The following is a 112,986-nucleotide window of genomic DNA, read 5'->3' as shown; positions in this document are numbered from 1 at the left end:
TTTCGCTGTGAGCTGTCGTCATGAGCAAGACCATCCGCATTGCCGCCGCCCTGTTGATCGACCCGCGCGGCCAGACCCTGCTGGTGCGCAAGCGCGGCACCCGGGCGTTCATGCAGCCGGGTGGCAAGATCGAGGCGGATGAAGCACCGGTAGCCGCGCTGGCGCGGGAGCTGTTCGAGGAACTGGGCCTGCGCATCGATCCGGAGCAGGCAGGTTATCTCGGCAACTTCAGCGCGCCGGCAGCCAATGAGCCGGGCTTCGAGGTGGTGTGCGAGCTATTCCGGGTGCACACCGATGCGGCGGTGCTGCCGGCGGCGGAGATCGAGGAGGCCGTGTGGGTGGATGCCGAGGCAGCGCAGAAGCTGGAGCTGGCGCCGCTGACCCGGGATCTGATCCTGCCGCTGTACCGGGGGGATTGATTGGCACAACACCCGTAGGAGCGGCTTCAGCCGCGATTGGGCGCGTAGCGGCCATAAAACCGGTATCCGGGGTGTATCAGGCTGATCGGGGATTCAGGTTTCACGCCGGCTTCGCCGCCGATCGCGGCTGAAGCCGCTCCCACGAGGTTTCGCCAGGCAATAGTGCTTAGCGTACTGCGCTGACGCCATCGAGGGTCGAGAACGAGGTGTCCTTGGCCGTCAGCAGAAAGTCACGCATGTACGGTGCATCGAGCATGTCGGTGCGCACGGCGGCGTAAAGGGTGGCAAACAAGCCTTTCTCGCCCAGGCGCTTGGCCTTCACGTAGCCCCGCGAGCTGTACTCGTGCAGCGCCCAGTGAGGCATGCCGCAGACGCCGCGGCCGCTGGCCACCAGTTGCATCATCATCACCGTCAGTTCCGCCGTGCGCACTTGCGCAGGCTCGACGTCGGCCGGCTCCAGGAAGCGGGTGAAGATGTCCAGGCGGTCGCGCTCCACCGGGTAGGTGATCAGGGTTTCCGTGGCCAGGTCTTCGGGCACCACGTAGGGCCGGCTTGCCAGCGCGTGCTGGTTGGCCACCGCGAGCATGGCTTCGTAGGTGAACAGCGGCACATAGGTGATGCCGGCGAGGTCAATCGGGTCGGAGGTCACCACCAGATCGAGGTCGCCGCGGGCCAGGGCGGGCAGCGGGGCGAAGGCGAAGCCGGAGGCCAGGTCCAGCTCCACTTCCGGCCAGGCATCGCGGAACTGGTCGATGGTCGGCATCAGCCACTGGAAGCAACTGTGGCATTCGATAGCCATGTGCAGGCGTCCAGCTGTGCCACCGGCCAGGCGGGCGATGTCCCGTTCGGCGCCACGCAGCAGCGGCAGGGTGGCGTCGGCCAGTTGCAGCAGGCGCAAGCCGGCGCTGGTGAAGCGGATCGGCTTGGTCTTGCGCACGAACAGTTGCATGCCCAGCCGTTCTTCCAGTTCCTTGAACTGATGGGACAGCGCCGACTGGGTCAGGTGCAGACGTTCGGCCGCTTCGACCAGGCTGTCGGCCTCGCGCAGGGCGTGCAGGGTTTTCAGGTGGCGGATTTCGAGCACCCGGAACCTCCATGAAGAATTTTTGATAAAGACGGGAATTGGGTGAGTTTGTCTCATGTTGCGCGAAGTGTCGACCTCCGCCATGAGCAGGCCCCGTCCCCTGCCAGGGGACGGGGCCTTGTTTCAGGACTCGAACAGCACCTGGAAGTGCTTGCGGGCCAGCGGCTTGCCGATGTCTCCGCGCCAGATCCGTTCGGCGTTGTCGCCCTGGGTCTGTTGCCATTGCAGGCCCAGGCGGCGTTGCGCGGCCGTCTTCAGGTGTGCCTTGACGAAGTTGTCGAACACCGGTTGGGCGTTGCCATAGTGGAAGTGCGCATACCACAGCGGACGGGCGATGCCTTGGGTGAGGTCGCGAATTTCGTATTCCTGAAGGAAGTCGCTGCGCCCGTCGGGCCGTTTCGGCAGTTCGACCGGCCGCCCGAGACGGATGACTTCGACCGCTTCGACCTGCAGCAGGTAGTCGAGCATCGCCTCACTGGGCGTGTCGCTGGCCAGGGTCTGCCGGATGCGCAACTGGCGTCCGCTTTCCACCAGCATTGCCGCTTTTTCCCGCAGGCGTGTCACAAGCGAAGACTGCGGTTGCCCTTCGGCGATGCGATCGGCACGGATGCGCAACTCGCTGGCTTCGCTGAGCATCAGGTGTTCGAGGTCGACCGGCAGCATGTTCTGCCGGGCGTAGCCCTGAACCTTCTCGCTATAGGCGGCCACTGAATCGAGCCTGGCCTCGGCCTCGGCGGCCAGGCGTGGGTAATCCACGGCAGGCGCTGGCGCGACGGGGTCGGAGCCGGCCTGCAATCGCCAGCGTCCGTTCTCGCCCGGGACGTAGATGTCGGCGCGGTCGTCGAGGCCGTCGACGGTACTGCTGCGCCTCATTTCGCCGCGTTCGCCCTCGGTGCCGGTCAGCAACTGGTTGTCTTCGGTTTCGAACAAGCGTCGGGTCTGCGGTGTGTTTCGCCTGTTGCGGCGCAGGAGCGGGGCTTCGGTGGGCAGCCTGTGTTGCCATTGCTCGGCCAGGTCGCTCAGGCGCTGGAGGGTGTCGAGCAGGGGCTGGACATAGTTCTGGTCAAGGTAGTCGGGGTAGCTGGCATTCCAGGCCAACAGGTTGCGCCGGTAGTTCTGATAGGCCTGAACGCAGGCTTCCAGCACTCGCCGGCGCTGGGCCGGGTTGGCCTGGATCTCGGGGAGGTGTGTCTGGTCGCACATGGCCTGGTTCACGTTGGCGCGTTCCTGGACGATCTGTCGTTGCAGGTAGAACCACGGCAGATCGTCAGCCGTGTCGTAGCGGTTGATGATCTCCAGGTACTGGCCAGCCTTGAGCACGTCCCGGGTCCCGGGCGGGAAGCTGCCCCGGGCGTGTTCTACCCGCTGCCGTGCCTGGGAACGCTGGCTTTGTGCGGTGATGCGCGCATTCCAGGTATCGATGTCGTCGGTAAGGCGGCCCACGCTTTCCAGATGATCCACCAGGCGAATCCGCGCCAGTTTGCGGGCCTGCATCAACTGCACATGCCGGCTGACTTCGGTAGCAGGGGTGCTTCTCGTCTGGGCAACCAGTGCCTCGATGCTGTCCAGCTGATCCACGGCGATGAGTCGGGTGTACTGCAACTCGTTGCACAGGCGATCCACCTGCAGCCAGGCCAGGCGGCTCTGCAGATCCCGGAGACGGGTGCGGTTGTTGCCGCTGCTCAGTTGACCGAGTTCCTGGGCGTCGCTGTAGAGCCGGCCGGCCAGTTCCCGTTCCCTGGCGAAGCGCGGAGTGAGTTCAGACCACAACGTGCGGCGCCGGGCTTCATCGGTCAGGCCATTGAAGCGTTGTTGCAGGTCGTTGGTCTGGCTATTGATCTGCGCCAGTACCGCTGTTTGCTGGTCGACACTACTGCGCAGTGCCAGTTGCCGGCGCAGGGCTCGGTTGGTCCACCAGTTCGGCAGGCGCTGGCGGATGGCTGCCGGCCAGAGCGGGTCGGCGATATCGGCCAGATGGCCAAGTACATTGCCTCCGCCACCGAGCGGACCGAGCACGTTGACGCCGTACAAGGCGCCATGGGTGTCCCAGTTGCCTGCAGCGTCCAGTGCGATCGGTTGCCGATAGGCGTCGCGTCCCTTGCCGATCAGACGCCAGGTGTGGCGGGCGCTGTCGAATTCGACGCGATAGAGCTGGCCGTGGTTGAGAATGAGGTCGCCGCTGGCGTGACGGTAGACGTTCTGGTAGATGCCTTGTGCGGCGGGCGTGAGGCCACCCAGATCGATAGCCTCGAGGCACTCGTAGCCCTCGAAGCGGTCGAGCGCGGTTCGCCCCGGCCTGCCGAGGCTAGGTGTGGGCAGGCGATCGCCCATGAGTCTGGACTGGCGCTGCCGGGTGAGCTGGCGCGCCGACAGTGGCGCGCCTCCCAGGCCGGGCAGCAGATCCATGCCCGCATCGATCAGGCACTGGAAGAGCGTTTCAAGATGGTCCACGCCTTGTCCCGGCGTGCCTTGCAGAAACGCTGCCGTCGCCGCGTTGGCACTGACCCAGGCGTCGTAGAGCGCGATGGCCGTCCCGACCACAGGCACAAGCCCCAGGGCCATCTTGATGTGATTGAAGACCATGCCGCTGGCCAATGCGGCGTTTTCCAGATGCAAGTCCCGTTTTGACAGAGAGGTCGAGCGATGAGCCTCGATCAAGCGGCCCATGTGCGCATTGCGCAGGTGCATGGCCAGCGAGGTGGTGACGGGCCAGGCCGGGCCGACGCCGATGATGCGGTCGTGGTGGGCGACGCAGGCCGCCCTGATGCGACTGCGATGAGCCTCCGGATCACCCGTCAGCGCGCGGTTTGCCAGCCATTTCTCCATGGGTTCGTTGAACGCCAGTCGATACAGCGCCATGCGCGCCTGTTCCAGGTTCTCGTACTGGCGCAGGCATTTGCCATCGGGGCTGTCCGGCAGGTAGAGCAGGGTGATGCCGCTGAGGGCGTCCTGCACGAAGGTCACGCCACTCAGGGTGGTGCCGCGGTCGTGGGTGTCGGGCCCGCCGGCGGTGAGATCGGCCGGCAGCAGCCTGATGTCGTGCCCTTCTGCGCGGAAGGCCTCGGCCGACCGGGCGTCGAGGGCGATGCGCAACAGCGTGTCCCCCGCCGGCGTGAAAAACGTCTGCCGGGCGACCATGGCGTGGATCTGCAGCATCAGCCTTATGGGTTCCAGAACGCATTCATCACGCTGTTCCAGCTCGAACGTGGCGGCGTCGGGCGTGCCGAGCAGGGCCTCGCGGATGCGCGTTTCGTAGCGCCCCGCCAGATCCAGATCGGTCACGAAGCGCTGGATGGCCTTGCTGTCCAGCGCAGCGCGGAGCGTTTCCCGGTCGGCCGCTTCGCCTCCCGAGTACGCCGCTTGCATGAAATGCAGGCGGGTGCGCATATCGTCGGTGATGTTGTCGAGCGCCACCCGGGACAGTTTCACCTGGCTGCGTGCCGCACTGGGCTTGATCACCAGCTTGCTCGGCGTGCCCGGGGCTCCGGAGCCGGCGATCAGCTCTTTCTCGTAGCTGAACGTGTCGGGCAGGTCGAGTGTCACGGTCACATCACTGGTCAGGGCGAACTGTTCACGCAGACGGCTGTTGACCTGACGCTCGGCGTAGCGCTCCCGTGCCGGCAGGTCCTTGTCCATCAGCGCCTGAAAACTGCGTGCCGCCTTGATGTAGGCCGTGAGCAGATCACTCAGGCGCAGGCGCTCTTCGGTGGTCAGCCGGCCCAGCCACTCAGGGCGACCGGTGAGCTGGGCCAGGGTCTCGTGTTGCTCGAGCAGTTGCGACCACGCCAGTTCCCGGGAAGGCGGCACCACGATCTGCAGGGCCAGCAGGGTCTGGCGACGCAGTTCGTCCAGTGCATGGCGGCGTTGTGGTGCCTGGCTGGCGTCCGGGTATTGCTGTTGCAGCTTGAGTGCCGCTTGCTCGCAGTCGAGGAGTTGGCGTTGAAGGCCGAAGGCGAACGGGTCACCTTCGATGGGCGCCAGCAGCACCCGTAGCGCTGTGTCGGCATCGCTCACTTTGAAGAAGCGTCGCTGCAGCGCGTCGACCGACGCGAACCGCATGAGGCCGCCACCGGTACCCGGCAGGTACAGCAAGACCGGGCGTTGCTGGTCAAGCTCGCCCGATTGTCCGGCATGGCAGAACACCACGGCGCCGCTCAGCCCGTGTTCCTGCTGCGGACGATCGGTTTCGCAGCGCTGCAGGGTGATGCTGGCGGCGACCACGTTGCCGTTGCGATCGGCGGCGCGCGGTGCATCGAGAACGGCCTGGAGCAGCGCCTGATCATCGTCATCCAGTTGATCCAGCAGGCGCTGGATCTTCACCTCCGCTTGCAAGGCGGCCATTCGTGCCTGCAACAGCGCGTCCTGCCCGGCCTGGCTTTGCGTGCGCAGCTCGTACAAGTGCTCCCGGTCGAACAGAACCGCTGCGGCCTCATCACTTTTCCGGCTGGCGGCCCTGAGTGCTTCGAGCAACCCGTGGACCGGACTGCCATCGGGCGTGTTCAGTTCGCCCACCAGGGCCTCGAGGGCTTCCCGCTGGCGTTTGACATCGTCCAGGCGAATGCCCGGCGGCACATCCTCGTGCAGGCTGTCGAAACTGTCGCAGGGCGGCGCGGGGGTGGGTTCGGTCAGGTCTGGCTCATCGGAGGGTGGCGCCAGCGAGAAAAACGCGCCGATCTGGCGCCAGGTGTCGAGCTGGTCCGCGACCGCCAAGGGCACTGCATGCTCTATCGCGGGAGCGGGCTGCGGGGCCGACAGTGCGGCCTGGAACAGTTTGCTGCGCAGTGCCTCCATCATGTGCTGGAACGCCACGTCGATGCTGGCGATGGCGTGGGTCACGAGGGAATAGGCGGGGCGCAGCTCATTCCCCAGCCAAGGCCAGAACTGGTGCTGACGCGCCGATACCCAGCGCTTGAGTTCCTCTTCCGAGGCAAAGACTTGCAGCGCCGGCTGGTGAGCGGGCAGATACAGCATCTGTTCGCCTGCCACCTCGCTGTCGCGGGCGATCACCATGGCGCCCTCCAGTCGTGGTTGCAGGGCGGCCGATTGCACCAGTGTCAGGCTTCGCGCCCTGGTCTGCGCTACGCCGGGCTGTGCGGGTTCGAGCAAGGCCAGCAGGACGCCCAGCCGTGTCGCAGTCAGCGAGCCTTGCGCGAAGGCGTATTCGCAGGCTGCGCGGAAATGCAGCCGGTATTGTTCCTGGGCATGGTCGTAGCGGCTGATGCGGGTACCTGGCGCGCGCGCGTGCCAGTAGCCCATCCAGCCGTTCATGAGGTGGTCCTGCAGCCGCAGTTCTTTCAGCGCCTCCAGCAGTTGCAGCGGGCTCAGGCCATGCAGCGCATGGCTCGACGGTACGCCGTAGACCGTGCTGGTGTCGTCGAGATCCGCAGGCAACCCGGGCTGCTGGACCACCTGGGCGCACGCTTGGGTCAGGCTCATGCTCCCGCCGCTGCTGAACAGCAGGCCGGCATTCTCGCTTTCCAGTGCCCATCGTTGCCTGAAGCGTTCGCGGATCAACTGGCGAACGCCTGGCGCGTCGCTCAACAGGCGTTGCATCGTTTGCTGGCTTTCACGCCACCGGACCCGGGCGCGCTGTTGAATGTTCTGGTTGCGTTGAGTGATGTCGAGAGTGCCGATTCCGAAATCGGTTTCGATCAGATCGATGGGCTCTTCGCTCATGGGGGTTCCTCGCTGGAGTCTGGGCTACGGGAGGGCAGCCGTTGTGGACGGACCATTGCAGGTCAGGCGAGGGCGCGAAGGGCGGTAGATAGATATCCGTCTGGCGGGGTTCATGAAACTGTCACGGTTTTGTGGCAGCGCGACGGCATGAACATCATCACACTCGCGCTCTACTGGGGATTTCGTTTTCGGTGTTTCTTCCATGCGGGTTTATCTATTTCTTCTGGCGCTGCTATGCGCCACTTCGTCGTTCGCCGCGCCGCGCTGCGACGTGCATGCGCCTGTGCAGACGGCCGGACTCAAGCAGGTCAGCCTGGCGTACCAGAGTGTCGGTCGAGACACCGATCCGGCGCTGCTGCTGGTGATGGGGCTGGGCGGGCAGTTGATCCACTGGCCTGATGAAGTGGTCGAAGCCCTGTGCAAGCAAGGCTTTCGGGTGATCCGCTACGACAACCGCGACGTCGGGCTGTCGCGCTGGAACCAGCCGCCGGCCGATGCCAGCCTGACCTTCGAACTGCTGCGCTATCGCCTGGGGTTGTCGGTGAGCGCGCCCTACAGCCTGGAAGACATGGCCGAGGATGGCCTTGAACTGATGCAGTTTCTCGGCGAGAGCCGCTACCACGTACTGGGTGTGAGCATGGGCGGCATGATTGCCCAGCACATCGCCGACATGGCCCCGGAGCGGGTCGAAAGCCTGACCCTGATCATGTCCAGTTCAGGGGCCCAGGGGCTGCCGGCGCCCAGTGCCGCGCTGATCCAGCAACTGGCGCGGCGCAGCGCGCCGAACCGGGAGGTGGCCATTGAGCAACAGGCTGACCTGCTCGCCGCGTTGGGCAGCCCGCAGGTCAAGGACGATCGTCAGGTGCTGTTGCAGCAGGCGGCGGTTTCCTATGACCGGGCCTTCAATCCCGAAGGCGTGAAGCGGCAGATCATGGCGATCCTCGCCGAACCCAGTCGGGTCGAACTGCTCAACCGTCTGCGTGTGCCGACCCTGGTGGTGCATGGCACCGCCGATCCGCTGTTGCCGGTGATGCACGGCGTGCACCTGGCGGCGCATATCCAGGGCAGCCAGTTGGCGTTGATTCCAGGGCTGGCCCATCGTTTCCAGGAGCCGTTCAAGGCGCCGCTACTGGCGGCGGTGCTGCCGTACCTGCAGGCGCACCGCAATGACTTCAGCCACTTGGCCCAGCGTTAGTGCAGGCGTATCCAGACACTGACGAGAATGGTCGCCGCCACCAGCCAGGCCACTGCGGCCAGCGCCAGTGATGCTTCCAGGCGCAGGCGGTCCACCAGGAAATACAGCGCTGCCAGGTAGACGAAATAGGGAATGATCGACCACATGCCGAAGACGATGGTGGTCTTCAGGTCGTCCAGCGAGCGGCCTTTGCCGACGATGTAGTGGGCGATCAGGGCGAAGGTGGGGAACAGCGGCACCAGCCCGGCGATGTAGTAGTTGCGGGTCTTGGCCAGCATGGCGAGGATCACCACCACGCCGGCACCGAGACAGGCTTTGAGTATCAGGTCCACGTTGTCCGCCTTATCAGCCGAGGCCGTATTTCTTCACTTTGTCGAACAGGGTGGTCTTGGCCATGCCCAGCTCCTGGCTGGCCTGGCTGAGGTTGCCACCGGTGCGCTGCAGGGCGTCGCTGAGCAGGTTGCGCTCGAAGGCTTCCACGGCCTCGGAGAAGCCCACGCCCTGGGACGGGCTGGCGCCGGCCTTCTTGAACGCCGGCAAGCCGAGGGCGAAGCGTTCGGCGACATTGCGCAGCTCGCGGACATTGCCCGGCCAGTCATGGCTCATCAGCCGCGACAGGGTCTGGCTGTCCAGTTGCGGTGCCTCGCGGTCGAAGCGCAGCGACGATTGCTGCAGGAAATGCTCGAACAGTTGCAGGATGTCTTCGCGGCGCTCGCGCAGCGGTGGCAGTTCCAGGGTCACCACGTTGAGCCGGTAGTACAGGTCGCTGCGGAACTGGCCGCTCTGGCCGAGGGCTTCGAGGTCGGATTTGGTCGCCGCGATCACCCGGCAATCCACCGGCACGCTCTGGTTCGAACCAAGGCGCTCCAGGGTGCGCTCCTGCAGCACCCGCAGCAGCTTGATCTGCAGGTTGATCGGCATGGTCTCGATCTCGTCGAGGAACAGCGTGCCGCCGTTGGCGTGTTCGATCTTGCCGATGCGGCGCTTGCCGGCGCCGGTGAAGGCGTTGGCCTCATGGCCGAAGATCTCGCTCTCGAACAGGTTTTCCGGCAGGCCACCGCAGTTCAGCGCGACGAAGGGCTGGGCCTGACGTCGGCTGAAGTCGTGCAGGCAGCGGGCGACCAGCTCCTTGCCGGTGCCGGTCTCGCCTTCGATCAACACGTTGGCCGAGGTGTCGGCGACATTGGCAATCAGCTCGCGCAGGTTCTGCATCGCTGGCGAGCGGCCGATGATGCGGCCCTCCAGGGTGCTGCGCTCGGCCAGTTGCCGGCGCAGGGCGAATACCTCGCGGGCCAGCCCGCGCTGCTCCAGGGCGCGACGCACCACATCCACCAGGCGCTCGGGGGAGAAGGGTTTCTCCATGAAGTCGTAGGCGCCGTTGCGCATGGCGCCGACGGCCATGTCGATATCGCCGTGGCCGGTGATCAATACCACGGGCAGGCTGCTGTCGCGGGCCTTGAGGCGGCTGAGCAGTTCCAGGCCATCGATGCCGGGCAGGCGGATATCGCTGACGACGATACCGGCGAAGTCATCGCCGATCCGCTCCAGTGCCTGTTCGGCGCTGCCCACGCCTTCGCTGGCGATGTCTTCCAGGGCCAGGGCCTGCTGGCAGCCTAGCAACACATGCGGGTCGTCTTCGACAATCAGGACGGTAAGAGGCGATGGGTTCATAGGGACTCGGCGGATTCAGTGGGGGCTTTGACCAGCGGCAGGCCGAGGACGAACGCGGTGCCGCCACTGGCGGGGTGTTCGACGCTCAGGCTGCCGCCGGCGGCGGCGGCCAGGCTGGCGGACAGGGTCAGACCAAGGCCCAGGCCATGCTCGCCCGGCTTGGTGGTGAAGAAGGGCTCGAACAGGTGCTTGCGGGCTTCGTCGTCGATGCCGTGGCCGTTGTCGCGTACCCGCAGGCGGTACTTGTCGTCCTGCTGCTCGCCTTCCAGCCACAGTTGCGGCAGCGGCGCGGTGGCCATGGCGTCCAGGGCGTTGCCGATCAGGTTGACCAGGATCTGTTCCAGGCGGGTCTGATCGATGGCCAGAAGCGGGTCGCTGTAGTTGCTGTGCAGCTTCAGGTGGCAGCCTTCGATGCGTGCGGCCAGCACTTGCAAGGTGGCGTCCACCGCCTTGGCCAGCGAGGCCTGGCCGCGGTCGTCGCCGCGCCGGGCAAAGGAGCGCAGGCTGGCGGTGATGCGGCCCATGCGGTCGATCAGGTCGTTCATGGTCAGCAGGTTGGCACTGGCGATTTCCAGCGAGCCGCGTTCGAGGAAGCGCACGGTATTGCCGGAGAGCGTGCGCAGCGCCGCCAGCGGCTGGTTCAGTTCATGGGCGATGCTGGTGGACATCTGGCCGATGGCGGCGAGCTTGCCGGCCTGGACCAGTTCGTCCTGGGCGTGGCGCAGGGTCTGTTCGGCCTGACGCCGCTCGCGGATCTGTGCCTTGAGGCGGTCGTTGCTGGCACGCAGGTCGGCGGTGCGCTCGGCGATCTTGCGTTCCAGCTGGTTGTTGGCTTCTTCCAGCGCTTCGCGGGCAGCGAGGCGGGTGGCGATCACCTTGCGTCGCTCGTTCCAGGCAATGCCGAGAATCGCCAGCAGAGCGAAGGCGATCGCCACCAGCACGCCCTGGATGATGGACTCGCGGCGCAGGTCCTGCAGTGGGGTCAGCAGGGTGAAATGCCAGGGCGTGTCGGCGAGGCGGCGGGTCTGCGCCAGGTAGGCGACTTCGTGGGTGCCGTCGTCGAGCCGGGCGTTGGCGGGGAAGGTCAGTTTTTCCAGGCCGTCACCGAGTTTTTCCCGGCCCAGCGGTTGCAGCTCGTTGAGCGAGAACCAGTAATACTGCAGGCTGCGGGCCAGGCGTTCCTTGACCTCCGGGGTCAGCGGCCGCACCGACTTCAGACGCCGAGCCGGATCGCTGGACAGGATGATGATGCCATTCTCGTCGCTCACGAAGGCTTCCAGGCGGGCGCGCTGCCAGCGCTCCTCGAGGGCTTCCAGGCGCACCTTGATCACTGCGACGCCAATGATCTTGCCATGCTCTTCCAGGCCATGGGCCAGGTAATAGCCGGGCTCGCCGGTGGTGCTGCCGATGCCGTAGAAACGACCGGGCTGGCCGCGCACGGCGTCCTGGAAATAGGCGCGGAACGACAGGTCTTCACCCAGGAAACTGTCGACGTCGCGCCAGTTGCTGGTGGCCTGGACCCGGCCGCTGGTGTCGAGGACGAAGATCGCCCGGCTGCGGCTGCGGCGATTCAGGCCCTCGAGGTATTCGTTGACCACCTGGCGATGCTCGCCGTCCGGCTCGGTCAACAGCATTGATACGCTGTCTTCGAGTTCCAGCAGGCTGGGCAGGTAGGTGTACTTGCTGATTTCGCTTTCGACGGTGCGCGCGTGCAGTTCGAGCTGACGCTCGCCGTTATCGCTCAAGGTGCGGATGCCGTTGTGCTCGCTGACCATGAAACCGGCGACACCCAGGCCGATCGTCAGCAGGAGGATCAGCGGCAGAACGAGCAGTTGGCGGATCAGACGGGGTTTCACGGCAAGGGCAGGCTTGGCTGGGCGAAAGAGCGTGGGATCGCATTTCATCACAGTGGCCTTGTTACAACCAGCGCCCCCGGCCCGGCGTACCGAACCGAGGGCGCCTGTCGCTTAGTGCTGCAGGATTTTGCTGAGGAAGTGCTGGGTGCGTTCGTGACGGGCGGTCGGGTCGCCGAAGAAGTCTTCCTTCTTGCAATCCTCGATGATGCTGCCCTTGTCCATGAAGATCACCCGGTTGGCGACCTTGCGGGCGAAGCCCATTTCGTGGGTCACGCACATCATGGTCATGCCTTCGTGAGCCAGCTCGACCATCACGTCCAGCACTTCGTTGACCATTTCCGGGTCCAGCGCCGAGGTCGGCTCGTCGAACAGCATGACGATCGGGTCCATCGACAGCGCGCGGGCGATGGCCACGCGCTGCTGCTGGCCGCCGGAGAGCTGGCCGGGATGTTTCTTGGCATGGGCGGAAAGGCCGACGCGGTCGAGCAGGGCCAGGCCTTTCTTGGTGGCTTCGGCTTCGCTGCGGCCAAGTACCTTGCGCTGGGCGATGGTCAGGTTCTCGGTGATGCTCAGGTGCGGGAACAATTCGAAGTGCTGGAACACCATGCCGACGCGCGAGCGCAGTTTCGGCAGGTTGGTCTTCGGATCGGCGATGGAGGTGCCGTCGACGATGATGTCGCCCTTCTGGAAAGGTTCCAGGGCGTTGACGCACTTGATCAGGGTCGATTTGCCCGAGCCGGACGGCCCGCAGACCACCACCACTTCACCTTTCTTGACCTCGGTATTGCAGTCGGTCAGCACCTGGAAGTCGCCGTACCACTTGTTGACGTTCTTGATGGAAATCATACGGTTATCCTTTTTTGCAGGCGCTTGACCAGCCACGAAGCGGAGAAGCTGATGAGGAAGTACACGACACCGGCGAAGATCAGGAACTCATGGGAACGGCCGATGATGTCGCCATTGGAGCGTGCCGAGTTGAGGAAGTCCACCAGGCCCACGGTGTAGACCAGCGAAGTGTCCTGGAACAGGATGATGCTCTGCTGCAGCAGCAGCGGGGTCATCTTGCGGAACGCCTGGGGCAGGATGATCAGACGCATGGTCTGGCCATAGGTCATGCCCAGTGCCTGTGCCGCGCCCATCTGGCCCTTGGAGATCGACTGCACGCCGGCCCGGACGATTTCGCAGAAGTAGGCCGCCTCGAACATCATGAAGGCCACGACGCAGGAGGTGAAGGCGCCGATCGGGGTGTCTTCGCCGGTGATCCAGCGCAGCACGAACGGCACCGCCAGGTAGAACCAGGTGATGACCAGCAGCAGCGGGATCGAGCGGAAGTAGTTGACGTAGGCCCCGGCGAGGTTGGCCAGCAGCTTGTTCGACGACAGGCGCATCAATGCCAGCACGGTGCCCAGCGCGATACCGCCAACCACGCCCATGACCATCAATTTGAGGGTCATGATCATGCCTTCCCAGAGGGCCGGCAGGGCGGGGATGATTTCGCTGAAATCCATTTCCATCACTTACCTCCCACGGAGATCAGGCCAGGGACCGAGACCTTCTTCTCGACCATGCGCATGAGCAGCATCAGGCCCATGTTCAGGGTGAAGTAGATCAGCGTCGCCAGGGTAAAGGCTTCGAACAGGTTGGCGGAGAACTCGGCGGTCTGCTTGGTCTGCGCCAGCAACTCCATCAGGCCGATCAGCGAGGCGACCGAGGAGTTCTTGAACACGTTCAGGAATTCGGAGGTGAGCGGCGGAATGATGATCCGGTAGGCCTGGGGCAGCAGCACGTTGCTGTAGATCTGCGGCAGGCTGAAACCCATGGCGCGGGCGGCGGATTCCTGGCCGCGGGGCAGGGCCTGGATACCGGTGCGGACCTGTTCGCAGACCCGTGCGGCGGTGAACAGGCCAAGGCAGATGACCACGCTGATCAGTGCCGAGGTCGTCGGGTTGAGGTCTTGCTTGAACCACTCCTGCAGGCCCTCGGGCAGCAGGTCGGGGACCAGGAAGTACCAGATGAACAGCTGCACCAGCAGCGGCACGTTGCGGAACAGTTCCACATAGCAGGTGGCGATACCCGATACCAGGCGGTTCGGCACGGTACGCATGACACCGAGCACCGAGCCCAGCAGCAAGGCAATGATCCAGGCGCTGACGGCAATGGCGATGGTCCAGCCCAGTCCGGTGATGTACCAGTCCAGATAGGTTTCGCTGCCTACGCCGGTGGACTTGAAGAACACACTCCAGTCCCAGTTGTAATTCATCGGGATTTCCCCTCAGACGGTCGTTTCACGGGCACCTTCGAGCCTCCGGGGGCGCACGCGCCCTCGGAGGAAAGGTTAGACACTATCGGCTGGCCCGCACGCTTGAATCAGATGGCGGGCCATTTCGGGTGGGTCAGGACTTCTTCTCGTCCGCGGCCTTGTCGGTCGGCTCGGCGATCAGTTTCTTCAGTTCGTCGCTCATCGGGAACTGCAGGTTCAGGCCTTTAGGCGGGATGGGCTGCTGGAACCACTTGTCGTAGCTCTTGTTGACCTCGCCCGACTTGAAGTAGCCGACGATGGCTTCGTCGACGGCCTTCTTGAACGCCGGGTCGTCCTTGCGAACCATGCAGCCATAGATTTCGTAGGATTGCGGCGTGCCGGTGATGACCCAGTCCGACGGCTTGCGTGCCTTGGCCATTTCACCGGCCAGCAGGGCATCGTCCATCATGAAGGCCACGGCGCGGCCGCTTTCGAGCATGTTGAAGGCTTCACCGTGGTCCTTGGCGGAAATCACGTTCATCTTCATCTGCTTGTCGGCGTTCATCGCCTTGAGCAGGCGCTCGGAGGTGGTGCCGGCGGTGGTCACGACGTTCTTGCCGGCCAGGTCAGGGAAGTCCTTGTAGGAAGGTTGACCGTCCTTGACCTTGGTCAGCAGACGGGTACCGACTTCGAAGATGCCCACGGAAAAGCCGACTTGCTGCTGGCGTTCGACGTTATTGGTGGTGGAGCCGCATTCCAGGTCGACGGTGCCGTTCTGCACCAGCGGAATGCGGGTCTGGGAGGTGACCAGGTTGTAGCGGACCTTGATGTCCGTACCCAGTTGCTTTTTCAGGGCTTCGACGACAGCCAGCTGGATGTCGTGAGAGTAGCCCACGGGTTCCGGCTTGCCCGCCAGGTAGGAAAATGGAATGGAGGAGTCGCGGTGCCCCAGGGTGATGGTGCCCGAGTCCTTGATCTTCTTCAGGGTGCCGGTGAGTTCTTCGGCCATAACGGGGGAAGAGATCACGACTGCCGCGATTGCGGCGCCCAACAGATGACGAACGATACGCATCAAACTTTCCTCGACGTTGTTTTTCTTATGAGGCCGTTGGCCGGCCCTTTCGTTCAGCGAACGCTGCAACAAAGCGTTTGCGCATTCGGGTACTGAGTGTAGAGCATGACTCGTGCCAGGCTCTGACTTCGGTCACGAAGCCCCGTATTTACTGGGTAACAGCTTTGTTTGACGGGGGTTTTACAGGCGGGGAAGTACGGCAGTCCGAATCTTGCGTCGAGAGGCGTTCGGAAAACCGAATGTTTATCTGCGAGCCCCCCAGGATTTCGGCCAGCCGCGTTATTCCAGACAGGACTCGATATCTGTGGGAGTCCGCCTTGCCGACGATGGCGTCATTGCAGGCAAGGCTCTCCTACCCGGGTCAGGCAGCCTCGACGCGCCCGCGCTTGAGCTCGACCTGCTGCAGGTATTCGCGCAGCGTCTGCTGCTCGGCTGCGCTCAGGAACAGCCCCAGCTTGGTCCGGCGCCACAGGATGTCGTCGGCGTTCACTGCCCACTCTTCCCGGCACAGGTAATCCACTTCCCGGGCGAACAGCCCGCCGCCCAGGGCTTGACCGAGGTCTTCCGGCCCTTGCACGCCTTCCAGCATTTTCCAGATGCGGCTGCCGTAGGTCAGTGCCCAGCGCCTGGCCAGGGCGGTCGGCAGCCAGCCGTGGCTGGCGAGTACCTGGTCGCACAATGCCTGCGGCGTGCCCAGGCCTTCGCCACCGGGAAGTGGTGCGTTGGCGGTCCAGCTACCGGTCATCTGCGGGAACCACGGCGCCAGCTCCGACATGGCCGATTCGGCCAGCTTGCGGTAGGTCGTGAGTTTGCCGCCGAATACCGACAGCAGCGGCGCCTGACCGTCTTCCGAGGACAGCGCCAGGGTGTAGTCACGGGTCACCGCCGAGGGGTTGTCGGATTCGTCATTGCACAGCGGCCGGACACCCGAATAAGTGTGCAGGATATCGGTACGGCTCAGCTGGTGGTTGAAATGCTGGTTGACCACGTTCAGCAGGTAGTCGGTTTCGGTCTCGGTGATCGCCACCTGGGCCGGGTCGCCGCTGTATTCGCGGTCGGTGGTGCCGATGAGGGTGAAACGCTCCAGATAAGGAATGCAGAACACGATGCGCTGGTCTTCGTTCTGCAGGATGTAGGCGTGTTCGCCTTCGTACAGCTTCGGCACGATCAGGTGGCTGCCCTGGATCAGGCGGATACCGTAGGGCGCGGTGAGCTTCAGGTCGTCCTTGATGAACCGGGCGACCCAAGGACCGGCGGCGTTCACCAGCGAGCGTGCCTGGAGGGTCTGCTGGCTGCCGTCGGCGCGTTCGATTCGCACGTTCCACAGCTTGCCGACGCGCTGAGCCTCGATGCAGCGGGTGCGGGTGAGGATATCGGCACTGCGCTCGCGGGCGGCCATGGCGTTGAGTACCACCAGGCGAGCGTCGTCCACTGCGCAGTCGGCATATTCGAAACCGCGGCTGATGGCCGGCTTGAGCGGGTTGCCCGGGCCGAAGCGCAGGCTGCGGGAGGCGCCGAGCTGCTTGCGCTTGCCCAGGTTGTCATAGAGGAACAGGCCGGCACGGATCATCCAGGCCGGACGCAGGTGAGGACGGTGCGGCAGAACGAAGCGCATCGGCTTGACGATATGCGGTGCCTTGGCCAGCAGTACCTCGCGCTCGGCCAGTGCCTCGCGTACCAGACGGAATTCATAGTGTTCGAGATAGCGCAGGCCGCCGTGGATCAGTTTGCTGCTGGCCGAAGAGGTGTGGCTGGCCAGATCGTCCTTTTCGCAAAGGAACACCGAGAGACCGCGCCCGGCTGCATCGGCGGCGATGCCGACGCCATTGATGCCGCCACCGATGACGGCCACATCATAGATTTCAGCAAGATTGGGAGCGCTGGATTGGGACACGGCACGGCCTCTCGAATGTCGGTTTCTATCTTTTATGAACATTAATGTTCGCATTCGAAAATGTTAGCCGAACAAAAAGGCGCCGACCAGTGACTTTCCATAGAAAATACTGATCTTGTTACAACTAAGTGAAAAAAACCGAACATGACCACCGCCACCCTTGCGGTGGCGGTCGGAGGGCAGGGATCAGACGACTTCCAGGCGAACCTTGTGCTGGTTGAGCAACTGGCTCAGGGCGGCTACCGGCGCCTGGTCGGTCACCAGGCAATCGATCAGGCCGATGGACCCCAGCCGCACCATGGCATTGCGTCCGAACTTGCTGGAGTCGGCGGCGAGGATCACCTGCCGGGCGTTGGCGATGATCGCCTGGGATACCCGTACTTCCTGGTAGTCGAAGTCCAGCAGGCTGCCGTCTTCGTCGATGCCGCTAATGCCCACCAGGGCGAAGTCGACCTTGAACTGATTGATGAAGTCGACACTGGCCTGGCCCACCACGCCGCCATCGCGCCGCACGTTACCGCCGGCCAGTTGCACCTCGAAGTCATCCTTGGCGCTGAGGATCGAGGCCACATGCAGGTTGTTGGTGATGATCTTCAGGTGGTTGTGGTTGAGCAGGGCGCGGGCGATGGACTCGGTGGTGGTGCCGATATTGATGAACAGCGAGGCGTGATCGGGGATCTGCCGGGCCACGGCTTCGGCGATGCGCTGCTTCTCGTCGCGCATCTGGTCGGCGCGCATGGCGTAGGCGGTGTTTTCGATACTGGAGTCGTAGGCTGCGCCACCGTGGTAACGGCGCAACAGGTTGACCTCCGCCAGCTGGTTGATATCGCGGCGGATGGTTTGCGGGGTGACGACGAACAACTGCGCCATTTCCTCGATACTGACGTAGCCGCGTTCGCGGACCAGTTCGAGAATTTGTTGTTGGCGGGGAGGCAGATTCATGGGCGTCCTTCAGGGGCGGCCGAAAAATTCTGCAATGATGCCGTAGGAAATAGCTGGGGACCAGTCTGAGCGCGGCGTCGGTGTATTGCAGGGCGCATCCATGGCGGATGTGCCCTGCCGTCACGCCTTACTCGTCGTGGGGTTCCCAGTCGCGGGTGCGATCGACCGCCTTGAGCCAGCCGCGGTAGAGCGTTTCCTTCTCTGCTTCTGGCAGTTGCGGAGTGAATTCGCGCTCGATCAGCGCCTTGCCGCGCAACTCGTCCAGGCCGCTCCAGAAACCGCAGGCCAGGCCCGCCAGGTAGGCGGCGCCGAGGGCGGTGGTTTCACGCATCTGCGGACGTTCGACGCAGGTGCCGAGGATGTCGGCCTGGAACTGCATCAGGAAGTTGTTGGCGACCGCGCCACCGTCCACCCGCAGAGCGCTGAGGCGCTGGCCGCAGTCCTGTTGCATGGCATCGAGCACGTCGCGGGTCTGGTAGGCGATGGACTCCAGTGCGGCGCGGATGATGTGGTCCACCTTGACCCCACGGGTCAGGCCGAACAGCGCGCCACGGGCATACGGGTCCCAGTAGGGAGCGCCGAGGCCGGTGAACGCCGGCACCAGATAGACACCGTTGCTGTCCTTGACCTTGCTGGCGAAGTACTCGGTGTCGTGGGCGTCGTTGACGATCTTCAGTTCGTCACGCAGCCACTGCACGGTGGAGCCGCCGTTGAACACGGCACCTTCCAGGGCATAGGCCACTTCGCCGCGGGGGCCGCAGGCGATGGTGGTGAGCAGGCCGTGGGAGGATTGCACGGCTTTGTCGCCGGTGTTCATCAGCAGGAAGCAACCGGTGCCGTAGGTGTTCTTGGCCTGGCCCGGCTCCACGCACATCTGCCCGAACAGCGCGGCCTGCTGGTCGCCGGCGATACCGGCAATGTCGATGCCGCTCTTGGTCTTGCCGTAGATCTGCGAGGACGGGCGGACCTCCGGCAGCATCTGCCGCGGAATGCCCAGCACTTCCAGCATCTTCTCGTCCCACTGCAGGGTGTGGATGTTGAACAGCAGGGTGCGGGAGGCGTTGGTGTAGTCGGTGACGTGGACCTTGCCGCCGGAGAATTTCCAGATCAGCCAGCTGTCGACGGTGCCGAACAGCAGTTCGCCACGCTCGGCGCGTTCGCGGGCACCTTCGACATTGTCGAGGATCCATTTCAGCTTGGTGCCGGAGAAATAGGGGTCGGTGACCAGGCCGGTGGTTTCGCAGATGTAGTCCTGCAGGCCGTCGCGCTTGAGCTGCTCGCAGATTTCCGTGCTGCGGCGGCATTGCCAGACGATGGCGTTGTACACCGGGCGACCGGTTTCCTTGTCCCAGACGACGGTGGTCTCGCGCTGGTTGGTGATGCCGATGGCCGCGACCTGATCGTGGCTGATACCGGCCTGTGCCAGGGCCTCGACCATGGTCGCGCTCTGGGTGGCGAAGATTTCCATCGGGTCGTGCTCGACCCAGCCGGCTTGCGGATAGTGCTGGGCGAACTCGCGTTGGGAGGTGCCGACAACGTTTGCGTCGCGGTCGAAGATGATGGCCCGCGAACTGGTCGTGCCCTGGTCCAGGGCGATGATGTAGTTCTTGTTCTGACGGTCTGTCATGTCGTTGGCCTTGCAGTGAAATAGGTTGGAGTCAGGGCAGTTCGATCCGCGTGCGGATCAGGACGTCTGGGTCTTGCCCTGGGGCTTTTCGTCGGTCGCGGCGGCAGCGGCATTCGGCAGGCTGCGGGCGAACACGCCGCGGTACAGGGCGGCGCCGATGCCAGCTCCCATGATCGGCGCGAAAACCGGAACGAGGAAGTAGGGAATGTCGCGGCCGCCGGTGAAGGCGATTTCTCCCCAGCCGGCCAGGAAGGTCATCAGCTTTGGCCCGAAATCGCGGGCGGGGTTCATCGCGAAGCCGGTGAGCGGGCCCATGGCGCTGCCGATTACCGCGATCAGCAGGCCGATCAGCAGCGGGGCGAGGGGGCCGCGGGGCAGGCCGTTGTTGTCATCGGTCAGAGCCATGATCACGGCCATGAGAATGGCGGTGATGATCACTTCGACCAGAAACGCCTGGCCGGTGGACAGGGCCGGATGCGGATAGGTGGAGAACACCGAGGCCAGTTCGAGGCTGGCCTGACTGCCGCGAACCATGGCATGGGCCTGTTCGTAATCGAAGAACAGACTGCTGTAGAGGGTGTAGACCAGCGCCGCGCCGCAGAAGGCGCCGGCGATCTGCGCGACGATGTAGAACGGCAGTTTGCCCTTCTCGAAACCGGCGAACAGGCACAGGGCGATACTGACGGCGGGGTTCAGGTGTGCGCCGGAAATACCCGCGGTGAGATAGATCGCCATGCTGACGCCTACCCCCCAGATGATACTGATTTCCCAGAGCCCGAAGCTGGCGCCCGCGACCTTGAGCGCGGCGACGCAACCGGTCCCGAAAAAGATCAGCAGGGCGGTGCCGAAGAATTCGGCCAGGCATTGGCTGGACAACGTCGGTTGTTGTAGAGCAGTCGTCATTCGTTACCTCGGTTCTTGTTGTTGTGAGGCGCAGTGAGCGCTCGACGGAAACCCGAGCGAAATCCCCATTTCGGTCGGGTGGGTGGTGCGAATGCACTTTATGAGTGCATTTCGAATATTCAGATTCGAAAAAATATAGACAAGAAACGCTGATGTCAAAGGTCGAAAGCGAACCGTCGTCCACAATCTGACTGCCGGCCCACGGGGCGTCATGGCGCTGTGCTAACGGCTGATGGTTGCGACCGGGGATTTGTCCTACAGTAGCCGCCGAATGGAAACTGAATATTCCTGTTGGAGCCCCGCATGACCCCTGCTCTGGACCTGTTGAAAAAGGTGCGCGCCGAACACCGCATCCACAGTTACGAACACGATCCCAAGGCTGCCTCCTATGGCCTGGAGGCGGCGGAAAAGCTCAATCTGGACCCCAAGCGAGTGTTCAAGACGCTGCTGGCCAGCAGTGAAAAGGGCGAATTGCTTGTAGCCGTGGTCCCGGTTGTGGGGACGCTCGATCTGAAAGCCCTGGCCAGCGCCGCCAAGGTTAAAAAGTGCGAAATGGCTGACGTTGCGGTGGCGCAGCGCTCAACGGGCTACCTGGTGGGGGGGATCAGCCCGCTGGGGCAGAAGAAGCGCTTGCGGACGTTCATCGACCAGTCTGCCACTGCGCACGAGACCATTCATGTCAGCGCCGGGCGGCGTGGCCTGGAAGTGGAACTGGCGGCCGCCGTGCTCGCTGAGCATACCCAGGGCACGTTTGCCGATATCGGGCGGGAGTGAAGCAGCTGCAAGCTTCGAGCTACAAGCTGCGGTGGCGCTGCTGTTTCTTGTCGCTTGCAGCTTGAAGCTCAGGTCGAACTGTAGCGGCGTACTCCGTTGTCGCCATCCGGCAACCTGGCTTCGACACTGCCCGACGCGGCGAACAGCACCAGGTGATCCGCCGACACCGAGATACCGACATCCTGGCCGATCTGGTAGTCGATATGGCTGGGGAAGATGGCTTCGAGCTGGGTGCCGGTGCCCAGTTGCAGGCGGTAGAGCGTCGAGGCGCCCTGGAAGCTCTTGCCGTTGATGCGCGCGCTGAGGGCGCTGTCGCGGGCGTGGACGATGTCATCGGGACGCAGCAGCACATCCACCGCGCTGCCGATGGGCAGCGTATAGGCACGGTTGCCGCGCAGGGTGCCCAGCTCCGTCTGTACGGTCTCCGGGTCGAGCAGTTGTCCGCGAATGAAATAGCCCTGGCCGATGAAACTGGCTACGAAGGGCGTGGCCGGTTCATGGTAGAGGTTGTAGGGGGTATCCCACTGCTCCAGACGGCCTTCCTTGAACACGCCGACATGGTCGCTCACGGCAAAGGCTTCTTCCTGGTCGTGTGTCACCAGGATCGCACTGGTGCCCCGGCTCTTGAGGATGTCGCGGACTTCGTGGCTGAGACGTCGGCGCAGTTCCACATCGAGGTTGGAGAAGGGTTCGTCCAGCAGTAGCAGTTGGGGTTCCGGTGCCAGCGCGCGGGCCAGGGCAACACGTTGTTGCTGGCCACCGGAAAGTTCGTGAGGGTAACGCCCGCCCAGTCCGTCCAGCTTGACCAGTTCCAGCATCTCCTTGACCACCTGCGCCTTGCGCGGGTGCTTGCCGATGCCGAAGGCGACGTTGTCGGCGACGGTCAGGTGCGGGAACAGGGCGTAGTCCTGGAACACCATGCCGATCCGGCGTTTTTCCGGAGCGAGGGTGAACCCCGCTCGGGAAATGACCTCGTCAGCCAACTGGATTTCGCCGTCGTGGATCGGTTCGAAACCGGCGATGGCGCGCAGGGTGGTGGTTTTGCCACAACCTGACGAGCCCAGCAGGCAACCGATGTCGCCGGCGTTCAGGTGCAGGTTGAGATTCTGGACGATGCGCGCCTCGCCGTAACCGCAGGCGAGGTTGCGCAGGTTGAGCAACAGGGGACGACTCATGCGTGGTGATAGGCCGGTTCTACAAGGTATTCAAGAAGTGCCTTCTGTGCATGCAGGCGGTTTTCCGCCTGGTCCCACGCGACGGACCGAGGGTCGTCGAGCAGGTCGATACTGATTTCCTCGCCACGGTGGGCGGGCAGGCAGTGCATGAACAGGACATCCGGGGCTGCCAGGTCGAGCAGTGCGCGATTCACCTGATAAGGGGCGAAGCGCTCCAGGCGCCGTGCAGTTTCCTCTTCCTGGCCCATCGACGTCCAGACATCGGTGCTCACCAGGTGGGCATCGCGCACGGCGTCCTTCGGATCACGGACGATCTGCACGCGGTCGCCGGCCTGGGCGACGAACTTCGGATTCGGCTCATAGCCTTCCGGGCAGGCGATGCGCAACTGGAAGTCGAACTGGATGGCCGCTTCTATATAGCTGTTGCACATGTTGTTGCCGTCGCCAATCCAGGCCACGGTCTTGCCCTGGATCGAGCCGCGGTGTTCGAGGAAGGTCTGCATGTCAGCCAGCAACTGGCAAGGGTGCAGGTCGTCGGACAGGCCGTTGATCACCGGCACCCGCGAATTGGCGGCGAATTCGGTCAGGTTGCTGTGGGCGAAGGTACGGATCATCACGGCATCGAGCATGCGCGACATGACGATGGCGCAGTCACCGATCGGCTCGCCGCGGCCCAGCTGGGTGTCGCGCGGGGACAGGAAAATCGCCTGGCCGCCGAGCTGGATCATGCCGGCTTCGAACGACAGCCGGGTACGGGTCGAGGACTTCTCGAAGATCATGCCCAGAACGCGGTTTTTCAGGGGCTCGAAGAGTACGCCGCGGTTACGCAGGTCTTTCAGCTCGATCCCTCGGCGGATCACACTGACCAGTTCTTCGGCGGTGAAATCCATCAGGGAGAGAAAGTGCCTAGCGCTCATCATTGACTACCTTTTTGCAACAGACCGCAGATCAGGAAAACCGGTTTTTCGGAAACACGGATGAGACCTGCGGCGTAAGCCGCACGGGGCGACGAAATAGGGGAAGGCGCAATACTATAATTAAATGTCGCGTCTTACCAAGTGGGGGTTGCCTCGACGGTCTTGGTCGAACAGAAACGCTGCCGTCTGTCTGCTCCTTTTTTCGGAGCAAGGGAGCTTTTTACACTGCCCCGGAAGGACTTTGCAATGAACGGGCGGGCCGTTGTCGGCCTGTTGGGACCATCGTCCAACCTGATGCCGAAGGATTCACAGGGTGAAGCTCGCTGGCGGGCCGCCTGAGTGAAGGCCATATTCGGGGGCGGCATTCCCCCGATTCCAGAACAAGAGGCGGCCATGACCAAGACCGTGCACCACCGAGCCTGTCACCTGTGCGAGGCCATTTGCGGCCTGACCTTCGAACTCGAGACCGAAGAGGGCAGTGCACCGCGCATCACCTCCATCAAGGGTGATGCCCAGGACAGCTTCAGCCGCGGCCATATCTGCCCGAAGGCGGTGGCCCTGCAGGACATCCAGAACGACCCGAACCGCCTGCGCGGACCCGTGGTGCGGGTAGGGGACCAGTGGCTGCCGATTGCCTGGGATGAAGCCTTCGAACTGGCCGCTCGCAAGTTGCACGAGGTACAGCAGCGCCACGGCCAGAACGCGGTGGCGGTCTACCAGGGCAACCCCAGCGTGCACAACTACGGGTTGATGACCCACAGCAATTACTTCCTCGGCCTGCTCAAGACCCGCAATCGCTTCTCTGCCACTTCGGTGGACCAACTGCCGCATCACCTGACCAGCTACCTGATGTACGGCCACGGTCTGTTGCTGCCGATTCCGGACATCGACCACACCGACTTCATGCTGATTCTGGGCGGCAACCCACTGGCCTCCAACGGCAGCATCATGACCGTGCCCGATGTCGAGAAACGCTTGAAGGCGCTTCAGGCCCGGGGTGGCAAGCTGGTGGTGGTTGATCCGCGACGCGGCGAGACGGCGGCGATGGCCGACCAGCATCTGTTCGTGCGCCCTGGTGGCGACGCTGCGCTGCTCTGTGGCCTGTTGAACACGTTGTTCGAGGAAAACCTTACCCGTGCCACGCCATTGCCGGTCAACGGCCTGGAGGAGGTGCGCGAGGCCCTGCGGCCCTTTACCGCCGAAGTGATGAGCCTGCTCTGTGGCATCGAGGCCGGGCTGATCCGTCAGTTGGCCAGAGACTTCGCTGCCGCTGACAAAGCGGTGTGCTACGGGCGCATGGGCGTCTCCACCCAGGCCTTCGGCACGCTGTGCCACTGGCTGGTGCAGTTGATCAACCTGGTCACCGGCAACCTCGACCGGGTCGGCGGCGCCTTGTGCACCGAACCTGCGGTGGATTTGGTGGCGACCACCAGTGGTGGTCATTTCAATGTCTGGCAAAGCCGGGTTTCCGGACTGCCCGAATATGGCGGCGAGCTGCCGGTGGCGGCGCTGGCCGAGGAAATGCTCACCGAAGGCGAAGGCCAGGTACGGGCGCTGGTCACCGTGGCCGGCAACCCGGTGCTGTCGACGCCCAATGGCCGGCAAGTGGAGCAGGCGCTGGACGGCCTGGAGTTCATGCTCAGCGTGGACCTCTACGTCAACGAGACGACCCGCTATGCCGACCTGATCCTGCCCTCCACCTCGGCGCTGGAGAACGATCACTACGACACGACCTTCAACCTCTTTGCGGTACGCAATGTCAGCCGCTTCAACCGTGCGCTGTTGCCCAAGCCGGAAGGCGCACTTCACGACTGGGAGATTTTCGTCGGTCTGGCCAAGGCGTTCGCCGAGGTCAGCGGCAGGGCGCTCAAGCCGACCATGGCGCCTGCGCAGATGATCGATTTCGGTTTGCGTGGCGGGCGTTACGGTGAAGGCTCGCCGTTCAACCTGTCGCTGCAGACGCTCGATCAGCACCCGCACGGCATCGACCTTGGCCCGTTGCAGCCGAACCTGGCGGCGCGACTGAAAACCGAAAGCGGCAGCATCGAGGCTGCGCCGGTACAGATCCTTGCCGATCTGCAGCGTTTCGCCGCGCAGCAGCCGCCGAGTGCGGCGCAGTTGCTGCTGATCGGCCGGCGGCATGTGCGCAGCAACAATTCCTGGATGCACAACTTCCATCGCCTGGTCAAAGGCAAGCCCCGTCATCAGTTGCTGATGCACCCGCAGGATCTGGAAGGCCGGCAGTTGCACGACGGTCAGCGAGTGAGGGTCACGTCACGGGTCGGCAGCATCGAAGTGGACGTGCAGGCCAGCACCGACATGATGCCCGGCGTGGTCAGCCTGCCCCACGGCTTCGGCCATGCGCGGCCGGGCGTGCTGCTGGATACCGCGCGGGCCCAGCCGGGTGCCAGCGCCAACGACCTTACCGACGAACGCCTTGTCGATGCGCTGTCGGGCAATGCGGTACTCAACGGCGTACCGGTGGAAGTAGTGGCCGCATGATTGTCGGCAAGGCCGAGCGTCGCGCTCGGCTTTCCGATACAATGCGTCACCGTGCCGACAACCAGGTCGGAAAGTTCAGCCGAGGTGCTTCATGGATATCATCGAAACAATCAAAGAGCAGATCGCCAACAACACCATTCTGCTTTACATGAAAGGCTCGCCGAATGCCCCGCAGTGTGGCTTTTCGGCAAAAGCGGCCCAGGCCGTGATGGGTTGCGGCGAGAAGTTCGCTTACGTCGACATCCTGCAGAACCCGGAAATCCGCGCCAACCTGCCAAAATACGCCAACTGGCCAACCTTCCCGCAACTGTGGGTGGCCGGTGAACTGGTCGGCGGCAGCGATATCATGACCGAGATGTTCGCCAACGGTGAGCTGCAGAGCCTGATCAAGGACGCAGCCGCCAAGGCCAAGGCTTCCGAGGCCTGATTGAGCTTCAAGCTACAAGCTACAAGCTACAAGCTGAGCGGTGGTGAGGCGGAGTTCTGCTTCACCCTGCAGGTTGCTCAAATGAAAACGCCGCGCTCCTCTGGAAGCGCGGCGTTTTCAGTTTCAAGCTGCGGGTTTGACTGAAAGAGGCGTTGGCAGCGACTGCGAGCCGCTCTTTCTTGCCGCTTGCAGCTTAAAGCTTGCAGCTTAAAGCTTGCAGCTGTTACTCGCCCATCTGCGACTGCAGGTAGTTCTCCAGGCCGACCTTGTCGATCAGGCCCAGCTGGGTTTCCAGCCAGTCGATGTGTTCTTCCTCGGATTCGAGGATGTCTTCCAGCAGCTCACGGCTGCCGAAGTCGCCGACGGTTTCGCAGTGCGCGATGGCGGCTTTCAGGTCGATCAGGCCTTTCTGCTCGATCTTCAGGTCGCATTCCAGCATTTCGCGGGTGTGCTCGCCGATCAGCAGCTTGCCCAGGTCCTGGACGTTGGGAATGCCTTCAAGGAAGAGAATGCGCTTGATCAGTTTGTCAGCGTGCTTCATCTCGTCGATGGATTCTTTGTATTCGTGCTTGCCGAGCTTTTCCAGACCCCAGTCCTCGTACATGCGCGCATGCAGGAAGTATTGGTTGATCGCGACCAGCTCGTTTCCGAGGATCTTGTTGAGATGCTGGATGACGCTTACGTCGCCTTTCATGTTGGGGTCCTGCCCTTGAAGTGTGTCAATAAGCGGGAGTTTGAGCCTGACAACTTTCTCTGTCAAACCTAAGTTATTGAATAATAAGTGAAAATTAATCGTAATAAGAATGTTTTCATTCCGCGTTTTACACCTAACTACTTGAATTATGGGAATAAAAAAACCGGACACTGGGTCCGGTTCTTTATAAATGCGGAAGAAGAAATTTCAGGCGGCGTTGAATTCCACCGGGTAGGGCAGGGCAGCGGCCTGGCTGATCTGAATTTCCGCAAGGGTATCGCGGACGACCTGCTTGGCAACACATGCACATTTGCCACACTGGCTGGCCACGTTGGTGGCGGCGCGGACTTCCTTGTAGCTACAGCATCCTTCATAGATCGCATCGCGAATCTGTCCGTCGGTAACACCAACACAAAGACACACATACATAAGAAGAAGACCATCTGGGTGGCTGGCTCAATGACTCGAAGCTTAATGTTAATGAGAATGCTTGTCAAAGCACTTGATGAAGGTGGCGTGGTAGAGCGACCGACGGTAGGAATCAGTGTCTGAAAGCCATGACTCGGCGTCCCGGCCGGGGCGGTGTATGATGCTCAACCCGTGTCAGGCGGCTCGCCCGCCTGCGTAGTCAGTTTCAAAACACCATCAGGAGATATCGAATGAGCGTGCTCGTTGGCAAAAAAGCCCCGGACTTCACCGTCGCTGCAGTACTGGGCAATGGCGAAATCGTCGAGAGCTTCAACCTGGCTACGGCCATCAAGGGCAAGTACGGCCTGGTGTTCTTCTACCCGCTGGACTTCACCTTCGTCTGCCCGTCCGAGCTGATCGCCCTGGACCACCGCATTCCTGAGTTCCAGGCGCGCAACGTCGAAGTCATCGGCGTTTCGATCGACTCGCACTTCACCCACAACGCCTGGCGTAACACCCCGGTCAACAATGGCGGCATCGGCCCGGTCAAGTACACCCTGGCTGCTGACATTTCCCACGAAATCTGCAAGGCCTACGACGTCGAGTCCGAAGGCGGCGTGGCCTTCCGTGGCGCTTTCCTGATCGACACCAACGGCGTTGTCCGTTCGCAGATCGTCAACGACCTGCCGCTGGGCCGTAACATGGACGAGCTGCTGCGTCTGGTCGACGCCCTGCAGTTCCACGAAGAGCACGGCGAAGTCTGCCCTGCCAACTGGAAAAAAGGCGACAAGGGCATGACCGCTTCGCCAGAAGGCGTGGCTGCTTACCTGAGCGAGAACGCTGGCAAGCTGTAATTCGCCATGCATAAAAAAACCGGCCTTCTTCAGGCCGGTTTTTTTTGGCTGCAAGCTGCAAGCTGCCTCAGTCGTCGAAGTCGCGCCAGCCGCCCATTTCCTTCCAGCGGTTGACGATGCCGCAGAACAGCTCGGCAGTCTTCTCCGTGTCGTAGCGGGCCGAGTGGGCCTCGCGTCCGTCGAAGTCGATGTCGGCGCTCTGGCAGGCCCGCGCCAGCACGGTCTGGCCATAGGCGAGGCCGGCGAGGGTGGCGGTGTCGAAGCTGGAGAAGGGGTGGAACGGGTTGCGCTTGATATCGTTGCGCGCCACGGCGGCATTTAGGAAGCCCAGGTCGAAGCTGCTGTTGTGGCCGACCAGGATCGCCCGCTTGCAGCCATTGGCTTTCAGTGCCTTGCGCACACCGCGGAAGATGTCGGTCAGCGCCGCTTCCTCGCTCACCGCCATGCGCAGCGGATGATCGAGCTTGATCCCGGTGAACTCCAGTGCCGCCTGTTCGATATTGGCGCCTTCGAAGGGCTCCACGCGGAAGAAATACGTGTGGTCCGGGAACAGGAAGCCCTTTTCGTCCATGCCGATGGTAACGGCGGCGATTTCCAGCAGCGCGTCAGTGGCACTGTTGAAACCACCGGTCTCGACATCCACCACGACCGGCAGATAGCCGCGGAAGCGCTCGGCCATCGGATGGCGCGAACCGCCGCCGCCTTGACCTTCCTGGTCGTCGTCGAACTGATCGTCACTCACGCATTGTCCTCCAGCAGGCGCCAGCGCAGTTGCTCACCGGCGCGCAGCGGAACGACGGTCTGCTCGCCGAACGGCAGGCTTTCCGGGGCGGTCCAGCTTTCGCGGACCAGGGTGATGGTGTCGGTATTCGCCGGCAGGCCATAGAACGCCGGGCCGTGCAGGCTGGCAAAGCCTTCCAGCTTGTCCAGGGCGTTGCGTTGCTCGAAGGCCTCGGCGTACAGCTCGATCGCGGCGTAGGCGGTGTAGCAGCCGGCGCAGCCGCAGGCCGCTTCCTTGGCGTGACGGGCGTGCGGTGCCGAATCGGTGCCGAGGAAGAACTTGCCGTTACCGCTGGTGGCGGCGTCGAGCAGGGCGATCTGGTGGGTATTGCGCTTGAGGATCGGCAGGCAATAGAAGTGCGGGCGAATGCCGCCGACCAGCATGTGGTTGCGGTTGTACAGCAGGTGCTGGGCGGTGATGGTCGCGCCGACGTTGGCCGGGGCTTCCTTGACGAACTGTGCGGCATCGGCGGTGGTGATGTGCTCGAACACCACTTTCAGCGTCGGGAAACGCTCGACGACGCGGCGCAGGTGCTCGTCGATGAACAGCTTCTCGCGGTCGAACACGTCGACTTCGCCGCGGGTCACTTCACCGTGGACCAGCAGGAGCATGCCGACTTCGGCCATGGCTTCCAGGGCCGGGAAGATGTTGTCGATGCTGGTGACGCCGGAATCCGAGTTGGTGGTCGCGCCGGCCGGATACAGCTTGGCGGCATAGACGAAGCCACTGGCCTTGGCGGCGCGGATGTCTTCCGGCTGGGTGCGATCGGTGAGGTACAGCACCATCAGCGGTTCGAAGCGGCTGCCGGCCGGGCGGGCATCGAGGATGCGCTGGCGATAGGCACCGGCTTCGGCGGCGTTGCGCACCGGCGGAACCAGGTTGGGCATGATGATGGCGCGGGCGAAGGTGCGCGCCACGTCGCCAACGGTGTGGGGCAGGACGACACCATCGCGAAGATGGATATGCCAGTCGTCGGGACGCAGGAGGGTCAGGCGGTCGGACATTGGGGATTCCAGGCGGTTCGAACTCTTGGCGAATGCTACCGGAAAAGCCTGGGCCGAGCACTCGCTATCAAGTTTTGCCGACAGCGCCCGATAGCCTGCAGGTAAGTCGTGAGAATTTTGTGGAGCCGCCCGTGCGCCAGTGTTATCTAGCCCTGCTCAGTCTGTTCGCCAGCCTTCCGGCCGCCGCCCTCACGTTCCAGACGCGTGTGGAAAATATCGAGTGGAAGGTCGAGGGCGATCAGTTCGAGTGTCGTCTGATCCAGCCGATCGCCGATTTCGGCAGTGGTGAGTTCGTGCGGCGCGCTGGCGAGCAGGCGACTTTCCGCCTGCGCTCGACCAGCAACGTGCTGGGTGCCGGCTCGGCGACCCTGTTGGCGGCCGCAGCGCCCTGGCAGCCGGGCCGTGGCGACATCAACCTGGGCTCGATCCGCATGGGCAGCAGTGGCGTGCTCTTCAACAGCTCCCAGGGTCAGGCCAGCCGCTTGATCAACGGCCTGATGGATGGCCGCAGCACGGTGGTGCGCAACTACGCAGGCGAGGCCGGGCGGCCCATGGAGGTGCGCCTGCTGCCAGTGAAATTCAGCAAGGCCTACGCCGACTACCAGCTCTGCACCACCAAGCTGTTGCCGATGAACTTCGACCAGATTCGCCAGGCGCGCATCGGGTTTCCCGGCAACGGTATCGACCTGGATGCCGATGCCCGGGCCCGGCTGGATGTGATCCTCGATTTCCTCAAGGCCGATCCGACGGTCAACCAGATCGAACTGGATGGCCACTCCGACAACAGCGGCAACCGCCTGACCAACCGTGACCTGTCGCGCCGTCGCGCACTGGCGGTGATGGAATACCTCAAGGCCCATGGTGTACCGGAGGAGAACATCCAGGTGCGCTTCCATGGCGAGCGCTATCCGCTGGCGGCCAACAATTCCGCCGCCAACCGCGCCCGCAACCGCCGGGTGAATATCCAGCTCGACCGCGTCACGCCGGTCGAGAAGCCTGCGCCGGCGACCCCCGTGGAGCCGGCAGCGCCTGCGGTTCCGGCTACAGCACCAGCCGCTGGCGCACCGGCCTCTGCCGCGCCGAAGGCCCCGGCCACTCCAGGCGCGCCGGCAGCACAAGTGCCAGCGGCCAGGACGTCGCTCAAGTCCTGAGTGCGACCGCCCGTCGCGCCCACGACAGTTCCTGTCGCTTTGTCGTCACAAGCTGTCGCCCCACTGTAAATTCGGCGGTAAGGGCGGTAGAATCCGGGGTTTTCCGTACAACCCCGTGGAGTGATGGCATGGCGGACGTAAAAAAGGTCGTACTGGCGTATTCCGGCGGCCTTGATACTTCGGTGATTCTCAAGTGGCTGCAGGATACCTACAACTGTGAAGTGGTGACGTTCACCGCCGATCTGGGTCAGGGCGAAGAGGTCGAGCCGGCCCGCGCCAAGGCTCAGGCCATGGGTGTCAAAGAGATCTACATCGATGACCTGCGCGAAGAGTTCGTCCGAGACTTCGTGTTCCCGATGTTCCGCGCCAACACCGTCTACGAAGGCGAGTACCTGCTGGGTACTTCCATCGCTCGTCCGCTGATCGCCAAGCGCCTGATCGAAATCGCCAACGAAACCGGCGCCGATGCCATTTCCCATGGCGCCACCGGCAAGGGCAACGACCAGGTGCGTTTCGAGCTGGGCGCCTACGCGCTGAAGCCGGGCGTCAAGGTCATTGCGCCATGGCGCGAGTGGGACCTGCTGTCCCGCGAGAAGCTGATGGACTACGCCGAGAAACACGGCATCCCGATCGAGCGTCACGGCAAGAAGAAGTCGCCGTACTCGATGGACGCCAACCTGCTGCACATCTCCTACGAAGGCGGTGTCCTGGAAGATACCTGGACCGAGCACGAAGAAGACATGTGGCGCTGGAGCGTCTCCCCGGAGAACGCCCCTGACCAGGCAACCTACCTGGAACTGACCTACCGCGCCGGTGACATCGTCGCCATCGACGGCGTCGAGATGACTCCGGCCACCGTCCTGGCCGAACTGAACCGCATCGGCGGCGCCAATGGCATCGGTCGTCTGGACATCGTCGAGAACCGTTATGTCGGCATGAAGTCTCGCGGCTGCTACGAGACCCCTGGCGGCACCATCATGCTCAAGGCTCACCGCGCCATCGAGTCGATCACCCTGGACCGCGAAGTCGCTCACCTGAAAGACGAGCTGATGCCGAAGTACGCCAGCCTGATCTACACCGGCTACTGGTGGAGCCCTGAGCGTCTGATGCTGCAGCAGATGATCGACGCTTCCCAGGTCAACGTGAACGGGGTCGTCCGCCTGAAGCTGTACAAGGGCAACGTGATCGTCACCGGCCGCAAGTCTGACGACTCGCTGTTCGATGCCAACATCGCCACCTTCGAAGAAGACGGCGGTGCTTACAACCAGGCCGACGCTGCGGGCTTCATCAAGCTCAATGCACTGCGCATGCGCATTGCTGCCAGCAAAGGCCGTTCGCCGCTCTGATCGCGGCGTTGCGGAAAAAACCCGGCACTAGTGCCGGGTTTTTTTTGCCTCGTCAAAAGGTGTGGATTGGCGGGGCGGCGATTCGGTGATGATGGTGGTGCGGGTCCCGGCCTCGAGATTGTGCAAGACCAGGCCGTTCGCGGCCGTGGCGCGCACGGCGTGACGTGCCAGCACATCCAGCAGTGTCTGGCTGTCCGGGCCGGAGATCACCACAGTGGAGTTGGTACTGTCGTTAATGACGGGGCCGGAGTGGGAAAGTTGTAAGGGAGTTGTCGGAAATAACGAGTCCTGAAGGGCGCGCGATGTTTCCTCATTTGTTCCCGAACAATCTTCCGGGACATAAAGGCTTTTGCTGTTGAAGTTCAGGGTCAGAAAGAAGAGCAATGTCAGGAACGGTGGAAAGCCGACAAGGAACCAGGTGTAGATACTCTGGCTGCTCTCGTCGAGGAACGGTAGTGAGGCCAGCGCGGACGCTTCGATAATGCCGGCGAAGATGGCGATTATGGTCAGCGGGCTTTTTGGTTCCGGATTGTTCATAGGGCGTGTTCTCTGCCTGTCGCGATCGGTGGGCCCGCTGCTCGCCTCGGGTGCAAGCAGTGTGTAGCAAGCCGGGGGCGCAAATCATGGGGTTACAGCTCTTGCAGGAGAATCTCTTCACCCTGCACACCCGGACGAGGGATGCTCTACGGTCGCGTTAGGAGATGTTTGGCAAGTATTGAGGATATTTCCTTCAGGCCGCTATCCCTTATTCGTAGCGATATTTTTAAAGCTTGTCGCTAGCATTCTGAAATGCCTTTTTTGATCTTCCGGGAAAAGGCTTGAAGTAGCACTAAAACACACCGCTTGTAGGAATCTTCCGTAAGGGGTTTCTTTTGATTTTGTAGTCCTCGTCTGTATGTGCAAGTGTCGAGAACAGATGCACTGCACTGCACAGGCCGACTGGGCTATTGTGCGGGCCTCTAATAAGTCGAATAGTTTGAGAATGGATCTTGCCCATGAATAAAGTGCTGATCGTCGATGACCACCCGGTCATTCGCTTGGCCGTGCGCATGCTGATGGACCGGCATGGTTATGAAGTGATTGGGGAAACGGATAACGGAGTCGATGCACTGCAATTGGCCAGGGAGCACCTGCCCGATATTGTCATACTGGATATCGGGATTCCGAAGCTCGATGGTCTCGAAGTCATTGGCAGGCTCACGGCCAACGGCATCGTTATCAAGGTTCTCGTTCTCACATCTCAGGCGCCTGGGCATTTTTCGATGCGTTGCATGCAGGCAGGCGCGGCCGGATATGTCTGCAAGCAGCAAGATCTGACTGAACTGTTGAGTGCCATCAAGGCGGTGCTTTCCGGTTACAGCTACTTCCCCAACCAGGCACTGCACTCGGTGCGTTCCAACCTGGGCGGTTCCAGCGAAGCGGATATGGTAGGGCGCTTGTCGGGACGGGAAATGATGGTATTGCAGCAACTGGCAAGGGGGAAGTCCAACAAGGAAATCGCCGATGGCATGTTCCTCAGCAACAAGACCGTCAGTACCTACAAGACTCGTCTGCTACTGAAACTCAATGCCCGTTCCCTTGTCGATCTGATCGAACTCGCTCAACGCAACGGTCTCGTCTGACCGCTACGCCGAAAAAGGCCTCCGCAACGGAGGCTTTTTTCGGCCTGTCATGTATTCAAAGATCGAAATCGTAGTCGGCGAGCTGTTTTTGCAAACGACGCTCTTCCAGCAGGTTGTCGATCGTGCGGCGCTTGCTCAGATTGATTTTGGCATTTTCTGCCGGAGGCTCGGACCTGAACTCTTCCTGCGAGGCGGATTCATCATCAATTTCAAGGTCTTCTTTATCAGTGCTCATGAGTCACTCCGTTACAAGAGGGCCATTGGCGCCCCTTATAACGATATTCCTGAAGCGGGTAAAAAAGATTTTTTCAATCAGGTAGCAGCGGTTTTCACTATCTGGTCAATCGTCGGATGTCTTGTGCTTGTAGTCGCACAGGTCTTCGATCCGGCAACTTCCGCAGCGGGGTTTACGCGCCTGGCAAACATAGCGTCCGTGGAGGATGAGCCAGTGATGCGCGTCCAGCAGATAAGCCTTGGGCACGAACTTCAACAATGCCTTCTCCACCTCGACCACGTTCTTTCCAGGGGCGATGCCGGTGCGGTTGCTTACCCGGAAAATGTGGGTATCCACGGCCATGGCCAGTTGGCGGAACGCAGTGTTAAGCACTACGTTCGCGGTCTTGCGGCCCACGCCGGGCAAGGCTTCCAGGGCCTCTCGGGTTTCCGGCACCTCACCGTTGTGCTGTTCCACCAGAATCCGGCAAGTCTCGATGACATTCTTGGCCTTGCTGTTGTACAGCCCGATGGTCTTGATGTACTCAGACAACCCGTCCACGCCCAGGGCGTGAATGGCTGCCGGTGTATTGGCGACCGGGAACAATTTCGCCGTGGCCTTGTTCACCCCGACATCCGTCGCTTGCGCCGAAAGGATCACGGCGATCAGCAGTTCGAAGGGCGAGTTGTAGGCCAGTTCGGTTTTCGGCTCCGGGTTGTCTTCGTGTAGCCGGCGAAAAATCTCCAGGCGTTTGGCGGCATTCATGGATCAGTCGATTCCTTCACGGTCTTGGGTGGCCTGTTTCGGACAGGCTCGTTTGATCAGGGCCAGCCACAACCCCAGGAGTATCAGGGCTCCTGGGGCCAGGCTGGCCAGGCGCAGTCCGGAAACATCCGGCGCGGCAAATGAACTGAAGTGCAGGGTGCCGGTGGCCAGTAGTTCGCGGCTGCAGGCAAGCAGCAGGTACAGGGCTGCGAGACTGCCCAGTACGGCTGTGACACGACGCCATTGCCCGGTCTTGCCAAAGCCTTTCTCGACCAGCAGGCATTGCAGGGCGATCAACTCGGGATAAATGCCCAGCGCCCTGCTCGGCTCCAGTGCCCAGGCCTGCAGCGCCAGTGTCTGGCATGTGACCACGGTGGCGGCGAGCAGCATGCTGGCCAAGGTCGCTGCGGGGCCGTCCAGCCAGGCGCGCAGTGGTGTCATGCAGGCACGGTGCACGAGTATCGCCGAGACGCTCAGGCCGGCCATGGCGCACGCTTGTAGCAGTGTCTGGCTCGTCCCCAGCAGCGGCGCGAGGCTGATCACCACCAGCAGGGATCTATTCATCAGGCGTGCCCTCCGTCAGCCACAGGCGTGCATGCTCATCGAAATAGCGCAAGGCGTCCTGAATACCGTGGATCACCGCTCTGGAGGTCACGCTGGCGCCGGCTAGCTGGTCGAACTGGCCGTTATCGCGTTTCAACGCCCAGGCGCTTTCCGGTGTGTTGCCATGGCTACGGCCAACGAATTCGTTTGACCAGCCCGTGCCAGGTTTCGCCACTTGCGCGCCGAGCCCTGGCGTTTCCTGTTGCTGCAAGACACGGCTCGCCATCAGGCGACCGTCGGGAGCGATAGCGATCAGCATCTGAATGGAGCCGGCGTAGCCCTGAAAGCGGGTGTGCAGTACCACCGCGCTGGGCTTTCCGCGGAAGGTGGCCAGGTATCCGGCAAGCAGGGTGCTATGGGCGAGTACCGGTTGGGGCAGGGCGAGTGGATGTTGCAGCGGCTGGTTGTCGTAGCTGCCCTCTGGCAGCACGCTGAGCCAGGTGCGGGCCTGGAGTTGCCTTGCGGCTTCTTCGATCTGCGGCGCTGTGCAGCGCTGCCAGACGATGCTGATTCCGACGCACAGCAACGTCAGCGCCAGCAATAGCGCCACGCTGGCCCGCTTCATGTGGCCTCCGCGTGCCGGCGCTCTGCCCAGCGATCGAGCGCCGGTACACAGAGGTTCATCAGCAGTACCGCGAACGCCGTGCCGTCCGGGTAATTGCCCCAGGTCCGGATGAGGTAGACGAGTACGCCGACCGCTGCGCCGAATGCCAGCCGGCCCCAGGGTGTCTTCGGGCCGCTGACCGGTTCAGTGACGATGAAGAAGGCGCCAAGCATGGTCGAGCCGGCTAGCAGATGCAGCAATGGCGAGCCGTTGGAGTCGGAGCCGGAACCATTCCAGCAGAGCAGGCTGACCACGAAGAGGCTCGCCAGCATCGCGACCGGCGTCTGCCAGGCGATGACCTTGCGTTGCAACAGAAACAGCCCGCCCGCGAGAAACGCCAGATTCGCCCACTCGCTTCCCTGTCCGGCGAATCGGCCAAAGCCGGGGTGGCTGGCGAACAACTCGTCGAGGGTGAGGCTATGGTTCTGGCGCAAGCCATCCAGGACGGTGGCCTGGGCCCAGGCGTCCGGCCGATCGCCCTGGCCGAACAGTGCGGCGAGGCTGTTGCCCAGGTCCAATGCGTGGGGTGCCGGCCAGTGGGTCATCTGTACCGGGAACGACAGCAGCACCACCACATAACCGACCATCGCCGGATTGAAGGGATTGCGCCCGACGCCACCGTAGAGTTGCTTGCCCAGGCCGATGGCGCTGGCCGCGGCGATTGCCGCCAGCCACCAGGGGGCATGAGCAGGCAGCGCGGCGGCCAGCAGAACGGCGCTGACCACTGCACTGCCATCGGTCAATGCCGGCAGTACCGGACGACGGCGCAACCGCAACAGGGCGGCTTCGGTGATCAGCGCGACGGTCGCCATCAGCAACAGGTTGAACAGCACGCCCCAGCCGTAGATCCATAGCAACGCCAGCAGGCCCGGCATGCAGGCGAGCAGCACCAGACGCATGGCCTCGCGCAGCCGGGCATCGGGGAGCGCGATAGACCGGTTCATGATGCGAACAGCCCGCTGAAGCCGAGAAACGCCATCGCCATGATCCCTGCACTGATCAATTCCACAGGCAGCCCGCGAAAGGCCAGGGGAACATCGTCATGCTGACTGCGCTGGCGCAGGTCGTGGAACAGCGCCAGCACCAGCCAGAAACCCAGTCCACTGCCCAGGCCTGCCACCAGACTGAAGGCAATACCCCGTTGTTCGGCGCCCAGTTGCAGGCACAGGCCGAGCAGCGCGGCGTTGCCCGTCAGCAGGGGGGCGAGGCCGTCGAAGGGCAACGCCTTGCAGCAGCGCTGCAAGCCGCGTAGCAGTGGCGCTGCACCCAGCACACAAAGCGGCAGGAAGACGAACAGACGCAGGTAGTCGAGTTGCAGCGGGCGCAGCCCGTAGTGAAGGAGCAACTGGCTCGACGTGCTGACCACCAGCATGGCTACCAGTGTCGCCAGCCCCAGGGCATGAATCCTGGCCCGGTCTGCACCGTCGTCCAGGCGCAACAGCGGATCGACCGCAAGGGTCTGCTGCAAGACGATGTTATTGATCAGGGCGGCGCCGATAAGGGCGAGGATCAGTTCGGTCATGACGATGCCAGCAGCCAGGTGCAGGACGCCATTATCCGGCAATGACGATTCAATGAGAACGCCCCGGCGGATGAGGCCGGGGCGTTGACGGTTACTTGATGCGCTGGCCGGGCTTGGCGCCGCTGTCAGGGCTGAGCAGGTAGATTTCTTCGCCGCCAGGGCCGGCCGCCATGACCATGCCCTCGGAAACGCCGAAGCGCATTTTCCGTGGCTTGAGGTTGGCGATCATCATGGTCAGGCGACCTTCCAGCTTGGCCGGGTCCGGGTAGGCGGACTTGATGCCCGAGAACACGTTGCGCTGTTCGTCTCCGATGTCGAGGGTCAGGCGCAGCAGCTTGTCGGCGCCCTCGACCGCTTCGGCCTTGAGAATCAGGGCGACACGCAGGTCGACTGCGGCAAAGGCATCGAACTCGATTTCCGGCGACAGCGGGTCCTTGGCGAGTTCGCCGTTGCCGGCTGGCGCTGCCGCCTGGCTGGCGGCCAGGTCTTCCTTGGAAGCTTCGACCATGGCTTCGACCTTGGCCGGCTCGATGCGGGTCATCAGCGCCTTGAACGGGTTCAGCTGGTGGTTTTCCAGGCGGCTCTGGTGGTCGTTCCAGGTCAATGGTGCGACGTTCAGGAAGGCCTCGGCCTCGGCGGCCAGCACCGGCAGCACCGGCTTGAGGAAGATCACCAGTTGGCGGAACAGGTTGATGCCCTGGGCGCAGATGGCCTGGACTTCGTCCTGCTTGCCTTCCTGCTTGGCCAGGGACCACGGCGCCTTGTCGGCGATCCAGGCGTTGGCGCGGTCGGCCAGGCCCATGATCTCGCGCATGGCGCGGGAAAAATCACGGGCTTCGTAGGCTTCGGCGATACCCGGGGCGGCAGCGAGGAACGCCTCGGTCAGTTCCGGAGCGGCGTCGCCTGCAACCATCACACCGTCGTTGCCCTTGTGGATGAAGCCGGCGCAGCGGCTGGCGATGTTGACCACCTTGCCCACCAGGTCGGAGTTGACCTTCTGCACGAAGTCCTCGAGGTTCAGGTCGAGGTCATCGACGCCACGGCCCAGCTTGGAGGCGTAGTAGTAGCGCAGGTATTCCGGCGACAGGTGGTCGAGGTAGGTGCGCGCCTTGATGAAGGTGCCGCGGGATTTCGACATCTTCTGGCCGTTGACGGTCAGGTAGCCATGAACGTTGATCGCGGTCGGCTTGCGGTAGCCGGCGCCCTGCAGCATGGCCGGCCAGAACAGGGCGTGGAAGTTGACGATGTCCTTGCCGATGAAGTGATACAGCTCGGCAGTGGAATCCTTGTTCCAGTAGGCATCGAAGTCCAGTTCCGGGCGGCGCGCGCAGAGGTTCTTGAAGCTGGCCATGTAGCCGATCGGCGCATCCAGCCAGACATAGAAGTACTTGCCAGGCTCGCCGGGAATCTCGAAGCCGAAATACGGCGCGTCGCGGGAGATGTCCCACTCCTGGAGGCCGGAGTCCAGCCATTCGGCCAGCTTGTTGGCGACGGCGTCCTGCAGGGTGCCGCTGCGGGTCCACTCCTGCAGCATGGCCTGGAAGTCAGGCAGCTTGAAGAAGAAGTGCTGGGAGTCCTTCAGCACCGGGGTGGCACCGGAGATGGCCGACTTGGGGTTCTTCAGTTCGGTCGGGGCGTAGGTGGCGCCGCATTTCTCGCAGTTGTCGCCGTACTGGTCTTCCGCCGCGCATTTCGGGCAGGTGCCCTTGATGAAACGGTCGGCCAGGAACATTTTCTTGTCCGGGTCGAAGTACTGGGTCACCGAACGGGTGGCGATATGGCCGGCGTCGCGCAGCGCCAGGTAGATGCTGTTGGACAGCTCGCGGTTTTCCTCGGCGTGGGTCGAGTGGAAATTGTCGAAGTCGACGAGGAAGTCGGCGAAGTCGCCGGCATGCTCTTTCTGCACGCCGTCGATCAGTTGCTCGGGAGTGATGCCTTCCTTTTCCGCGCGCAGCATGATCGCCGAGCCGTGGGCATCGTCAGCACACACGTAGATGCACTGGTTGCCACGGTGCTTCTGGAAGCGCACCCACATGTCGGTCTGGATGTACTCGAGCATGTGGCCAAGGTGAATGGAACCATTGGCATAGGGCAGGGCACTGGTGACAAGGATCTGGCGTGGCTCGGACATGGGGGCTCGGCTACTTAATTCGGCTAACGGGGTAAAAGATGATCGGCCACTATAAAGCGCCGGGAAATATATTTCACCCTGCCAACGTCCCGGCGGCGACTCGCGGGTTAGCATAGCCACCTGTTTGATTCAGTCTTTTATCGGGAGTCTCCATGAGCGCCGTCACTCGCGCAGCGGTTGAAGCCGTCCTTCGTCAATACACCGACCCTTACCTGAACCAGGATCCCGTCAGCGCAGGCTGCGTGCGTGCCATCGTGATCGAGGACGATCGTGTCGGCGTGCTGCTGCAGCTGGGCTATGCCGCCGGCCTGTTCAAGAACGGCTGGGCCCAGGTGCTGAAGACCGCGATCGAAGGCCTGGACGGCGTCAGTGCGGCGAAAGTGACCATCGACTGCGTGATCGAGCCGCACAAGGCTCAGGCGCAGATCCCGGGCCTGGCCAACGTCAAGAACATCATTGCCGTGGCCTCCGGCAAGGGCGGCGTCGGCAAGTCCACCACCGCCGCCAACCTGGCCCTGGCCCTGGCCCGCGAAGGCGCGCGGGTGGGGATTCTCGATGCGGACATCTACGGCCCCAGCCAGGGCGTGATGTTCGGTATCGCCGAGGGCACCCGGCCGCAGGTGAAGGACCAGAAGTGGTTCGTGCCGTTGCAGGCCCATGGCGTCGAGGTGATGTCCATGGCCTTCCTCACCGATGACAACACGCCGATGGTCTGGCGTGGTCCGATGGTCTCCGGCGCGCTGCTGCAACTGGTGACCCAGACTGCCTGGAACGATCTGGACTACCTGGTGATCGACATGCCGCCGGGCACCGGCGACATCCAGCTGACCCTGGCGCAGAAAGTCCCGGTGGCCGGCTCGGTCATCGTCACCACCCCGCAGGACCTGGCCCTGCTGGACGCGAAGAAAGGCGTCGAGATGTTCCGCAAGGTCAACATCCCGGTGCTGGGCGTGGTGGAAAACATGGCGGTGCACATCTGCTCGAACTGCGGCCACGCCGAGCACCTGTTCGGCGAAGGCGGTGGCGAGAAGCTGGCGGCCCAGTACGGTGTCGAACTGCTGGCCTCGTTGCCCCTGTCGATGCTGATCCGCCAGCAGGCCGACAACGGCAAGCCGACGGCTATCGCCGAGCCGGAAAGCCAGATCGCCATGGTCTACCAGGAGCTGGCCCGCTCGGTGGGCGCGCGTCTGGTGCTCCAGGAAGCGGCGGCACCGACCATGCCGAACATCACCGTCAGCGACGACTGAGAAACGTAGAGCAGTCTCAAGCTGCAAGCTGCAAGCTACAAGGAAAAGCAAGCCAGCGCCGCGACGGCTTTTTCTTGTAGCTTGCAGCTTGAAGCTTGCAGCTCAGGAATAAAAAAACCCGCCATGGAGGCGGGTTTTTTTCAAGCGACGAAGCAGAAGTTAGATAACTTCAACTTCTTCAGCTTGCATGCCTTTCTGACCGCGGGTAGCGATGAAAGAAACCTGTTGGCCTTCTTTCAGGCTCTTGAAGCCGTCAGCCTTGATGGCTTTGAAGTGTACGAACAGGTCGTCACCGGATTGTGGGGTGATGAAGCCGAAGCCTTTCTCATCGTTGAACCACTTAACGGTACCGGTTTGGCGATTGGACATGGTCTGTCTCCTTGGACAAAAGTTTATTCGGCTCAGGAACGCCCTGGCCGAGACTGAGTGCAAAAAGACAGAAAATTCATGGATGGGCGATCGAAATCTTGCATCAAGTAGAGATTCTCAGTGACAACGTGCAGCACAGTGGCGGCACCTTAACCCTTTTTCCGCAAGGTGCCAATGGTCTCGTCCCGCTTTTCCGCAATTCTTGACTGACGGCGCCTCCGGGCAGTTTTTGCCATCGCTCGGCAGGCTAAATGTTTAAAGCGCGCACTCGTCCCGGTAAGATGCCGCTCATATTTTTCACCCCGCTATTTCAGGAACCCCGCCATGAGCATCAAATCGGACAAGTGGATTCGCCGCATGGCGCAGGAACACGGCATGATCGAACCGTTCGTCGAGCGCCAGGTGCGCAACGAAGGCGCCGACCGGCTGATCTCCTTCGGTGTTTCCAGCTACGGCTACGACGTGCGCTGCGCTGACGAATTCAAGGTGTTCACCAACATCAACTCGGCCACCGTCGATCCGAAGAATTTCGACGCCGGCAGCTTCGTCGACGTGAAGAGCGATGTCTGCATCATCCCGCCGAACTCCTTCGCCCTGGCCCGGACCGTCGAATACTTCCGTATTCCGCGCAACGTGCTGACCATCTGCCTGGGCAAGAGCACCTATGCCCGTTGCGGCATCATCGTCAACGTCACTCCGCTGGAACCTGAATGGGAAGGCCACGTGACCCTGGAATTCTCCAACACCACCACCCTGCCGGCGAAGATCTACGCCAACGAAGGCGTGGCGCAGATGCTGTTCCTGGAGTCCGACGAAGAGTGCGAAGTCTCGTACAAGGATCGTGGCGGCAAGTACCAGGGCCAGCGCGGCGTCACCCTGCCACGCACCTGATCCGACGAACCGGGGGGAATTCCTCCGGTCGATGGGACTCCAACCTGATGAACCGTCCCGGCGCGCACGAGGCGTGCCGGGCTTTGTCAGGAGCAGCCCATGAAAATCGACCCCGCAATCAGTGCCAAGCTGGCCCTGCTTCAGCCCAACCAGATCGGGCTGGTGGCATGGTCGCTGCTGGCGCACCCGCATCCGACGATGCACGCAGGCGGCGTTCCCGGCCAGCCCGACCCCGATTCACCTCAGCCACCACAGCCTGGCGAAACGCCACCGATGGAGCCAGGCGAGCCCACGCTTCCCGATGAACCCCCACCGGCCCCGGTCGCCTGATTCAGCGCGCCAGTGGCCAGACCCTGCCTGCGCCGGCTAGGAATATCCGGGCCGGCGCCTGTGGGGTGATCTCCCAGCCGCCAGTGAACTCACCGAAGGCCGGCAGCAAGCTCACCTGCTCGGCGATGACGAAGCACGGTAGCCGCATGCGCTGACGGGCCTTGCCGCGCAACAGGCAAACCGGGTGCACGTGCCCTGCCAGTACCGTATGGCCGGGGTGTGCCAGTGGCTCGTGTCGCAGCGCGAAGGGGCCGACGAGCCAGGGTTCGTCCACCACCTCGATGTCCAAGGCCTGCGGCGGGTCGCCAGCGTGTCGGTCGTGGTTGCCCCGGATCAGGCTGATGCGCAGCCCGGCGTGGCGTTCGCGCCAGTCCTGCAACAGCGCCAGGGTGGCGGGCGCGCGCCCCGAGCGGGCGTGGATGAAGTCACCCAGCACGATCAGAGACTCGCTCGGATAAGTGGTCAGCAGAGCATCCAGACGTGCCAGCGTGGCGGCTGTCGTCCCGCGTGGCACTGGCTGATGCAGGGCGCGGTAGCTGGCGGCCTTGCCGATGTGCACGTCAGCCAGCAGCAAAGCCTTGCGGGCGGGCCAGTAAAGCGCCCGGTCGGCCAGTAGCCAGAGGCGTTCGCCACAGAGTTCGATCTCGCAGTGTTCGCCCACGTCAACGCCCCCGATTCGCGGCTTTTTCCAGATCGGCCACCATCCGCGCAATACGGTCGGCGAGCTTTTCGGTGCTCAGGGTTTCACGCATGCCTTCCACCACCAGGGCGAAGGCCAGCGGCCCGGGGCGCTTGAGGTCATGCAGATCGAGGCGCAGCCTGCCCATCTTCAGCAACTGCCGGTGCAGCCGCTCGATTTCCAGCTCTTCGCGCAGCACCTCGTCGCGGGCCTGGCCCAGTAACAGATTATCGGCGTCATGCCGGCGGAATACCTCGAAGAACAGGCCGCTGGAGGCCTGGATCTGTCGTGTACTTTTCTGTGCGGCGGGATAGCCGCCGAACACCAGGCCGGAAATCTGCGCAATCTCGCGAAAGCGCCGCTGCGCCATTTCCCCGGCGTTGAGGCTGGCCAGCACATCCTCCAGCAGGTGGTCGGCGCTCAAGGCTCGCGGCAGCGCGCTGGCCCAGTCCACCGCCGTAGGTGCCAGCAGTTCGAAACCGTAGTCATTGACCGCGATCGAGACGCTCAGGGGCTGCTCGCGGCTGGCCCGCCAGGCGATCAGGCTGGCCAGCCCGAGGTTGGCCATACGCCCGGCGAAGGGATAGAGAAACAGATGCCAGCCTTGGCGCGAATGCCAGGTCTCGGCCAACAGACTGGTCTCGGTCGGCAGCGCCGACCAGTCGGCCTGCAGTTCCAGCAACGGCCGCACCGCCTGCATTTCCGGGCTGGCGAAGCGTCCTGCGGCGGCGGCATCCAGTTGCGCCACCAAGGCGTCGGCCAGTTCGCTGGAAAGCGGCATGCGCCCGCCATTCCAGCGTGCCAGCGCGGCCTTGCGCGAGGTGCTGCGGCGCACGTAGGCGGTCATGTTCTCGACCCGCACCAGCTCCAGCACGCGACCGGCGAAGACAAAGGCGTCGTCGGGCCGCAGGCGAGCGATGAAGGCTTCCTCGACGCTGCCCAGACTGGCTCCGCCACCGCCCTTGCTCCAGAACTTCAACTGAATGCTGGCGTCGCTGACGATGGTGCCGATGCCCATGCGGTGACGTCGCGCCAGGCGCTCGCTGGCGACCCGCCAGACACCGTCGGCCTGGGCGTCGACGCGTTTATAGTCCGGGTAGGCGGTCAGCGAACTGCCGCCGTGACGGACGAAGTCCAGCGCCCACTGCCACTGGCTGTCACGCAGATCGCGAAAGGCCCAGGTGCTACGGACTTCCGCCAGCAGCGTGTCCGGGCGAAAGCCGGCGCCCAGCGCCATGCTCACCAGATGTTGCACCAGCACGTCCATGCACAACCGTGGCGACTGACGTGCCTCGATCTGCCCGGAGGCCAGGGCCTGGCGTGCGGCGGCGGCTTCGACCAGTTCCAGGCTGTGGGTCGGCACCAGGGTGATGCGCGAGGCCCGCCCTGGCGCGTGCCCGGAGCGCCCGGCGCGTTGCATCAGGCGCGCCACGCCCTTGGCCGAGCCGATCTGCAAGACCCGCTCGACCGGCAGGAAATCCACCCCGAGGTCCAGGCTGGAAGTGCAGACCACCGCCTTCAGCCCGCCTTCCTTGAGACTGCGCTCCACCCAGTCGCGGGTGCTGCGGGCCAGCGAGGCGTGGTGCAGAGCGATCAGACCGGCCCAGTCCGGGCGTGCTTCGAGCAGCGCCTGATACCAGCGTTCGGCCTGAGCGCGGGTGTTGGTGAACACCAGACAACTGTGACAGGCGTCGATCTCCCGGCAGACGGGTTCCACCAGGCTCAGGCCCATGTGCCCGGCCCAGGGAAAGCGCTCGATAGCGGGTGGCAGCAGGCTGTCCACTTGCAGGCGCTTGTCCTGGCGGCCTTCGATCAGCCGTCCCTGCTCCGGCACTAGCACCTCCAGGGCGTGGGGCAGGTTGCCGAGGGTCGCCGACAGCCCCCAGATCACCAGGTCCGGATGCCAGCGGCGCAGCCGGGCCAGGGCCAGCTGCAGTTGCACACCGCGCTTGTTGCCCAGCAGTTCGTGCCATTCATCGACCACCACCATGCGCAGGCTGGCGAAGTCGCTTTCGGCCTGGGCGCGGGTCAGCAGCAGGGTCAGGCTTTCCGGCGTGGTGATCAGCGTGCTGGGCAGGCGTCGGGACTGACGGGCGCGCTCGGCGCTGTTGGTGTCGCCGCTGCGTACGCCCACGGTCCAGTTCAGGTGCAGATCATCCAGCGGCGCTTGCAGGGCGCGGGCGGTGTCGGCGGCGAGGGCGCGCATCGGGGTGATCCACAGCACCTGCAAAGGGGTCGGGGGAGGCGGTTTGGCAGCGGAGATGGGCTTGTCAGCGAAGGCGCGCAGGGCGGCCAGCCAGACGGCGTAGGTCTTGCCGGCGCCGGTGCTGGCGTGGAGCAAGCCGGATTCGCCCCGGCCCACGGCGGCCCAGACCTGGCGCTGGAAAGCGAACGGTTGCCAACCTCGGGCGGTGAACCAGGTGGCGGCGAGGTTGGGTGGAGCTGGCATGGGCGCACTCGGCTCGATGGGGGCTGTGTCTTCACAGACCTCGGGCAGGGGCTCGGGTTTCCTGGATCTTGGGGGGCTTTGATCCCTGGTTAATAGCCGCAGAACGCTTGTCGGGATGCCGCATCAAGGCTGACAGGTGCATGCCTTGATTCTTGCAGCGCTCGATCTTGAGGGCGCTAGACAACCATCGGCATGCGCCTCTCGGCCCTGACCCGATACCGCCCCCCAACAAAACCGCTACTTCAAATTCCCCCGCAAAAACTGCTGCAGCCGCTCACTCCTGGGCTGCCCAAGCACTTCACCAGGCGGTCCCTGTTCCTCCACCAGCCCCTGGTGCAGAAACATCACCTGGCTCGACACCTGCCGGGCGAAGGCCATCTCATGGGTCACCATGATCATGGTCCGGCCCTCTTCGGCCAGGCCCTGAATCACCTTCAGCACTTCACCCACCAGTTCCGGGTCCAGCGCCGAGGTCGGTTCGTCGAACAGCAACACCTCCGGTTCCATCGCCAGGGCCCGGGCGATGGCGACGCGCTGTTGCTGGCCCCCGGAAAGAAACGCCGGGTACTGGTCGGCCACCCGCGGCGCCAGTCCGACCTTGTCGAGGTAACGCCGCGCGCGCTCTTCCGCTTCCTGCTTGCTGACCCCCAGCACCCGTCGCGGCGCCATGCAGATGTTCTCCAGCACGCTGAGGTGGCTCCACAGGTTGAAATGCTGGAACACCATGGCCAGCCGGGTACGCAGCCGTTGCAGTTCGTCGGGGTCGGCGACGTGCATGCCATGGTGGTCGCGGACCATGCGGATGTCCTTGCCGTCCAGGCTCATGCGCCCGTCGTCGGGCTGTTCGAGGAAGTTGATGCAGCGCAGGAAGGTGCTTTTGCCCGAGCCGCTGGCGCCGATCAGGCTGATGACGTCGCCGGTCTTGGCCTTCAGCGAAACGCCCTTGAGCACTTTGTGGTCGCCGTAGCTCTTGTGCAGGTCTTCGATGGTCAGTTTGTACACGCAGGGGCCCTCATGGCGACAACAGATAACCGCTTCGGTAAGCCTCGCGACCGGCGACGTGGGCGATGACCATTCCGGCCGTGGCCATGCGCCGTAGCGAACGGGCGTAGAGCAGGCCGGGCTGGCTATTGCGCACCGGCGTGACACGGTCGCTCAGGGGGTCGATGACCTCCGCGACCAGTTGCCCTGCTTCCAGGTACTGGCCCGGCGTGACATGGAACACCAGCAGCCCGCCAAGGGGGGTGGCCACCGGTTCGACCGCAGCCAGCGGTGTGGCAGGGTAGAGCAGCGGCGGCAGGGCAGGTGCTTCGCCGTCGATGGCGCCGAAATGGGTCAGGTAATTCAGGATCGCCTGGCAGTCGGCCTCGGCCAGCGGGTGGCTGACGTCGCCCTGGCCGCGCAGTTCGACGGTCACCGAGAAACTGCCCATGGGGATCGGGAACTGCTTGCCGAAGCGTTGCTGCAACTGCCACCAGACCAGGGTGAAGCACTCGTCGAACGACTGTCCGCCGGAGTCGGTAGCCAGCAGGCTTGCCTGAACCCCCAGGTAGCGCGACAGTGGCTCGACCTGGGCCCAGGCCTCCGGCGTGGTGTAGAGGTGTTCCACCGCTTCGAAGTCGCAGTGCAGGTCGAGCACCATGTCGGCATCGCAGGCCAGCCGCTGCAAGGTCAGGCGCTGGGACTGCAGCGGCGTGTGCGCCGGGTGCCCGGCCAGCGCCTGGCGCAGGCTTTCGCGGATCAGTTTGACGTTGTGCTGCGGATCCTGGCTGAGGTGGCCCTCGATCTGGTCGCCGATCTGGTCGGTGAGATCGACGAAGCGGCGGTTGAAGTTCTCGCCGCTCTGCAATTCGTAGCGCCCCAGCGGCACATCCATCAGCACCTGTTCCAGGCCCACCGGGTTGGCCACCGGCACCAGCACGATCTCCCGGCGCAGGCGGCCCTGGCGTTCCAGCTCGGCCAGGCGCTGCTTGAGGTGCCAGGCCACCAGCATGCCGGGCAGTTCGTCGGCGTGCAGCGAGGCCTGGATGTAGATCTTGCCGCCGGCCCGCGGGCCGAAGTGGAAACTGTGGATCTGTCGGGCGATGCCGGGGACCGGTGCCAGCAGGTCATGGGTCTTGTGGTGCATGTAAAGTCCTAGTGAGCGGGGCCGAGGAAGGCCAGCCAGCGCCGTTCGGCGAGGCGGAACAGACCGACCAGGGCGAAGGTGACGCACAGGTAGATGATCGCCGCGGTACCGAACGACTGGAACGTCAGGAAGGTGGCCGAGTTGGCATCCCGGGCCACCTTGAGGATGTCGGGCACCGTGGCAGTGAACGCCACGGTGGTCGAGTGCAGCATCAGGATCACCTCGTTGCTGTAGAACGGCAATGAGCGGCGCAGCGCCGACGGCATGATGATGTAAGCATAGAGTTTCCAGCCGTGCAGGCCATAGGCCCGGGCCGCCTCGATCTCGCCGTGGTTCATGGCGCGGATCGCCCCGGCGAAGATTTCCGTGGTGTAGGCGCAGGTATTGAGGGCGAAGGCGAGGATGGTGCAGTTCATCGCGTCGCGGAAGAACGCGTCGAGGATCGGCTGTTCACGCACGGCGGCGAGGCTGTAGATGCCGGTGTAGCAGATCAGCAACTGGATATACAGCGGCGTGCCGCGGAACAGGTAGGTGTAGAACTGCACCGGCCAGCGCACCCAGAAGCGCCGCGACACCCGGGCGATGGACAGCGGGATCGAGACCACGAAACCGATCGCCAGCGAGGCGGTGAGCAGCCACAGGGTCATGGCCAGGCCGGTCATGTGGGTGCCGTCGGTGTAGAGGAAGGCTTGCCAGTATTCCTGCAGCAGTTCGATCATCGCAGCGCCTCCCGGGTGCCGACGTTATAGCGCTGCTCCAGCCAGCGCAGGATCAGGTTCGACGCGCTGGTGATGAGCAGGTAGATGAAGGCCGCCACCATGAGGAAGAAGAACAGCTGGTAAGTGCTCTTGCCGGCGTCCTGCGAAGCCTTGACCAAGTCGGCCAGGCCGATGATCGACACCAGCGCCGTGGCCTTGAGCATCACCATCCAGTTGTTGCCGATGCCCGGCAGGGCGAAGCGCATCATCTGCGGGAAGACCACGAAGCGAAAACGCTGCATGCGCTTGAGGCCGTAGGCGGTGGCAGCCTCGACCTGGCCCCGCGGCACGGCGAGGATGGCGCCGCGAAAGGTCTCGGTGAAATAGGCGCCGTAGATGAAGCCGAGTGTGATGACCCCGGCGGCGAACGGGTCGATCTCGATGTATTCCCATTCCAGATAATCGGTGAGGCCGGTAAGCCAGGTCTGCAGGCTGTAGAAGATCAGCAGCATCAGCACAAGGTCAGGCACACCGCGGATCAGCGTGGTGTAGACCTGCGCCGGGAGACGCAGCAGGCGCAGCGGCGAGAGCTTGGCGCTGGCGCCCAGGAGGCCCAGGCCGACGGCGACCAGCAGCGACATGAAAGACAGTTTCAGGGTCATCCAGGTGCCCTGCCACAACAGCGGGCCGAAGCCTTTCAGGCTGAACGCCGAAAGCCCGAGCAGCGCAAGCAGATCGTCGAACATGGAGCGAATCCCTGGCAGTGAGAAAAGAGTGCCCACCCGGAAGGTGGGCACCGAGGGAGCGGTTACTTGCCGCTGTAGAGGTTCAGGTCACCGAAGTGCTTTTTCTGGATTTCGGCGTAGGTACCGTCGTCGTGTAACGCTTTGATACCTTTGTTCAGGAGGTTCTGCAGCTCAGTGTTACCTTTCTTGATACCGATCGCGGTCTTGGAGGGCAGCAGATCGCTGTTCACCGGTTCGCTGACCTCGTAATCGGCGCCCTGAGGCGACTTCAGGAAGCCCAGTTCGGCCTGCAGCATGTCCTGGATCGAGGCGTCCAGGCGACCGGAAATCAGGTCGGCGTAGACCTGGTCCTGGTTCTGGTAGGCCTGGGTCTTGACCCCGGCCTTGTCCAGCACCGCCTTGGCGTAGGTTTCCTGGATGGTGCCTTGCTCGTAGCCGACGGTCTTGCCTTTGAGCGACGCGGTATCGGCGCTCAGGCCCGAGCCCTTCTTGAACACGAACGATGTCGGACCGGAGAACAGCTCATGGGAGAAGTCGATGGCCTTTTCCCGTGCCGGGGTAACGGTCATGGACGAGATCACGCCATCGAACTTGTTGGCCTTCAGGCCCGGAATCATCCCGTCGAAATCGCTTTCGACCCATTTGCAGGTGACCTTGAGTTCCTTGCAGATCGCGTTGCCCAGGTCGATATCGAAGCCTGTCAGGCTGCCATCGGCGGCCTTGGATTCGAACGGCGCATAGGAAGGATCGACGCCAAAACGCAGCTCCTTGTACTCCTTGGCCAGGGCGTTGCCGGCAGCCAGACACAGAGCAACAGCGGAAAGCGTCAGCCATGCTTTTTTCATCGTGTAGTCCTTGCGAAACGGCGAAAGAGTGGAAGTGGCCGTGCACCGTTACCGGTCGCGGCTCGACATCACAGTGATAGCAAGTTCCGCACCATCGTGCCTGAACGCTTTTTTCCTTGGGATGGCGGGCATTTCCGAGGTGGTCGAGGTGCGGCGTCCCGGGGCATCGCTGCGGGCGTGATGCTCCTTGGCGGTGCACGGAGTCAAACACTGAAACATTTCTACCCGCACGCGCGCATTGCCGGCAGATCGAACGCTGGCTAGCGTCAGCCGCTTGCCCAGGGTCAGGAGCGGGGAAATGCCGATGCATCGCGACATTGACTTCATACCGTGGTATCGGGAGTTGCAGGCAGGCTTCGACGATTGCCGCACGCCCGATGAAATGCTCGGCGAACTGGACCGGCAGGTCCGTGGATTGGGGTTCGATTGCTTTGCCCACGGGCATCGGCGCTGCCTGCCCTTCAGCGAGGCCTCGCTCGTGTTCGACGGTACCTATCCGGGGGAGTGGCTGTCCCGCTGCGGGGGGCAGGAACAGGTCGGGCGCTCGGCCTTGCAGCTTGCGCAGGGTTGCGGGTTTGCGCTGTGGTCGCGCGCCGAGTCGCCTTGCGCCGCTGTACCGGGAGATGTCCGCGAACTGGGAATGGCCTGGGGCGCGGCTGCCGCAGGCTGGGGGCGTGATCGCGGCCTGAGTGTGCTGTGCGTGGCCCGGCGAGCGGGGCGGCCGAGCGCTGGCGACAGGTTGCTGCTCAAAGCGACCTTGCGGGCGCTGGCGGACGTGCTCGACGAGCATTTGTCGCCGCTCCTGCAACCGGAGCCTGGCGCCCGCCTCAGTGAGCGCGAGGTTGAAATCCTCCGCTGGATCGCCGACGGCAAATGTTCGAAAGGCGCGGCGCAAGCGCTGGGGCTTTCGGAAAATACGGTGAACTGGCACATCAAGCGCATCCAGCGCAAGTTCAAGTCGCCCAACCGCGTGTGGGTGGCCGCCCGTGCCGCAGCACTCGGGCTGATATGAGCAGGTCAGCAGCCTTACCGTTCGTCGCCTTCATCTCCCCCTGATCGACGCCGTTTAACGGGTTCATACCGCGAAATAAACGGCAGGCGGCGGCGATTGCTCGGGTGGGAGTTCGTCCCGAGGGCTTGCGTTCTCCATTTTTCCTACAGCGTTTGACCCACCTGTCTGGGTGGTTGCTGCCTTCATCCACGGCTCCTAGTGTCTGCCCACCTGTCACTCGCCATGCGTTGCGCGAGCGCGAGCAGTGGATCCGCGGGGGCTCTGCATCCGTTTTCTCGTCCGGTCACGGTGCGCCGTCGAAGGTCGCTGTTCCTGTGCGCCCCGCCTGCCTGATTCTGGACTTCTGCTGGAGATAAGCATGATCTACGACGTCGTTGTGGTCGGTAGTGGTGCGGTCGGTGGTTCCATCGCCTTCGAACTGGCCAGCCGCGGAATGCGGGTCTGCCGGGTGGGTGAAACCCAGCGTGGCAATGCGGCTTCGCGGGCCGCCGGCGCCATGAACGGGTGTTTTGGCGAAGTGACCCGAGGGTTGCTCGCCAGTGAGCCGGGTCGCTTGAAGCTGGTGATGGATATCCAGGCCAAGGGCCTCTGGGCCCGCTGGCAGGAGCGGCTTGCCCAGGCCAGCGGCAACCCGGCGGGTTTGCTCAGCGCTTGCGGCACTCATGTGATCCTCAACTCGGCGGGCTCGGCGCAGGTGGATAGTGTCAATTACGCGGCGATAGAGCAGACCCTGCGCGATTACCAGACACCTTGGACGCCGGTAGCCACCGACCAGTTGGAGTGGGTCAACGCCTGTGATCTGGTGCGGCCCATGCAAGCGCTGCTGATTCCCGACGAAAACGCCATCGATCCGAACCTGCTGCTGGAAAAACTCGACGCCGCGCTGCTGGAAAGTGGCGGTGAGATCGTTACGGCCAACGCCCGTTCGGTATTGACCGAAGGCCACTGTGTCACGGGTGTGGCCCTGCACAGTGGCCGACATATTGCCGCCACCCACGTGGTGATCGCTGCCGGAGTCGACTCACTGGCCTTGCTCGATGGGCAGCCGGATGTGCAACGGCGTATTCCGCCGCTGTTCGCAGGCTATGGCGTGTCCATGTTGCTTCGGCTCAAACCCGGGCACCCCGGGCCGCGCACGGTGATTCGGACACCGAATCGGGCATTCGCCTGTGGGCTTCACTGTGTGCCCAGAGGGCAAGATTTGCTGTACCTGGGGGCGACCAACATTCTCACGGAACAACCCCGGACCCAGGCCCAGGTTTCCGATGTGCAGTTCCTGCTCGACTGCGCCGTTGACCAGCTCAGCCTTGACTTGCATGACGCCAGCATCGTCGACATCCAGGTCGGCAATCGGCCGATTCCCGCAGACGGCTTCCCGCTACTGGGCGAGTGCGGCTACGACGGTCTGTGGATGGCCACCGGCACCTACCGCGATGGCCTGCATCAATCGCCCTTGCTGGCCGCCTGGATCGCTGACCGCATCGAGGGGGTGGAAAACCGTCTCGACCTGTCCTGCTTCGCCCCGGTACGCGAGCCGCTGCAGGGGCTCGCCCGGGCCGAAACGGTCGCCGAGACGGTGCGGCAGATGTTCGCCACCGGCTACGAGTACCGCTGGAACATCAAGCCTTACTGGATGCCGCTGCTCGACCAGGGCATGAGCGAGAACTACACCCGGCTCATCGACGGGCTGCATCCGCGCTTCACGCCGCCGCCTGAACTGGTGGCATTTTCCTGGCTGTACCGCTCGATGCACGAGCGCCTTGCGCGTTACTACGAGGCCTGGTCGTGAGCCTGCCGTCGCGGTATCGAGTCGCAGCGCTCAACGATCTGGCCGGAGCCGGGGTGTGGGATCCCGACGGAGATCTCCAGGCCCTCATCGATCAGCATTTCGGTGGCAACCGGATGCTGGACGACCCGCGCCTCGCCGCATTCCAGGCCGATGTCGCGGAACGCTGCGCACGGATTCCTCTGGGCCACATTCTCGGCACCGTCCGTTTCGGCCCCTTGGTGCTGCGGGTCGGCAGCGGCACCTTCATTCCGCGCCAGCAGAGCCTGGGGCTGGTGCGCTGGGTCGAGCGCAACCTGGAACTGCCTGAGGGCGCGACGGTGTACGACCTCTGTGCCGGGGTGGGCGCCATTGGCCTGGCCCTGTACCAGGCAACCCGGGCACGGGTGGTGTGCGTCGAGAAGGACGCCACTGCGCAGTCGTATCTGCAACGCAACATTCAGCGCTTCGGTTGCCAGGGCGCGGTCAGTCTGCTGGCGGCGGACATTACCCGGCCTGAAGCGTTCGTCGCCGATCAGGGCGGCGTCGACGTGGTGGTGGCCAACCCGCCCTACGTCCCGCCAGAGGTCGAGCTGCTGCCGGAATGGGCGCTGCATCACCCGCCCGGCGCCATTTACGCGGCAGAACAGGGCGGGCAACTGATAGACGCCAGCGCCCGCCTGGCCAGCCGGCTTCTGCGTCGAGCCGGAGTGCTGCTGATCGAACATGGGCAAAGCCAGGTGGAGCAGGTGGCGGCATTGGTGCGCGCGCACGGCTTTGTCGACGTCAGACACTGCACCGACGATGAATTCAGTGACGCGACAGGACCGTCCGTCTTTACCGTAGGGAGAAAGGCATGAGTCACAGGTATGAGCACGAAATTGCCGAGAACGAAGACTGGATGAGCATTCGTCGGCAGCGCACCAGCGATGCGCAGGACAATGCCGTCGCCGACGGACTGACCAGCTTCGAGGTCGCGTCCCGCCAAGGCAAACGGATCACCTTGCTTGACGGTACGACGTGTACCGAATTCGTTTCCTGTTCCTATCTCGGACTGGAAAGCCATCCCGCCCTGATCCAGGCCGCACAACTGGCCATGGAGCGCATCGGCCTTCATCTGTCGTCCAGCCGCTCGGCAATGGCGCCCGTGTATCTGCAGCAGTTGGAACAGCTGCTGGGCGATCTCTATGGCGGGGCCAGCGTCACGGTGTTCAGTTCCACCAGCAATGCGCATCTGGGGGTGCTACCGCTGCTGGGCAGTGGCGGCATGAGCGGATACCCGTTGCGCGAGCGTGGTGTGATGTGGCTGGTGGACCGTACTGCCCATGCGTCGATGCAGATGCTGCGCGGTTTGCTGGCCCAGTTTGGCCCGGTACGCCGGGTCGATACCCGCGATGAGGACGGCTTGGCGCAAGCGCTGGTGCATTGTGATCGCGAACGACTGACACCGGTGTTGCTGATCGACGGGGTCGGCTCGATGTCCGGCCTGCTGCCAGTGGCCGGCCTGAGCGAGCGTCTGGGTGCCCACGGTGGCTACCTGTACGTGGACGACGCCCATGGCATTTCGATCGCCGGCCGCTACGGCGCGGGCTACGCCTTCGAAAACCTGGAGCACAGGCTGCCGGCCAATACCCTGATCGCCGGTTCGCTGAGCAAAGGGTTCGGCGGTGCGGGCGGTTTCATCGTGCTCAAGCCTGGCTACGACGTCGCGCAACTGCGTGCCCTGGCCAACCCGCTGGTGTTCGGTCACAGCATCCCGGTGCCCCTGCAGGCGGCCAATGTCGCCGCCGCGCAGATTCATCTGTCCTCGCAGATCGATGCCCTGCAGCAGGCGCTCTGGCACAACGTGCGCTACTTCGATGAGCGCACGGGCGCGGGCATGGTCAATGCAGGCTTGCGAGCCCCTGTCCGAGGCGCCCTGTTCGACAGCGAGCGCCAGGCCATGGAGGCGGCCAGCGAGCTGCGCAGTGCTCGGATCGTGGTGTTCCCGGTCTTTTACCCGATCGTCGAAAGCGGCAAGGCCATGCTGCGCTGCGCCCTGTCTGCCTTGCACACGACGGAGCAGCTCGACGCCCTGGCGTTGAAGCTGGACCCGCTGTCGGACCGGACGTCCGACCAACCTTGAGCCACGGAGGTATGCCATGACAGTCGCTTCGAACACCACTGCCGACAACCTGCTGCTCCAGCCGTATCGCGAGGAGCTGGACCGGATCAATCAGCGCCTGGTGGATTTGCTCGCCGAACGTATGCGGATTTGCCGTCATATCGCACGGGTCAAGGCGACCCACGGCATCCCGATGATGCAGCCACAGCGGATCGGCTCGACCCTGAACCAGGTGCGTGCGTTGTCGGGCTCGCGGCAGTTGCGTCCCGAGTACCTGAGCGGGCTGTTCCAGCTGATCATCGAGGAAACCTGCGCGGAAGAGTTGCGGATCATGGCGCCGGGGCCTGACGCATGCGCACGCTGATCGTCGATAACTTCGACTCTTTCACCAACAACATCGCCCAGTACCTGTATGAGGTCTGTGGCGAAATGCCGGTGGTGCTGCCCAACACCAGCAGCCTTGAACAGCTGGGGTTGGAAGGGTTCGATGCGGTCGTATTGTCGCCGGGGCCGGGACATCCCGGCAATGAAGCCGATTTCGGGGTCTGTCGCGAAGTGCTGGAGTGCGCCGGACTGCCGATCCTGGGGGTGTGCCTCGGACACCAGGGCATCAACTGTTTCTTCGGCGGCCAGGTGGCGCGCGCGCCAGCGCCGGTGCATGGCTACCGCACCCGCATCCGTCATGACGGCAGCGGCCTGTTTGCCGGCATCGCCCAGGATTTCGAGGTGGTGCGCTACCACTCGCTGGTGTGTACCCAGGTGCCGGACTGCCTGCTGGTGACCGCCCGTTCTGCCTGTGGCCTGGTCATGGGCATCGCTCACCGCGAACGGCCGATCTGGGGCGTGCAGTTCCATCCGGAATCCATCGACTCGGAGCATGGCCGGCAACTACTGCGCAACTTCGCCCGTCGGGTACAGGAATTGCGGTGCGGCGCCAGGCAGCCAGACCTCGCCGAGGTCCTGCGTGCAGTGGGTGGACCACGCACCCTGGCGCTGGAGGTGCAGCCCCTGGCACCGACGCCGATTCCGCTCGATACCTTTCGCAGCCAGTTCGCCGATCGCCCGGCGGCTTTCTGGCTCGACAGCGAACGGGCTGAAAGCCGCCGGGCGCGCTACTCGCTGATGGGCGCTTGCGACCCCGATTCAGCACTGGTGTTCGCTTATGACGTGGCGCGACATTGCCTTGAGATTCGCGGTCCGGGCGGGCAGCGCCAGGTGCCGGGGGATTTCTTCGAACTGATGGAGGCGGTCCTGCAGCATCTGCGACCCGCCCAGCCATTACGGGGGCCGTTTCCCTTCGGTGCAGGGCTGGTCGGCTACCTGGGCTACGAGCTGAAGGCGCTTACGGGCGGGCGCGAGGTTCATGTATCGGCCTTGCCGGATGCGCTGCTCTACCTGCCGCAGAACCTGGTGGTGTTCGATCACCAGAGCGACCAGGCCTGGCAGTGTCATCTCTGGGGCCCGCGGCAGTCGCCAGCATCGGTATCGGGGGCGGACGCCGAAACGGCGCCCGTGTTTCGTCCCGGGCCGGTAGCCGAGTCGGCCCTGGAGCTGGCGGATGGTGCAAGCACGTATCAGCAGAAAGTGGAGGCCTGCCTGCGGCAGATCATCGACGGCGAGTCTTACGAAATCTGCCTCACCAATCGCGCCCGCCTGCGCTGCCCTGAAGCGCCGCTGCAGGTTTACCAGCGCATGCGGGCCATCAGCCCGGTGCCTTATGGTGCCTTTTTCGAAACAGGCGATTTCGCGATCCTCAGCGCCTCGCCGGAAACCTTCCTCAGGATCGACAGCGACGGACGCATCCTTTCTCGTCCCATCAAGGGCACCCGGTCGCGGGGAAGCACCCCGGAAAGCGACCGCCGCCTGCGCGAGGAGCTGGCCGGTTCACCGAAAGACCGTGCCGAGAACCTGATGATTGTCGATCTGGTTCGTCACGATCTGAATGGTATCTGCGTACCGGGTTCGGTGAAGGTGCCGGAGGCATTCGTCATTGAAAGCTACTCGTCGGTGCACCAGTTGGTCTCTACCGTGGAGGGGCAATTGCGCGCCGATATCGGGCCGTTCGAAGCGATCAAGTCGTGCTTCCCGGGTGGCTCGATGACCGGCGCGCCCAAGCGACGCACCATGGAGATCATCGACCGCCTGGAGTCCTCGGCTCGCGGCGTATATGCCGGCGCCCTGGGCTGGATTGGCGTCGATGGCTACACCGACCTGAGCATCGTCATCCGCACCGCAGTGCTCAAGGACGGTATCGCCAGTTTCGGCATCGGTGGCGCCATCGTCGCCGATTCCGACCCGGTCGCGGAAATGCAGGAAACGCTGGTGAAGGCCAGCGTACCCTTTCACAGCATCAGGAGATGAACCTTGGAAAAGACTCTGATCATCGGTGGTGCCGGGACGGTGGGCCGCTTCATCGCCGACCTGCTGGTGGGCGCCGGACATCGTCCGATCATCATCGACCGGGTGGCCTCGGATGGCGCGCCCGACCAGCGCGTGATGGACGCGCTGTTGTTGCCCGTGCACGCACCGGAGTTGCTGCAGGCAGCGGATACCCTGGTGGTGGCGTTGCCGGAGGATGCGGCAAGGCAGGTACTGGAGCGTTATGCCGGCGCCATGCCCTCGCTGCGCCTGCTGGTCAATACCTGTTCGGTGCAGCAACCCTTCCAGCGGCAAGCGGCCAGGCTGTTTCCCGGTGTGCCTTCGCTGGGAATCAACCCGATGTTCTCACCGGCCCTGGAGTGTCGCGGACGTCCGGTGGCCCTGTGCGAGCGCGGCCAGAGTGCCTCGGCCGAGCACTTTGCTGCGCTGCTGCGCGCCCGTGGCATGCAGGTTACGCGGGTCTCGCCGGACGAACACGACCGCGTCATGGCCGTTTGTCAGGTCCTGCCCCATGCGGCGATCCTTGCTTTCGCGTTCGCGCTGCAACGTAGCGAATGCGACCCGCAGCGCCTCGCGGCACTGGCGCCGCCGCCCATGCAGACCTTGCTTGGCCTGGCGGCGCGAATCCTGGTCAATCCTCCGGAAACCTACTGGGACATCCAGAAGCACAACCCGGCCAGCCAGCAGCAGCGCGGGCAACTGGCCTCGGGCCTGGACACCTTGCATCAGATCTGCCGACAGGACACCCCGGACGCCTTCTTCTGCGAACTGAACGCTGTCCGCGATTACCTGGGGCAAGGCGTCGAGTCGTATGGCGCGGCCTGCGCGCAACTTTTCCAACTGTTGAACACCCTGCAAGGAGAAACACCGGATGCAAGAAGCCGTCAGCCCGCTGTCCAGCCTGATCCGGGACCGCTCGAAGGTGGCAGCGCTGCTGGTCATCATGCTGCCCGTCCTGCTGGTGACCATCGATAACACCATCCTCCATTTCGCCCTGCCGCGCATTGCCGGGGCGCTGAGTCCGTCTGCGGCCGGCCAGCTGTGGATGATCGACGCCTATTCGCTGGTGCTGGCCGGGCTGCTGGTCACCATGGGCAGCAGTGGCGATCGGCTGGGGCACCGTCGTCTGCTGCTGGTGGGATGCGCCGGTTTCACCCTGGTGTCGCTCCTGGTGGCGTGCTCCCAGGAGGCCTGGCAACTGATCGGCGGACGGGCGCTGCTCGGGGTGTTCGGCGCGATGATCCTGCCGGCGACCCTCGCGCTGATCCGCAGCGCTTTCGAGGATCGTGAGGAGCGCCGGATCGCGGTGGCGGTGTGGGCCACTTGCCTGACCCTGGGTTCTGCCCTTGGCCCGCTGCTGGGTGGCGTACTTCTGCAGTTCTTCGACTGGCCGGCAGTATTCCTGGTGGCGCTGCCGTTCCTGTTGCCGGTGTTGCTGCTGGCGCCCTCGATCAACGAAACCGAACGGCAGCCGGGGCGTTCGACCGACTACCCGAGCATTGCCCTGAGCCTTTGCGCGATGACGGGCGTGATGCTGGGGCTGAAAGCGGGGGCGACTGCGGGTTTTGACCTGCAAGCGCTGCTCTGTGTGGCGGGCGGTATTGGTGCCGGTGTGCTGTTCATTCGCCGGCAACTGCGGCTGGAGGAGCCGTTGCTGGATCTGCGGCTGTTTCGTGTGCCGGCGTTCAGCGTGTCGATTGCGGTCAATCTGGTCAGTCTCGGGTTGCTGATCGGTTTTCTGTTCTTCGCCACCCAACTGCTGCAACTGGTGTTCGGGCTGTCACCGTTGCTGGCCTGCCTTGTGCTGGTCCCGGGCCAGGCGCTGGGCATTGCCGCCGGGATGTCGGTGGTCTCGCTGGCGCGACGGGTGGCGCCGAATCGGCTGATCGCGCTGTGTCTGCTGCTGGCGGCCGCAGCCTTTGCGGTCATGGCGCTGGTACCTGCCAGCGTGGCCAGCCTGGGGGTGGCATTCGTGCTGATCAATGTCGCGGTAGCGGCGATCACCAGCGTGTCCAACGACCTGGTGCTGTGTACGGTACCTCCGGAGCGGGCCGGTAGCGCTGCGTCGGTCAGTGAGACGGCCTATGAGGTCGGTGTGGTGCTGGGCACGACGTTGATCGGTGGCGCCGTAGCGGCGTTGTATCGGCTTGCCCTGTCGCTCCCGGACGGCTTGTCGGAGGCGACGCGCAGGGCCGCCGAAACGCTCGGTGGCGCCCATGCCGCCGGTGAGTCGTTGCACGCCGCAGACGCCGCGTTCCGCCTGGCGGTGTCGCAAGCCAGTGCTCTGGTGGCGGTGATGGTGGTGCTCTTTGCCTGGCAGGTATTGCGTGGTCTGCGCGGGGTGAACCCTAGCTGAGCAACGCCTGCAAGGTCGCCAGGTCATCGGCTTCTTCCACCGGTTTGTCCTGGCGCCAGCGTGCCATCCGCGGGAAGCGCACGGCGATGCCGCTCTTGTGGCGGCGGGAGAGGGCGATGCCTTCGAAGGCCAGTTCGAAGACCAGGCTCGGGGTGACGCTGCGCACCGGGCCGAAGGTCTCGATCGTGGTTTTGCGGATGATCGCATCGACGCTGCGCATTTCGGCATCACTCAGGCCCGAATAGGCTTTGGCGAAGGGCACCAGGTTGCGCTCCGGGCTGCCGGGCGGGGCGTCCCAGACGGCGAAGGTGTAGTCGCTGTAGAGGCTGGCGCGGCGGCCATGGCCGCGCTGGGCGTAGATGAGCACGGCATCGACGGTGAAGGGGTCGATCTTCCATTTCCACCAGACGCCCATGTCTTTGGTCCGGCCCACGCCGTAGAGGGCGTCCCTGGCCTTGAGCATCAGGCCTTCGACGCCCAGTCCACGGGATAGCTCGCGCTGGCGGGCGAGGTCGGCCCAGTCGCGGGCTTCCAGCACCTGCGAGAGTTGCAGCACTGGCGCCTGACAGTCTGCGACTACCGCTTCCAGTTGCTGGCGGCGCTCGCGTTGCGGGCGGTTGCGCCAGTCTTCGCCGTGCCATTCGAGCAGGTCGTAGGCCAGCAAGGCCACCGGGGCGTCGGCCAGCAGCTTCTTGCCCAGGGTCTTGCGGCCGATCCGCTGCTGCAAGAGGGCGAAGGGCTGAACGGCGTTGGCGTTGCTGCCTTCATCGGGTTTCCACACTACGATTTCGCCGTCCAGCACCGTGCCGTCGGGCAGGCTGGTGGCCAGGGCGTGCAATTCGGGAAAGCGTTCGGTGACCAGTTCCTCGCCTCGCGACCAGATCCACAACTGACCGTCACGTTTGACCAGTTGTGCGCGGATGCCGTCCCACTTCCATTCCGCTTGCCAGTCAGCAACCGGACCGAGCAGGGCGTCGAACTGTTCCACCGGCTGTTGCAGGGCGTGGGCGAGAAAGAACGGATAGGGCTGGCCGCCGCGCTGGGCATGTTCTTGCGCGGTCGGCGGGGCGACCAGCGCGCGGTAGCCGTCTGCGGTGGGGCGGTGGCTGAGGTCGGTGTAGCCCACCAGGCGCTGGGCCACCTGTTTGGCGTCGATGCCGGAGAGTTGCGCCAGGGCGCGGGTCACCAGCAGTTTCGAAACGCCCACGCGGAAGCTGCCCGTGATCAGCTTCAGGCACACCAGCAGACTGTGACGGTCTAATTGCGCCCAGAGCGACGGCAGGCGCTGTTCGATGATCTCTGCCGGCTGGCCGCGCAGCGGGAGCAGTTCGTCCTCGACCCAGTGGGCCAGGCCGGCGTCACTGCTGTGCTCGGCCTCGGGCAGCAGCAACGAGAAGGTCTCGGCCAGATCGCCCACCGCCTGGTAGCTCTCTTCGAACAACCATTCCGGCAAGGCCGCCAGACGGGTGGCGATGTCCCGCAGGAGGCGGGTGGGCACCAGTTGCCGGGGCCGGCCGCCCGCGAGGAAGTACACGGCCCAGGCAGCGTCCTCGGCTGGCGCCTGGCTGAAATAGTCTTGCAGCGCCTGCAGCTTGGCATTGCTGGAGGTGGTGGCGTCCAGGCGCAGGTACAGCTCGGCGAAGGCTTTCATGCCTCGACCTCGGCGGGGCTGTCATCCTCGTCGCCATATTCGGTGACGAAGGCCCTGGCATCGAGGCCTTTTTCGTTGAGGTAGCGCACCAGAACGTTGACTGACCCGTGGGTGACCATCACCCGCTCGGCGCCGGTCTGTTCGATGGCCCAGAGCAGGCCGGGCCAGTCGGCATGGTCGGAGAGCACGAAGCCGCGGTCCACCCCGCGCCGGCGCCGGGTGCCGCGCAGGCGCATCCAGCCGCTGGCGAAGGCGTCGCTGTAATCGCCGAAGCGGCGCATCCAGGAACTGCCACCGGCCGAGGGCGGGGCGATGATCAACGCCTGGCGCAGCAGTGGGTCGTTGCGCGGAATGTCGCCGGCGTAGCGGGTCTCGGGGATGACCACGCCCGCCTCGCGGTAGACGCGATTCAGTGGCTCGACCGAGCCGTGGGCGAGGATCGGGCCGAGGCTGGCATCGATGCCGTGGAGAATGCGCTGGGCCTTGCCGAAGGCGTAGCAGAACAACACGCTGGCTTTGCCCCGCGCCTGGTTGTTGCGCCACCAGCTGTTGATCTGGTCGAAGATCTCGCGCTGGGGCTCCCAGCGGTAGATCGGCAGGCCGAAGGTGGATTCGGTAATGAAGGTGTGGCAGCGCACCGGCTCGAAAGGCGTACAGGTGCCGTCGGCCTCGACCTTGTAGTCGCCGGACGCGACCCAGACCTCGCCCTGGTATTCCAGGCGCACCTGCGCCGAGCCGAGCACATGGCCTGCGGGGTGGAAGCTAAGGGTGACGCCGTGGTGATCGAGGGGTTCGCCGTAGGGCAGGGTCTGCAGGTCGATGTCGGCGCCGAGGCGGCTGCGCAGGATACCGGCGCCGGGGGCGGCGCAGAGGTAGTGACGGTTGCCGGTGCGGGCGTGGTCGCCATGGCCATGGGTGATGACCGCCCGCTCCACCGGCCGCCAGGGGTCGATGTAGAAGTCGCCGGGTGGGCAGTAGAGGCCTTCGGGGCGGGCGATGACAAGGTCCATGGGCGGGCTGCCGGGTGGGGGCTTGTATCGGTAGAGCGATGATGGGCGGGGGAGTTCGATTTGTGGTCTGTCTTCGAAGTCATTGGTGACTGCGGGGCGCTTGTCGAGGAGACCGCATGATGGCTAACAGGTGCATGCCTTTGGATCTTCAGCGCCCTCCAGATCGAGCGCCGCCCGCGCGGCGCATCGCTGGCAATGCCAGCTCCCACATCTGCTGCAACGCGCCATGGCCTGTGGGATTCGAGTTGTCAGCCTTTGGTGCTTGGCGACCCACTGCGGGGAAGCTGTTTGGTTTGACTCGATACCGTGTCGTACACACAAGGCGTTCAACCATGGCCTCACAGACATAGGTACGTTGCAACAAATGTGGGAGCCGGCGTTGCCGGCGATGCGCCGCGCGGGCGGCGCTCGATCTGGAGGGCTCTGAAGATCCCAAGTCATGCGCCCGGCAGCGCCAACGCGGTCTGTCGGCAAGCACCTCGCCAACGATGGCTTACTTCCCGGGCACCAGCGTCAGACGCTTGCTGCCGTAGGCCCGCTCGAAGTTCTGCGTCTGCAAGGGCACGCTCTGGTACTGGCCGCGGAACCAGGCGTCGAGGCCGTTGGCGAACTGCGGGCTGGCCGGGTTACCCGACTGGCCGCTGCTGGTGAGCAGTTGCAGCGGTTCGATCTGGCCGAAGTCCACCACCATGCGTACCGCAGGTGCCAGCGTCGCCTTGAAGTCCTGGCCCCAGGCGTAGGCCGACGGGTTGAGGGTGCTGTGGTCGCCGCCCGTGGCCTGTGGCCGGCGATTGACGCGGTCACCCAGTCCATGAAGGCTGGCCACCGGCCATTGATACTGATGCAGCCGGCCCCACTGCCAGGCCTTGCGGTCGGCGCCCAGTTGCTGTTCGCCAGCGCTGATGGCCGCCGCCAGGCTGCGGGCGAGGATGGTCGGTTTGTCTTCCACCACCGGTGTGTTGCGGTCATCCCAGAACGGGCTGTCGTCGCGGCCCAGCAGGTGGTCGGCCTGTGCCGAATAGGACAGCCGCGCGTTGGCCACGAACGCCTGCCAGGCTGGCGAAGACTCCGGGCCCAGTTCGTCGAGGAAGGTCAATCGCGTGCTTTGCTGCAGGAACAGCTCATAGACCGCCGCATCGGCAGAGGTCTGGCTGAGGCGGCCATCGAAGGCCATCAGCCGGGTGTAGGCTTCGCGGGCGCGGGCCTTCTGGTCGGCAGGCAGGGCGTCGATGGCCTTTTTCAGCGGCTGGGCCATGCCCGGGGCTTCGAACATGGCCTTGAGTTTGGCGGCGAACACGGTGGTCTGGTCGTTCTGCATGGCGATCAGGCTGCGATTGTCGTGCTTGCCGTTGCCGGCCAGTTGCGCCAGGCGCTCGGCGCGCTCGGGGTACGACCAGCTGTTGGACAACTGCATGCCATAGCCTTTCGGCGCGCTGCGCTGGTTGGCATTGCCCAGCCAGCCTTGCAGCGGGTCCTGGTCGTAGGGGTGGAGCATCGCGTCGGCGTAGCCGTCCCAGTCGTAGCGGCTGTTCCAGCCCGGAGAGGGCAGCAGGCCCTGGCCTTCGCGGCGGTTCGGGTAGCGGCCGGTGACCTGCCAGCCGATGTTGCTGGCATCGGCAAAGACCATGTTCAACGCCGCCGCGCCGATTTCGCGGCTGGCATCGAAGGCGCGCTCGACGTTCTGCGCGCGGGACAGGTCGAAGAAGGCGTCGAGGCTCTTGTCGCCCTTCAGGTCGGGCATGCGCAAGGCCAGGCCGAGGCTGCCCTTGTCGCCGGTGAGCAGGGCGCCGTGGCCGGTCTCGTAGAGGGCTTCACGCTGTGGGCGCTGGCCTTTGACGAAGTAGGTCTCGATACGAGACCGCGCCGGCTGCCAGCGGCCGTCCACTTCGTATTGCACCTGGTTGCCCTGGCGCCGGATCTTTTCCAGGTACAGGTCCTGGTTGTCGCCCATGGCCGCGCTGCCGCTCCAGGCCAGCTTGCCGTTGAAGCCGGCAAGCACGAACGGCAGGCCCGGCAGGCTGAAACCGGCGGCCTGGTACTTGGTGGTGCGGATCTGCACCGGGCTCAGCACCCAGCCGCCCTGGCTGTCGGCAGCGAGCAGGCTCTTGCCGCTGCGGCTGCGTTGCGGGGCAATGGCCCAGTTGGCCGAGTTGGCGTTGCCCAGCACGTCGAATGCCGCCAGTTGCGCACTCGCCGCCGCCACCGATGGCAGGCCGGTGAGCTGGCTGGCGAGGTTGAGGCCCTTGAGCTTGTCGGCTTCGGCTTCCGGCAGCGGCTCGTCCGGGTAGTTGGGCAGCAGCCAGGCGAGCTTGTCGGCGCCGACCTTCTGCGCAAGCGTCAGGGCCGCCAGTTCTTCCTGCAGGTTCACCGACTGGCTGAAGCTGTACAGGGCGAAGATCAGCGCCGAGTCCTCGGCCTTCCAGTATTCGGGGCGGTAGCCGGCCAGCGGCGACGGCAGCTTTTCGCGGTAGCGGAACAGGTAGGCGTTGACGCCGCGGGCGTACACCTCGAAGAAGCGCTTGAGCCGTGGCGAGGCGTCGGCGTAGAGCTGGCCTGCGCTCTGGCGCAGGTTGGTGGCGCGCATGAAACGGTCGATGTCCAGCGCCTCCGGGCCGGCCATCTCAGCCAGACGCCCCTGGGCCAGCAGGCGCATGCCGAGCATCTGGCCGATGCGGTCGGAAGCATGGACATAGCCGAGGCTGAACAGGGCATCGTGGAAGGAGCTGCTTTCGATCAGCGGCATGCCCTGGGCATTGCGCCGGACCGAAACGTTCTGCGCCAGGCCCTTGAGCGGTTCCACGCCGACGGTCGGCGGTACGCTGTCGCGGACATTGCCCATCTGGCAGCCCCCCAGGCTGAGCAGGCCGAGCGCGGCGGCGGCAACACCGAAGCGAAGACGGGAAAGAGGAAAGGCTGGCGAGGCCATGGCAAGGCTCCTGCAAGGGGGTGGCGTCGGAAAGGCGCTACGTTAGTGAGCGCGCCGGCCCCGTGCAAGCGGGGGCGCGGGCTTTATTTGCAAAGCACCGCGCCGGCCGTGGCAGGTTATTTCTGCGGCGGGTTGATCTTCTCGACCAGGGCGTAGGCGCGCTGAGTGGCCGGACGGGCCTGAATACGCTCGAACCAGCCTTTAAGGGCGGGGAAATCGTCGAGATTCTGCTCTTGCCACTTGTGCGGGACGATCCACGGATAGATCGCCATGTCGGCGATGCTGTATTCCTCGCCGGCGACGAACGGTCGGTCTTCCAGGCGTTTGTTCAGTACGCCGTACAGGCGCGCGGTCTCGTCGACATAGCGCTTGATGGCGTAGGGGATCTTTTCCGGGGCGAAGCGGTTGAAGTGATGGTTCTGGCCGGCCATCGGGCCGAGGCCGCCCATCTGCCAGAACAGCCATTGCAGGGCTTCCTGGCGGCCGCGCAGGTCCTTGGGAATGAAGCGGCCGGTCTTTTCGGCGAGGTAGAGCAGGATGGCCCCGGACTCGAACAGCGACAGCGGCTGGCCGTCGGCGGTGTCGTGGTCGACGATGGCCGGAATGCGGTTGTTGGGGGCGATTTTCAGGAAGTCGGGGGCGAACTGCTCGCCTTTGCCGATGTTGATCGGGTGGATCCGGTACGGAAGGCCGGTCTCCTCAAGAAACAGGCTGACCTTGTGGCCGTTGGGGGTGGTCCAGTAGTACAGGTCGATCATGAGGGGCTCCATCAGGGAACGGCAGCGCGGGAGGCGCTGCCGTTGGTCTGCCGCGCTCTGTCGCGGCGGTCGGCGTTATGGATAACACAAAGCGCGACCGCTGTTACAGGGCGACACACTCAGGCGCCGTGGCACTTCTTGAATTTCTTATCGCTGCCGCATGGGCAGGGATCGTTGCGGCCGACGTCTTTCAATGCGTTGCGCACCGGCTCCTGGGGCGCGTGGTTGCAATGCGGGCCGTGTACGTGACCGTGGTCATGATCGTGGTGGTGATGGTCGTGATCGTGGTTGCAGTCAGGGCCATGAACGTGGGGTTGCTGGGTCATCTGGGGTTACTCCGGGACAAAATCGCCGGGAATTATCTCACCACTGCGCGACAAGTGCAGGTCGCGGGTGAAGAATAATCCGGTGCGCAGCGTGCCTTCGAGCCGGTAGTGCAGCGGTGTGTGCTGGCGCAGCAGCCTGGCCAGCGGTCTGGCGTGCTGCCAGAGGTTGGTGCGCACCTCCACCTCGAAGGTGCGCCGGTCGTGGGGATCGACCCGCAGCCATTGTTCGTGGTCGCCCTGAGCCAGCAGCAACTCATCAAGGCGCACGGAGTAGCTCAGGCCGCGCATCTGCAAAGCACTGTCGTTGGGGTTGTCGAGACGAAAATGCAGGATGAAGCGTTGTTGCATCAACCGCGCCTTCACCGTTTCGACTCTGAGCAGGTGCAGCTCGGGGTCGCGGACATCGCTGTCGAACCAGCTGGCGCAGCCGCCCAGGCTCAGCATCAGGGCGAGCACTGACAGGCGGGTCAGCCGGTTCATGGCGGTCAAGTGCCTACATAGCTCGAACAGCATTTCTTGTACTTCTGCCCGCTGGCGCAGGGGCAGGCGTCGTTGCGACCGGCCTTGAGGCCGACGGTGGGGTCGATGAAATACCATCGACCCTGGTTCTGCACGAAGGCCGAGCGCTCGCGGTGAGCATGCTCGCCCTCGAGGTCGTGCCAGCGCGCGGTGAAGGTGACGAACGCATGCTCCGGCTGGCCGCCGAACACTTCGGCCGATTCCACCTCCAGTCCGAGCCAGGTGCTCTGTGCGCTCCAGGCGGCGATGGCCTGGCGGTCGAGGCTCCCCTGCTGCACCGGCAGCGTGGTTGTCACCAGATAGTCCACCAGGCCGAGCACGTAGGCGCTGTAGCGCGAACGCATCAGCGCCTGGGCGTCCGGCGCGGGATGGCCGGCGTGGTAGTGGCCGCAGCAGGCGTCCAGCAGGTTGCCGCTGCCGCAAGGACAAACCGAAACACTCATCGCGTCACCACCAGTACTTGCCGAAGTTTTGCGGGTTGGCCCAGAACTTGGCGTTGAGCCAGTCCGGTACCTGTTTGTAGTCGCGCAGGTCGTAGCTGAACAGGCCGAGCACCTGGTCGTCGCGCTGGAAACGCTCGTTGGACTGCAGCGCCAGCGAGTAGAAGTCGGTGTCTTCCCAGCCGCTGGCAGCCAGATCGGCCAGCACGGCGACCCGGTTGGCGTTGAGATTGCGGATGCCGCCTACCAGTTCCTGGCCCGTGCGCTTGGGCAGGTGTTCCAGGCAATCGACCAGCAGTGCCAGGTCGTAGCGTTTGCCGGCCAGCTCCGGGGGCAGCAGGCCTGGCTCGGCGACGTCGATGCTGGCCTGCGGGTGCGCCGCGGCAAAGGCATCCAGGGCCGGAAAGCGTGCGCCCACCAGCAACAGGCGTTGCGGGGCATGGTGTTCCAGCAGCGCCGCCAGGGCTTGTTGCGGCGTGCGTGAAGAAAAGCGGTCAGTCATCGAAGATCCTCGTCCAATCCGTCAAGACTAGCGGGCCGGGACGTCGAGGCAAAGGGGATCGGGCCTGCATCATGGCTTATTGCTGGCGGAGATGGTTCGGCCGGTCTTTACTGCCAGAGCAGCGGTTCTGCACCGAATCCTCTGGGAGATGCAACGAAATGAGCATAGTTCGCACAGCTTTACCTCTGGTTCTGCTAACCAGCGTATTGACTGGTTGTGCAGGTTTGCAAAAAACCGACTGGCCGAAGTGTGCAGCCGTCGGAGGTGTGGGTGGCGCCGCGCTGGGCACGATCGAGAGCAGCAGTTGGGCCGGCTGGGGCGCGCTGATAGGCGGCACCATGGCCGCTGCCTATTGCCATGTTCACGGCGATGGCGACGAAGACGGCGATGGCGTGCCGGACAGCCGCGACAAGTGCCCGGGCACTCCGCGCGGGGTCCAGGTCGATGCCAATGGCTGCCCGCCTGAGCCGGTGCCGGCACCCGTGGTCGAGGAAGTGGTGGTGGTGAAAGAAGAAACCATCGTGATTCGTGACGTTCACTTCGAATTCGACTCGGCCAGGCTGACGGCCAACGACAAGCAGCGGCTGAACACCATCGCTTCGCGACTGAAGCAGGAAAAAGCCGATGCCCGCCTTAGCGTCACCGGTCATACCGACAGTGTCGGTTCGGATACCTACAACCAGAAACTGTCTGACCGTCGCGCCCATTCGGTGGTCGAGTACCTGATCGAAAGCGGTGTGCCACGGGCCAGCTTCGTGTCGGTCCAGGGCGCGGGCGAAAGCCAGCCGGTTGCCGACAACAAGACCGCAGACGGCCGCGCCCAGAACCGTCGAACCGAAATACGCATCGAGCGTTGAAGCCACGCGGCCTGTGGCTTGAGAAGTGCCACGGGCCGGTCTTTACTCCTGTGTGACTGGAAATAGCCAGTAACACAGGAGCTTTCCCCATGACCGCACTTATCAAGGCCGCGCTTCCCGTGTTGTTGGCGGCCGGCCTGCTTTCCGGTTGCGCGACCCACAGCGATGGAAGCGCACCCCTCAATCAACGGACCTGGCCACTGTGCAGCCTGCTGGGCGGGCTGGTGGGCGGCGGGCTCGGCGCCATCGAAAGCTCGGCCTGGGCAGGTGGCGGTGCCGCTGCCGGTGCGATCGCCGGCGGCCTGATCTGCTTTGCCCAGGACGGTGACGAAGACGGCGACGGCGTGTTCGATCGCCGCGACCGCTGCCCCGACACGCCGGCCAATACCCCGGTCGGCCACAACGGCTGCCCGTTGCCGCAGTATCCGCCTTCGCAGAAACCTGCCGAGCCTGAGCCGGTACAGGAAGTCATCACCCTCAGCGACCAGGGCAATGTGCTGTTCGCCTTCGATTCGTCCGAGCTGACCCCGGCAGCCCAGCAGCAACTGCAGGCGCTGGTGCCGAAACTCAGCGATCCGTCGGTGACCCGCGTGCGCGTGGTCGGGCACACCGACAGCAAGGGCACCGATGCCTACAATCAGGCGCTGTCCGAGCGTCGTGCCAGCGCGGCGGCCGAATATTTGATCAATCAGGGCGTGACGCCGCAGAAAGTCACCAGCCAGGGTCGCGGAGAGAGCGAGCCGGTGGCCGACAATGAAACCGATGCCGGCCGGGCGCAGAATCGTCGGGTGGAGCTGCACCTCAATTGATCGGCGCCGTGTCAATCGCTATGGTGGCAGTCTGTCTCCGGACAGGCCGCCACGGCTGACCACGACAATCGAGAGGCGAGACCATGAAAGGCTTCCTGGGCCTGTGCAAGGCCCTGACAGTGGTGTTCTGGTGGGTGGCACTGGTGAATCTGCTGATTCCGGCGGAAAAGCCCTTCCACCAATTGATCAACCTGGCCGCGGCCTCGCTGCTCGGGCTTCACTGCCTTGAAGTCCTGTTTTTCAACGGTCGATTGCGCGAGCGCAGTCACCGCTGGTTCGACCGCCTGCAGATCCTGCTGGTGGGTATCTTCCATATCCTGTCCATTCCCGCACCTCGCAAGGAAGCCAAGCATGCGTAAGCTGATGCTGTTGTCCGCGTTGTTCAGCCCGCTGGTAATGGCCGACGCCCTGACCGTTGCACCCCATTCGGTGCTGCGCCTGGCGAACAAGGCCAATGTCGTTCACCTGCAGCGCCTCGATGTGGCGGACTCGGCGACCCTGTTGCTGCCGTCCAGCCTGGTGGAACTGAAGGTCGATCAACTGGTGCTTGGCCGAGATGCGCGCATCGCCATCGTTCCGGCCCAGGACACCTTGCGCATTGAGGCCGGCGAGGCGCAACTGGCCGAAGGCAGCCATATTGCTGCCTATGGTTCGGCGGGTACTTATGAAAAACCGGCGCAGCCAGGGCGCAACCTCGACCTGCGGTTGAACCACCTGCAAGGGCCGTTGTTGTCCATCGATGCCCGCGGCGGTGCCGGTGCGCCGGGTTATGTCGGGCTGGACGGTGCCAACGGCAAGGCCGGTGGCTGTACCTTCGGTCAGGCCAGTCGTGGCGCCAACGGCGACAATGGTGGCAATGGTCATGATGGTGCCGCTGGCGGGCGGGTTCGCCTGGCGTTGCCGGCGGATTACCCGGCGGAGCAGATCAAGGTGCGCCTCGATGGCGGAGCGCCAGGGGCAGCGGGTGCCGCCGGCAAGCCGGGGCAGGGTGGGTCGAGCAAGGGTTGCCTGGTGTATCGCACGGCGGCCGGCGCCAATGGTCGGCCGGGAGCAGAAGGGCAGCCGGGGATGGCAGGCGCGCCGGGTGAGTTGAGCGTCCAGCGCTTGTGATGATGCATGAGTCCAGGTGGGAGCGGCTTCAGCCGCGATTGGCCGCACAGCGGCCATAAAACCAGCCTTCCCGGTCTTCCAGAAGAGTGGCGGATTCAGGTTCTACGACGGCTGCGCCGCCGATCGCGGCTGAAGCCGCTCCCACGGGATCGCAGAAGCCTTGCACGAATTCAGAACGACAACCGCGAAGCCGCCACCACCACCACGGCGATCCCCAGCAGCAGGTTGATCCCCACCATCCTGCGGATCCGTCCCAGCACCGCCGCGCCGGCAGCCCAGTCGCCGGCTTCCACGGCCTTGCGCATCTCCGGCAGCAGCAGGCTCTGGATACGCATGAACAGCGCAAACATGGCGATGCCGCCGCCAGCCATCACCTGCACATGACGTGGCATGCTGTCGAAGCCGTTGTAGTGCATATGCAACATTCCGACACCACTTACCGCCAGTACCAGAATGGCGATCCACACCCAGCTGAAAAACCGCGGAAACACTTCCAGCCACAATTGCAGACGCGCCGGGCCTTCCAGCACCGTGGCGGCCGCCGGGCGCAGGACCATCCAGGCGAAGAACATGCCGCCGACCCAGACCATGGCGGCCAGGACATGCAGGCTATAGGGAAGGGCGAAAGCGGTCATCGGGCACTCCATTCAGCGCAAAGGGCAATAGCCGGGTATGATAGCCGGCTCATCCGAAACACTGAAAATATATCCAGCCCTTTTCGGGCGCCCCGAGACCATGATCAGCAACGAACTCAAGTCCCAGATTCAGGGCGCCTATTCGCGTTTTCTCGAAGCCAAGAGCCTCAAGCCGCGCTATGGCCAGCGCCTGATGATCGCCGAAGTCGCCAAGGTGCTGGGCGATATCGACTGCGATGATGAAGGCCGGCGCAGTGGTGACCCTGCGGTGGTGGCCGTCGAAGCCGGCACCGGTACCGGCAAGACCGTGGCGTACAGCCTGGCATCCATCCCGGCGGCCAAGGCGGCCGGCAAGCGCCTGGTGATCGCCACTGCCACGGTTGCCCTGCAGGAGCAGATCGTCTTCAAGGACCTGCCCGACCTGATGCGCAACAGCGGCCTGAATTTCAGCTTCGCCCTGGCCAAGGGGCGCGGCCGCTACCTGTGCCTGTCCAAGCTCGACCTGCTGCTGCAGGAGGGCCACGCCCAGAGTGCTACCGCCCAATTGTTCGAGGAAGAAGGCTTCAGGATCGAGGTCGACGAGGCCAGCCAGAAGCTGTTCAACAGCATGATCGAGAAGCTGGCCGGCAACCGTTGGGACGGCGACCGCGACAGCTGGCCCACGGCCCTGGAAGACCAGGACTGGTCGCGGGTCACCACCGACCACAGCCAGTGCACCGGTCGTCACTGCCCCAACTTCGGCCAGTGCACCTTCTACAAGGCCCGCGAAGGCATGGGCAAGGTCGACGTCATCGTCACCAACCACGACATGGTCCTCGCCGACCTCGCCCTGGGCGGTGGTGCAGTCCTGCCCGACCCGCGCGACACCATCTACGTGTTCGACGAAGGCCACCACCTGCCGGACAAGGCCATCGGCCACTTCGCCCACTACAGCCGCCTGCGTTCCACCGCCGACTGGCTGGAGCAGACCGCCAAGAACCTCACCAAATTGCTGGCGCAGCATCCGCTGCCGGGCGACCTGGGCAAGTACATCGAGCAGGTGCCGGAGCTGGCCCGCGAGATCAAGAACCACCAGCAATTCATGTTCGCAGCCTGCGAGCAGGTGGCCGATTTCCGTCCCGGCGAAGATGCCGAGGGCCGCGAGCGGCCGCGCTACCGCTTCGTGGGCGGCGTGGTGCCGGAACATATCCGCGAGATCGGCATCGAGCTGAAGAAGGGCTTTGCCCGCCTCAACGACCTGTTCACCCGCCTGGCCGACCTGCTCAAGGAAGGCATGGACGGCGAGGTCAACATCGGCATCGCCAGCCACCAGGCCGAGGAGTGGTATCCGCTGTTCGGCACGCTGCTGACCCGCGCCCAGGGCAACTGGGAGCTGTGGACCGCATTCACCGCTGAAGACCCGGAAGACAGCCCGCCGATGGCGCGCTGGCTGACCCTGGCCGAGAGCGGGGCGCTGTTCGATATCGAAGTCAACGCCAGCCCGATCCTCGCGGCCGAAATGCTGCGTCGCAACCTGTGGAACGTCGCCCACGGTGCCCTGGTGACCTCGGCGACCCTCACCGCCCTGGGCACTTTCGACCGTTTCCGCATGCGTTCCGGGCTGCCGAAAGCCGCAGTCACCGCCGTGGTGCCCAGCCCCTTCCACCATACCGACGCCGGCGTGCTACGGGTTCCGGACCTGCGAGCCGATCCTCGCGATGCCGCCGCCCACACCGCGGCGATCATCCGTGACCTGCCGGAGCTGGTGGAAGGTTCCCGTGGCTCGCTGGTGCTGTTCTCTTCGCGCAAGCAGATGCAGGACGTCTTCGACGGCCTGGACCGCGACTGGCGCAAGCAAGTGTTCATCCAGGGCAACCTGTCCAAGCAGGAGACCCTGAACAAGCACAAGGCGCGGGTCGATGGCGGGGATTCCAGCGTGCTGTTCGGCCTTGCCAGCTTCGCCGAGGGTGTCGACCTGCCGGGTGCCTATTGCGAACACGTGGTCATTGCCAAGATCCCGTTCGCCGTGCCGGACGACCCGGTGGAAGCGGCCCTGGCCGAGTGGATCGAGGCCCGTGGTGGCAACCCGTTCATGGAGATCGCCGTGCCGGATGCCTCGCTCAAGCTGATCCAGGCCTGCGGTCGCCTGCTGCGTACCGAAGAGGACCGGGGCATCATTACCCTGCTTGACCGGCGCGTGGTCACCCAGCGTTACGGGAAGGCTATTCTCAATGCGCTGCCGCCGTTCCGGCGGGAAATTTCCTAAGGAGCGCCGAGAATCCCCGTGGGAACCGGCCTTGCTGGCGATGAGTTCCCACAATCTTTCGCACTTGTTGCTGTCTATCACCGGAACCAAGGCCTCCAGGAGGCCCTCAAGGAGAACCCCGACCCCATGTTGCGCCGTACCCTGCCTGCCATCCTCGCCGTGATGTTCAGCCAGCCGCTGCTGGCTGCACAGCAGACGCTGTTCAACTTCGTGCGCCCGACCTCGGTGGTCAATGTGGTGAACGAAGAAACCAGCCTGCCGCAGTACAACGCGGAGCAGACCGCGGAAGGCGAGGTGCTGCGACGGGTGGTGTTCAATCCGGTGCAGCGTCCGGCGCTGCGCATGAGCCCGCAGACCGGCGTGTGGGACTGGTCGGCGCAGAAGGTCATGACCCTGCGCCTGCAGAGCGGCATGGACTGGGCGCTGACTGTCAACGTCACGGTGCAGAGCGCCGACGGCAAGACCCTCACCAGCCGGATCGACCTGCCGTCCGGTCCGGCGCAGACCGTGCTGGTCCCGCTGCAGGCCAGTTCGCCGCTGAGCCAGGGCATGCGCGCCGGCCCGCCGATGCCGTGGAGCTTCGAGGGCCAGCGTCTGCTGCTGGCCAGCAGCAGCGGCGAAGTGGACCTGAGCCAGGTGACCTCGGTGACCTTGTCGATGAATCAGCCCAACGTTGCACAGAGTCTGTTGATCGAACGCCTCGGCACCCAGGATGACGATCGTCTGCAACAGGCCGTTTACACCCGCCTGATCGACCCCTATGGCCAGTACAGTCGCGGCCGCTGGCCGGAGAAGGTCAGCAGCGACGAGCAACTGAAGAGCGCCGCGGCCAAAGAGCAGCAACAGCTCAAGGCCTGGCTGGCGGAGCGCCAGAAACAGCCGCTGGACCGTTTTGGCGGCTGGACCGGCGGGCAGACCTTCGACGCCAAGGGCTTCTTCCGCACGGTCAAGCGCGATGGGCGCTGGTACCTGGTCACGCCCGAGGGGCATCCCTTCTATTCGCTGGGGATCAACGCCGTGAACGACGAGCCGGGTCGCACCTATGTGACGGGCCGCGAAACGATGTTCGACGGGCTGCCGACGACCGGCTCGCCGCTCGCGGCGTTCTACGGCGAGGGCAACAACAATGACGGCAACGGCTCGTCCAAGGGCCGTGCGTTCAACCAGGGGCGCTGGTTCGACTTCTACGCCGCCAACCTCGAACGCACCTACGGCAAACCCTGCCCGGCACCCGCCGCCGGTGTAGAGGCGACACCCTGCCCGGCGCCGGCTTTCGATGCCGCTCGCTGGCACACCCATACCCTGGACCGTGTCCAGGCCTGGGGCTTCAACACCCTCGGCAACTGGAGCGATCCGGGGCTGGAGCAGGCCCAGCGCGTGCCCTACACCTTGCCGCTGGCGATCGTCGGCGACTACGCCAGCATCAGCACCGGCATGGACTGGTGGGGCGCCATGCCCGACCCGTTCGACCCGCGTTTCGCCATGGCTACCGAACGCGCCGTGGCCATCGCCGCTCGCGACCATCGCGACGATCCCTTCCTGATTGGTTATTTCGCCGACAACGAGCTGGCCTGGGCCGCGCCGGGTGACGATCCCAAGGCCCGCTACGGTCTGGCCTACGGCACCTTGCGTCTGACCACCGATGTGCCGGCCAAGCGCGCCTTCCTCAAGCAATTGCGTGACAAGTACCGCAATCAGGAAGGCTTGTCCAAGGCCTGGGGTATCCAGCTCAGTGCCTGGGAACTGATGGAAGACCCAGGCTTCGAGCCGCCGCTGCCGAACCCCGAGCATCCGGAGATCGAGGAAGACTTCAAGCATTTCCAGCGCGCCTTCGCCGATGCCTATTTCAAGACCATCTCCGACGCCTTGAAGTGGCATGCGCCCAACCACCTGCTGCTGGGTGGCCGTTTCGCGGTCACCACGCCCGAAGCGGTGGCGGCGTGTGCCCAGTACTGCGACGTGCTGAGCTTCAACTTCTACACGCCAAAACCTCAGGACGGCTACGACTTCACCCAGTTACAGGCGCTGGACAAGCCGGTGCTGGTGTCCGAGTTCCACTTCGGTTCCCGCGATCGCGGACCGTTCTGGCCCGGCCCGATGGAAGTTGCCCGCGAGGAGGATCGTGGCCCGGCCTACGCCGCGTTCCTCAAGGCGGCACTCAGCGAGCCGAGCATCGTTGGCGTGCACTGGTTCCAGTTCGGTGACGAGCCGGCCAGCGGCCGCACCCTCGATGGCGAGAACGGCCACTTCGGCCTGGTGGGCATCACCGATGTGCCGTACCAGGGCTTCATCGAGCAGGCACGCAAAGCCAACCTGCAGGTGGAAAAGGAAATCGTCGGCAGTGCGCCACACCGTGAGACCGGGAGCGCCGCGGCCAAGCCCTGAGACCTCCATGAATAGCGGAACCGTCTGACCCCTGTCTGTTCCCAAATCCATCGCGGGCTGAAACAATGCACGCCACTTTTCAGACAGGTCGTTCAGGAGTCGTCGGGTGCAGATCCAGGGTCATTTCGAACTGAAGTTCGAAGCGGTACGCGAGGCCTTCGCGGCCCTCTTCGACGATCCCCAGGAGCGCGGTGCGGCATTGTGCCTCCAGGTGGGTGGCGAGACGGTCCTCGACCTGTGGGCCGGTAGCGCCGACAAGGACGGCCAGGAGGCCTGGCACAGCGATACCATCGCCAATCTGTTCTCCTGTACCAAGACCTTTGCCGCCGTCACCGCCCTGCAACTGGTGGATGAGGGCAAGCTGCAACTGGATGTTCCGGTCGCCCGCTACTGGCCGGAGTTCGCCCAGGCCGGCAAGGCGTCGGTGACCCTGCGCCAGCTTCTGTGCCACCAGGCCGGCTTGCCGGCCATTCGCGAACTGCTTCCCGCCGAGGCGCTCTACGACTGGCAGACCATGGTCGATACCCTGGCCGCCGAGGCGCCCTGGTGGACGCCGGGCACCGCCCACGGCTATGCGGCGATCACCTATGGCTGGCTGGTCGGCGAGCTGATCCGCCGTGCCGATGGTCGTGGTCCGGGCGAGTCGATCGTGGCGCGGACCGCCAAACCGCTGGGGCTGGACTTCCACATTGGCCTGGCCGACGAGGAATTCCACCGTGTCGCCCATATCGCCCGGGGCAAGGGCAACCTCGGCGACGAAGCGGCGCAGCGGCTGCTGCAGGTCACCATGCGTGAGCCGCAGGCACTGTCGACCCGGGCTTTCACCAATCCGCCGGCGATCCTGACCAGCACCAACAAGCCGGAATGGCGACGCATGCAGCAACCCGCGGCCAACGGCCACGGCAATGCCCGCAGCCTCGCGGGGTTCTACGCCGGTCTGCTGGACGGCAGCCTGCTGGAATCGGAACTGCTCGACGAACTGACCCGCGAACACAGCCTGGGCGACGACAAGACCCTGCTGACCCAGACCCGTTTTGGCCTCGGCTGCATGCTCGACCAGCCGACGGTCGCCAACGCCACCTTCGGCCTCGGTGCCCGCGCCTTTGGTCACCCGGGAGCGGGCGGCTCGGTAGGCTTCGCCGACCCGGAGTACGACGTCGCCTTTGGCTTCGTCACCAATACCCTGGGCCCTTACATCCTCATGGACCCGCGTGCGCAGAAGCTGGTGCGGATCCTCAAGGACTGCCTTTGATCGGTTGGCTCTGTACTCACGGAGCCCGTTGGCTATTCTGCTCTCCAAGCGTTTTTTCTTTCATTTTCATGGTGTATCGCTGATGTCTTCACACAAAACCTTAGCTCTCGCCCTGTGCCTGGCCATCACCGGCTGCGCACAGAACCCCCAGAAGGACAGCGCCGATGCCGGTCACGGCTGGTGGCCCTTTGGCTCGGACAAGGTCGCCGACAAGGAAGTGAAGGACGCGGTGAACGAGAAAGTCGCCAAGTCCGAAGCCAAGGCGGAGGCCAAGTCCGAAGGCGGCAGTTGGTGGTGGCCGTTCGGCGGCAGCGATGACAAGGTGGCCGAGAAGGCCGCCGCCGTGCCGAAGATCGACACCAAGGCCACCCAGGCCTGGCTTGACGCCTACGAGCCACGCCTGCGCGAGGCGGTCAAGGACAGCAAGCTGGAACTGGAGCGCCGGGAAGACGTGCTGGTGGTGACCCTGCCAGTGGACAGCGGCTATAACCCGGACCGTCCGGCGATGCTGCTGCCGGTCACCCTCGGCCCGATCACCCGTGTTGCCAAGATCGTCGAAACCGACACCAAGACCGCCGTACTGGTGCTCGGCCACGCCGACAGCAGCGGTGCTGCCGCCGCCAACCAGAAACTGAGCCAGGAGCGCGCCCAGTCGGTGGCCGCCATTTTCCGTCTCAGCGGCCTGCAACGTGATCGCCTGAACCTGCGCGGCATGGGCTCGGTCGCCCCGCGTGCGGCCAACGACAGCCAGCAGGGCCGTTCGCTGAACCGCCGTGTGGAAATGATCCTGACCCCGCAGGCCACCATGGTCGCGCTGCTCGCCAAATACCAGCAGCCAACGCCAAGCCCGGCCGAACTGGTAGCCGTCCAGGACGCTAAGCCCGCTGCCAAGGCCGCTGCTCCGGCCAAGGCTGCCGCCAAGCCGGCGGCGAAAGCCCCGGCCAAGGCCAGCACTGCCAAGAAAGCCGCCCCGGCGAAAACCGCCGCGGCCCCGAAAAAAGCGGCTGCAGCCAAACCGGCTGCGAAAAAAGCCGAGCCCGCGGCCAAGAAGGTCGCGGCCAACAGCCCTGCGAAGACCAACTGATCCTCCAAGGAACGCTGTAGATGACTCAAACACTGGCTGATATGCGCCGTGACTACACCCGTGACGGACTGGCCGAAGCCCAGGCTCCGGCCGAGCCGTTCGCCCTGTTCCACCAGTGGTTCGCCGAAGCGGTGAAAACCGAGCAGGCACCGGTGGAGGCCAACGCCATGACCCTGGCTACCGTGGACGAGCAAGGCCGACCGCATTGCCGCATTCTGCTGCTCAAGGGCCTGGACGAGCACGGCTTTACCTTCTTCACCAACTACGAGAGTGCCAAGGGTCAGCACCTGAAGGCCAATCCCTTCGCGGCCATGACCTTCTTCTGGCCGACCCTGGAGCGTCAGGTGCGGATCGAGGGGAAAGTGGTGAAGGTTTCGTCGCAGGAGTCCGACGCCTACTACCAGGTTCGCCCATTGGGCAGCCGCCTGGGGGCCTGGGCGTCACCGCAGAGTCGGGTGATCGCCGATCGCGCTGAACTGGAGGGGCTGCTCAAGGCCACCGAACAGCGCTTCAGCGACAGCCAGCCACATTGCCCCGAGCATTGGGGCGGTTACCGCCTGCTGCCGGAGCGCATCGAGTTCTGGCAGGGGCGCGCGAGCCGCCTGCATGACCGTCTCAACTATCGCCTGGAACAGGGCGCCTGGCTGCGCGAGCGACTGGCGCCTTAACCGGCGTTGTACCGGGCGGCCTCGCGTTCCAGCCAGGCCGCCAGTTCCTTGCGCTTTACCTTCTGTGTCCGCGCGGTTTCCAGCCGCTGGAGCATGAACTCCCGCTTGCGTTCATCCTTGCCGGCGAACGACAGGGCCAGGTCCCGGTCGGTCCAGCGCCTGATCCGCACATACAGCCAGCCGTGGAAATACAGGCCGGCCACGGTGGTCACGGCGATGATGAAGTAATCCATGTCTATCCTTGTTAGAGCCTTCTGACAGTTCCAGGCCCTTTGCCTGTACCGAAGCTGAATGGAAGCAATTTTATCCGGCGTGTGTCGTGACAGTCGTCAATGCGCGGAGTCTAATGAGCACCTGTCTTAAGGAGATGAATCCTATGCGTAAATCTGTTCTGCTGGTTGCGTCGTTCACCACGATGTCGCTGCTGCTGGGTGGTTGTGCCTCCAACCTGTCCGGTGATTCCTACTCCCGTGACGAGGCGCGCCGCGTGCAGACCGTTCGCATGGGCACCATCGAGTCTCTGCGTCCGGTGAAAATCGAAGGCACCAAGACCCCGATCGGCGGTGGTGCCGGTGCAGTGGTGGGTGGTGTCGCCGGTAGCGCCATCGGTGGCGGTCGCGGCAGTATCGTTGCTGCGGTGATCGGTGCCGTTGCTGGTGGTCTGGCGGGCTCCGCCGCCGAAGAAGGCCTGACCCGTACCCAGGGCGTGGAAATCACCGTCCGCGAGGATGACGGCAGCATGCGCGCCTATGTGCAGCAGGTTCAGGAAAACGAGATTTTCCGGGTTGGCGAGCGCGTGCGCATCATGACCGTCAACGGCACCAGCCGCGTTTCCCACTGAACGACGGCAACCAGAACGAAAAACCCCGACACGGCTTGCGCCGGTCGGGGTTTTTTCTTGTCGCTGGAACGACCGCCGGGTCAGGCGACGTGCGGCTTTTTGCTGGACAGCGCCGTGATGGCATAGCCGATCAGTGCTGCCAACAGCGAGCCGGTGAGAATGCCCATGCGGTCCATCCCGGCGTATTCGCTGGCGCCGGGCACGAAAGCCAGGGAGCCGACGAACAGGCTCATGGTGAAGCCAATACCGCAGAGAATCGCCACACCGAGCACCTGGCCCCAGTTGGCCCCGACGGGCAGGGCGGCCAGGCCCAGCTTCACCGAGATCCAGGTCAGGCCGAACACGCCGATGGCCTTGCCTGCCAGCAGGCCCAGGGTGATGCCCATCGGCACTGCATGGGTGAAGCTTTCCAGGGTGATGCCGCTCAGCGATACGCCGGCATTGGCGAATGCGAACAGGGGCAGGATGCCGTAGGCGACCCAGGGGTGCAGTGCGTGTTCGAGGCTGAGCAGCGGCGAGGTTTCCGCGTTGCGCGTGCGCAGCGGAATGCACAGCGCCAGGGTCACGCCCGCCAGTGTGGCGTGGACGCCGCTTTTCAGCACGCAGACCCAGAGAATCAGGCCCACCACCATGTACGGCCCGAGCTTCACCACACCCGCCCGGTTCATGCCGATCAGCGTCGCCAGGCAGGCGGCCGCCAGCATCAGTGACAGGGTGGACAGGGTGCCGGAGTAGAACAACGCAATGATGATGATCGCGCCGAGGTCATCGATGATCGCCAGGGTCATCAGGAACAGCTTCAGCGAGACGGGCACCCGCTTGCCGAGCAGGGCCAGTACGCCCAGGGCGAAGGCGATGTCGGTCGCGGTGGGAATGGCCCAGCCGGCGATAGCGGCAGGATTGTCACGGTTGAGGAACCAGTAGATCAGCGCCGGCACCAGCATGCCACCGATGGCGGCAGCGGCGGGCAGCACCACCTGGGAGGGCTTGGAGAGCTCTCCCTCGACCACCTCGCGCTTGACCTCCAGGCCGATGAGCAGGAAGAACAGCGCCATCAGGCCATCGTTGATCCATAGCAGCAGCGGCTTGGCGATGTTCAGGGCACCGATCTGCACGGCGACGGGAACCTCCAGCAGGCCGCTGTAAAGCCAGGACAGTGGGGAGTTGTTGATAATCAGGGCCAGGACCGCAGCGGCGATCAACAGCAGGCCACTGGCGGCTTCCAGTTGGAAGAACCGGGTGAAAGTGCTACGTAGAGGCAAGGTTGCTCCTCCATCCAATGGCAAAAAGGCCGGACACCCTAACCGGTTGCGTTATTCATTAAAATAAAAACTATATTCTTTTTTGTTATAACGTGTTTCATGGATTTATCCGGTGCCCGTCGCAGGGCGTTTCATTGCACCTTAGTCGCTCTTGCGAAATACGTTGCCTGAAACCCTGTGCTAGCGTGCAGGCTTTCTTGCTTTCGTTCGTTCGGGAACCTGTCATGAGCCACCACCGTACCTGGGTCCGTGAAGCCATTCGCATCATCGAGGCCGATTTCCAGCGCAGCGCCGATACCCACCTGATTCCGCTGCCGATGGCCGGTTTTCCCGATATCGACCTGTATTTCAAGGACGAGTCGAGCCACCCCACTGGCAGCCTCAAGCATCGCCTGGCCCGTTCGCTGTTTCTCTATGCGTTGTGCAACGGCTGGCTGCGCCCCGGCGCGCCGGTGATCGAAGCCTCAAGTGGTTCGACGGCGATTTCCGAGGCCTATTTTGCGCGGCTTCTCGGCCTTTCCTTCATTGCCGTGATGCCCGCCACCACGTCGAAGGAGAAGATCGCCCAGATCGAGTTCTACGGCGGGCAGCCGCATCTGGTGAAGGATCCGACGCAGATATACGCCGAATCCGAGCGCCTGGCCCAGGAAAGCGGTGGGCACTTCATGGATCAGTTCACCTACGCCGAGCGTGCCACTGACTGGCGGGCGAACAACAATATCGCCGAGTCGATCTTCAGCCAGATGCACTTCGAGCGGCACGCCGAGCCTGCCTGGCTGATTTCCAGCCCGGGAACAGGCGGAACCACGGCGACGCTTGGACGCTACGTGCGCTACCGCCGTCATGCCACGCGGGTGTTGTGCGCCGATGCCGAACGCTCGGTGTTTTTCGATTGCTACCGCAGCGGCGACCGCAGCCTGCGGCTCGATTGCGGGTCACGGATCGAGGGCATTGGCCGGCCGCGGGTGGAGGCCTCGTTCCTGCCGGCAGTGATCGATGCCATGGTCAAGGTGCCGGATGCCCTGTCGCTGGCGGCCATGCATTACCTGGCGCGGCGTCTGGGGCGAAGGGTCGGAGGCTCCAGCGGCACCAACCTGATCGGTGCGCTGCAAGCGGCGCAGCAGATGAAGGCGGACGGCGAGGCGGGGTCGATCGTGGCGATTCTCTGTGACAGTGGCGAGCGCTATGCAACCACGTACTACGATCAGCATTGGCTCAAGGCGCAGGGCTATGAACTGGAGGCTGTGATCGAGGTCGTGGCCGGCTGCGTGGAGCGCGGCGAGGCGTTGCCTGAGGCGGTACTGCGCGAGGGGATCTGAGTTTGGGTATCCAGGCAACCTGTGAGCGGCTTGAGCCGCGATCGGCGGCGCAGCCGTCGTAGAACCTGAGTCCGCGATTTTCCGGAGGACCGGGGCGTTCAGGTTTTATGGCCGCTGCGCGGCCAATCGCGGCTGAAGCCGCTCCCACCTGGATTTGTGCCGGGCAGCGAGGTGTTCAGATACCCATCCCCATCGCTGACATTGCCAGCGATGGGGACCGGAGTTTTTACTCCGTCAGCCCAAGCATGCTCCGCGCCACCGCTTCGGCAATGCGGATACCGTCCACGCCCGCCGACAGAATGCCGCCCGCATAACCCGCACCTTCGCCCGCGGGGAACAGGCCCTTGAGGTTCAGGCTCTGCAGCGTCTCGTCACGGGTGATGCGCAGTGGCGACGAGGTACGGGTCTCGATACCGGTCAGCACGGCGTCCGGCAGGTTGTAGCCTTTGATCTGACGATCGAAGGCCGGCAACGCCTCGCGGATGGCTTCGATGGCGAAGTCCGGAAGGCTCGGCGCCAGGTCGCCTAGGTTGATGCCCGGCTTGTAGGACGGCTCGACGCTGCCCAGCGCCGTGGACGGACGACCGGCAACGAAATCGCCTACCAATTGCGCTGGCGCCTGGTAGTTGCTGCCACCCAGCACATAGGCGTGGGCTTCCAGGCGCTCCTGCAGTTCGATACCGGCCAGCGGGCCGCCCGGATAATCCTGCTCGGGGGTGATGCCGACGACGATGCCGGAGTTGGCATTGCGCTCGTTGCGCGAATACTGGCTCATGCCGTTGGTCACCACGCGGCCCGGCTCGCTGGTGGCTGCGACCACGGTGCCACCTGGGCACATGCAGAAGCTGTAGACCGAGCGGCCGTTCTTGGCGTGGTGCACCAGCTTGTAGTCGGCGGCGCCCAGTTTCGGGTGGCCGGCGTACTTGCCGAGGCGGGCCTTGTCGATCAGCGATTGCGGGTGCTCGATACGGAAGCCGATGGAGAACGGTTTGGCCTCCATGTACACGCCACGGCTGTGGAGCATGCGGAAGGTATCGCGGGCGCTGTGGCCCAGAGCCAGGACCACATGGCGCGAGTGCAGCGTTTCACCGTTGTGCAGGACCACGCCGTTGAGCTGGCCGTCTTCAATCAGCAGGTCGGTGACCTTGTGCTCGAAGCGTACTTCGCCGCCCAGGGCACGGATTTCCTCGCGGATGTTCTCGACCATGCCGGTCAGGCGGAACGTACCGATGTGGGGTTTGTTGACGTAGAGGATCTCTTCCGGCGCACCGGCCTTGACGAACTCGTGCAGGACCTTGCGGCCGTAGTGGTTCGGGTCCTTGATCTGGCTGTACAGCTTGCCGTCGGAGAACGTCCCGGCACCGCCTTCGCCGAACTGCACGTTCGATTCGGGGTTGAGCTCGCTTTTACGCCACAGGCCCCAGGTGTCCTTGGTGCGCTGGCGCACTTCCTTGCCGCGCTCCAGCACGATCGGGCGCAGCCCGGCCTGGGCGAGGATCAGCCCGGCGAAAATGCCACAGGGCCCAAAGCCGACCACGATCGGCCGCTCGGCCAGGCCGCCCTCGGGCGCCACGCCTACCGGCTTGTAGCTCACGTCCGGGGCAATACCGACGTTCTTGTCGTCGGCGAACTTGCTCAGCACGGCGGCTTCGTCACGGACGTTCAGGTCGATGGCGTAGATGAACAGCAGTTCAGTGTTCTTTTTCCGCGCGTCGTAGCTGCGCTTGAAGATAGTGAAGTCCTGCAGCGCGTCGTCACTGATGCCCAGGCGTTGCACGATGGCTTCGCGCAGGGCTTCGTCAGGGTGATCCAGCGGCAGCTTCAGTTCGGTGATTCGTAGCATGACAGGGTCCAGTATCCCGGCCATGGGGGGCCGGCGGCTTTACACAAACCGCCGAGTATAAAGGTTTAGTCGCGCCAGCACTCAGGTTGAATGCGCACCGGCGGTCAGTCGTTGCGTGCACCGCCGTAGTAGCCACAGCCGTTGAGGGTCTGGCCATCCAGGCGCAGTTGTGCACTGAGATGGCTGATGCCGCCGGTGGCCGTGTCGACGCAGCGTTGCGGGGCAAGCCACAGCTCGATTTTCTGGCCGTTGGCCTCGGTGCTCAGGTTGACCCGTCCTTCGGGCAGTTGCTCTTCCAGATACGGCAGGGCCAGCGGCGGTTGCCCTGGACGGTCGAGGACCATGCCCTTGCCGCTGACGTTGAGGTTCCAGTCCGGCTCATGGCCGTAGGCGCGCAGGGTCAGGCGCTTGAAGTTGGGGTCGCTGCAGGCGTTGGGGGCGTGATCGACGCGGTAGAGCTGGTGGACGTTGAACTGGCCGTCGTTGCCGGCGCCCTGGCTCCCGGCGAGGGTGCCGCGAAGATCAGCGAACAGCGGGCCGGGGGTATCGGCCAGCGCGACGGCTTCCTGCAGCAGGCCGGTGTTGCCGGTGTCCTTGACGACGAAGCGGCGGCTTTCGGTGCACGGCTTGAACAGCAACTGGCCGTTGGCGGCGCTGAGCTCGCCTTGCAGGCGGGTCATGCCGGCGGTGGAGACGGTTTCCGGCTGGTCGGCCAGCAACTGGCAGCCGGCGAACAGCGGCAGCAGGGCGGCGACGAACAGGGAAGGAGCGATACGCATCGAGGAAAACTCCGGGATCTCGGCCTGAAAAGTTTTCAACGGTATGCAGGGTGGGAAGGGATTACAAGTGAAGTTATGTCAGGAGAAGCTGCAGCATCTGTGAGATCCATCGCCGGCAACGCCAGCTCCCACAGGTATCGGGTACACCACCCAACCTGTGGGAGCCGGCGTTGCCGGCGATGAGGCCTGAAGGTCAACCGCCGAGGTAGGCGTCGCGAACCTTCGGATCGGTCAGCAGCGCTTCACCGGTGCCCTGCATCACCACCCGGCCGTTTTCCAGCACGTAGGCGCGGTCGGCGATCTTCAGCGCCTGGTTGGCGTTCTGCTCCACCAGGAACACGGTCACGCCGTCACGGCGCAACTGCTCGATGATGTCAAAGATCTGCTGGATGATGATCGGCGCCAGGCCCAGCGACGGCTCGTCCAGCAGCAACAGCTTGGGCTTGCTCATCAGTGCCCGGCCGATGGCGAGCATCTGCTGTTCGCCGCCGGACATGGTGCCGCCTCGCTGGCTGAAGCGCTCCTTCAGACGCGGGAACAGTTGCAGGACCTTGTCCATCTGCTCCTGGTAGTCGCCCTTGTCGGTGAAGAACCCGCCCATGGCCAGGTTTTCCTCGACGGTCAGGCGCGAGAACACCCGACGGCCTTCCGGCACCACGGCGATGCTCTTGCGCATGATCTGCGAGGAGCTCTGGCCGACCAGTTCTTCACCCAGGTAGCGGATGCTGCCGCTGTGAGCCTGCGGCGAGCCGCAGAGGGTCATCAGCAGGGTGGACTTGCCGGCACCGTTGGCGCCGATCAGCGTCACGATCTCGCCCTGGCGGATCTCGACGTTGACGTCGTGCAGCGCCTGGATCTTGCCGTAGAAGGTGGAAACGTTTTCGAACTGCAGCATTTACGCTTCCCCCAGGTAGGCTTTGATCACTTCAGGGTTGTCACGGATCTGTTCCGGCGTGCCATCGGCCAGCGGCGTGCCCTGGTTGATCACGACGATGTGGTCGGAAATGCTCATGACCAGTTTCATGTCGTGTTCGATCAGCAGCACGGTGACGTTGTGCGATTCGCGCAGGTAGGCGATCAGTGCCTTGAGGTCTTCGGTTTCCTTGGGGTTCAGGCCGGCCGCGGGCTCGTCGAGCATGATGATCCGCGGTTGGGTCATCATGCAGCGGGCGATTTCCAGGCGGCGCTGCTGGCCGTAGGCGAGGGTGCCGGCGGTACGGTTGGCGAATTCGGTCAGGTTGACCTTCTCCAGCCAGTACTGGGCCCGCTCCATCGCTTCCTTCTCGCTGCGGCGGAACGCCGGGGTCTTGAACAGACCCGCGAAGAAGTTGGTGTTCAGGTGACGGTGCTGGGCGATCAGCAGGTTTTCCAGTGCGGTCATTTCCTTGAACAGGCGCACGTTCTGGAAGGTCCGCACCACGCCCTTGCGGGCGATCTGGTGACCGGCCAGGCCCTGGATCGGCTGGCCATCGAGCAGGATGGTGCCGCCGCTGGGCTTGTAGAAACCGGTGAGGCAGTTGAACACGGTGGTCTTGCCGGCGCCGTTCGGGCCGATCAGGGCGACCACCTGTTTTTCCTTGACGGTCAGGCCCACGCCGTTGACCGCCAACAAGCCGCCGAAGCGCATGCTCAGGCCGCTGACTTTCAGAATTTCGCGGCTCATCGACGCAGCTCCATGTGTGGACGTTGCATAGGCAGCAGGCCCTGCGGACGCCAGATCATCATCAACACCATCAGGGCGCCGAACATCAGCATGCGGTACTCGCTGAAGTCGCGCATCAGCTCGGGCAGCAGGATCATCACGATGGCCGCGAGGATCACGCCCAGTTGAGAGCCCATGCCGCCGAGCACGACGATGGCGAGGATGATCGCCGATTCGATGAACGTGAAGGATTCCGGTGTCACCAGACCCTGGCGCGCAGCGAAGAAGCTGCCGGCGAAACCGGCGAAGCAGGCACCGAGGGTGAAGGCGGAGAGCTTGATCACGGTCGGGTTCAGACCCAGCGCACGGCAGGCGATCTCGTCTTCACGCAGCGCTTCCCAGGCACGGCCGATCGGCATGCGCAGCAGGCGGTTGATGACGAACAGCGCCAGCAAGGCCAGCAGCAAGGCCACCAGGTAGAGGAAGATCACCTTGTTGATCGAGTTGTATTCCAGTCCGAAGAACTCGTGGAAGGTCTGCATGCCTTCGGCGGCCTTGCGTTCGAAGGTCAGGCCGAAGAAGGTTGGCTTCTCGATGTTGCTGATGCCGTTCGGGCCGCCGGTCCAGTCGGTCAGGTTGCGCAGGAACAGCCGGATGATCTCGCCGAAGCCGAGGGTCACGATGGCCAGGTAGTCACCACGCAGCCGCAGTACCGGGAAGCCCAGCAGGAAGCCGAAGGTGGCCGCCATCAGGCCGGCGATCGGCAGGCAGACCCAGAAGCTCAGGCCGAAGTAGTGAGAGAGCATCGCGTAGCTGTAGGCACCGACGGCGTAGAAGCCGACGTAACCCAGGTCGAGCAGGCCCGCCAGACCGACCACGATGTTCAGGCCCAGGCCCAGCAACACGTAGATCAGGATCAGGGTGGCGATGTCGACCGCGCCGCGCGAGCCGAAGAACGGCCAGACCAGGGCGGCCGCAATCAGGCCGAGGATGATGTAGCGCTGGGTTTTCGGCAGGGTCAGGTAGTTGCTGACCTTCGGCGGAATCAGCGGGCCGCCGTTGCGCGACTTCATCACCGCGCTCCATTGCTTGTCGAACAACACGCGCAGGAACATCAGGACCGAGCACAGGGCGATCACGCCAAGGGTGAAAGGTCCCTGGCCGTGAACTTCCAGATTGATACCGACGATGCTGAGTTTCAGACCGAGAACCGGGAAGGCCACGGCCCAGACCAGCAGGGCGCTGAAGAACGCCGCTTTGAGATGTCTGTTCATACTTTCTCAACCTCCGGACGGCCCAGGATGCCGGTCGGCCGGAACAACAGAACCAGAACCAGCAGGCCGAACGCCACGACGTCCTTGTACTGGTCACCGAAGATGTCTGCGCCGAAGGCTTCGGCTACACCCAGCACCAGGCCACCGAGCATGGCGCCCGGAATGCTGCCGATGCCGCCCAGTACCGCCGCGGTGAAGGCTTTGAGGCCCACCAGGAAGCCGGCGTTGGGGTTGATCACGCCGTACTGCATGCTCAGCAGCACCGCCGCCACGGCCGCCAGTGCGGCACCGATGACGAAGGTCAGGGCGATGATGTTGTTGGTGTTGATCCCCAGCAGGTTGGCCATCTTGATGTCTTCGGCACAGGCCCGGCAGGCACGGCCCAGACGGGAGCGCGAGATGAACAGGGTCAGGCCGGTCATGGCGATCAGGGTGACCACGAAGACGAGGATCTGCATGTAGGAAATCAGGACTTCCTCCGCGCCGCCCGGCCCGAAGGAGATGCTTCCGGGGATCAGGTTGGGAATGGATTTGTCTTTGGAGTCCTGGGACAGCAGTACGGTGTTCTGCAGGAAAATCGACATGCCGATGGCGGAAATCAGCGGGATCAGGCGGTTGCTGTTACGCAACGGCCGGTACGCGACCCGTTCGATACTGTAGCCGTAGGCACTGGTTACAACGATCGTCGCGATGAACGCGGCGGTCATCAGCAGCGGCAGTGAGTGGATCCCCATCATGGCCAGTCCGGCAAGGACGATGAAGGCCACGTAGGAACCAATCATGTACACCTCGCCATGGGCGAAGTTGATCATTCCAATGATGCCGTAAACCATTGTGTAGCCAATGGCTATCAAGGCATAGGTGCTGCCAATGGTCAGGCCATTAACCAGCTGTTGGAAGAAGTGATAGATCTCAGGCATTACAGCGCTCCTAAAAACCTGATACGCATTTCGCTGGCGGGTGGTGCACCCGGCACGGCCTTGTGGTCTGGAGCCACTTCGAGCCGCGCAACGGCCAGTGAACCGCTGGTGACGGTTTTAAGATTTTCAGGTGAACCCGATCCCGGATCGCGGGAAACAGGTCCATGAACCTCGTAAAACAAAGCCCACTGCTCGCACAGTGGGCTTCGGTCATGTATCAAACGGTGTTACTGAGGGGAAACTTCGGTTTTCGGTTTGCCGAAATGCCATTCGTAGACCACGAATTTGAAGTCCTTCAGGTCGCCTTTTTCGTCGTACGACAGGTCGCCGGTCGGGGTCTTGAAGGTGCCGGCGTGGATGGCGGCAGCCACCTTGTCGGTGTCTTCGCTCTTCGCGGCCTTGATGCCTTCGGCGATCAGCTCCACGGCGGAGTAGGCCGGGAACACGAACGGACCGCTAGGATCCTTGCCGTCAGCCTTGATGGCGTCGACGATGGCCTTGTTTGCAGGGTCGGCGTCGAAGGACTTCGGCAGGGTGACCAGCAGGCCTTCGGAAGCGTTCTGGGCGATCTGCGAGATGGAGTCGTTGCCGACGCCTTCCGGACCCATGAACTTGGCGTTCAGGCCTTTTTCCTTGGACTGGCGCAGGATCAGGCCCAGCTCTGGGTGGTAGCCGCCGTAGTAGACGAAGTCGACGTTGTTCTGCTTGAGCTTCTGGATGATGGACGAGAAGTCCTTGTCGCCAGCGTTCAGGCCTTCGAAGACGGCAACCTTGGTGCCCTTGGCTTCCAGGGTCGACTTGACGGCAGTAGCGATGCCTTCGCCGTATTGCTGCTTGTCGTGCAGGACGGCAACGACTTTCGGCTTGACGTGGTCGGCGATGTAGTTGCCGGCAGCCGGGCCCTGAGCGCTGTCCAGGCCGATGGTGCGGAAGATCAGCTTGTAGCCGCGAGCGGTGATTTCCGGGCTGGTGGCAGCCGGGGTGATCATGATCACGCCTTCGTCTTCATAGATGTCGGAGGCTGGCTGGGTGGAGCTGGAGCAGAGGTGACCGATCACGTACTTGACGCCATCGTTGACCACTTTGTTGGCGACTGCCACGGCCTGTTTAGGGTCGCAGGCGTCGTCGTATTCCTTGGCTTCGAGCATCTTGCCATCCACGCCGCCCTTGGCGTTGATGTCCTTGATGGCTTGCTTGGCGCCGATGAACTGCATGTCGCCGTACTGGGTGACCGGGCCGGTTTTCGGGCCGGCGATGCCGATCTTGATGGTATCGGCCGCGAACGAATGACCAGCGACGCCGGCCAGAACCATTGCGGCAAACAGTTTGGAAATCTGCTTGGTAGCCTTACTCATAGTGCTCCACTCATTCTGTTGTAATTTTTATCGTCCTTGGCGCCAGGGCGGGAAGGACCTGACCAGATCCCGGCACGGCCACGCCGTACCGCAGCCTGATCTTCCGGTATCGCCCCCGGTGAATGCCCTGGCAACTGTACCGGTACAGTGTAGAGCGCCGCTTTGTCGCTTGAAAAGCAGCCCCGCCGAAGCAAAAACCGAGGGTGTCGCCTGATCGACATAAAGTTACAAAAAAGCGTCTTAATTCGAACCGGTAATGCCCGGAAACGTTTGGCTTCGTTGAACTTGTCGATCAATTACTTATTTGAAACTGGGTTTTTCTGCAAAAATACCGGCCTTTCTACAGGCCGGATTATTTTTGGTGGAACCCATGACTGAAGAACCAAGCACCCTCTATGCCAAACTGCTCGGCGAGACGGCGGTAATCGAGTGGAAAGCCTTGGAGCGTTTTTGGGCAAAAGGTGACCTGATTTGGGTCGACCCCTCCTTGGACCTGATCGAAGTTGCACAGGCGATGGCCGAGAACCGGAGCGAAACCTTCGCTTCGTGGCGCAATGCTGGCACTGTCGGGCCGGTCACTGCCGAGCAGGCGCTAGACCTGCAAAGCCGCAATCCAGAGATCTGGGCGGTGGTGGTGCAACCATTCATCGTGATTCAAGTGCGGCAGCTTTCCTGATCGGGCTCTGGTTTGGTGCGCAAAAACGCACAGCCAGTCCATTTTGGTGCGCGAGGCCGATCAGGGTGGGGTGACGGTTGGTAACAGTCGTGTCGCGTCGGTAACAGGTGAGCTGCAAGCTTCAAGCTTCAAGCTTCAAGCTGCAAGACAAGCGGGCCGGCATGTACTGGTCGTTCAGCTCCAGGCTTCCTCCCGCAGCTTCCGATACGCCGCCGCTCTGCTTCTACTTGCAGCTTGCAGCTTGCGGCTTGCAGCTCGCCCTCAGTAGTCGACTTTCCCCGTATGGGTATTGAGGGAAATGACCTTGGTCTTGCCGATCCGGTGCCGGTAGATTTCCCGCAGGTATTTCACTGCCTTTTTCACGCACTCCCGCGACAGGCGAATATCGTTGATGGAAACGAATTTGCTCTTGTCGTTGATCAGCTCGCGATACTTCTTCTCGTACATCGGTTTGATCGCGTACCAGTTGGTATCGAGGATCTTCGCCGGGTTTTCGAATTCGTTGAGCAGTTCGTCGATGCGCTCCTCCTCGAATGCCTCGTGGGTGATGAAGTCGAGGATGGCGTTGTCCAGGGTCTCGTCGAAGCGGTACGGCGCCCGGGCGAAGCAGCGCTTGATGAAGGCCACGATCAGGGTCAGGAAATCGTCCGAAAGGCACGGGCTCTTGGCGATCAGGGTGGTCAGCGACAGGTTGGCCGAGGCGCCGATCACCAGTGCATAGCGCTTGAGGGTGGTGTTGGGGAACAGGCTGTTGAGGTGGGTCTTCAGCCGGTTCAGGTCCATGTAGGACAGCTTGTAGTCCTTGGGCAGCGAGACGATTGACACCACTGACGAGCAGTTCTTGAAGAAGTGCAGGTCATGCAGCGCGGCGGCATCGCAGCCGGAGCTGCGGTATTGCTCCAGGGCCGCACGGTAGCGTTTGGACTCGATCGGCAGCAGGCTGATGCCTTCGATGGCCTGGGTATCCTTGTTGAAGTGCGGCAGGTCGATGGAGCGGAAGAACAGGTCGTCGATATCCAGCCGCGGCTGTTCTTTCTCGAACACCTTGAAGCCTTTATCCGAGCTCTGGCCCGGGGTTTCCGGCACCACCGACTCGGCGTAGGCGATGGCCACCGGGCCGGCCAGGCTCATGAACAGGTCGTTGGCATCCAGGCGGATGGTCTCGCCGATGTCGATGCCGGCGCGGCGGAAGTAGTTCTGGTCGTAGTCGGTGGTCACCGCCTGGGCGGTGAGGATGTTGAAGATCTGCTGGGAGATGTACTGGTTGGCGTGCTTCTCCATCGCGTTGACGTCGATGTTCTGGATGTTGCCGTCATCATTCTCCTCGGCGTAGCGCATGATGTCGTTGGAGATCAGCATCATCGCGTTCCAGGGGCGAATGCGGCCCATGACGCTGGCCTCGCTATTGTCTTCGTTGTCGAAGTTGTACGAGAAGTCCCACTCTTCCGAGAGATACTTGCACAGTAGACGTCCGGCGTTGATGTGCAGTGCCTCGGACATTTCGCTGCGGTGATCGGAGATATTCGGCAGCACGCAGATTCCGCTGGTGAAGATCGGTTCGAACACGAACGAGTGCCCGGCCTCGCCTTCCTGTTCGTCCATCGGCTTGGTGTCGAAGGTCTTGTTCATGTACGAGAACTGCTGGGCCAGGCCGAATTCCGAGGCCATGCCCGAGCCGGTGCCGCCGCCAGCGCTGAAAATGTAGAAGTACAGCCGCGACTGGTTGGCCTTGATCCCGCAGGAGTCGATCAGGTAGGAGTGGATCAGTTTCCAGTCGGCGCTGGAAAAACGGTGGGTTTCCTTGTTGAGGATGATCTTGGCCAGGTACTGGCCCAGAATCGGTGCATTACCGGCGCCGCCGGCATGGACCTCGGACAGGTCCATGATCTTCATCTTGCTGTAGTCCCGCAAAAAGCCGCTTTTTTCACCCTTGCGCGAGAAGCGGATGCGCCCGGCGATGTCCTTGTCCAGGTCGCCGAGCATCACCAGCGGCTCCACCAGGAATACCGGCTTGGGGCTCTTGGCCTGGACCAGGCGCAGGTTGTTGCGGATCCAGCGTGCCGGGTTGTAGGACGTATCGCTGCTGGCGCGATCGTCGTTGTTGAACTCGTTGAGGTAGAACGTGCGGGCGTTGTAGACCAGTTCGGCGACATCGAGGGCGATGTTCGAGCCGCAACGGCCCAGGCCGATCAGGCACACCGAGGGAAACTGCTGGTCGAGGCGCAACTGGGCGTCGTCTTCGACATGCAGGCTCGGGGGAAACACCAGGTCGCGCAGGCCGTCGAGGTTGTCGAGGATGCGCTGGGTGTCGGGTTCGGTGAAATACAGGTATTGCTGCGGGCTCAGGGTTGGCTGGGTGTAGTACGCGCGAGTCCCGTAGTGGGTGGGCGCGGTGGCTGCAAGCAGCTCGGAAATCACGTTGGCAGGAGTATTCTTAGAGGTCATTTTGCGCCATTTGCCTGGGAGGGTGGCATTGAAACAGTCGATATCATTGAGCCATCCCTGGATAAGTTTCGCGACTGTATCAGCGCGTCTCTGGCGTACGCGATCAGGTTTTACCCTATAAACCCTAGGGGTTTTTCCGACGTACCGTTTCTGAATCGTCCGATCCGTCAACTTCTTTAACTGTCTGGAGCTGTAGATGAGCCATTCACTGCCCTTGTCCCTTGGTTTCGCCGGTATCGGTCTGATGGGGCTGCCCATGTGCCGGCGGTTGCTGGCTGCGGGGCATTCGCTGACGGTGTGGAACCGTTCCCCGGACAAATGCGCGCCGCTGGTGGCTGCCGGAGCCCGTCAGGTGGAAACCCCGGCCCAACTCTGCGAGGCCGCCGACGTGGTGATGCTGTGCCTGGCTGATACCTCGGTGGTCAGCGAGGTGGTCTTCGGCGCCGAGGGTATTGCCAGCAAGGCGAAAGCGGGGCAACTGCTGGTGGATTTCTCCAGCCTCGAGCCGGCCGCGACCCGCGAGATGGCCGCCCGTCTGAAGGCGCAGACTGGCATGGGCTGGCTCGATACGCCGGTCTCCGGCGGTACGCCGGGCGCTGAAGCCGGCACCCTGGCGATCATGGTCGGTGGCGAGGCCCAGGAGCTGGAGCGGGTGCGCCCCGCGCTGCTGGCGCTCGGGCAACGGGTCACCCACATGGGCGCGGTCGGGGCCGGGCAGGTGACCAAGGTCTGCAACCAGATGATCGTGGCCTGCAACGCGCTGGTCATTGCCGAGGTGGTGGCGCTGGCCGAACAGTCCGGGGTCGATGCCACGCTGATCGCCGAGGCGCTGGCCGGTGGCTTCGCCGATTCGAAGCCGTTGCAGATCCTCGCGCCGCAAATGGCGCAAAGTCGCTTCGAGCCGGTGAAGTGGCATGTGCGGACCTTGCTCAAGGACCTTGATACAGCGGTGAAGCTGTCCCGTGAACAGGGCTCGGCAACCCCGGTCAGTGGCCTTGCCGCACAGTTGATGCGCCTGCACGGCAGTCAGGGCTATCTGGAAAAAGATCCAGCGACCCTGATTGATCTGTATCGCAGCAGGCCATGAGCCTCTCTTCGCGGCGATTCAGCTCGGCGAGCACGTCGTGCAACGATTCCAGCGGCACCGGGCGGCTGAGCAGGTAGCCCTGCAGCGCATCGCAGCCCAGTTGCTGGAGGAAGGCGTACTGTTCTTCGGTTTCCACACCCTCGGTGATCACTTTCAGGTGCAGGGTGTGGGCCATGACGATGATGGCCTGGACGATGTCCTTGTCGGCCCGGGAGCGCGGTACGTCCTGGATGAACGATCGGTCGATCTTGAGGGTGTCGAGCGGCAGGCGCTTGAGGTAGGCCAGGGACGAATAGCCGGTACCGAAGTCGTCGATCGACAGGGATACGCCCTGTTCGCGAATGCGCTTGAGCAGGGCGATGGTGCTGTGGATGTTGGCCATCAGTGCGTTCTCGGTGACTTCCAGCTCCAGCCGCCATGCGGCGAGGCCAGCAGCGCGCAAGGCGTCTTCGACTTCATCGGCCAGTTCATCGCGGCCCAGGGTCAGGGCCGAACAGTTCACGGTCACTTTCAACTCGCCGAATCCCTGCAGGCTCAGCTCGGCCAGGTCATGGCAGGCGCGGCGCAACACCCACAAGTCCAGTTCGGCGATCAGGCCATTGGTTTCCGCGATGCCGATGAAACGGTCGGGACTGAGCAGTCCGTGTTGCGGGTGCTGCCAGCGAATCAGCGCTTCGAGCTTGGTGACGCGGCCGCTGGCCAGTTCGAAGATCGGCTGGTAATGCAGGCGCAGCCCCAGATCTTCATGCAAGGCGATGCGCAGTTCCTCTTCCAGTTGCAGTTCCAGGGTGGCGCGGGTCTTGAGGTTGTCGCTGAAGAAGTTCGACTTGTTGCGGCCACTGCCCTTGGATTGGTAAAGCGCCAGGTCGGCATGCTTGAGCAACTCTTCACAGGTGCTGCCGTCGTCGGGAAACAGGCTGATGCCGATGCTGGTGGTCATGACCATGCGCCGGCCGGCCAGATCGATGGGCTCGCGGACTTTCTGCAGGATGCGCTGGGCCAGGCCGCGCGCTTCTTCCGGGCTTTTCAGGTTGAACAGGATGCAGAACTCGTCGCCGCCCAGTCTGGCCACCACGTCCTGGTTGCGGGTGGCGGCCTTGATCAGGTTGGCGATGGCCTTGAGCAACTGGTCACCGGCGTCGTGGCCGAGGCTGTCGTTGATGCGCTTGAAATGATCGATATCGAGAAACATCACCCCAAGCATGCCGCCGCGGTGAGTCTGTTCGGCTAGGCGCTCGGCGAAGAGCTGATTGAAGCCACGCCGGTTCACCAGGTTGGTCAGCGCATCGTAGTGCGCGGCCTGCTGCAGTGACACCCGCGCCTGATCGAGCTGGCTGAGCAGGGTGTTGACCCGGCGCAGGTCCTGTTCCTTGCTTTGCAGTTTCTTGTCGGAGAATGCCGCGCTGATGCAACTGGCGCTGATCAGCAGCGTGATGACGGCGATGGTCAGGCTCAGTTGCAGGCTGTTGTCGGTGACCGCGATCGGTGTGCTGGCGCCGCCGGGCAGGCTCAGGGTGAGGGCACACATGCCGACGTAATGGGTGGCGATGATGCCGCCGGCCATGATGAATGCGGCGCTGTACTTGAGCCATTGCGGATGGCCGCTGTTGCCTTGGCGCAGATGGCGCGCGATGAGCAGCGGCAGCAGGGCAGCGACCAGCGCGACGGCGATCGAGGCCAGCACCAATGTCGCGTTGTAATGCTGCACGGCATTGATGCGCATGGCTGCCATGCCGGTGTAATGCATGACGCCCACGCCTGCCGCAATGAACAATGCCGCCATGCTGTAGTGCCGGATGTGGGGCAGTGGCTGGCCCAGGAAACTCATGGCACAGAGGGCGGCGAACAGCATGATCAGCAGCGAGACGCCGGTGAGGAACATGTCGTAGTGGACGTCGAGGGTGGTTTCGAAGGCGAGCATGCCAATGTAGTGCATGGCCCAGACACTGCACGCCAGACAGCAGGCGCCGAGCACTTTCCAGCGTCGTCGGGCGCTGGCCTGCTCGCTGTCGCCGATGCGTTCGATGATATCGAGGGTGGCAAAACTTCCCGCGCACATCACCAGGTAGGCGAGCAGGATCAGATAGGGATTGTGCCGGACAGCCAGAGCGAAATGGCCCACCGGGTGATCGGCAAGCAGCGTGTGCAGCCATTCCATAGCGCGCCTCTCAGTTCAGCCGAGTTTGCACTCGTCCCCCAAACCGCCTGGAGACCCTTTTTTCCGAGTATAGAAAGACCGCGCCGGATCATCGGGATTAATGGCAGATTGATTTCAATTATTTGCGAAGTCCGTCATAGCGGGCGGTTCTAATGGCGCAAATGGTTACAATTACCCGCCATCAAGCAGATGGATGATGGCAGACAGCTTTGGCAATGCCTTCTAGATTTTGTCCGGCGTGCTGGCGCGCACCGACAAATACAAGAGGGATCGACGTATGCACAGCCCCACCCAAGCGGCCAATGCCTGGCGCATTCTGTTCCTGCTGTTCCTGGCCAATCTGTTCAATTTCTTCGACCGCACCATTCCCGCCATTGTCATCGAACCGATCCGGCTGGAATGGCATCTCAGCGACCTGCAGATCGGTCTGATCGGCACCGCTTTCACGCTGGTCTACGCCATCGCCGGCTTGCCGTTGGGGCGTCTGGCCGATACCGGCTCGCGCAGCAAACTGATGGGCTGGGGGCTGACGGTATGGAGCGGGCTGACCGCCGTGAATGGCATGGTTGGCAGTTTCTGGACCTTCCTTCTGGTGCGCATGGGGGTTGGCGTGGGTGAGGCCAGCTACGCGCCGGCGGCCAACTCGCTGATCGGCGACCTGTTCCCGGCCGAAAAGCGGGCGCGGGCGATGGGCATTTTCATGCTTGGTCTGCCGTTGGGGCTGCTGTTGGCATTCTTCACCATCGGTGCGATGGTCCAGGCGTTCGGTAGCTGGCGGGCGCCGTTCTTTATCGCCGCCGTACCGGGGCTGTTGCTGGCGATCTTCATGTTCATGATCCGCGAACCGGCGCGGGGCGCGGCCGAAGTCGTGGCATCGTCGCAAACGCCGCTGGACCGTCCGTTACGCCGAGTGCTGAGCATCCCCACCTTCGGCTGGCTGGTGCTGGCCGGCCTGAGCTACAACTTCGCCACTTATGCCTGCAACTCGTTCATGGTGCCGATGCTGCAACGGTATTTCCTGCTGTCGCTGCAACAGGCGGCAGTCGCCACCGGGGTAATCGTCGGGGTGACCGGGCTGATCGGCCTGACCCTGGGCGGCTGGGTGGCCGACAAGATCCACCAGCGCATGCCCGCCGGGCGCTTGCTGTTCGGCGCCTTCAGCATGCTGGTGGCAACCCTCGGCACCGGCTGGGCGCTGTACGCCGGACGGGTGGAAATCGGCGTGTTCGTGGCCATGTTCGGGATCGGCTGGCTGTTCGCCTACAACTTCTATACCTGCGTCTACACCGCCATTCAGGACGTTGTCCAGCCGCGGCTGCGGGCAACGGCCATGGCGCTGTTCTTTGCCGGGTTGTATCTGCTGGGAGGCGGCCTGGGACCGGTGGTGGTGGGCTTCCTGTCGGATCATTACGCCCAGGTGGCGATGCTGGAGGCCGGGAGTGGCGAGATGACCGAAGCGTTCAAGGCGATAGGCCTGCATAACGCCATGGGGCTGATTCCGGTGGCGTTGCTGATGACCCTGGTGTTTCTGCTGCTGGCGGCGCGGACCTTCGCCCGGGATGCGCAGAAGATGAAGGCGGGGATGCTGGAGGAGGCTGGCGTGGAGGCGGGCAAGGCGGCCGAAGCCGTGTAGCGGGATCGCTGTGGACCCCGTGGGAGCTGGCAAGCCAGCTTCCACAGGGTTTTGTGTTGGCTACCGGGCCAGGTTATCAGCCGGCTACCAGCACCCGGATCGCCTCAAGCCGCAGCGCTGCCTTGTCCAGCATCGCCAGGCCATCTTCACGCTGCTTGCGCAGCGCTTGGATCTCGCTGTCGCGAACGGTCGGGTTGACGGCTTGCAGGGCTGTCAGGCGGGCCAGCTCCTCATCGGTTTCCGCCGCCAGGCGACGCTGGGCCTCGGCCACACGCTCGTTGTGGCGTGGCAGCACCTTGGCTTCGCCTGCGTTGATCTTCGGCGTCAGCACATCGCGCTGAGCCTGGATGAACTTGTTGGCGCTGGCCTTGGGCACGCTCTCCAGCTGGTCGTTGAGGGTCTCGAACGACACCCGCGACGCGAGGTCGTTGCCGTTGGCGTCGAGCAGGCAGCGCAAGGCCGCCGGCGGCAGGTAGCGGCCCAGTTGCAGCGAGCGCGGGGCGACCACTTCGCTGACGTAGAGCAGTTCAAGCAAGACGGTGCCCGGCTTGAGCGCCTTGTTCTTGATCAGCGCGACGGCGGTATTGCCCATCGAGCCGCTCAGGACCAGGTCCATGCCGCCCTGCACCATCGGGTGTTCCCAGGTGATGAACTGCATGTCCTCGCGAGACAACGCCTGGTCGCGATCGTAGGTGATGGTCACGCCTTCGTCGTCGCCCAGCGGGAAGCTGGCGTCGAGCATTTTCTCGCTCGGCTTGAGGATCAGGGCGTTTTCCGAATGGTCTTCGCTGTCGATGCCGAACGCGTCGAACAGCGTTTCCATGTAGATCGGCAGGGTGAACTGGTCGTCCTGCTCGAGGATCGCCTCCACCAGCGCCTGGCCTTCGCCGGCACCCCCGGAGTTGAGCTCAAGCAGGCGGTCGCGACCGCTGTGCAGCTCGCTCTCCAGGCGTTCGCGTTCGGCGCGGGCCTCGCCGATCAGCGCTTGCCACTGGCTGTCGTCGGTGTCTTCCAGCAGCGGCAGCAGGCGCGGGCCGAACTGGTGCTGCAGGGCGTTGCCGGTCGGGCAGGTGGCGAGGAAGGCGTTGAGGGCCTGGTCGTACCACTGGAACAGGCGTTCCTGCGGGCTGTTCTGCAGGTGCGGTACGTGCAGTTCGATGGTGTGTTTCTGGCCGATCCGGTCGAGACGGCCGATCCGCTGCTCCAGCAGGTCCGGGTGAGCCGGCAGGTCGAACAGCACCAGGTGATGGGCGAACTGGAAGTTGCGACCCTCACTGCCGATTTCCGAGCAGATCAGGACCTGGGCGCCGAATTCCTCGTCTGCGAAGTAGGCCGCGGCGCGGTCACGCTCGAGGATGCTCATGCCTTCGTGGAACACGGTGGCCGGGATGCCGGAGCGCACGCGCAAGGCGTCTTCCAGGTCCATCGCGGTTTCGGCGTGGGCGCAGATGACCAGCACTTTCACGCGCTTGAGCATCTTCAGGGTGTCGATCAGCCAGTCGACCCGCGGGTCGAAGCGCCACCAGCGGTTGTCTTCGTCGCTGTCGGCCTGGGCCTGGAAGCTGACTTCCGGGTACAGGTCGGCGTGCTCGCCCACCGGCAGTTCCATGTACTGGTCGGGGCAGGGCAGCGGGTAGGCGTGCAACTGACGCTTGGGGAAGCCCTGGACGGCGGCGCGGGTGTTACGGAACAGCACGCGGCCGGTGCCGTGGCGGTCCAGCAGCTCGCGGATCAGGCGGGCGCTGGCCTGGGTGTCGCCGTCATTGACTGCCGCCAGCAGCGCTTCGCCCTCGGCACCGAGGAAACCTTCGATGGTGGCATGGGCTTTCGGCGACAGGCGGCCTTCGTCGAGCAGTTCCTGCACCGCTTCGGCCACCGGGCGATAGTGCTCGCTCTCGGCACGGAAGGCGGCCAGGTCGTGGAAGCGGTTGGGGTCGAGCAGGCGCAGGCGAGCGAAGTGGCTGTCCTGGCCGAGCTGTTCCGGGGTCGCGGTAAGCAGCAGCACGCCGGGGATGACCTCGGCCAGTTGTTCCACCAGCGAGTATTCGGGGCTGGCCTGGTCTTCGTGCCAGACCAGGTGGTGGGCTTCGTCGACCACCAGCAGGTCCCACCCGGCGGCGAACAGCGCGTCCTGGGCCTTGTCGTCTTCGACCAGCCACTCCAGGGCTACCAGCGCGAGCTGGGCGTCCTCGAACGGGTTGCTGGCGTCGCTCTCGATGAAGCGCTCGGCGTCGAACAGGGCGACCTGCAGGTTGAAGCGACGGCGCATTTCCACCAGCCACTGGTGCTGGAGGTTTTCCGGTACCAGGATCAGCACGCGGCTGGCGCGGCCGGACAGCAACTGGCGATGGATCACCAGGCCGGCTTCGATGGTCTTGCCCAGGCCCACTTCGTCGGCCAGCAATACCCGTGGCGCGATACGGTCGGCGACTTCGCGGGCGATGTGCAACTGGTGCGCGATCGGCTGCGCACGCACGCCACCAAGGCCCCACAGCGACGACTGCAACTGGCGGCTGGTGTGTTCCAGGGTGTTGTAGCGCAGGGAGAACCACGGCAGCGGGTCGATCTGCCCGGCGAACAGGCGGTCGCTGGCCAGGCGGAACTGGATGAAGTTCGACAGCTGGGTTTCCGGCAGGGTGCACGCCTGGTTCTGCGCGTTGAGGCCGTGGTAGACCAGCAGGCCGTCGATGGTCTCGACTTCGCGAACGGTCAGTTTCCAGCCTTCGAAGTGGGTGATCTGGTCACCCGGCGAGAAGCGTACCCGGGTCAACGGCGCGTTGCGCAGTGAGTACTGGCGAGTGTCGCCAGTGGCCGGATAGAGCACGGTCAACAAGCGGCCATCCTGTGCCAGAACGGTACCCAGACCCAGCTCGGCTTCGCTGTCGCTGATCCAGCGTTGCCCCGGTTGATACTGCTGCACCATACTGCCTGACTCCCGCGATAAAAAGGCGGCTATCTTAACGGATAGCGGCGCTTTGACCAAAGGTTATGGCCCGCGAACCGGCGAGCGGGCATGCGGCATTCGTTGCCGGCGTACCGTGCAACCGATCGCAGGCGGGCACCTTGCGCTCAAGCCGTGGTCAAACGTGCCGACACAGGGGCAACAGGAGACCCACCACCATGCTGCCACCGATGATTCCGCTGAGCGCCGTGCCGGTCACGTCGCAACTGGACCCGGTCAAACCGACCCCGGACATCAAGCCCGTGGTGCCGGCCCAGCCCAGTTCCAGCGAGGGAACGGTCGATCTCAAGCATCGCGATCCCGAGCAGGCCGCGTTGCTGCTGCGCGAGGAGCAGCGAAGACGCCAGGGGCAGGGTCAAGGGCAGGGCGGACAGTCTTCCCCCGATGAGGAAGACGACCCTTACCACCCGCTGCCCGGGGACGAACTCAATGCCGACAACACGGTGCCCGTGGCGCCGCTGATGGGGGGCGAGAACCGCCAGGGGCTGCTGGTGGATATCGAAGTCTGAGGCGGGGCTTTCCAGCACCGGTGTCAGCCTTCATCATGACCACTCCGCTGTCCGCTTCCCGAGCCCGACCATGAGCCAAGACGACAACCTGATCGATTTCGGCGCCGAGCGCGCCCGCCGCGTCCATGACCTCAACGAGAAACGCCTGAACGAGGTGCGCAAGGCCTTCGAGCAGGCCATGCCGCTGGGCGCCGCCAAGAAAGGCAAGAAAAAGCCCAAGGGCAAACCCGGCAAGCGCTGAAAATCTTGATGCAGGTCAAGCCTGCACCCGCCTCCAGCGCCCGCCTCGGGCGCCATTGACCTCGGTCAATTTTCCCTCCCGGCACATTCGCTACTGTTCACTCATCGGACAGGCACAGGCAAATGGAGGCCGACATGTTCTTCGATAATGTGGTTGTCGCTGGCGTAGTCACGGTCGGATTGATGTTTGTCTTCTTCGCTGGCCTGGGCATTTTCATCTGGAAGGACTCGCAGAAGCGCAAAGAGCACTGATCCTTCCCGATACAACGAGCACGCAAGGCATTTAGGGCGACTTCGGTCGCCCATTTTTTTTGCCTGCGATTTCTGAATCGGCGCCAACGGCAAGGACAAAGAGATCGAAAAAAGACACTGGACATCTATTAGTTAGCTAGCTAATAATTTGTTCAAGACCTTTTTCGTTCACTTCTGTCTATCGTTAATCCCACCGTCTTCAGGTTCGTTTCGTGCCCATCACCTTGCAGGCGCTGTTCGCGCCCAACCGACTTGCCGTGCAGTTCGCCATCAAGACCTTGCTCGGTGGCGGCCTGGCCTTGTGGCTCGCCCTGCGCTGGGGGTTGGAGCAGCCGGCGTGGGCGCTGATGACGGCTTTTATCGTGGCGCAGCCGTTGTCCGGCATGGTCTTGCAGAAGGGCTTGGCGCGGGTGCTCGGCACCTTGGTCGGGACGGTGATGTCAGTGGTGTTCATGGCCCTGTTCGCCCAGACGCCCTGGCTGTTCCTGTTGTCCCTGGCCCTGTGGCTGGGGCTGTGCACTGCCTGTTCCACGCTGTTGCGCAGTGCCTGGGCCTATTCCTTCGTCCTGGCCGGGTACACCGTGGCGATCATTGCTCTGTCGGCGGTCAATCATCCATTGCAGGTGTTCGACCAGGCCGTGGCGCGCTGCACTGAGATCACTCTGGGGATCCTTTGCGCCACCTTGAGCAGCGCCCTGCTCTGGCCCATGCGGGTGGAGCAGCAACTGGCGGGGCAGGCGCGGCAGGCCTGGGCGAGCGGTTTGCAGGCGGCCAGTGCGACACTCAGCGGCGACGAGGAAGGGCGCAAGAGCCTGGTGGAAATCCTCGGCCGCATCGTCGCGGTGGATGCTCAGCGCGAACACGCCTGGTTCGAGGGCCGCCTGGGGCGCGAGCGGGGCCGGGCCATTCGCGGTTTGAGCCAGAAACTGCTGATCCTGTTGCGCATCGCCCGCTCGGTGCGTCGGCAATGGCGGCAACTGGATGAGGGCGAAGCCGACCACCTGCGACCCTGGCTCGACGAAGTCCGTGCGGCGCTGGCAGCTGCAGACGCCGGGCAACTGATGGAACTGCGCCAGCGCGTCTGGCAGGCGGCCCAGGACCTGCGCGACAGCTCGGCCGAGCATTATTGCCTGGCGCGCCTGACCCTGTTGCTCGACAACGCCGCCGCCGCGACCCATGCCCTGCAGGCGGTGGAGGAGGGCAAGGCACCGGCGGATGTGCCGGACAGCCTGGCCGTGCATCGTGATGTTCCGCTAGGCCTGCTGTTCGGTTCGCGCAGCGCCCTGGCCTTTCTCGCCATGGCCGGTTTCTGGATGGCCACCGCCTGGGCCGCGGCGCCTGGCGGGCTGGTGCTGACCTGTGTGGTCTGCAGCCTGTTCGCCAGCCGCGAGAACGGCGCACAGATCGGCATGAGTTTCCTGCGCGGCATTCTGCTGGCACTGCCGGTGGCGTTTCTGGTGGGGCAGATTCTGCTGCCGCAATGGAGCAGCTTCGCCATGCTCTGCCTGGGCATGGGCGTACCGCTGTTCTTCGGCGCGCTGGGCATGGCCAATCCGCGCATCGGTGCTACCGCCACTTCTTATTGCCTGCACTTCATCGTGCTGGTGTCGCCGCTCAACAACATGAGCTTCAGCGTCGAGAGTTTCCTCAACAATGCCCAGGCCATGATGATCGGTGTCGGTGCTGCGGTGCTGGCGTTCAAGCTGCTGGTGCTGCGCAATCCGGCCTGGCATGGCCGGCGCCTGCGGGCGGCGACCCAGAACGATCTGGTCCGCCTGACCCGGCGCGAACTGCGTGGCGCCGAAACCTGGTTCGGCGGGCGGATGGCCGATCGCATGCTGCAACTGGCCCGGCACTACACCGCCTTGCCGGAGCAGGAGCGCGGACGCTGGGACGATGGCCTGCACGGCCTCGACATGGGCGACGAACTGCTGCACCTGCGCATGTGCCTGGCGGTGGCCCGCGCGCCGGTGGAGCCGGCCCAGCGTGAGTACCTGAGACAACTGGAAACCGTGCTGGCGCAGGGGCCGGGCCCGGGGCGCGGGCAGCGCCTGGACGAACCGAGCGTGGACTTCATCGCCGCCTTGCAGGCTCAGCCGGCCAGCGATGCCCTGCGTCTGGCGGTGGGCGCCGTGCTGCAACTACAGAAGAGCTGGGGCCGCTGGTGCCGCCGGCTGGAGGATATCCATGGGCTTGCGTGAGTGGGCGCTGGGCGGGGTACTGCTCAGTCCGCTGCTGATTTATGTGTTGCTGGCGCTGGTGCTCACCGGCCTGCTGCGCCTGTTGTTGCGCCTCACCCCGCTGGGGCGCTGGATCTGGCATGAGGCGTTGTTCGACTGCGCCCTGTTCGTTTGTGTCCTGACCCTGGTAACGCTGTACCTGGGACCTGTCTGAGGAGTTCGTCCATGCGTACCACCGTGCGTGTTGCCCTGACCCTGTGCCTGGTGGCGGTCGCCATCTTCGCCGGCACCCGTCTGTGGCAGTACTACATGCTGACCCCCTGGACCCGCGACGCGAAGATCCGCGCCGACGTGGTGATCGTCGCCCCGGACGTGTCCGGCTGGGTGCGCGAGCTGAAGGTCAGTGACAACCAGCAGGTCAAAGCGGGCGACCTGTTGATGTCCATCGACAGCGACCGCTTCGAGGCGGCGCTGGACAAGGCCAATGCCGTGGCTGAAACCCGTCAGCAGCAACTGCGCCTGCGTGAGCATGAAGCCTCGCGCCGCGCTGCGCTCGGGCCCCAGGCGATCAGCGCCGAGCTGCGGGAGAACGCCCAGATCAATGCCGCCGTGGCCCGCGGCGAACTGCGCCAGGCCCAGGCCGACGCCAAGCTGGCGGCGATCAACCTGGCCCGCAGCAAGGTGCAGGCGCCGCGTGGCGGTCATATCACCAACCTGAGGCTGGCCGAGGGCAACTACGTCACTGCCGGCCAGCCGGTGATGGCGCTGGTGGACGACGCGACCTTCTACGTCCAGGCCTACTTCGAAGAAACCAAGCTCCCACGGATCAAGGTCGGTGCGCCGGTGAAAATCTGGCTGATGAGCGCCGGCGAGCCGATCCAGGGTCATGTGCAGAGCATCAGCCGCGGCATCACCGACCGCAACGCCACGCCCGACAGCCAGTTGCTCGCCGAAGTCGAGCCGACCTTCAACTGGGTGCGCCTGGCCCAGCGCATTCCGGTACGGATCAGCCTCGACCAGGTACCGGAAGGGTTTTCCCTGAGTGCCGGCATGACCGCCAGCGTCCAGGTCGAGGAGCAGCCCTGATCAGGGCTGCTGGCGCGTTGCGGCCAGTACGATTTCGCGGATGCACACGTGCTGCGGCTGCTGATAAGCCCAGAGGATCGAGCCGGCCACGTCCTCGGCGCTCAGCACCACGCCGCCCATGTCTTGCTGTTTCCAGTCTTCATAGCCGCGCTTGATCGCTTCGTCGGTGGTGTGGCCGAGCAGTTCGGTCTCCACCGCACCAGGGGCGATGGTCACCACCCGCACGTTATGGGGCGACAGCTCTTCGCGCAGGTTCTCGGAAATACCGCGCACGGCGAACTTGGTGCCGACATAGGCGACATGGTTGGGGAAGGTCTTGCGCCCAGCCACCGAACTGACATTGATCAGCGTGCCGTGGCGGCGCTCGCGCATTCCTGCGGCGAGCAGGTGGATGCCATTGAGCAGGCCCTTCACGTTGACATCGAGCATGCGCTCCCACTGCGCCGGATCTTGCTCGTGCATCTGGCCCAGCAGCATGACACCGGCATTGTTGATCAGGGCATCGGCCGGGCCGTACGTCGCCTCGGCTTCACTGACCGCTGCGGCGAAGGCTTCGCGGTCGCTGATGTCGACGGCGCGGCACAGGGTGTTCGGCAGGTCCAGTGCCTGCATCCGCTCCAGGCGCCGGGCCAGCAGCAGGAGCGGGTGGCCCGCCTGGGAAAACAGCCGGGCACAGGCTTCGCCGATACCGGAGCTGGCACCGGTGATGATGATCAGGGGCTTGTTCATGATGACCTCCAAGGCATAATCCAATTGAATGACTGAATTCTATTGAGCTGGTAAAGCGTTGAGAAACGGCTTATTCCGCTGGCTGATATCGGAAAAGACTATGGATATACGGCATCTGAAGGCGTTCATCGCGGTGTTCGAAGAGCGCAACATCACCTCGGCGGCGCAGCGCCTGTTCGTGGCCCAGCCCTCGTTGTCGGTGACCATCCGGCAACTGGAAGAGGAACTGGGCGTGGCGTTGTTCCAGCGCAAGGCTCGGGGCGTCGAGGTCAGCGAGCAGGCGCGGGTGCTCTATCCGCAGGCGCAACGCATGGTGGCCGAGGCCGAGGCGTTGAGCCTGCGTTTTCGCGAGGGGCGCGAGCAGTTGGTGCTGCAACTGGGCGTCGAGGTGGATATCGCCGCCAGCCAGGTCGAGTCGTTCATTCGCCTGGCCAGCGCGGCGCTGCCACGGCTGCAACTGGCGTTGCTGGAAGGCTGTGCGGGCGATGCCCGGATTGGGGTGGAAAGCCTGTGTTGCGAGGACGAGTTGTTCCTGCCGCTGTGGGAAGAACCTTTCGTGCTGGCGCTGCCGGCCAGCGCTGTGACCTCACGCTGGATCACCTGCCCGCACCAGCCTTCGCACCAGCGGCTGCTGGGTTTCTACGGCGATGCCGCGCAAGACCCGGCCGGCATCGCCGCGACCTTGCAACAGGCGCTGTACATGGTGGCCGCCGGGCTGGGCCAGGCGCTGCTTCCGCAGTCGCTGGCCGAACACCACCCCGGCGTGCAGTGGCGTCCATGCCAGGGGGCGGCCCTGAGTCGCCGTGTCGGTCTCTGTTATGCCGCCCAGGCGCTGCAACTGCCGGCGCTGGCGCAGTTGCACCTGGCCCTGGGGGCAACTGCGGATCAGAGGAACATGCCGCCGGACACCTCCAGCCGCTGACCGGTCACCCAGCCGGCGCCGTCGCTGGCGAGCACGGCGATGGCCGCACCGATGTCGTCCGGCAGGCCAACCCGGCCCAGGGCGGTATTGCTGGCGATGAAGGCATTGATGTTGGCGTTGTCGCGTACCACGCCGCCGCCGAAGTCGGTCTCGATCGCACCGGGGGCGAGGATATTCACGCGAATCCCGCGCGAGCCCAGCTCCTTGGCCTGGTAACGGGTCAGCACTTCCATCGCGCCTTTCATCGAGGCGTAGGCGGCATAGCCGGGCAGGGCGAAGCGGGTCAGTCCGGTGGAAACGTTGATGATCCGGCCACCGTCGGCAATCAGCGGCAGCAGGCGTTGAGTCAGGAAGAACGGGCCTTTGAGCTGGATGTTCAGCAACTGGTCGAACTGTGCTTCGCTGGTGTTTGCGAAGGGCACGTTGATGCCGATGCCGGCGTTGTTCACCAGCACATCGAGGTGCTCGCGACCGAAGTCGCGCTTAAGCGTTTCGCTCAGGCGTTCGGTGAAGGCGGCGAAGCTGCCGCTCTCGCTGACATCAAGCTGCAGCATGGCGGCACGGGCGCCGCTCTGTTCCAGGGTGCTGACCAGGGTCTGCGCCTCAAAGGCCTTGCTGTGATAGGTGCCGATGATGTCGAAGCCCTGGGTCGCCAGGTGAAGGGCAGCGTTCTTGCCCAGGCCGCGGCTGGCGCCGGTGATGAGTGCGATTTTGCGGGACATGCTCGATACCTCGGAGGGAGTGGACGGGGCTGGATAGAAGTCTATTGATCGGTTTGGTGCTGATAAATCCGCTGGTTTCGGAAATACTGTTCGGTATCAACGAACAATCAGGCCTGCTGCCATGCTCAAGCCGGAACTGCTGCGAACCTTCGTCCGGGTCAATGAACTGTCCAGTTTCACCCTGGCTGCCGAGCAGCTCGGTCTGCCACGCTCAACCGTGTCGGAGCAGATCCGCGCATTGGAAACCCAGCTCGGTGCGCGGCTGTTCAATCGCTCGACGCGGCGGGTACAGCCAACCCAGGATGGCCTGCAGCTCTACGAGCGTAGTAAAGAGCTGTTGTCACGGATGGACGAAATCACAGGGTTGTTCCGCGCCGATCCAGCCGCGTTGAGCGGTGGTCTGCGGGTCGACCTGCCGACCCTGATGGCCCGGCGCATCATCCTGCCGCGCCTGCCGCAGTTCATGGCCGCCCATCCCGGCGTGAGCCTCGAGCTGAGTTGCACCGATCGCCATGTCGACCTGCTGCGCGAAGGTTTCGATTGCGTGCTGCGTATCGGCGCCTTGAGTGACCTGAGTGTGGTGGCAAGACCGTTGGGACAACTGGCCATGGTCAACTGTGCGAGCCCTGCGTACCTTGCACGGCACGGTGTGCCGGCATCCCTGAGCGACCTTGAGGGGCACCATCTGGTGCATTACGTCCAGGTGCTGGGCTCCCGCAGTCCCGGCTTCGAATACGCGGATCAGGGACGCACTCGCTTCATTGCCATGGCTGGCCCGATAACCGCGAACAATACCGATGCTTATGAAAGCGCGGGTCTGGCCGGCCTCGGAATCATCCAGGCGCCCCTGGCCGGGGTACGCGATTATCTCGAGAGCGGTCAACTGGTCAGTTTGCTGCCTCAGTATCTTCCGCCGGCCATGCCGGTATCCCTGCTCTATGCCCGCCAGCGCTATCTGCCGCCGCGGGTGCGGGTGTTCATGGACTGGCTGGCCGGGGTTCTGGCGACGCAGCTCGGTTCACCGGAAGGTATAGGCTGAACAACGTGCCCGCTTCGGCGGATGACCGCACTTCCATCCTACCGCCGTGGGCCAGCGCAATCTGCTTGGCAATGTAGAGGCCCAGGCCCAGGCCGACCTGTGGGGCGTCTGATGCGGGATGGGAGAATGGCTCGAACATATGCGCCATGATCCGCGGCGGGATCGGTTCGCCGGTATTGTGCACGCCCAGCACGAAGATCGAACCACTGATCTGCGCCGAGACGTCGATCGGCCCGTTGTCGTCGCCGTGCTGCAGGGCGTTGGCGATCAGATTCGACAGTACCTGGCAGATCCGTTCGCGATCGCAATAGATGCCTGACAAATCACAGATGTTCAGCGTTATCCGCCGCTGTGGATGTACTCGCTGCAACTCGGCGGTGACATGGCGCAATGCCTTGTCCAGGTCGGGGCAGAGCTGGATATTCAAGGGAATGCCGTCACCGAGTCGCCCCCGGGCGAAGTCCAGCACGTCGCGCACCAGCTGGGTGGCGCGGTGGCCGGAGGTCAGGATGTGCTCGGCGATGGTTCTCGAGCGGTCGTCTCCCAGACGCTTGACCAGCAGTTCCGCTCCGGCGGTGATGGCGAACAGCGGATTGCGCAGGTCGTGGCCGAGCACCGCAATGAATTTTTCCCGCAGTGCGGCGATTTCCCGCTCCTTTTCCAGGGCAATCTCGGTGCGTTGGGCGTTTTCCTCGCTCTCGATCTGGATCGTCAGCAACCGGGCGAACGCTTCCATCATCGGCTGGATGGCGCCACCGCGCAGGGGCTGGGGCAGCGGATCGAACGCGCAGATGGTGCCGAAGAAACTACCGTCGTTACGAAACACCGGCACGGCTATATAGCTCTCGAAACCGTAGGTGCGCGGGGCCGGATGCTCGCGGTAGTCGGCGTCCTCGCTGGCCTGGTCGATGACAATGGTCTGGTGGGTGCGGCGGATTTCGCCACACAGGGTGCTGCTGGCGTCCAGTTCGTCGCCGGCCTTCATGCCGAACCCCAGCGTGTCGAGCACGGCCAGTGCGGTCCAGCGGGTTTCCGTGACCCGGGCGACTGCGGCGAAGCGCAGGCCGGTCGTTTCGCTGATGACCTGAAGAATGGCAGGCACCACCTGGATTCGGCTGATGGTAGCGCTGTCTGGAAGCGGTGTTGTCTTCATGCAAAATCGGCTGTGCAGATCGAGGTGTCGGCTCCAGTGTAGCGAGCATCCGGGAGGAGATTGAAAAATCGGAACAAGCGGTCGGAAATTTCCTTTACTCTTGCAGCCACTCAAGCAGTCCCATCAGAGGACTGCCCATTCACTTGCGTGCCAATTCCGTTTGCCCTGCATCCCCATGGGTGTTTTCAGCGAGGTTTGACATGCATATCACGTCTCAGGACATCTGCGCCGCCGCCGATCAGTTGAAAGGTTTCGTCGGCTTCCACCGCAAACTCGGCAAGCACATCGTGCGCTTCAGCGAAGACTCGTTCGGCATGGATGTGGCCGACGACAGCATCACCCCGAGCAGCGAATTCGTCTGGCAGGCCGGTGAAGGCGAGGTCATGACCCTCAGTCGCGAGCTGATCGATGTACTGCTGGCGCAGAACGTCGATGACCGGCTCAACGTCAGCGAGCCACTGCGTGTGTATCAGCGCCGCCGCGATCTGCCGGAGATCATGGCGCAGCGACGCCGCACCCCCGCGGTCGGCTAGCCGGCCTGGTCGCCAGGGTTCGCCCGGTTGCGATGGCGTTCGAGCAGGGCCTCGAACGCGTCGCGCTCCAGCGGTTTGCTCAGGTAGAAGCCCTGGACCTCGTGGCAGTTCTCCATGCCCAGGGCGCGCAGTTGCTGTTCGTTCTCCACGCCCTCGGCGGTTACCGTCAGCCCCATCGCCTGGCCCAGGTTGATGATCGCCTGCACCACGGCGCGGTCGTTGCTGTCGCTGCTGAGGCCGGCAACAAAGCGCTTGTCGATCTTGATGCTGTCGAACGGGTAAGTGCGCAGGTAGCCCAGCGACGAATAGCCGGTGCCGAAGTCATCCATGTTCAGGCGCACGCCCAGTTCCTTGAGGGCGTTCATGGTACCCAGTGCACCTTCTATGTCGTTGAGCATCACGTTCTCGGTGATCTCCAGTTCCAGGCGCTGCGCCGGGAAGCCGGTGTCCACCAGAATCTGCCGGACATCGGCGACCACATCGCTGCGGGAGAACTGCGCCGGCGACAGGTTGACCGAGACCAGCAAGGGTTCGGGCCAGTCACGGGCGATTTCGCAGGCAGTCCTGAGCACCCACAGGCCGAGGGGAACGATCAGGTCGGTCTGTTCAGCCAGCGGAATGAACGTGTCCGGCCCAAGCAATCCTTCCACAGGATGCTGCCAGCGCACCAGGGTTTCCACCGACACGATCTCCAGCGTCTGCAGCCGGTAGCGCGGTTGAAAGTGCAGGATGAACTCGTGATTTTTCACCGCCCGGCGCAGATCGTTTTCCAGCTGCCGGCGGTACTGGATCTGCTGGTTCATTTCTTCTGAGAAGTAGCGCCAGGTGTTCTTGCCTTCGGCCTTGGCCTGGTACAGCGCGATATCGGCACAGCGAATGAGTTCGCCGGCATCGGTGCCCTGCAGGCGGGTTTGGGCGATGCCCAGGCTGGCGCCGATGTGCAGGCTGTGTTCTTCGTAGAGGATGGGCTGGTGCAGGCTCTGGATCAGGCGGGCGCAGAAACGGTCGATTTCGTTGCGGTTGTCCAGTTTGGCGATGACCAGCACGAATTCGTCTCCGCCCAGGCGCGCCACCAGGTCGCCGTCCCGGGTGGAGTCGCGCAGGCGTGCAGCCACTTCCAGCAGCACTGCGTCGCCCGCCGCGTGGCCGAGGGAGTCGTTGATCGGCTTGAAGCTGTCCAGGTCCAGGAGTATCAGGGTCAAGGGCGGCGCTTCCGGGCCTTTGAGCAATGTTTGCTCAAGGAAGCGCGACAGCTTGTTGCGGTTGGCGAGGCCCGTCAGGGCATCATGCAGTGAGAGATGCTGGATGCGGGCGTGGGCGGCGACCTCATCGGTGATGTCGCTGGCAGTTCCGCGAAAACCGGTGCGCTGGCCTTTCAGATAGATCGGTCGCGCCGAGAGGCGGCAGAAGCGCAGCAGGTTGTGCTGGTCGCGGTAGGCGCAGCGCAGGTGCGAGGCCTGCTGGCCAAGGGGTTCTTCGAGGTTGTCGAGCCAGGCGCTGAGGGGGGTGGTATCGCAGGTCAGCAGCAGATTCAGCGGCTGGCCCAGCCAGTCGTCGGTGCGGTAACCGGTAACGGCGACGAAACGCTGTGACAGATAGGTGAGGCGATGCTGTCGGTCGGTTTCCCAGATCCAGTCGGATGCGGCCTCGGCGACGGCACGAAACCTTTGTTCACTGGCTTCCAGCGCCTGGTTGCTGGTCTGCAGGTCGCTGAGGTGGGTGTCGATTTCCCGGGAGGTACGCAGGGCGAAGCGGAAGAAGTACGCCATCAGCAGGCCGAGAACCAGGATCGCGCCGAGCAGCGGCGGCAGCACGGCCCAGAGCAGGCGGTCGCCGGGGCGAGGCGGGCTCCATTGCAGGCTGTAGCCGATCGCGTCCAGCGGCAGGCTGGGGGCTACCCCGGATTCGCTGCCGCTCTTGACGACGTGCATGCCGGCCAGGCCGGCGTCGCTGGAGAGTTTGTCCAGCTTGGCTTGGGTCAACTGGTCGACGAACAGCATCACCGCGGTGGTTTTCGGGTCGATGTCCAGAACGTCGGCGTCCGGACGGATGGCGGCGGCGGTCAGTATCGCAGGCCAGCCGTTGAACAGGACGTAGCGGCTGAGCTGCTGGCGACTGGCGGCGAGCGCACGGGCTTCTTCAACGATGGGGGCAAACGGGGCGTCGAGATAGGCACTG

General features: G+C 63.8%; 103 protein-coding genes (1 of these 103 only partly in view). 43 read left to right on the top strand and 60 right to left on the bottom strand.

Annotation, left to right across the window (positions count from 1 at the left end; genetic code table 11):
• Positions 1-20: 20 nt before the first annotated feature.
• On the top strand, positions 21-419 hold the full coding sequence (locus tag AC05QJ_RS25550; protein WP_476744017.1) for an NUDIX hydrolase: 399 nt from the start codon (positions 21-23) through the stop codon (positions 417-419).
• Positions 420-585: 166 nt separating this feature from the next.
• On the opposite strand, the gene metR is transcribed toward AC05QJ_RS25550, so the two are convergent.
• Together metR and AC05QJ_RS25540 are read right to left on the bottom strand one after the other, a co-directional pair.
• Positions 586-1,503, bottom strand: coding sequence for a transcriptional regulator MetR (metR, locus tag AC05QJ_RS25545; protein WP_476744016.1), 918 nt, complete (start codon positions 1,501-1,503; stop codon positions 586-588).
• A 123-nt stretch (positions 1,504-1,626) separates the two neighbouring features.
• The gene (locus tag AC05QJ_RS25540; protein ID WP_476744015.1) at positions 1,627-7,179 is read right to left on the bottom strand and encodes a dermonecrotic toxin domain-containing protein; all 5,553 of its coding nucleotides are present in this window, start codon (positions 7,177-7,179) and stop codon (positions 1,627-1,629) included.
• Positions 7,180-7,381: 202 nt separating this feature from the next.
• Between AC05QJ_RS25540 and AC05QJ_RS25535 the strand changes: the two genes are divergently transcribed.
• Positions 7,382-8,374 (top strand): alpha/beta fold hydrolase, encoded by a 993-nt coding sequence (locus tag AC05QJ_RS25535; protein ID WP_476744014.1) that lies wholly within the window; start codon positions 7,382-7,384, stop codon positions 8,372-8,374.
• Here AC05QJ_RS25535 and AC05QJ_RS25530 read toward each other — a convergent pair.
• The 11 genes from AC05QJ_RS25530 to AC05QJ_RS25480 form a co-directional block, all read right to left on the bottom strand.
• Positions 8,371-8,697 carry a GlpM family protein gene (locus AC05QJ_RS25530; protein WP_476748006.1) on the bottom strand — a complete coding sequence of 109 codons (327 nt, stop codon included), beginning with the start codon at positions 8,695-8,697 and terminating at the stop codon, positions 8,371-8,373. The genes AC05QJ_RS25535 and AC05QJ_RS25530 overlap by 4 nt on opposite strands.
• A 22-nt stretch (positions 8,698-8,719) precedes the next feature.
• A complete protein-coding gene (aauR, locus tag AC05QJ_RS25525) occupies positions 8,720-10,045 on the bottom strand; it encodes a two-component response regulator AauR (protein ID WP_476744013.1) in 1,326 nt (441 codons plus the stop codon).
• On the bottom strand, positions 10,042-11,949 hold the full coding sequence (gene aauS / locus AC05QJ_RS25520; RefSeq protein WP_476744012.1) for a two-component sensor histidine kinase AauS: 1,908 nt from the start codon (positions 11,947-11,949) through the stop codon (positions 10,042-10,044). Before aauS ends, aauR begins: the two co-directional genes overlap by 4 nt.
• Positions 11,950-12,012: 63 nt before the next feature.
• Positions 12,013-12,747 carry an amino acid ABC transporter ATP-binding protein gene (locus AC05QJ_RS25515; RefSeq protein ID WP_476744011.1) on the bottom strand — a complete coding sequence of 245 codons (735 nt, stop codon included), beginning with the start codon at positions 12,745-12,747 and terminating at the stop codon, positions 12,013-12,015.
• Complete coding sequence (locus AC05QJ_RS25510) at positions 12,744-13,415, bottom strand: amino acid ABC transporter permease (RefSeq protein ID WP_476744010.1); 672 nt, start codon at positions 13,413-13,415, stop codon at positions 12,744-12,746. The genes AC05QJ_RS25515 and AC05QJ_RS25510 overlap by 4 nt, the downstream gene beginning before the upstream one ends.
• Positions 13,415-14,161, bottom strand: a complete 747-nt coding sequence (locus AC05QJ_RS25505; protein ID WP_476744009.1) for an amino acid ABC transporter permease — start codon at positions 14,159-14,161, stop codon at positions 13,415-13,417. Before AC05QJ_RS25505 ends, AC05QJ_RS25510 begins: the two co-directional genes overlap by 1 nt.
• Before the next feature lie 133 nt (positions 14,162-14,294).
• Positions 14,295-15,212, bottom strand: a complete 918-nt coding sequence (locus AC05QJ_RS25500; protein ID WP_476744008.1) for a glutamate/aspartate ABC transporter substrate-binding protein — start codon at positions 15,210-15,212, stop codon at positions 14,295-14,297.
• A 361-nt stretch (positions 15,213-15,573) separates the two neighbouring features.
• Positions 15,574-17,106 (bottom strand): glycerol-3-phosphate dehydrogenase, encoded by a 1,533-nt coding sequence (gene glpD / locus AC05QJ_RS25495; RefSeq protein WP_476744007.1) that lies wholly within the window; start codon positions 17,104-17,106, stop codon positions 15,574-15,576.
• A gap of 186 nt (positions 17,107-17,292) precedes the next feature.
• Positions 17,293-18,048 carry a DeoR/GlpR family transcriptional regulator gene (locus AC05QJ_RS25490; RefSeq protein ID WP_476744006.1) on the bottom strand — a complete coding sequence of 252 codons (756 nt, stop codon included), beginning with the start codon at positions 18,046-18,048 and terminating at the stop codon, positions 17,293-17,295.
• 127 nt (positions 18,049-18,175) lie between these two features.
• On the bottom strand, positions 18,176-19,675 hold the full coding sequence (glpK, locus tag AC05QJ_RS25485) for a glycerol kinase GlpK (RefSeq protein WP_476744005.1): 1,500 nt from the start codon (positions 19,673-19,675) through the stop codon (positions 18,176-18,178).
• Positions 19,676-19,732: 57 nt separating this feature from the next.
• On the bottom strand, positions 19,733-20,578 hold the full coding sequence (locus AC05QJ_RS25480) for an MIP/aquaporin family protein (protein ID WP_476744004.1): 846 nt from the start codon (positions 20,576-20,578) through the stop codon (positions 19,733-19,735).
• A gap of 303 nt (positions 20,579-20,881) precedes the next feature.
• Between AC05QJ_RS25480 and ybaK the strand changes: the two genes are divergently transcribed.
• On the top strand, positions 20,882-21,352 hold the full coding sequence (gene ybaK / locus AC05QJ_RS25475) for a Cys-tRNA(Pro) deacylase (protein ID WP_476744003.1): 471 nt from the start codon (positions 20,882-20,884) through the stop codon (positions 21,350-21,352).
• 68 nt (positions 21,353-21,420) lie between these two features.
• Here ybaK and AC05QJ_RS25470 read toward each other — a convergent pair whose 3' ends face one another.
• Together AC05QJ_RS25470 and argF are read right to left on the bottom strand one after the other, a co-directional pair.
• Positions 21,421-22,527, bottom strand: a complete 1,107-nt coding sequence (locus tag AC05QJ_RS25470) for an ABC transporter ATP-binding protein (RefSeq protein WP_476744002.1) — start codon at positions 22,525-22,527, stop codon at positions 21,421-21,423.
• Complete coding sequence (gene argF / locus AC05QJ_RS25465; RefSeq protein WP_476744001.1) at positions 22,524-23,444, bottom strand: ornithine carbamoyltransferase; 921 nt, start codon at positions 23,442-23,444, stop codon at positions 22,524-22,526. The genes AC05QJ_RS25470 and argF overlap by 4 nt, the downstream gene beginning before the upstream one ends.
• A gap of 393 nt (positions 23,445-23,837) precedes the next feature.
• On the opposite strand from argF, the gene AC05QJ_RS25460 reads away from it, so the two are divergent.
• Together AC05QJ_RS25460 and grxD are read left to right on the top strand one after the other, a co-directional pair.
• Positions 23,838-25,946: a molybdopterin oxidoreductase family protein gene (locus AC05QJ_RS25460; protein ID WP_476744000.1), complete on the top strand. Its 2,109-nt coding sequence runs from the start codon at positions 23,838-23,840 to the stop codon at positions 25,944-25,946.
• A gap of 91 nt (positions 25,947-26,037) precedes the next feature.
• On the top strand, positions 26,038-26,373 hold the full coding sequence (gene grxD / locus AC05QJ_RS25455; protein WP_476743999.1) for a Grx4 family monothiol glutaredoxin: 336 nt from the start codon (positions 26,038-26,040) through the stop codon (positions 26,371-26,373).
• 223 nt (positions 26,374-26,596) lie between these two features.
• On the opposite strand, the gene bfr is transcribed toward grxD, so the two are convergent.
• Together bfr and AC05QJ_RS25445 are read right to left on the bottom strand one after the other, a co-directional pair.
• A complete protein-coding gene (gene bfr, locus AC05QJ_RS25450) occupies positions 26,597-27,067 on the bottom strand; it encodes a bacterioferritin (protein ID WP_476743998.1) in 471 nt (156 codons plus the stop codon).
• Positions 27,068-27,274: 207 nt separating this feature from the next.
• Positions 27,275-27,496: a bacterioferritin-associated ferredoxin gene (locus AC05QJ_RS25445; protein WP_476743997.1), complete on the bottom strand. Its 222-nt coding sequence runs from the start codon at positions 27,494-27,496 to the stop codon at positions 27,275-27,277.
• A gap of 230 nt (positions 27,497-27,726) precedes the next feature.
• Here AC05QJ_RS25445 and AC05QJ_RS25440 point away from each other — a divergent pair, with 230 nt between their 5' ends.
• Positions 27,727-28,329, top strand: a complete 603-nt coding sequence (locus tag AC05QJ_RS25440; protein ID WP_476743996.1) for a peroxiredoxin — start codon at positions 27,727-27,729, stop codon at positions 28,327-28,329.
• Between the two features lie 67 nt (positions 28,330-28,396).
• Here the strand turns inward: AC05QJ_RS25440 and rnt are convergent, their stop codons facing one another.
• Positions 28,397-29,071: a ribonuclease T gene (gene rnt, locus AC05QJ_RS25435; protein WP_476743995.1), complete on the bottom strand. Its 675-nt coding sequence runs from the start codon at positions 29,069-29,071 to the stop codon at positions 28,397-28,399.
• A complete protein-coding gene (gene pyrC, locus AC05QJ_RS25430) occupies positions 29,068-30,114 on the bottom strand; it encodes a dihydroorotase (protein WP_476743994.1) in 1,047 nt (348 codons plus the stop codon). The genes rnt and pyrC overlap by 4 nt, the downstream gene beginning before the upstream one ends.
• Positions 30,115-30,245: 131 nt before the next feature.
• On the opposite strand from pyrC, the gene AC05QJ_RS25425 reads away from it, so the two are divergent.
• Both AC05QJ_RS25425 and AC05QJ_RS25420 read left to right on the top strand, forming a co-directional pair.
• Positions 30,246-31,265: a flagellar protein MotY gene (locus AC05QJ_RS25425; RefSeq protein WP_476743993.1), complete on the top strand. Its 1,020-nt coding sequence runs from the start codon at positions 30,246-30,248 to the stop codon at positions 31,263-31,265.
• 128 nt (positions 31,266-31,393) lie between these two features.
• Positions 31,394-32,611, top strand: a complete 1,218-nt coding sequence (locus AC05QJ_RS25420) for an argininosuccinate synthase (RefSeq protein WP_476743992.1) — start codon at positions 31,394-31,396, stop codon at positions 32,609-32,611.
• Positions 32,612-32,638: 27 nt separating this feature from the next.
• On the opposite strand, the gene AC05QJ_RS25415 is transcribed toward AC05QJ_RS25420, so the two are convergent.
• Entirely contained in the window at positions 32,639-33,148 is a 510-nt protein-coding gene (locus tag AC05QJ_RS25415) for a hypothetical protein (RefSeq protein WP_476743991.1), read from the bottom strand.
• Positions 33,149-33,606: 458 nt separating this feature from the next.
• Between AC05QJ_RS25415 and AC05QJ_RS25410 the strand changes: the two genes are divergently transcribed.
• Positions 33,607-34,233 carry a response regulator transcription factor gene (locus tag AC05QJ_RS25410; protein ID WP_042122760.1) on the top strand — a complete coding sequence of 209 codons (627 nt, stop codon included), beginning with the start codon at positions 33,607-33,609 and terminating at the stop codon, positions 34,231-34,233.
• 55 nt (positions 34,234-34,288) lie between these two features.
• Here the strand turns inward: AC05QJ_RS25410 and AC05QJ_RS25405 are convergent, their stop codons facing one another.
• The 7 genes from AC05QJ_RS25405 to metG form a co-directional block, all read right to left on the bottom strand.
• Positions 34,289-34,468: a PA3496 family putative envelope integrity protein gene (locus tag AC05QJ_RS25405; protein WP_476743990.1), complete on the bottom strand. Its 180-nt coding sequence runs from the start codon at positions 34,466-34,468 to the stop codon at positions 34,289-34,291.
• Between the two features lie 105 nt (positions 34,469-34,573).
• Positions 34,574-35,212 carry an endonuclease III gene (nth, locus tag AC05QJ_RS25400; protein WP_476743989.1) on the bottom strand — a complete coding sequence of 213 codons (639 nt, stop codon included), beginning with the start codon at positions 35,210-35,212 and terminating at the stop codon, positions 34,574-34,576.
• A gap of 3 nt (positions 35,213-35,215) precedes the next feature.
• Positions 35,216-35,776 carry an Rnf-Nqr domain containing protein gene (locus AC05QJ_RS25395; protein ID WP_476743988.1) on the bottom strand — a complete coding sequence of 187 codons (561 nt, stop codon included), beginning with the start codon at positions 35,774-35,776 and terminating at the stop codon, positions 35,216-35,218.
• Positions 35,769-36,380 carry an RnfABCDGE type electron transport complex subunit G gene (locus AC05QJ_RS25390; RefSeq protein ID WP_476743987.1) on the bottom strand — a complete coding sequence of 204 codons (612 nt, stop codon included), beginning with the start codon at positions 36,378-36,380 and terminating at the stop codon, positions 35,769-35,771. Before AC05QJ_RS25390 ends, AC05QJ_RS25395 begins: the two co-directional genes overlap by 8 nt.
• A complete protein-coding gene (locus AC05QJ_RS25385; protein WP_476743986.1) occupies positions 36,377-37,363 on the bottom strand; it encodes an RnfABCDGE type electron transport complex subunit D in 987 nt (328 codons plus the stop codon). The genes AC05QJ_RS25390 and AC05QJ_RS25385 overlap by 4 nt, the downstream gene beginning before the upstream one ends.
• Positions 37,360-37,941 (bottom strand): Rnf-Nqr domain containing protein, encoded by a 582-nt coding sequence (locus AC05QJ_RS25380; protein WP_476743985.1) that lies wholly within the window; start codon positions 37,939-37,941, stop codon positions 37,360-37,362. The genes AC05QJ_RS25385 and AC05QJ_RS25380 overlap by 4 nt, the downstream gene beginning before the upstream one ends.
• Positions 37,942-38,032: 91 nt before the next feature.
• Positions 38,033-40,072 carry a methionine--tRNA ligase gene (gene metG / locus AC05QJ_RS25375; protein ID WP_476743984.1) on the bottom strand — a complete coding sequence of 680 codons (2,040 nt, stop codon included), beginning with the start codon at positions 40,070-40,072 and terminating at the stop codon, positions 38,033-38,035.
• Positions 40,073-40,224: 152 nt separating this feature from the next.
• Between metG and apbC the strand changes: the two genes are divergently transcribed.
• Positions 40,225-41,319, top strand: coding sequence for an iron-sulfur cluster carrier protein ApbC (apbC, locus tag AC05QJ_RS25370; RefSeq protein WP_476743983.1), 1,095 nt, complete (start codon positions 40,225-40,227; stop codon positions 41,317-41,319).
• 159 nt (positions 41,320-41,478) lie between these two features.
• On the opposite strand, the gene AC05QJ_RS25365 is transcribed toward apbC, so the two are convergent.
• Positions 41,479-41,688, bottom strand: coding sequence for a cold-shock protein (locus tag AC05QJ_RS25365; protein ID WP_028943495.1), 210 nt, complete (start codon positions 41,686-41,688; stop codon positions 41,479-41,481).
• Between the two features lie 324 nt (positions 41,689-42,012).
• Between AC05QJ_RS25365 and dcd the strand changes: the two genes are divergently transcribed.
• The gene (gene dcd / locus AC05QJ_RS25360; protein WP_428586196.1) at positions 42,013-42,579 is read left to right on the top strand and encodes a dCTP deaminase; all 567 of its coding nucleotides are present in this window, start codon (positions 42,013-42,015) and stop codon (positions 42,577-42,579) included.
• Between the two features lie 99 nt (positions 42,580-42,678).
• Positions 42,679-42,909, top strand: coding sequence for a hypothetical protein (locus tag AC05QJ_RS25355; RefSeq protein ID WP_476743982.1), 231 nt, complete (start codon positions 42,679-42,681; stop codon positions 42,907-42,909).
• Between the two features lies 1 nt (position 42,910).
• Here the strand turns inward: AC05QJ_RS25355 and pdeM are convergent, their stop codons facing one another.
• From pdeM to AC05QJ_RS25320, 7 genes are all read right to left on the bottom strand, one after another.
• Positions 42,911-43,570 carry a ligase-associated DNA damage response endonuclease PdeM gene (gene pdeM, locus AC05QJ_RS25350; protein ID WP_476743981.1) on the bottom strand — a complete coding sequence of 220 codons (660 nt, stop codon included), beginning with the start codon at positions 43,568-43,570 and terminating at the stop codon, positions 42,911-42,913.
• Between the two features lies 1 nt (position 43,571).
• A complete protein-coding gene (locus AC05QJ_RS25345) occupies positions 43,572-46,037 on the bottom strand; it encodes a ligase-associated DNA damage response DEXH box helicase (RefSeq protein WP_476743980.1) in 2,466 nt (821 codons plus the stop codon).
• 237 nt (positions 46,038-46,274) lie between these two features.
• Positions 46,275-47,039: an ABC transporter ATP-binding protein gene (locus AC05QJ_RS25340; protein WP_476743979.1), complete on the bottom strand. Its 765-nt coding sequence runs from the start codon at positions 47,037-47,039 to the stop codon at positions 46,275-46,277.
• A 10-nt stretch (positions 47,040-47,049) separates the two neighbouring features.
• The gene (locus tag AC05QJ_RS25335) at positions 47,050-48,165 is read right to left on the bottom strand and encodes a succinylglutamate desuccinylase/aspartoacylase family protein (protein WP_476743978.1); all 1,116 of its coding nucleotides are present in this window, start codon (positions 48,163-48,165) and stop codon (positions 47,050-47,052) included.
• An 8-nt stretch (positions 48,166-48,173) separates the two neighbouring features.
• Positions 48,174-48,884 (bottom strand): ABC transporter permease, encoded by a 711-nt coding sequence (locus tag AC05QJ_RS25330; RefSeq protein WP_476743977.1) that lies wholly within the window; start codon positions 48,882-48,884, stop codon positions 48,174-48,176.
• Positions 48,881-49,609: an ABC transporter permease gene (locus AC05QJ_RS25325; protein WP_476743976.1), complete on the bottom strand. Its 729-nt coding sequence runs from the start codon at positions 49,607-49,609 to the stop codon at positions 48,881-48,883. Before AC05QJ_RS25325 ends, AC05QJ_RS25330 begins: the two co-directional genes overlap by 4 nt.
• 62 nt (positions 49,610-49,671) lie before the next feature.
• Positions 49,672-50,454 (bottom strand): transporter substrate-binding domain-containing protein, encoded by a 783-nt coding sequence (locus tag AC05QJ_RS25320; RefSeq protein ID WP_476743975.1) that lies wholly within the window; start codon positions 50,452-50,454, stop codon positions 49,672-49,674.
• A 298-nt stretch (positions 50,455-50,752) separates the two neighbouring features.
• Here AC05QJ_RS25320 and AC05QJ_RS25315 point away from each other — a divergent pair, with 298 nt between their 5' ends.
• The 8 genes from AC05QJ_RS25315 (at position 50,753) to AC05QJ_RS25280 (ending at position 60,070) form a co-directional block, all read left to right on the top strand.
• Entirely contained in the window at positions 50,753-51,466 is a 714-nt protein-coding gene (locus AC05QJ_RS25315) for a LuxR C-terminal-related transcriptional regulator (protein ID WP_476743974.1), read from the top strand.
• Positions 51,467-51,824: 358 nt separating this feature from the next.
• Complete coding sequence (locus tag AC05QJ_RS25310; RefSeq protein ID WP_476743973.1) at positions 51,825-53,255, top strand: NAD(P)/FAD-dependent oxidoreductase; 1,431 nt, start codon at positions 51,825-51,827, stop codon at positions 53,253-53,255.
• Positions 53,252-54,091, top strand: a complete 840-nt coding sequence (locus AC05QJ_RS25305; RefSeq protein ID WP_476743972.1) for a N5-glutamine methyltransferase family protein — start codon at positions 53,252-53,254, stop codon at positions 54,089-54,091. Before AC05QJ_RS25310 ends, AC05QJ_RS25305 begins: the two co-directional genes overlap by 4 nt.
• Positions 54,088-55,356, top strand: a complete 1,269-nt coding sequence (locus AC05QJ_RS25300; RefSeq protein WP_476743971.1) for an aminotransferase class I/II-fold pyridoxal phosphate-dependent enzyme — start codon at positions 54,088-54,090, stop codon at positions 55,354-55,356. The genes AC05QJ_RS25305 and AC05QJ_RS25300 overlap by 4 nt, the downstream gene beginning before the upstream one ends.
• Positions 55,357-55,372: 16 nt before the next feature.
• The gene (locus tag AC05QJ_RS25295) at positions 55,373-55,699 is read left to right on the top strand and encodes a chorismate mutase (RefSeq protein ID WP_476743970.1); all 327 of its coding nucleotides are present in this window, start codon (positions 55,373-55,375) and stop codon (positions 55,697-55,699) included.
• On the top strand, positions 55,687-57,696 hold the full coding sequence (gene pabB / locus AC05QJ_RS25290; RefSeq protein ID WP_476743969.1) for an aminodeoxychorismate synthase component I: 2,010 nt from the start codon (positions 55,687-55,689) through the stop codon (positions 57,694-57,696). Before AC05QJ_RS25295 ends, pabB begins: the two co-directional genes overlap by 13 nt.
• Before the next feature lie 3 nt (positions 57,697-57,699).
• Positions 57,700-58,689 carry a prephenate dehydrogenase dimerization domain-containing protein gene (locus tag AC05QJ_RS25285; RefSeq protein WP_476743968.1) on the top strand — a complete coding sequence of 330 codons (990 nt, stop codon included), beginning with the start codon at positions 57,700-57,702 and terminating at the stop codon, positions 58,687-58,689.
• A complete protein-coding gene (locus tag AC05QJ_RS25280; protein ID WP_476743967.1) occupies positions 58,586-60,070 on the top strand; it encodes an MFS transporter in 1,485 nt (494 codons plus the stop codon). Before AC05QJ_RS25285 ends, AC05QJ_RS25280 begins: the two co-directional genes overlap by 104 nt.
• On the opposite strand, the gene AC05QJ_RS25275 is transcribed toward AC05QJ_RS25280, so the two are convergent.
• The 8 genes from AC05QJ_RS25275 to AC05QJ_RS25240 all read right to left on the bottom strand — a co-directional run bounded on the left by AC05QJ_RS25275 (position 60,063) and on the right by AC05QJ_RS25240 (position 68,202).
• The gene (locus AC05QJ_RS25275) at positions 60,063-61,721 is read right to left on the bottom strand and encodes an ATP-dependent DNA ligase (protein WP_476743966.1); all 1,659 of its coding nucleotides are present in this window, start codon (positions 61,719-61,721) and stop codon (positions 60,063-60,065) included. The two genes, AC05QJ_RS25280 and AC05QJ_RS25275, sit on opposite strands and share 8 nt — an antisense overlap.
• Positions 61,718-62,731, bottom strand: coding sequence for a ligase-associated DNA damage response exonuclease (locus AC05QJ_RS25270; protein WP_476743965.1), 1,014 nt, complete (start codon positions 62,729-62,731; stop codon positions 61,718-61,720). Before AC05QJ_RS25270 ends, AC05QJ_RS25275 begins: the two co-directional genes overlap by 4 nt.
• A gap of 493 nt (positions 62,732-63,224) precedes the next feature.
• Complete coding sequence (locus tag AC05QJ_RS25265) at positions 63,225-65,657, bottom strand: penicillin acylase family protein (protein ID WP_476743964.1); 2,433 nt, start codon at positions 65,655-65,657, stop codon at positions 63,225-63,227.
• Positions 65,658-65,773: 116 nt separating this feature from the next.
• Positions 65,774-66,415 carry a glutathione binding-like protein gene (locus tag AC05QJ_RS25260; protein ID WP_476743963.1) on the bottom strand — a complete coding sequence of 214 codons (642 nt, stop codon included), beginning with the start codon at positions 66,413-66,415 and terminating at the stop codon, positions 65,774-65,776.
• A 119-nt stretch (positions 66,416-66,534) separates the two neighbouring features.
• On the bottom strand, positions 66,535-66,741 hold the full coding sequence (locus AC05QJ_RS25255; protein ID WP_476743962.1) for an SEC-C metal-binding domain-containing protein: 207 nt from the start codon (positions 66,739-66,741) through the stop codon (positions 66,535-66,537).
• 6 nt (positions 66,742-66,747) lie between these two features.
• Positions 66,748-67,221, bottom strand: a complete 474-nt coding sequence (locus AC05QJ_RS25250; protein ID WP_476743961.1) for an LEA/WHy family protein — start codon at positions 67,219-67,221, stop codon at positions 66,748-66,750.
• 5 nt (positions 67,222-67,226) lie between these two features.
• Positions 67,227-67,703 carry a YchJ family protein gene (locus AC05QJ_RS25245; RefSeq protein WP_476743960.1) on the bottom strand — a complete coding sequence of 159 codons (477 nt, stop codon included), beginning with the start codon at positions 67,701-67,703 and terminating at the stop codon, positions 67,227-67,229.
• A gap of 4 nt (positions 67,704-67,707) precedes the next feature.
• The gene (locus AC05QJ_RS25240; protein ID WP_476743959.1) at positions 67,708-68,202 is read right to left on the bottom strand and encodes a DUF6231 family protein; all 495 of its coding nucleotides are present in this window, start codon (positions 68,200-68,202) and stop codon (positions 67,708-67,710) included.
• Between the two features lie 158 nt (positions 68,203-68,360).
• Between AC05QJ_RS25240 and AC05QJ_RS25235 the strand changes: the two genes are divergently transcribed.
• From AC05QJ_RS25235 to AC05QJ_RS25220, 4 genes are all read left to right on the top strand, one after another.
• On the top strand, positions 68,361-69,059 hold the full coding sequence (locus AC05QJ_RS25235; protein ID WP_476743958.1) for a PA1041 family peptidoglycan-binding anchor lipoprotein: 699 nt from the start codon (positions 68,361-68,363) through the stop codon (positions 69,057-69,059).
• Between the two features lie 89 nt (positions 69,060-69,148).
• The gene (locus AC05QJ_RS25230; protein WP_476743957.1) at positions 69,149-69,868 is read left to right on the top strand and encodes a PA1041 family peptidoglycan-binding anchor lipoprotein; all 720 of its coding nucleotides are present in this window, start codon (positions 69,149-69,151) and stop codon (positions 69,866-69,868) included.
• Between the two features lie 83 nt (positions 69,869-69,951).
• Positions 69,952-70,227 carry a DUF1145 domain-containing protein gene (locus tag AC05QJ_RS25225; RefSeq protein ID WP_476743956.1) on the top strand — a complete coding sequence of 92 codons (276 nt, stop codon included), beginning with the start codon at positions 69,952-69,954 and terminating at the stop codon, positions 70,225-70,227.
• A complete protein-coding gene (locus tag AC05QJ_RS25220) occupies positions 70,220-70,978 on the top strand; it encodes a collagen-like protein (RefSeq protein ID WP_476743955.1) in 759 nt (252 codons plus the stop codon). The genes AC05QJ_RS25225 and AC05QJ_RS25220 overlap by 8 nt, the downstream gene beginning before the upstream one ends.
• Positions 70,979-71,148: 170 nt before the next feature.
• Here AC05QJ_RS25220 and AC05QJ_RS25215 read toward each other — a convergent pair whose 3' ends face one another.
• Complete coding sequence (locus AC05QJ_RS25215) at positions 71,149-71,613, bottom strand: CopD family protein (protein WP_476743954.1); 465 nt, start codon at positions 71,611-71,613, stop codon at positions 71,149-71,151.
• 100 nt (positions 71,614-71,713) lie between these two features.
• Here AC05QJ_RS25215 and dinG point away from each other — a divergent pair, with 100 nt between their 5' ends.
• From dinG to pdxH, 5 genes are all read left to right on the top strand, one after another.
• Positions 71,714-73,858, top strand: a complete 2,145-nt coding sequence (gene dinG / locus AC05QJ_RS25210; RefSeq protein WP_476743953.1) for an ATP-dependent DNA helicase DinG — start codon at positions 71,714-71,716, stop codon at positions 73,856-73,858.
• A 126-nt stretch (positions 73,859-73,984) separates the two neighbouring features.
• Positions 73,985-76,243: a beta-galactosidase gene (locus AC05QJ_RS25205; protein ID WP_476743952.1), complete on the top strand. Its 2,259-nt coding sequence runs from the start codon at positions 73,985-73,987 to the stop codon at positions 76,241-76,243.
• A 106-nt stretch (positions 76,244-76,349) separates the two neighbouring features.
• Entirely contained in the window at positions 76,350-77,495 is a 1,146-nt protein-coding gene (locus tag AC05QJ_RS25200) for a serine hydrolase domain-containing protein (protein ID WP_476743951.1), read from the top strand.
• Between the two features lie 82 nt (positions 77,496-77,577).
• The gene (locus AC05QJ_RS25195) at positions 77,578-78,579 is read left to right on the top strand and encodes an OmpA family protein (RefSeq protein ID WP_476743950.1); all 1,002 of its coding nucleotides are present in this window, start codon (positions 77,578-77,580) and stop codon (positions 78,577-78,579) included.
• A 20-nt stretch (positions 78,580-78,599) separates the two neighbouring features.
• Positions 78,600-79,247 (top strand): pyridoxamine 5'-phosphate oxidase, encoded by a 648-nt coding sequence (pdxH, locus tag AC05QJ_RS25190; RefSeq protein WP_476743949.1) that lies wholly within the window; start codon positions 78,600-78,602, stop codon positions 79,245-79,247.
• Here the strand turns inward: pdxH and AC05QJ_RS25185 are convergent.
• Positions 79,244-79,480 carry a hypothetical protein gene (locus tag AC05QJ_RS25185; protein WP_476743948.1) on the bottom strand — a complete coding sequence of 79 codons (237 nt, stop codon included), beginning with the start codon at positions 79,478-79,480 and terminating at the stop codon, positions 79,244-79,246. The genes pdxH and AC05QJ_RS25185 overlap by 4 nt on opposite strands.
• Positions 79,481-79,623: 143 nt before the next feature.
• On the opposite strand from AC05QJ_RS25185, the gene AC05QJ_RS25180 reads away from it, so the two are divergent.
• Positions 79,624-80,088 (top strand): outer membrane lipoprotein, encoded by a 465-nt coding sequence (locus AC05QJ_RS25180; protein ID WP_009398593.1) that lies wholly within the window; start codon positions 79,624-79,626, stop codon positions 80,086-80,088.
• 80 nt (positions 80,089-80,168) lie between these two features.
• Here the strand turns inward: AC05QJ_RS25180 and nhaA are convergent, their stop codons facing one another.
• The gene (gene nhaA, locus AC05QJ_RS25175) at positions 80,169-81,350 is read right to left on the bottom strand and encodes a Na+/H+ antiporter NhaA (RefSeq protein ID WP_476743947.1); all 1,182 of its coding nucleotides are present in this window, start codon (positions 81,348-81,350) and stop codon (positions 80,169-80,171) included.
• 224 nt (positions 81,351-81,574) lie between these two features.
• Between nhaA and AC05QJ_RS25170 the strand changes: the two genes are divergently transcribed.
• Positions 81,575-82,669 carry a PLP-dependent cysteine synthase family protein gene (locus AC05QJ_RS25170; RefSeq protein WP_476743946.1) on the top strand — a complete coding sequence of 365 codons (1,095 nt, stop codon included), beginning with the start codon at positions 81,575-81,577 and terminating at the stop codon, positions 82,667-82,669.
• Positions 82,670-82,895: 226 nt separating this feature from the next.
• Here AC05QJ_RS25170 and AC05QJ_RS25165 read toward each other — a convergent pair whose 3' ends face one another.
• The 7 genes from AC05QJ_RS25165 to AC05QJ_RS25135 all read right to left on the bottom strand — a co-directional run bounded on the left by AC05QJ_RS25165 (position 82,896) and on the right by AC05QJ_RS25135 (position 90,482).
• Positions 82,896-84,512, bottom strand: coding sequence for an NAD(P)/FAD-dependent oxidoreductase (locus AC05QJ_RS25165; RefSeq protein WP_476743945.1), 1,617 nt, complete (start codon positions 84,510-84,512; stop codon positions 82,896-82,898).
• Positions 84,513-84,616: 104 nt separating this feature from the next.
• On the bottom strand, positions 84,617-85,291 hold the full coding sequence (locus AC05QJ_RS25160; protein ID WP_476743944.1) for a COG3650 family protein: 675 nt from the start codon (positions 85,289-85,291) through the stop codon (positions 84,617-84,619).
• A gap of 193 nt (positions 85,292-85,484) precedes the next feature.
• Positions 85,485-86,186 (bottom strand): ABC transporter ATP-binding protein, encoded by a 702-nt coding sequence (locus AC05QJ_RS25155; protein WP_476743943.1) that lies wholly within the window; start codon positions 86,184-86,186, stop codon positions 85,485-85,487.
• A complete protein-coding gene (gene livG, locus AC05QJ_RS25150; RefSeq protein ID WP_476743942.1) occupies positions 86,187-86,954 on the bottom strand; it encodes a high-affinity branched-chain amino acid ABC transporter ATP-binding protein LivG in 768 nt (255 codons plus the stop codon).
• Positions 86,951-88,207: a high-affinity branched-chain amino acid ABC transporter permease LivM gene (locus AC05QJ_RS25145; protein WP_476743941.1), complete on the bottom strand. Its 1,257-nt coding sequence runs from the start codon at positions 88,205-88,207 to the stop codon at positions 86,951-86,953. Before AC05QJ_RS25145 ends, livG begins: the two co-directional genes overlap by 4 nt.
• Positions 88,204-89,127: a high-affinity branched-chain amino acid ABC transporter permease LivH gene (gene livH, locus AC05QJ_RS25140; RefSeq protein ID WP_075804495.1), complete on the bottom strand. Its 924-nt coding sequence runs from the start codon at positions 89,125-89,127 to the stop codon at positions 88,204-88,206. Before livH ends, AC05QJ_RS25145 begins: the two co-directional genes overlap by 4 nt.
• A 227-nt stretch (positions 89,128-89,354) precedes the next feature.
• A complete protein-coding gene (locus tag AC05QJ_RS25135; RefSeq protein WP_476743940.1) occupies positions 89,355-90,482 on the bottom strand; it encodes a branched-chain amino acid ABC transporter substrate-binding protein in 1,128 nt (375 codons plus the stop codon).
• Positions 90,483-90,852: 370 nt separating this feature from the next.
• Between AC05QJ_RS25135 and AC05QJ_RS25130 the strand changes: the two genes are divergently transcribed.
• Positions 90,853-91,158, top strand: coding sequence for a DUF2288 domain-containing protein (locus tag AC05QJ_RS25130; protein ID WP_476743939.1), 306 nt, complete (start codon positions 90,853-90,855; stop codon positions 91,156-91,158).
• A 261-nt stretch (positions 91,159-91,419) separates the two neighbouring features.
• Here the strand turns inward: AC05QJ_RS25130 and AC05QJ_RS25125 are convergent, their stop codons facing one another.
• Positions 91,420-93,603, bottom strand: a complete 2,184-nt coding sequence (locus AC05QJ_RS25125) for a hypothetical protein (protein ID WP_476743938.1) — start codon at positions 93,601-93,603, stop codon at positions 91,420-91,422.
• Positions 93,604-93,799: 196 nt separating this feature from the next.
• Here AC05QJ_RS25125 and AC05QJ_RS25120 point away from each other — a divergent pair, with 196 nt between their 5' ends.
• Positions 93,800-94,690, top strand: coding sequence for an NAD(P)-dependent oxidoreductase (locus AC05QJ_RS25120; RefSeq protein WP_476743937.1), 891 nt, complete (start codon positions 93,800-93,802; stop codon positions 94,688-94,690).
• Here the strand turns inward: AC05QJ_RS25120 and AC05QJ_RS25115 are convergent.
• On the bottom strand, positions 94,590-96,848 hold the full coding sequence (locus AC05QJ_RS25115) for a putative bifunctional diguanylate cyclase/phosphodiesterase (RefSeq protein WP_476743936.1): 2,259 nt from the start codon (positions 96,846-96,848) through the stop codon (positions 94,590-94,592). The two genes, AC05QJ_RS25120 and AC05QJ_RS25115, sit on opposite strands and share 101 nt — an antisense overlap.
• Positions 96,849-97,125: 277 nt before the next feature.
• Between AC05QJ_RS25115 and AC05QJ_RS25110 the strand changes: the two genes are divergently transcribed.
• The gene (locus AC05QJ_RS25110) at positions 97,126-98,481 is read left to right on the top strand and encodes a spinster family MFS transporter (RefSeq protein WP_476743935.1); all 1,356 of its coding nucleotides are present in this window, start codon (positions 97,126-97,128) and stop codon (positions 98,479-98,481) included.
• 76 nt (positions 98,482-98,557) lie between these two features.
• Here the strand turns inward: AC05QJ_RS25110 and rapA are convergent, their stop codons facing one another.
• Positions 98,558-101,404, bottom strand: coding sequence for an RNA polymerase-associated protein RapA (gene rapA, locus AC05QJ_RS25105; RefSeq protein ID WP_476743934.1), 2,847 nt, complete (start codon positions 101,402-101,404; stop codon positions 98,558-98,560).
• 197 nt (positions 101,405-101,601) lie between these two features.
• On the opposite strand from rapA, the gene AC05QJ_RS25100 reads away from it, so the two are divergent.
• The 6 genes from AC05QJ_RS25100 (at position 101,602) to AC05QJ_RS25075 (ending at position 105,710) form a co-directional block, all read left to right on the top strand.
• Positions 101,602-101,952 (top strand): aspartate-semialdehyde dehydrogenase, encoded by a 351-nt coding sequence (locus AC05QJ_RS25100; protein WP_476743933.1) that lies wholly within the window; start codon positions 101,602-101,604, stop codon positions 101,950-101,952.
• A 70-nt stretch (positions 101,953-102,022) separates the two neighbouring features.
• Complete coding sequence (locus tag AC05QJ_RS25095; RefSeq protein ID WP_476743932.1) at positions 102,023-102,193, top strand: hypothetical protein; 171 nt, start codon at positions 102,023-102,025, stop codon at positions 102,191-102,193.
• Between the two features lie 134 nt (positions 102,194-102,327).
• Positions 102,328-102,444: a cytochrome c oxidase subunit CcoM gene (gene ccoM, locus AC05QJ_RS25090; RefSeq protein WP_476743931.1), complete on the top strand. Its 117-nt coding sequence runs from the start codon at positions 102,328-102,330 to the stop codon at positions 102,442-102,444.
• A 212-nt stretch (positions 102,445-102,656) separates the two neighbouring features.
• Positions 102,657-104,645, top strand: coding sequence for an FUSC family protein (locus tag AC05QJ_RS25085; protein ID WP_476743930.1), 1,989 nt, complete (start codon positions 102,657-102,659; stop codon positions 104,643-104,645).
• A complete protein-coding gene (locus tag AC05QJ_RS25080; protein ID WP_476743929.1) occupies positions 104,632-104,838 on the top strand; it encodes a DUF1656 domain-containing protein in 207 nt (68 codons plus the stop codon). The genes AC05QJ_RS25085 and AC05QJ_RS25080 overlap by 14 nt, the downstream gene beginning before the upstream one ends.
• A gap of 11 nt (positions 104,839-104,849) precedes the next feature.
• Positions 104,850-105,710 (top strand): efflux RND transporter periplasmic adaptor subunit, encoded by an 861-nt coding sequence (locus AC05QJ_RS25075; protein WP_476743928.1) that lies wholly within the window; start codon positions 104,850-104,852, stop codon positions 105,708-105,710.
• Here the strand turns inward: AC05QJ_RS25075 and AC05QJ_RS25070 are convergent, their stop codons facing one another.
• The gene (locus tag AC05QJ_RS25070) at positions 105,711-106,439 is read right to left on the bottom strand and encodes an SDR family oxidoreductase (protein ID WP_476743927.1); all 729 of its coding nucleotides are present in this window, start codon (positions 106,437-106,439) and stop codon (positions 105,711-105,713) included. It abuts the gene before it with no gap.
• A gap of 100 nt (positions 106,440-106,539) precedes the next feature.
• Between AC05QJ_RS25070 and AC05QJ_RS25065 the strand changes: the two genes are divergently transcribed.
• Positions 106,540-107,361 (top strand): LysR family transcriptional regulator, encoded by an 822-nt coding sequence (locus tag AC05QJ_RS25065; RefSeq protein ID WP_476743926.1) that lies wholly within the window; start codon positions 106,540-106,542, stop codon positions 107,359-107,361.
• Here AC05QJ_RS25065 and AC05QJ_RS25060 read toward each other — a convergent pair.
• On the bottom strand, positions 107,325-108,083 hold the full coding sequence (locus AC05QJ_RS25060) for an SDR family NAD(P)-dependent oxidoreductase (RefSeq protein WP_476743925.1): 759 nt from the start codon (positions 108,081-108,083) through the stop codon (positions 107,325-107,327). The genes AC05QJ_RS25065 and AC05QJ_RS25060 overlap by 37 nt on opposite strands.
• A gap of 121 nt (positions 108,084-108,204) precedes the next feature.
• Between AC05QJ_RS25060 and AC05QJ_RS25055 the strand changes: the two genes are divergently transcribed.
• Entirely contained in the window at positions 108,205-109,122 is a 918-nt protein-coding gene (locus AC05QJ_RS25055; RefSeq protein WP_476743924.1) for a LysR family transcriptional regulator, read from the top strand.
• Here AC05QJ_RS25055 and AC05QJ_RS25050 read toward each other — a convergent pair.
• Entirely contained in the window at positions 109,061-110,275 is a 1,215-nt protein-coding gene (locus AC05QJ_RS25050) for a GAF domain-containing sensor histidine kinase (protein WP_476743923.1), read from the bottom strand. The two genes, AC05QJ_RS25055 and AC05QJ_RS25050, sit on opposite strands and share 62 nt — an antisense overlap.
• Before the next feature lie 200 nt (positions 110,276-110,475).
• On the opposite strand from AC05QJ_RS25050, the gene AC05QJ_RS25045 reads away from it, so the two are divergent.
• Entirely contained in the window at positions 110,476-110,808 is a 333-nt protein-coding gene (locus tag AC05QJ_RS25045) for a DUF2025 family protein (RefSeq protein ID WP_476743922.1), read from the top strand.
• Here AC05QJ_RS25045 and AC05QJ_RS25040 read toward each other — a convergent pair.
• Positions 110,805-112,986: the 3' portion of a bifunctional diguanylate cyclase/phosphodiesterase gene (locus AC05QJ_RS25040; protein ID WP_476743921.1), read on the bottom strand. The gene runs 410 nt beyond the window's last position; the window shows 2,182 of its 2,592 coding nt (coding positions 411-2,592); the start codon falls outside the window, past its right edge; the stop codon is at positions 110,805-110,807. The genes AC05QJ_RS25045 and AC05QJ_RS25040 overlap by 4 nt on opposite strands.

The sequence above is a fragment of the Pseudomonas sp. TUM25319 genome (genome assembly GCF_056388475.1).
The sequence above is the reverse complement of the archived record's forward strand: the minus strand, read 5'-3'. Positions and strand labels throughout refer to the sequence as shown.

Coding starts and splice junctions, on each gene's coding strand:
- livH (WP_075804495.1), bottom strand. CDS start 89,127: ATGCCTGAGATCTATCACTTCTTCCAACAGCTGGTTAATGGCCTGACC.
- AC05QJ_RS25095 (WP_476743932.1), top strand. CDS start 102,023: ATGAGCCAAGACGACAACCTGATCGATTTCGGCGCCGAGCGCGCCCGC.
- AC05QJ_RS25490 (WP_476744006.1), bottom strand. CDS start 18,048: ATGAATCTGCCTCCCCGCCAACAACAAATTCTCGAACTGGTCCGCGAA.
- argF (WP_476744001.1), bottom strand. CDS start 23,444: ATGAGCGCTAGGCACTTTCTCTCCCTGATGGATTTCACCGCCGAAGAA.
- AC05QJ_RS25135 (WP_476743940.1), bottom strand. CDS start 90,482: ATGAGTAAGGCTACCAAGCAGATTTCCAAACTGTTTGCCGCAATGGTT.
- AC05QJ_RS25255 (WP_476743962.1), bottom strand. CDS start 66,741: ATGACCCAGCAACCCCACGTTCATGGCCCTGACTGCAACCACGATCAC.
- AC05QJ_RS25055 (WP_476743924.1), top strand. CDS start 108,205: ATGCTCAAGCCGGAACTGCTGCGAACCTTCGTCCGGGTCAATGAACTG.
- AC05QJ_RS25445 (WP_476743997.1), bottom strand. CDS start 27,496: ATGTATGTGTGTCTTTGTGTTGGTGTTACCGACGGACAGATTCGCGAT.
- AC05QJ_RS25515 (WP_476744011.1), bottom strand. CDS start 12,747: ATGATTTCCATCAAGAACGTCAACAAGTGGTACGGCGACTTCCAGGTG.
- ccoM (WP_476743931.1), top strand. CDS start 102,328: ATGTTCTTCGATAATGTGGTTGTCGCTGGCGTAGTCACGGTCGGATTG.
- AC05QJ_RS25050 (WP_476743923.1), bottom strand. CDS start 110,275: ATGAAGACAACACCGCTTCCAGACAGCGCTACCATCAGCCGAATCCAG.
- AC05QJ_RS25120 (WP_476743937.1), top strand. CDS start 93,800: ATGAGCCATTCACTGCCCTTGTCCCTTGGTTTCGCCGGTATCGGTCTG.
- AC05QJ_RS25355 (WP_476743982.1), top strand. CDS start 42,679: ATGAAAATCGACCCCGCAATCAGTGCCAAGCTGGCCCTGCTTCAGCCC.
- AC05QJ_RS25310 (WP_476743973.1), top strand. CDS start 51,825: ATGATCTACGACGTCGTTGTGGTCGGTAGTGGTGCGGTCGGTGGTTCC.
- AC05QJ_RS25170 (WP_476743946.1), top strand. CDS start 81,575: ATGAGCCACCACCGTACCTGGGTCCGTGAAGCCATTCGCATCATCGAG.
- pabB (WP_476743969.1), top strand. CDS start 55,687: ATGCGCACGCTGATCGTCGATAACTTCGACTCTTTCACCAACAACATC.
- AC05QJ_RS25420 (WP_476743992.1), top strand. CDS start 31,394: ATGGCGGACGTAAAAAAGGTCGTACTGGCGTATTCCGGCGGCCTTGAT.
- AC05QJ_RS25185 (WP_476743948.1), bottom strand. CDS start 79,480: ATGGATTACTTCATCATCGCCGTGACCACCGTGGCCGGCCTGTATTTC.
- AC05QJ_RS25260 (WP_476743963.1), bottom strand. CDS start 66,415: ATGATCGACCTGTACTACTGGACCACCCCCAACGGCCACAAGGTCAGC.
- AC05QJ_RS25550 (WP_476744017.1), top strand. CDS start 21: ATGAGCAAGACCATCCGCATTGCCGCCGCCCTGTTGATCGACCCGCGC.
- AC05QJ_RS25460 (WP_476744000.1), top strand. CDS start 23,838: ATGACCAAGACCGTGCACCACCGAGCCTGTCACCTGTGCGAGGCCATT.
- AC05QJ_RS25220 (WP_476743955.1), top strand. CDS start 70,220: ATGCGTAAGCTGATGCTGTTGTCCGCGTTGTTCAGCCCGCTGGTAATG.
- AC05QJ_RS25380 (WP_476743985.1), bottom strand. CDS start 37,941: ATGACCGAACTGATCCTCGCCCTTATCGGCGCCGCCCTGATCAATAAC.
- AC05QJ_RS25500 (WP_476744008.1), bottom strand. CDS start 15,212: ATGCGTATCGTTCGTCATCTGTTGGGCGCCGCAATCGCGGCAGTCGTG.
- AC05QJ_RS25535 (WP_476744014.1), top strand. CDS start 7,382: ATGCGGGTTTATCTATTTCTTCTGGCGCTGCTATGCGCCACTTCGTCG.
- AC05QJ_RS25480 (WP_476744004.1), bottom strand. CDS start 20,578: ATGACGACTGCTCTACAACAACCGACGTTGTCCAGCCAATGCCTGGCC.
- dinG (WP_476743953.1), top strand. CDS start 71,714: ATGATCAGCAACGAACTCAAGTCCCAGATTCAGGGCGCCTATTCGCGT.
- AC05QJ_RS25510 (WP_476744010.1), bottom strand. CDS start 13,415: ATGGAAATGGATTTCAGCGAAATCATCCCCGCCCTGCCGGCCCTCTGG.
- dcd (WP_428586196.1), top strand. CDS start 42,013: ATGAGCATCAAATCGGACAAGTGGATTCGCCGCATGGCGCAGGAACAC.
- grxD (WP_476743999.1), top strand. CDS start 26,038: ATGGATATCATCGAAACAATCAAAGAGCAGATCGCCAACAACACCATT.
- AC05QJ_RS25315 (WP_476743974.1), top strand. CDS start 50,753: ATGCCGATGCATCGCGACATTGACTTCATACCGTGGTATCGGGAGTTG.
- glpK (WP_476744005.1), bottom strand. CDS start 19,675: ATGACAGACCGTCAGAACAAGAACTACATCATCGCCCTGGACCAGGGC.
- AC05QJ_RS25165 (WP_476743945.1), bottom strand. CDS start 84,512: ATGCTACGAATCACCGAACTGAAGCTGCCGCTGGATCACCCTGACGAA.
- AC05QJ_RS25215 (WP_476743954.1), bottom strand. CDS start 71,613: ATGACCGCTTTCGCCCTTCCCTATAGCCTGCATGTCCTGGCCGCCATG.
- metG (WP_476743984.1), bottom strand. CDS start 40,072: ATGTCCGAGCCACGCCAGATCCTTGTCACCAGTGCCCTGCCCTATGCC.
- pdxH (WP_476743949.1), top strand. CDS start 78,600: ATGACTCAAACACTGGCTGATATGCGCCGTGACTACACCCGTGACGGA.
- AC05QJ_RS25330 (WP_476743977.1), bottom strand. CDS start 48,884: ATGATCGAACTGCTGCAGGAATACTGGCAAGCCTTCCTCTACACCGAC.
- AC05QJ_RS25045 (WP_476743922.1), top strand. CDS start 110,476: ATGCATATCACGTCTCAGGACATCTGCGCCGCCGCCGATCAGTTGAAA.
- AC05QJ_RS25345 (WP_476743980.1), bottom strand. CDS start 46,037: ATGCCAGCTCCACCCAACCTCGCCGCCACCTGGTTCACCGCCCGAGGT.
- AC05QJ_RS25115 (WP_476743936.1), bottom strand. CDS start 96,848: ATGGAATGGCTGCACACGCTGCTTGCCGATCACCCGGTGGGCCATTTC.
- AC05QJ_RS25130 (WP_476743939.1), top strand. CDS start 90,853: ATGACTGAAGAACCAAGCACCCTCTATGCCAAACTGCTCGGCGAGACG.
- AC05QJ_RS25230 (WP_476743957.1), top strand. CDS start 69,149: ATGACCGCACTTATCAAGGCCGCGCTTCCCGTGTTGTTGGCGGCCGGC.
- AC05QJ_RS25125 (WP_476743938.1), bottom strand. CDS start 93,603: ATGACCTCTAAGAATACTCCTGCCAACGTGATTTCCGAGCTGCTTGCA.
- AC05QJ_RS25440 (WP_476743996.1), top strand. CDS start 27,727: ATGAGCGTGCTCGTTGGCAAAAAAGCCCCGGACTTCACCGTCGCTGCA.
- AC05QJ_RS25320 (WP_476743975.1), bottom strand. CDS start 50,454: ATGAAAAAAGCATGGCTGACGCTTTCCGCTGTTGCTCTGTGTCTGGCT.
- AC05QJ_RS25240 (WP_476743959.1), bottom strand. CDS start 68,202: ATGACTGACCGCTTTTCTTCACGCACGCCGCAACAAGCCCTGGCGGCG.
- apbC (WP_476743983.1), top strand. CDS start 40,225: ATGAGCGCCGTCACTCGCGCAGCGGTTGAAGCCGTCCTTCGTCAATAC.
- rapA (WP_476743934.1), bottom strand. CDS start 101,404: ATGGTGCAGCAGTATCAACCGGGGCAACGCTGGATCAGCGACAGCGAA.
- AC05QJ_RS25280 (WP_476743967.1), top strand. CDS start 58,586: ATGCAAGAAGCCGTCAGCCCGCTGTCCAGCCTGATCCGGGACCGCTCG.
- pyrC (WP_476743994.1), bottom strand. CDS start 30,114: ATGTCCGACCGCCTGACCCTCCTGCGTCCCGACGACTGGCATATCCAT.
- AC05QJ_RS25470 (WP_476744002.1), bottom strand. CDS start 22,527: ATGAGTCGTCCCCTGTTGCTCAACCTGCGCAACCTCGCCTGCGGTTAC.
- AC05QJ_RS25365 (WP_028943495.1), bottom strand. CDS start 41,688: ATGTCCAATCGCCAAACCGGTACCGTTAAGTGGTTCAACGATGAGAAA.
- ybaK (WP_476744003.1), top strand. CDS start 20,882: ATGACCCCTGCTCTGGACCTGTTGAAAAAGGTGCGCGCCGAACACCGC.
- AC05QJ_RS25110 (WP_476743935.1), top strand. CDS start 97,126: ATGCACAGCCCCACCCAAGCGGCCAATGCCTGGCGCATTCTGTTCCTG.
- AC05QJ_RS25205 (WP_476743952.1), top strand. CDS start 73,985: ATGTTGCGCCGTACCCTGCCTGCCATCCTCGCCGTGATGTTCAGCCAG.
- AC05QJ_RS25065 (WP_476743926.1), top strand. CDS start 106,540: ATGGATATACGGCATCTGAAGGCGTTCATCGCGGTGTTCGAAGAGCGC.
- AC05QJ_RS25405 (WP_476743990.1), bottom strand. CDS start 34,468: ATGAGCACTGATAAAGAAGACCTTGAAATTGATGATGAATCCGCCTCG.
- AC05QJ_RS25390 (WP_476743987.1), bottom strand. CDS start 36,380: ATGAAGCGGGCCAGCGTGGCGCTATTGCTGGCGCTGACGTTGCTGTGC.
- AC05QJ_RS25325 (WP_476743976.1), bottom strand. CDS start 49,609: ATGTTCGACGATCTGCTTGCGCTGCTCGGGCTTTCGGCGTTCAGCCTG.
- AC05QJ_RS25385 (WP_476743986.1), bottom strand. CDS start 37,363: ATGAACCGGTCTATCGCGCTCCCCGATGCCCGGCTGCGCGAGGCCATG.
- AC05QJ_RS25060 (WP_476743925.1), bottom strand. CDS start 108,083: ATGTCCCGCAAAATCGCACTCATCACCGGCGCCAGCCGCGGCCTGGGC.
- nth (WP_476743989.1), bottom strand. CDS start 35,212: ATGAATGCCGCCAAACGCCTGGAGATTTTTCGCCGGCTACACGAAGAC.
- AC05QJ_RS25070 (WP_476743927.1), bottom strand. CDS start 106,439: ATGAACAAGCCCCTGATCATCATCACCGGTGCCAGCTCCGGTATCGGC.
- AC05QJ_RS25295 (WP_476743970.1), top strand. CDS start 55,373: ATGACAGTCGCTTCGAACACCACTGCCGACAACCTGCTGCTCCAGCCG.
- AC05QJ_RS25235 (WP_476743958.1), top strand. CDS start 68,361: ATGAGCATAGTTCGCACAGCTTTACCTCTGGTTCTGCTAACCAGCGTA.
- AC05QJ_RS25275 (WP_476743966.1), bottom strand. CDS start 61,721: ATGAAAGCCTTCGCCGAGCTGTACCTGCGCCTGGACGCCACCACCTCC.
- livG (WP_476743942.1), bottom strand. CDS start 86,954: ATGAGCCGCGAAATTCTGAAAGTCAGCGGCCTGAGCATGCGCTTCGGC.
- AC05QJ_RS25395 (WP_476743988.1), bottom strand. CDS start 35,776: ATGAATAGATCCCTGCTGGTGGTGATCAGCCTCGCGCCGCTGCTGGGG.
- aauR (WP_476744013.1), bottom strand. CDS start 10,045: ATGAACCCATCGCCTCTTACCGTCCTGATTGTCGAAGACGACCCGCAT.
- AC05QJ_RS25250 (WP_476743961.1), bottom strand. CDS start 67,221: ATGAACCGGCTGACCCGCCTGTCAGTGCTCGCCCTGATGCTGAGCCTG.
- AC05QJ_RS25410 (WP_042122760.1), top strand. CDS start 33,607: ATGAATAAAGTGCTGATCGTCGATGACCACCCGGTCATTCGCTTGGCC.
- AC05QJ_RS25505 (WP_476744009.1), bottom strand. CDS start 14,161: ATGAATTACAACTGGGACTGGAGTGTGTTCTTCAAGTCCACCGGCGTA.
- AC05QJ_RS25100 (WP_476743933.1), top strand. CDS start 101,602: ATGCTGCCACCGATGATTCCGCTGAGCGCCGTGCCGGTCACGTCGCAA.
- AC05QJ_RS25195 (WP_476743950.1), top strand. CDS start 77,578: ATGTCTTCACACAAAACCTTAGCTCTCGCCCTGTGCCTGGCCATCACC.
- AC05QJ_RS25335 (WP_476743978.1), bottom strand. CDS start 48,165: ATGCACCACAAGACCCATGACCTGCTGGCACCGGTCCCCGGCATCGCC.
- AC05QJ_RS25155 (WP_476743943.1), bottom strand. CDS start 86,186: ATGCTGCAGTTCGAAAACGTTTCCACCTTCTACGGCAAGATCCAGGCG.
- AC05QJ_RS25270 (WP_476743965.1), bottom strand. CDS start 62,731: ATGGACCTTGTCATCGCCCGCCCCGAAGGCCTCTACTGCCCACCCGGC.
- AC05QJ_RS25145 (WP_476743941.1), bottom strand. CDS start 88,207: ATGAACAGACATCTCAAAGCGGCGTTCTTCAGCGCCCTGCTGGTCTGG.
- AC05QJ_RS25540 (WP_476744015.1), bottom strand. CDS start 7,179: ATGAGCGAAGAGCCCATCGATCTGATCGAAACCGATTTCGGAATCGGC.
- aauS (WP_476744012.1), bottom strand. CDS start 11,949: ATGAAATGCGATCCCACGCTCTTTCGCCCAGCCAAGCCTGCCCTTGCC.
- AC05QJ_RS25225 (WP_476743956.1), top strand. CDS start 69,952: ATGAAAGGCTTCCTGGGCCTGTGCAAGGCCCTGACAGTGGTGTTCTGG.
- AC05QJ_RS25180 (WP_009398593.1), top strand. CDS start 79,624: ATGCGTAAATCTGTTCTGCTGGTTGCGTCGTTCACCACGATGTCGCTG.
- AC05QJ_RS25075 (WP_476743928.1), top strand. CDS start 104,850: ATGCGTACCACCGTGCGTGTTGCCCTGACCCTGTGCCTGGTGGCGGTC.
- AC05QJ_RS25415 (WP_476743991.1), bottom strand. CDS start 33,148: ATGAACAATCCGGAACCAAAAAGCCCGCTGACCATAATCGCCATCTTC.
- bfr (WP_476743998.1), bottom strand. CDS start 27,067: ATGAAAGGCGACGTAAGCGTCATCCAGCATCTCAACAAGATCCTCGGA.
- AC05QJ_RS25160 (WP_476743944.1), bottom strand. CDS start 85,291: ATGCGTATCGCTCCTTCCCTGTTCGTCGCCGCCCTGCTGCCGCTGTTC.
- AC05QJ_RS25245 (WP_476743960.1), bottom strand. CDS start 67,703: ATGAGTGTTTCGGTTTGTCCTTGCGGCAGCGGCAACCTGCTGGACGCC.
- AC05QJ_RS25300 (WP_476743971.1), top strand. CDS start 54,088: ATGAGTCACAGGTATGAGCACGAAATTGCCGAGAACGAAGACTGGATG.
- AC05QJ_RS25080 (WP_476743929.1), top strand. CDS start 104,632: ATGGGCTTGCGTGAGTGGGCGCTGGGCGGGGTACTGCTCAGTCCGCTG.
- AC05QJ_RS25265 (WP_476743964.1), bottom strand. CDS start 65,657: ATGGCCTCGCCAGCCTTTCCTCTTTCCCGTCTTCGCTTCGGTGTTGCC.